This is a genomic window from Flavobacterium sp. DSR3-2, assembly GCF_049896525.1.
Lineage (GTDB): Bacteria > Bacteroidota > Bacteroidia > Flavobacteriales > Flavobacteriaceae > Flavobacterium.
In genome coordinates this window covers 1-115343 of sequence record NZ_JAFCUM010000008.1, presented here as the reverse complement: position 1 = coordinate 115343, position 115343 = coordinate 1, and the positions used below count along the sequence as shown (strand labels likewise).

The following is a 115343-nucleotide window of genomic DNA, read 5'->3' as shown; positions in this document are numbered from 1 at the left end:
CCTCCTGAAGAAAACTAGTTACAATACTTATTGTAATTTAGTCTCTATAATTTTATTTACCTGAAGGCTTTTAGAAAAACGTTTATTTAGAAAAAAGCTTTGGAATAAATTTTATTCCAAAGCTTTTTTTATTATGTTGTTTCCTTTTGTTCCTTACCTGATTTAGTATCTAGAAATAATACAGTGAATGCACTTTTTTAACAATTAAAAAACAACCAAATTGTTAATTGTTAAATAAAAGTTGCTTATTTTTTAATTTTGTTAAATAAAACTCAATTTATTTTTGTTTTCCAAAAACTTATCAACGAAAACGTTTGAATTCATATAGTTATACTAATTTATTAAAAACACAGTCTTGAAAGTGGTTAATGTTTGCTAATTTTACACTTTAATACTTAAATAATGCCAAAAACAATAAAAAAAGTTGGTGTTCTGACTTCGGGAGGAGACTCACCGGGAATGAACGCAGCAATTCGATCAGTTGTTCGTACTTGTGCTTATCATAACATAGAATGTATAGGAATTTACAGAGGGTATCAAGGAATGATTGAAGGTGACTTTAAAGAAATGGGACCTCGAAGTGTAAACAACATTGTAAATAAGGGAGGGACGATTTTAAAATCGGCTCGATCTTTAGAGTTTAAAACTCCAGAAGGAAGAAAAAAAGCATACGAGAACCTTACTAAAGCAGGAATTGATGCTCTAGTGGTAATAGGAGGCGACGGAACTTTTACAGGTGGTTTGTTATTCAATACTGAATTTAATTTTCCAGTAATGGGAATCCCGGGAACCATAGACAATGATATTTTTGGAACAAGTCATACTTTAGGGTATGATACCGCATTAAACACTGTAGTGGATGTAATTGATAAAATACGAGATACTGCCAGTTCGCACAACCGATTGTTCTTTGTAGAGGTGATGGGTAGAGATGCCGGTCATATTGCATTGAATGCAGGCATTGGAGCAGGAGCAGAGGAAATCCTAATTCCCGAAGAAAATTTAGGTTTAGACCGATTATTAGAATCTTTACAAAAAAGTAAGGCTTCTGGGAAATCATCCAGCATAGTAGTCATAGCGGAAGGCGATAAAATAGGTAAAAATGTATTCGAATTAAAAGATTATGTAGAAGCCAATTTGCCTGAATATGACGTGCGAGTTTCGGTTTTAGGGCATATGCAACGTGGCGGTTCACCTTCGTGTTTTGATCGAGTTTTAGCCAGTAGATTAGGTGTGAAAGCCGTTGAGTCGTTGATAGAAGGAAAATCAAATTATATGGTTGGATTGCAAAATGATAAAGTAGCGTTAACGCCTTTGGAACAAGCAATCAAAGGAAAAACGGAAATTGACAGAGAATTATTAAGAGTTTCAGACATTATGTCTACATAAATGGTTAAAGTTTATTGTGAGGAAATTAGACTTTATATTGAGTTAATATAAAATAAACAAAAAAATTAAAGTAAAATGTCAAAAGTAAAATTAGGAATAAACGGATTTGGTAGAATTGGAAGAATTGTTTTCAGAGAATCTATCAACAGAGATAACGTAGAAGTAGTAGCGATCAATGATTTATTAGATGTAGATCACTTGGCATACTTATTAAAATATGATTCAGTTCACGGACGTTTCAACGGAACCGTAGAAGTAAAAGAAGGACAACTTTTTGTAAACGGAAGAAATATCCGTATTACAGCTGAAAGAAATCCAGCAGATTTAAAATGGAATGAAGTTGATGTTGATGTAGTCGCAGAATGTACTGGTTTCTTTACAACAATCGAAACTGCAAATGAACACATTAAAGGTGGTGCTAAAAAAGTAATTATTTCTGCTCCTTCTGCTGATGCGCCAATGTTTGTAATGGGAGTAAACCATGAAACAGCAAAAGCATCGGATATTGTAGTCTCTAATGCTTCTTGTACAACAAACTGTTTAGCTCCTTTGGCAAAAGTTATTCACGATAATTTTGAAATTGTTGAAGCTTTAATGACTACGGTTCACGCAACAACTTCAACGCAAATGACTACTGATGGTCCTTCTAAAAAAGACTGGAGAGGTGGACGTGCAGCAAACTTAAATATTATTCCATCATCAACTGGTGCCGCAAAAGCAGTAGGAAAAGTGATACCGTCATTGAACGGAAAATTAACGGGTATGTCAATGCGTGTTCCTACAGCTGACGTTTCTGTAGTCGATTTAACTGTAAAAGTAGCAAAAGAAACTTCTTACGAAGAAATCATGGCAGTTTTGAAAAATGCTTCTGAAACTACAATGAAAGGAATTTTAGGATATACTGAAGATTTAGTTGTATCTCAAGACTTTATTTCTGATTCAAGAACTTCTATTGTTGATGTTCATGCCGGAATTGGTTTGAATTCTACTTTTTTTAAAATCATCTCTTGGTATGATAATGAATATGGTTATTCTAGCAAATTGATTGATTTATCTGTACACATTGCAGGTTTAAAATAATTCTATATATTTACAAATCCCGTTATCTTTGTTTTAACGGGATTTTATTTTTTGTTACTTTTTTCAAATAGATGTTTTCTGTTAAACTCCATTTAAATTTAGTTAACTCCAAAACCAAAAAACCAAAAGAAAATGAGATTAATAGTTGATAGTGGTTCTACAAAAGCTGATTGGATATCAATAGATGACAATGGCAAAGTATTATTCACGACGCAAACTTTAGGGTTAAATCCCGAAGTGCTTGAAGCAGATGAAATTATTGAACGTCTAAATGATCGTTTTGATATTTTACAAAATAAAAAAAATGCAACCCATTTGTTCTTTTATGGTGCCGGTTGTGGTACTGATAAAATGAAAATTACACTTTCACAAGTTTTTCAAACGTATTTTCCTAACGCTATTATTGACGTGAAAGAAGATACGTATGCAGCAGTTTATGCAACAACTCCAAAAGGGGAGAAAGCAATCGTATCTATTTTAGGAACAGGATCAAACTGTAGCTATTTTGATGGTAAAGAGTTGCACCAAAAAGTACAATCTTTAGGTTATATTGCCATGGATGATTGCAGTGGGAATGTTTTTGGAAAAGAATTAATCAGAAAGTATTATTTTAATAAAATGCCAAAAGAACTGGCAGTTCAATTTGAAAAACAATACGATTTAGATCCGGATGCTATTAAAAGTAAATTGTATAAAGAACCAAATCCAAATGCTTATTTGGCAACTTTTGCCAAGTTTTTGATTCAACATAAAGAAACAGAGTTTTGCAGAAAAATTATTTTTAAAGGAATGAAATCTTTTGTAAAAAATTATATCAAACAATACGATAATTGTAAAGAAGTTCCTGTACATTTTGTAGGTTCCATTGCTTTTTATCTAAAAGAAGAACTACAAGAAACATTTGATAAATACGAATTACAATTAGGGAATGTTTTAAGAAGACCTATTGACGGTTTGATTGCTTATCATATTGCCAATAAATAGTTTTTTAAAGTTACTTTAAATTAAAAATCACTACCAGTTTACTTTGAGCAAGTAATTAGTAGTGATTTTTTTTATGAAAAAAAGTAGCTTACACTTTTAAATTGTAGTGACGAATATTGTTTGCTAAAGAATTGCAATCATAGAAATTTCGACATTTACGTTTTTTGGCAAGCAAGCCACTTGAACAGTTTCTCGCGCTGGAGCAATTGTTTCATTAAAATAAGAACCGTAAACAGTGTTTATTTTGGCAAAATCATTCATGTCCATTATAAAGATTGTTGTTTTTACCACATTATCAAATGTCATTTCAGCTGCTTCAAGTACCGCTTTCATGTTTTGCATCACTTGTTCTGTTTCGGTTTCAATGGTAGCTGTAACTAATTCTCCCGTTGCTGGATTAATAGCAATCTGTCCCGAAGTATAAAGCGTATTTCCACAAAGAACCGCTTGATTGTATGGTCCTATTGGTGCCGGAGCATTTTCTGTAAAAATTATTTTTTTCATAAATGGAGTTTTTTTTCGAACTAAAAAGGTAGTAAATTATTATTTAATAGTGGAATTAGAATTATCGGTTAATGGTGCTTCTTTTGTCCCATTTGATGTCGCTCAGTACACCAGATTTTATTCCAATGAAGAAACCCCAGTTGGCATTGGTACCAAAAGGAGACCAGTTAAAATCCATTCTCCAGCTTAACAAATCTCTTTCAAAACGAAGCTGTGTGAAAGTTACACCTTTTTGAACAAAATCGTAACCGGTAGAAACTCCTGCTTTCCATTTTGGAGTTATGTCTGCATTAGCTGATATCATAATGGAATTGCCTATTATTTTATTTTCTCTATTGTTGTTCCCATATGTTAATGAATAGGCAAAAGTCATGTCCCACGGTAATTTTGAGTTGAAAAACTCGGAAATTTTATCTTCGCCTTCAGTCTCTTCTTCATCTTCAAACTGGCTTCTTCTGCTGTCGCCTAAGTCAGTATTTGTTCCAAATAAATCATCTTCACGACCACCATTTCGTTGACTTTGAACATTTTTATCTTTTTTATTGTCGTCTTTTCCTTGGCTTGAAATAGAATAATTTAACGTCATATTAGAACTGGTCATTCTAAAAAGACTTCCGCCATTATTAATATTAAAAACATTAATTCGGTTTCCGGAATTGTCAATCGCGTACGGATCTAAGGTAGCTCCAAAATTGACATTCATTTTATTATCCAATAATGTTGTCCCACCGCTAAGTCTGATAGGAGAAAACCCAAGAGTAGTGATACCGTCCGCATCCAGATTATAGGAAGTGGAAAGGTTTAAATTATTAAGCAACATGATTTTTTTAGGCTCTACTTTAGTACTGTCCTTATCGGTTACTTTGGCTTCAAAAGTATTACTCAAATCAAAGCCTAACGTATTGGAATTATTTAAACCCGGAGCACCAAAAATTCCATTTTCAAATCGGGAATATTGTTTAATCATCGATCCGCTGGCATCAGCTGAGTACGTATCATAATATTTCTCGAAACTAGGCGTATATCCATAGGATACAGAAGGCCTCATGACGTGTCTTATTGATTTTATTTTTTTATCATCACCAAAATTAAAAGTTCCATAAATCGTTGTTCCTACGCTAGAGGAAAAGGAATAGGTTCTGAAAGCGTCAAATCCGTTAACGGTTTTATCAACTACTTTGCTTTGGTCAACATCATAACTTCTTTCGATTGTTTTCGTATACCAAATTTCCTCATAATTCATAGATGATGACGCACTGAAATATTTAAATATTTTAAAATTGGTACTTAATGGAATGCTATGTTGGAAACCAACTTTTGCATCTCTAAACATTTGCGGTTTGAAAAATAAAGAATCAGAGGTAACAATGCTGTTTCTTCCGTTTAAATTATATTGTAAGTTGATGTTCTTGAAAAATCCTTTTTTAACCCCGTCTTTCCCAACAAATGGGTAAATCCGGTCAACGCTCAATTGTAAAGTTGGCAAAGTCATGTTGATTTCCTCAGTTTGTGTATTTTGTGAGTGAGTTGCCGTCAGCGACATTCTTACTTGCGGCACGGATGTGAATGTTTTAGAATACGAAACCGATGAGCTTAATGTATTATTAAGATTTGAACCAATATTCACCTGATTGATGGATTGCCGGAAATATTTACTGCTTCCAAGGTTGACAGATGCAGAAAAACTGGAATTTGGATTTGATTTAGAGTCTTTGGAATGAGACCATTGGATGTTATAAATATTTTGTTTTAAATAATCCGGATAACCTCTTTCGCTGGTTATTAAATTTTCAAATCGAACGTTTAGGTTTCCTCTGTACGAATATCGTTTGGCATAACTGGATTCAAAACGCAATCCATAACTTCCATTGGTGTAATAATCGCCCAAAACTGTTAAATCATAATTATCGCTCAGCGCAAAATAGTAACCTAAATTTTGAAGTGAAAATCCTCTGTTGTTGGAATCGTTATAGCTGGGTAATATCAAACCGGAGATGCTAGTTTCTTTACTCATTGGAAAAAAAGCAAACGGTAAAGCTATCGGCGTTGGCACGTTAGCGATAACCATATTAGTTAATCCGGTCACTACTTTTTTACCAGGAATAAATTTTACTTTGTTAGTCTGAAAATAATATTCAGGATTATCTACGTCTTTTGAAGTAGTAAAACGAGCTCCTTTTAAGAAATAAACGGAATCATTTTCTTTTTTGGTGATAGCCGCTTTAATTTTAAATTCTCCTTGATCGGATCTTGAATTCCAAATCAAAGCCTTTTTCGTTTTAAAATTAAAACGAATAGAGTCAGGTTCAATTACATTTGCGCCTTGCTTGAAATTTGGATATTGAGTATATGTGCCTGATGAATCCTTGATGCGTCCGGCATAGACTTCATTTTTTTCATAATCCATGACAATTATCCCAGCCTTGAGTTCAACGTCCTGATAGTATAATTCCGCTTGATCGTAAAGAGTAATAATTTTTTTATTCTGGTCAATTTTAGCATAATCATCTGCTTTGTATCTTACTTTCCCGTCCAAAAATGCTTTTTTAGGTTTAATACTGTCCATTTTTATGGTATCAGTTTCTTTTTCAACCGTTAAAACGGGAGTTTTGACTCTGTTTAAGTTTGGTTTAGCGCTATCTGTTTGACTCTTAGCGGATACAGTAGCCTTTTTTTTTATTATATCTTGAGAATATAATTTACCAGAACCCAGAGAAAGGAAAATTGATAATAAAACGATATTAAATAAGTTTGTATGCAAAGGTTTAAATGCTATTTTTGTAAAATTATGGCCTGTTTTTTGACATGTCAAACTTACATATTATTATTTGTCAAAAATAGTCAAATAAATAATTTTATAGCGGTAGTCTTTTAATTAAATTAACTTATAGCTTTATGCGTAGTACAAGTAAAATTAAAATAATTGTAACTTTTATTTTGATACTCATTTCATTGGCTGGATACAGTCAGTCTAACAACTTTAAGGTAACTTTAGATGCGGGCCACGGCGCACATGATTATGGTGCTGTTTATGAAGGTCGTATAGAAAAGAATATTGCTTTAGCTGTAGTTTTGAAAGTTGGAAAAATACTTGCGGCAACACCACAAATGGAAGTCAATTACACTCGAAAAACAGATGTATTTATAGACTTAATTGAAAGAGCAAATATCGCCAACAGATTTAACGCAAATATTTTTGTTTCTATTCATTGTAATGCCAACAGAAACACTGCTGCAGATGGAACCGAAACCTATGTTATGGGTTTGAGCAAAGTGGCTTCAAACTTAGAAGCTGCCAAAAAAGAGAATTCCGTAATTACCTTAGAGAAAGATTACAAACAAAAATATGAAGGATTTGATCCTAACTCTCCTGAAACGATGATTGGAATGACGCTGATGCAGGAAGAATATCTGGATAACAGTATTTCGCTGGCCAGTAAAGTAGAAGATGCTTTTGAAGACTTAGGTAAAAAAATAAGAGGTGGCGGAGTGAAACAAGCGCCATTTATGGTACTTCACAAAGCATACATGCCTAGAGTGCTGATAGAGATGGGTTTTATATCTAATACATTAGAAGGGAATAAATTAAATACAGAAGAAGGCCAAGACGAAATTGCCAAAGCGATTGCCGATGCTGTTATTAGTTATAAAAAAGAATATTATGGCAGTGGCGAAGTGGAGATTTTTGAGGAAAGACCTTCCCAAAAAATTAATGAAAAACCATTACGAGATACTGTTATTCCTGCGAAACCAAAAATGAGTTCTCAATCAGCAGAATCAGCTCAGACAAAAAAAATGGCTGAGAATTCTAAACCTGTTTTCAAAGTGCAACTTTCAGCCAGTAGTAAAAGATTAGAATTACTTCCTAAAAATTTTAATGGACTTAAAAATATCTCTGTAGCTTATGAAAATAGAGTTTACAAATACATGTATGGAGAAACCGCTGATTATGATGAAGCAAAAAACCAATTAAAAGAGGCAAAAGAAAAAGGATATAATTCTGCATTTTTGATCGCATTTAAAAATGGGTCGAAAGTCAATATTCAAGACGTTATTAAATAATAGTAGGACATCCATCGGATATAAAATTAAAAAAACTAATAATTTAAATACTTCTGTAGAATTTAAAACCCAAATTATAACTGCATTTCTACTGTTCTGCTGTAGTACTTTATCTATATCTAATTAAAAATTTACGGTTATTTTTAGATGCAGGTCATAGGGGTAAAGAGCCCAGTAAGTCATGTCATTGTTTTTTCAAAAAAGAAATTACATTAAAAACCACATTGAAATTAGAAAAATATCGCATTAAAGAGAATGATATTAAAGTGGTTTGCACCATAAAAGCACGGGTTGTTACAGAATTAAAAGACAGACCAAAAAAGCAAATTTTATCGAAGCTAATTTATTTGTTTCTGTGCATTGTAATTCGGTAAAAATTGAGTTCCCTGCGACACAGAAACTTTTGTAATGGGTTTGGCAAAAAGTAACGGAAACGTAGAAATTGCTAATCAAGAAAATTCAGTATTATTACTCTAAATAGATTACCAGCAAACCTTTAAAAGATTTGACCCAAAAAAACCCTGAAACTTTGAGAGGTTTAAAAGTATTATAGGAAGATTATTTGGATATAAGTTTAATTTGGTCTCAAAAATTGAAAATAATTGCAGAAATAAATTACATCGAAAATTAAGGAGTATCAAGAAGACTACTATGGGTTTTAGATGCTGATTGTTTGCGCAGTGTCTTGATTAAATGTGTTTTTTATCTAATAACGAAGAAGGACTTTATCTAAATTGAAAAGAGGGACAAAATATTATGCTAGCAGCTATTTCATCAGCTATTATTATTATTATTATTATTATTATTATTTACAAAAAGGAATATTTTAGAAAGCAATCCAATAGAAATTCTGATGAGCTTCCATCCATAAAAATAATTCAAAATGGATTATTAGATTCGTCACAGAATTCTTAATTTAAATATATTGTTAAAAAAACGTCGTAAAAGGCGAGTTGAGAAGACAAAGTCCTGACGTGGTTTTCAAAACTGAATTTGCAGTCGTGAATAAACGCAATATTTTAAATCCATCTAATTTTAAAGGATTAAATAATGTTGCTCTCGGAATAAATAATGGTTCTTTTTACAAATAATTACATGGCTCAACATTAGCTTATAATAGTGCAAAAGAAGATTTGAATGAGATTAAATCCAAAGGACATTTTTTCACGTACATAATTAAATTTAGAGACGGAAAAAACATTAGTGTTAAAGAAGCGGTGAAATAATTATAACAAGTCAAATATTTTATATTAAATTTGTACAAAATACATATATTGTGAAAATAACACGAGAAATTAAAACTGCCATTTTAGTAATTGCATCTATTTTATTATTTATTTGGGGCTACAGTTTTTTAAAAGGAAGAGATCTTTTTACCAATTACAAAACCTTTTTTGTAGAGTATAAAAGTGTTGAAGGTTTAGCAACGTCAGCGCCAGTGACTCTTAACGGTTTAGTTATAGGTAAGGTGAGTAGTATCACCATAAATCAGAATACGGGCGTACTGTTAGTTGAACTACAATTAAAAACGGATTTTCCAATTTCTAAATCCAGTATTGCTTCTATTTATGAGCCAGGATTTATTGGAGGAAAACAAATTGCGATTATCCCTAATTTCAATGATAAAACCTTAGCTGTTGACGGTGAGAAATTGCAAGGTGGTATAAAAATGGGTCTAACAGATAAAGTAGGAGACCAATTGGCACCTCTTCAAGAGAAATTGGAAAAATTATTGGGAAGTACTGAAAAATTAATTTCAGGATTAAACAATGTTTTAGATCAAAAGGGGCAACAAGATTTAAAACTCACATTGTCTGAATTAAGTAGCACTGTTGAGCAATTCCATAAAGTTTCCATGAGCGTTAACGATTTATTGAGTACAAATAAAAGTCAAATAAACGGAGTGGTTACTAATTTTAATAAAATATCAGGAAGTTTTTCTAAAATTTCAGATTCGTTAGATAAAGCTGATTTAGGCAAAACAGCCAGAAATTTGAATGCAACTTTAGCCAGAGTCGATGGTATTGTGAGCGGTTTAGAATCTGGTAAAGGTTCTATGGGCAAATTGTTAAACGATGAAGCTTTTTACCAAAATATTAGAAGTTCTACAAAAGAATTAGAATTATTATTGCAGGATATTAGACTTTATCCAACTAGATATGTTAACATTTCTGTGTTTGGAAAGAAAAATAAACCGTACATGGGTCCTGTAAAAGATTCTGTATCTAATGAAATAAAATAGCAAATATGAGCTACTTAGACAATATTTTATTTGCCATTCTATTGGTAATTGGTTTTGGATATTTTTTTACCAGTGTTAAAAAAATCATGCGAAACATCAATCTTGGAACTAATGTAAACCGTTCCGACAATCCAAAAGCCCGCTGGAGTAATATGGGCATGATTGCTGTTGGTCAATCAAAAATGGTAAAACGTCCTGTTACTGGAATACTCCATATTATTGTTTATGTTGGTTTTGTAATTATAAACATTGAATTATTAGAAATTATAATCGACGGACTTTTTGGTACGCATCGTGTGTTTGCTTTTTTAGGAACTACGTATGATGTGCTGATTGCTTCTTTCGAAATTTTAGCATTTTTAGTTTTAATTGCTGTTATCGCTTTTTGGAGTCGAAGAAATGCAATCAAATTAAAAAGATTTGTCAGCACTGACTTAAAAGGTTGGCCAAAAAGTGATGCAAATTATATCTTATATTTTGAGGTAGTTTTGATGACTTTATTTTTATTGATGAACGCATCTGATTTGCATTTGCAAAATGTACCGGGAGGTTTTTCTCATTTTATAAAAGCAGGTTTTTTTCCAGTAAGTCAATTTATTGAACCCATTTTCAATGGAATGTCAAATGAATTGTTAATGTTGCTTTCAGAGATCTTTTGGTGGTTGCACATTGTGGGGATTTTGATTTTTATGAATTACCTTTATTTTTCAAAACACCTGCACATACTATTAGCTTTTCCAAATACCTATTTTGCAAATCTGAATCCTCAAGGTCAATTTGATAATTTGGAGTCAGTCACCAAAGAAGTGAAGTTAATGATGGATCCTAATGCTGATCCTTTCGCCGCAGCACCAGTGGATGAAAATGCGGTTCCAAGCAAGTTTGGCGCCAGTGATATTCAAGATTTAAACTGGGTACAATTATTGAATGCCTACACTTGTACAGAATGTGGTCGTTGTACTTCATCTTGTCCGGCGAATATTACAGGTAAGAAGTTGTCTCCACGTAAAATCATGATGGACACCAGAGACAGGATGGAAGAGGTGGGTAGAAATATAGATGCCAACAAAGGTATTTTTATTCCGGACAACAAAACATTATTAAACGATTATATTACACCAGAAGAACTTTGGGCTTGTACCTCCTGTAATGCTTGTGTAGAGGAATGTCCTGTAAACATTAGCCCGCTTTCTATCATTATGGATATGCGTCGCTATTTAGTTATGGAAAAAAGTGCGGCTCCAATGCCTCTGAATGCCATGATGACCAATATAGAAAATAATGGAGCACCTTGGCAATACAATCAGCAAGATCGATTGAATTGGAAAAATGAATAATTGTTTATTTGTTTAAATTTCATCTAATAAAGTGAAATATTAATTTTCCGTTTGCTCGAATAATCAAATCAACGAATAACCGAATCACAAATAGTATGTCAGAGAATTTAATAGTGCCAACAATGGCCGAAATGTTAGCTCAAGGGAAACAGCCAGAAGTTTTATTTTGGGTAGGTTGTGCAGGAAGTTTTGACGACAGGGCAAAGAAAATAACAAAGGCATTTGTTCGTATTTTGAATCGTGCCAACGTTTCTTTTGCCGTTTTAGGGACTGAAGAAAGTTGTACCGGTGATCCTGCAAAAAGAGCTGGAAATGAGTTTTTATTCCAAATGCAGGCTATGATGAATATTGAGGTTTTGAATGCATACGAGGCAAAAAAAATTGTTACAGCTTGTCCGCATTGTTTCAATACTTTAAAAAATGAATATCCGGAATTAGGCGGGAAATATGAAGTAGTTCACCATACGGAATTTCTAAAATCATTGTTAGATGATGGAAGATTGACCATTGAAGGAGGACAATTTAAAGGAAAGCGAATTACTTTTCACGATCCTTGCTATTTAGGCAGAGCCAATAATGTCTATGAAGCACCTAGAGATTTAATTCTAAAGTTGGATGCTGAATTAGTTGAAATGAAACGTTCCAAAGCAAACGGTTTATGCTGTGGTGCCGGTGGAGCGCAAATGTTTAAAGATGCTGAGCCCGGGAACAAGGAAGTCAACGTTGAAAGAACCGAAGACGCATTAGAAACTAAACCAGAAATAATTGCCGCGGGTTGTCCTTTTTGTAACACGATGATGACTGACGGTATTAAAAATAAAGAAAAGGAAGGTGAAGTCAAAGTCATGGATATTGCGGAATTGATCGCTAATGCTCAAGATTTATAATAAATTAAAAATTACGAATATTGATTTTTTAAATCAAAATTCATAACTCATAACACAATTAAGATGTACGTTCCTTTTGAAAATTTACCTGAAGAATCTAAAATCTGGATTTATCAATCGAACAGAAAGTTTTCGGATGCGGAATTTTCTGAAATAGAAACTGCTTTACAAACCTTTCTGGAAAGTTGGGCTGCGCATGGTACCAGTTTAGAATCATCGTATCAATTAAAATACAACCGATTTATAATTATTGCCGTTAATCAAGATGTTCAAGCTGCAACAGGTTGCTCGATTGATTCCTCAGTAGAATTTATTCAAAATCTGGAACAAAAATACACCGTTGATTTATTGGATAAAATGAATGTCACTTTCAAACTTGGGGAGCATATTGCACACAAGCCATTGATTGATTTCAAAAAAATGGTAAAAGATAAAGCTGTTACTGAAAATACTATAGTTTTCAATAATTTAGTAAACAATATAGAAGAATATAATGAATCGTGGGAAGTTCCGGCTATTGATAGCTGGCATAGCCGATTTTTTTAAACAAACTAGGTGAATGAAAAAAATAAGAATTAAAATTGTTTTTTTTTATGTCTTATTTATTTTTGTTGCTGCGGGTTGTGTTGGTACAAAAGTGAACAAGAAAAAAACAATTGTAACCAATATTCCGCCCAAAATAGAGAATTTCGACAGTATAAATTCTACTAATACTCCGCATCTTTTTGAATTATCTCCGCAAGGCAATAAATGGGTGGATAGTGTTTATAATGCAATGACTTTAGAGGAAAAATTAGGGCAATTATTTATGGTTGCTGCTTATTCCAATAAAGATTCAGCGCATATTAAAGCTATTGATAAACTTATTTTAGATCATAAAATTGGCGGATTAATTTTCTTTCAAGGCGGTCCGCAACGCCAGGCTAAGTTGACCAATCGTTATCAATCCAAATCAAAAATTCCATTATTTATTGGTAATGATGCCGAATGGGGCTTGGGTATGCGACTGGATTCTACTTACAGTTATCCTTGGAATATGACACTTGGAGCCATCCAAAATATGGAACTTTTGGAGAAAGTAGGTGTTCAAATGGGACAACAAAGCAAACGAATGGGATCGCAATTTAACTTTGCCCCAGTGTTGGATATCAATTCAAATCCCAATAATCCAATTATAGGTTTTCGTTCTTTTGGCGAAGATAAATTTAACGTTACCGAGCGCGCCATTGCCATAATGAAAGGCGTTCAGAGCCAAGGTGTGTTTTCTACCGGTAAACATTTTCCGGGTCATGGAGATACGGAAACGGATTCTCATAAAAGTTTACCAACGATAAATTCCTCAATAGAAAAATTATCGGACGTAGAGTTTTATCCCTATAAAAAAATGTTTCATGAAGGACTTTCGTCCGTTATGGTGGCGCATCTAAACGTTCCCAGTTTAGAATCAAGACCTAATTTTCCTTCTTCGATTTCTTATAATGTAGTTACTGATATTCTCCAAAAAAAATTGGGTTTTAAAGGACTTATTATTACAGATGCCCTGAATATGAAAAGTGTTTCTGATTTTAAATTACCAAGCGAAATCAACTTTGAAGCTTTTATGGCCGGAAATGACGTGCTGTTGTTTCCTGAAAATGTTCCAGCTGCGATTGATAAATTTAAACTCGCTTATTCTCTAAATTTATTTACTGATGAACGATTGGCTTTTTCCATAAAGAAAATTTTAAAGTTCAAGTACAAAGCCGGTTTAAACAATTACAAACCAATTGTGACTGAAAATTTATACAAAGATTTAAATTCAGTTGATAATGATGCTTTACAGTATGAATTGTATGAAAATGCGATTACTGTGCTAAAAAATACGGGAACTGTTTTACCAATTAAAAATTTGGACAAACAAAAAATCGCTTATGTCAAAATAGGAGACGACAATAATGATGCATTTGTTTCGACTTTGAAAAAATATGCTGAAGTTACGGTGATTTCAGATCCGAATCTAGACAGTCTTCAAGTGAAATTGCAAGCTTTTACAACAGTGATTATTGGCTATCACAAATCAGATGTGGCTTTCAAAAACGACGATTTAAAATCGGATGAAATATTTAAAATCAATTTTTTAGCTAAAAATAATACTGTAATTCTAGATATTTTTGCAAAACCATACGCTTTATTACCTTTTATAAATTTTGATGGTATCGAAGGATTGGTCGTTTCTTATCAAAATAGTACCATTGGTCAAGTCGTTTCTGCGGAACTAATTTTTGGTTCGATTGCAGCTAAAGGAAAATTGCCGGTTTCTATTAACAATAGCTTTAAGGTAAATGACGGTTTGTCTACGGAAAAACTGAATCGTTTAGGATTCACGACTCCGGAGAATGTTGGTATGAATTCAGCTATTTTATCAAAGATTGATGCTATTGCCAATAAAGCTATCAGCGCCAAAATGACACCGGGAATTCAGGTTCTTGTAGCCCGAAAAGGGAAAGTCATTTATCAAAAATCATTTGGACATCATACCTATGATGAATCGATTAAAGTTCAAGATTCAGATATATATGACGTAGCTTCTTTAACAAAAATTTTAGCAACATTGCCCAATATTATGTTGCAGTACGATCAGCAAAAAATAAATTTGGAAACAACATTAGGAACAATGTCTCCAATTTTTAAAGATTCGAATAAAGCAAATATTAATTTCAAGGATTTATTGTCTCATTATGCGGGACTTGCTGCCGGGATTCCATTTTACAAAGCAGCAATGGATAAAGGCAAATTACCTTCGGATGTTTATTTTAGAAAAGTAGCTGAACAGGAGTTTTCAAAAAAACTGGGCGACAGTCTTTTTATCAGAAATAATTTTAGTGATACGATCATGAAAATGATTGTTAAAAGTAAAATTGCAACAAAAAAAGAATACAAATACAGTGATCTTACATTTATGATCTTGAAGGATTATTTGGAAAAAACTACGGGTAAAACATTAGATGTTTTAATTCAAGAAAATTTTTATCGTTCACTTGGTATGAATAATTCCAGTTTTAATCCTTTGACCAAATTTGATAAAAACAGAATTCCTCCAACAGAAACGGATACTTATTTCCGTCGTCAACTTCTACAAGGTTATGTCAATGATTTGTCAGCTGCTTTAGAAGGTGGAGTTTCGGGTCATGCAGGTGTTTTTTCAAATGCAATGGATGTGGCTAAAATAATGGAACTTTATTTACAAAAAGGTAATTATGGCAATCAGCAGTATTTTTCTGAAAAGACATTTGAAGATTTCAATACGTGTTATTTTTGTGCGGTCGGAAACAGGAGAGGTGTTGGCTTTGATAAACCCCAATTGGGTTCCGAAGGTCCAACGTGCGGTTGTGCTTCCATGACCAGTTTTGGACATACCGGCTACACAGGAACGATGGCTTGGGCCGATCCTGAAACACAAATTGTTTATGTATTTTTATCCAATAGAACTTTTCCGGTTGCGGTTGAAAATAGATTATCCAAAGGAAACATTCGCGAAGACATCCAGAAGATAATTTACGAAGCGATTACTAATTAAAAGATACATTAGTGTAGTATCAGTCAGGTTAAGAAACAGTTGAACTTCCCCCTTTCTGGAAGTAAATTTTGTACTTTTAGAACTCTTAATCTATTCTAATCATGGCACACAAACATAACAATAGCACTAATCATCAAACTGCCTGTTGCTCATTAGAAGAAAACAAGCAGGAATCAGATAAAGATCAAAAGGGATGTTGTACCGCAGATAATGATGGTGAAAATCATGACGGACACGATCATAATGATAGAAACGGAAGCGAAAGTGAATTCAGATTATTTTTGCCGTCTATCATCAGCTTCGTATTATTAATTATTGCGTTGTTATTTGATAATTATTTTCCCCAATCATGGTTCAATGGCTGGGTTCGAATTGCATGGTATGTTGTAGCCTATCTTCCCGTAGGTTTTCCAGTTCTGAAAGATGCTTTTCAAAGTATTATAAAAGGAGCTTTTTTTTCCGAATTTTTTTTAATGAGTGTTGCGACAATCGGTGCTTTTGGAATTGGTCAATACGCGGAGGGCGTTACTGTAATGCTTTTTTATGCAATTGGAGAACTGTTTCAAATGATGGCTGTACAAAAAGCCAAATCAAATATCAAATCATTATTAGAACAAAGACCTGATACAGCAAATGTATTATACGGCGCGAATGTTGTTTCCAAAAAAGCTTCGCAAGTCACTATTGGGGAAATAATAGAATTAAAACCAGGAGAAAAGTTAGCATTAGATGGAAAATTACTTTCGGATCATGCGACTTTCAATACTGCCGCGTTAACCGGAGAGAGTAAACCAGATTCTAAATCAAAAGGGGATATTATTCTTGCTGGAATGATTAATCTAAATTCTATTGCGCAAATAGAAGTAACTACCGCATTTACCGACAGTAAATTATCTAAAATTTTTGAAATGGTGCAAGAAGCTACCGCCAAGAAAGCACCAACCGAGTTGTTTATCAGAAAGTTTGCTAAAATTTACACGCCAATAGTTGTTTATTTGGCTATCGGAATTTGTTTGATTCCACTGTTATTTGTCGATAATTATGTTTTTAAAGAGTGGCTGTACCGTGCTCTGATATTTTTGGTAATTTCATGTCCATGTGCTTTAGTTATTTCTATACCGTTGGGTTATTTTGGCGGAATTGGGGCAGCTAGTAAAAACGGAATCTTATTTAAAGGATCTACATTTCTAGATACTATGGCAGCTATTCAAGTTGTAGTGTTGGACAAAACAGGAACGCTGACCAAAGGAGTTTTTAGAGTTCAAAAAGTAGTTGCGATAGGGATTTCAGAGACCGATTTAGTTGATTATACCGCAGCGATTGAAGCTAAATCTACACATCCTGTAGGTTCAGCAATAATTACATTCGCTAATATTGCTAAAAACGAAACTGTTGTTACCGAAGTTACCGAAATCGCTGGTTACGGAATAAAAGGTTTTGTTGATGGAAACGAAATCTTGGTGGGAAGCCCTAAATTGATGAAAAAATTTAATATTGATTATGACACGAAACTTGACACGATTCCGTACACTATTATTTTCGTTGCCATCAATCAAAAATATGCAGGTTATTTTCTGATATCCGACGAAATAAAAGAAGATGCAAAATCGGCCATTGAAAGTTTACATAAAATAAATATTAAAACAATATTGCTCTCCGGAGATAATGAAGCTGTAGTTATGGCTGTAGCCAAAGAATTAAATATTGATGAAGCATTTGGGAATTTATTGCCGGAAAATAAAGTCGAAAAAGTAGAAACGCTATTGCGACAAAATTTAAAAGTTGCATTTGTTGGAGACGGCGTCAATGATGCCCCGGTAATTGCTTTGGCGGATGTCGGAATTGCAATGGGTGGCTTAGGAAGCGATGCTACTATTGAAACCGCTGATGTTGTAATTCAAAATGACCAACCCACTAAAATTTTCACCGCTGTCACCATCGGGAGAAAAACAAAACAAATCGTTTGGCAAAATATCGGATTGGCTTTTTCAGTAAAACTAATAGTGCTGATTCTGGGAGCTGGCGGACTGGCCTCGATGTGGGAGGCTGTTTTTGCAGATGTGGGCGTTGCCCTGTTAGCAATATTGAATGCGGTGCGAATTCAGCGGATGAAATTTTAAAATTCGATGGTATTTAACTTAAAATTCCATAAAACCCATTCCTATTTTTCTTAATTTCGTTTTATTAAATTACATACATGAAAATTGCAATAGTTTGTTATCCTACCTTTGGAGGTAGTGGTGTTGTCGCTACAGAACTGGGACTGGAATTGGCTCGCAGAGGTCATGAAATACATTTTATAACCTACAGTCAGCCAGTGCGTTTGGCGCTTTTGAACCCCAATGTGCATTACCATGAAGTGAATGTTCCAGAATATCCATTGTTTCATTATCAACCGTATGAATTGGCTTTATCGAGCAAATTGGTCGATATGGTAAAATTATATAAAATAGAATTGCTTCACGTTCATTATGCGATTCCACATGCGTATGCGGGATATATGGCAAAACAAATGTTGAAAGATGAAGGAATTAATATACCAATGGTCACGACGCTGCATGGAACTGATATTACATTGGTGGGAAATCACCCTTTTTATAAACCAGCGGTAACTTTCAGTATCAACAAATCAGATTTTGTTACTTCGGTGTCCCAAAGTTTGAAAGACGATACCTTAAAATTATTTAATATAAAAAATGAAATTGAGGTGATTCCAAATTTTATCGAATTGAATAAAAATATGAACGACCCGAGTATTCCTTGTCAACGTTCGGTTATGGCGAAGGAAAATGAGCGAATCATAACGCACATTAGTAATTTTAGAAAAGTAAAACGAATTCCGGATGTCATTAAAATTTTCTATAACATTCAGAAGGAGATTCCAGCGAAATTGATGATGGTTGGAGATGGTCCTGAAAAAGAAAAAGCGGAATATTTATGTCAGGAATTAGGAATTTTAGACAAGGTGATTTTCTTTGGTAACAGTAACGAAATTGATAAAATACTGTGCTTGACAGATTTATTTTTGCTTCCTTCAGAAACAGAAAGTTTTGGACTTGCGGCATTGGAAGCTATGGCTTGTAAAGTTCCAGTTATTTCCAGTAATTCCGGAGGTTTGCCAGAGGTAAATTATGATGGTATTTCCGGTTACTTAAGTGATGTTGGAAACATAGAAGAAATGGCTCAAAATGGCCTGAAAATTCTAAAGGATGACGTGGTTCTTAAACAATTTAAAGAAAACGCTTTGACAGTTGCAAAACAATTTGATATTAAAAACATTTTGCCACTTTACGAAGAGTTGTATAAAAAAGCCCTTAATAAATTTTTATAAATTTTAGAATTTGTAAATTGAAATGAGAATGAGTTTCAGAAATTATCCCATTTAATTAAAAAATATAAAGAATGAAAAAAGTAATTTTATCAATACTTGCTACATCTCTGGCTTCATGCGGTGCTACTTCTTCAAAAAGTTCAGATACAAATAAATTGTATGAAGTTTTGACACAACAGACGACTGGCGGCGCTAATATTCGCTTTTTTGAGATTCTTTCGGAACCAAACGAAATTAAAATGCTGCAGAATGATGAAAATTTAAAAAATAAAATTAGTGCTAATGATGTTCATAAATCTAATTTTATTGTTTTGAATATGGGAGAGAAAACCACTGGTGGTTATAATATAGGGATTGACACTGTAGTTGAAACCGATAAAAATATAATCATAACTGTGAAGGAAACAAATCCTGAACCGGGAAGTATGGTTACACAAGCGTTTACTACTCCCTTTTGCGTAGTAAAAATAAATTCTAAAAAAGAAATTATTATTAAATAATAAGAAGATTAATTAAACAAAAAAAAGCCACTATTTCTAGTGGCTTTTTTAATGTATTATATGGTAATACTAGAATTGATATCTTAGAGCTAAAGCTACATCAGAACCATAGTTATTTTTGTAGTATCCGCTTCCACCAAATTCAGGTCTGAAATCTAAAGACACTAACAAAGGAAAATCAAAGTTGTATTCAATACCGATATCTCCAGCAGCAAATGCAAAAGTATCATTGTATGAAGTATTGTTGTTATCATAGCTGTAGTTACCTACACCACCACCAATACCTGCGTACCAGTTGAAACCACCATCAATGTTCCATACCCATTGGTATAAACCTGTAAGTTTGATAGCACTGTCATCGTAGTTATTGTCGTTGAAGTTAGTTCTGTTTCTCCAACCTAAATCAAGTTCAAGTCTATTGTTGCTTCCTAATGCTCTTTGGTAAGAAAGTTCAGCACCAAAACCACCGCTATCTCCAAAACGAAGACCTAATGCGTTTTTTGAAATATCCTGAGCTTGTGCGGTAAATGCTAATCCAATTAACATGATTGCCGATAAAATAATTTTTTTCATAAGTAAGTTTTTTATTGCTACAAATGTATAATTTAGTTGGACATGATCTTTATAAAATTTCAATGAAAAGTTACATAATTTACTTATTTCGGAATTGCAAGGCTTAAAATAGAGAATTACATCAAAATGTTTTGTTTCGAAAATAGTACTGAAGCTACGATTTGATTGCTCAAAATATCTTCCATTTCAAATAAATTGTCCTCTTCTTCGTAATTCATTTCGGAATAGTGAAATAGTTTCCAACGTTTTTTATTGTATTCCAATGCTGTTAGATTTTCTACCCAATCTCCAGAATTCAAATACAATGTGCTGCCATTTTTTGTTTCTTTTTGAATCATTTTAGGTTCGTGAATATGACCACAAATAACGTAATCATATTTGTTTTCGATAGCTAATTCAGTGGCTGTTTTTTCAAAATCAGAAATGTGTTTTACGGCTTTTTTGACGCTAGCCTTTATTCTTTTGGAAAAAGAGTAGGGTTCCTTTCCTATTTTTAACAAACACCAATTTACTAATCGGTTTAAAAGAATCAGATAATCATAACCTAAACCACCCATTTTCGCAATCCATTTGGAATGTTGTACGGAAGCATCAAAAACATCGCCGTGAAAAATCCATGCTTTTTTATCATCTAATTGCAACACTAATTTATCCACCAATTCAAAATTACCCATGCGCATGTCGCTAAATTTTCGGAGCATTTCATCGTGATTTCCAGTTATATAATACACTTTTGTTCCCTTTGAAGCAAAACTGATGATTTTTTGGATGACTTTTAAATGCGTTTTTGGAAAATAGGATTTTCTAAATTGCCAGACATCAATAATATCCCCATTTAAAACTAAAATCTTGGGTTTTATGGCTGATAAATAATTGTAAAGTTCTTTGGCATGGCTGCCAAAAGTTCCAAGGTGCACATCTGAAATTACCACTAACTCGACTTTTCTTTTTTTCAAGGTGTTTAAATTTGAAGTTTACCAAAATAATCGAAATATTATTAAAGAAAATCGAATAGAAGGTTAAGAATTGTAACACAAGATTAATTTAATAACAATAAATGTGGAATGTTGGTTAAAACTTTAAAGGCTAAAATTTTGAACTTTAAACTAAAATGGTACTTTTGTTCAAAACTAATTATAATGGCAGGAAATAGCTACGGAACACTATTTAGGATAACAACTTTTGGAGAATCTCACGGAGACGCTTTAGGTGGAATAATAGACGGTTGTACTCCTGGAATCACAATAGATTTCGACGCAATTCAATTCGAAATGTCACGCAGAAAGCCAGGTCAATCAGCCATAGTAACCCAACGTAAAGAACCGGACGCTGTTCAATTCCTTTCCGGGATTTTTGAAGGTAAAACCACCGGAACACCCATCGGTTTTATTATTCCCAACACGAATCAAAAATCTGACGATTACTCCCATATAAAAGATAATTACAGACCTAGTCATGCAGATTATGTGTATGAAAAAAAATATGGCGTTCGTGATTATCGCGGAGGCGGGCGCAGTTCAGCTCGTGAAACGGCCAGCAGAGTAGTGGCGGGAGCTGTTGCAAAGCAAATGTTGCCAGAAATAAAAATTAATGCTTACGTTTCTTCAGTTGGGCCAATTTTTTTAGAAAAACCATACCAAGATTTGGATTTTTCGAAAACAGAAAATAATCCGGTTCGGTGTCCTGATGAGGAATCAGCGGTAATCATGGAAGAATATATACGAAATATTCGCAAGCAAGGCGACACCGTAGGTGGAACAGTGACCTGCGTGATTCAAAATGTGCCTATAGGTTTAGGAGAACCCGTTTTTGATAAACTTCATGCTGAACTTGGAAAAGCAATGCTTTCGATAAACGCTGTAAAAGGTTTTGAATATGGGAGTGGTTTTTGTGGGGCAAAAATGAAAGGCAGCGAGCACAATGATTTATACAATCCTGATGGAACAACGAAAACCAATCTTTCAGGTGGAATACAAGGTGGCATCAGTAACGGAATGGACATTTATTTTCGCGTCGCTTTTAAACCGGTGGCAACCATTATGCAAAAACATGAATCATTAGACAATGAAGGTAATATTACGGAAATGACCGGAAAGGGACGTCATGATCCTTGCGTTGTGCCGCGTGCTGTGCCTATCGTTGAAGCAATGGCTGCCATTGTTTTAGCTGATTTTTATTTAATAAACAAAATATATTAATACTAATTTGGCACTTTTCGTTTTTTTTAACAAATGATTTTTACTTGGTTGCTATCAAATCAAATATGTTGTTTTAATCTACGCGGGTACTAAACCTAATAACGATTTTTAATGAATACCAATACAACTAAAAAACCATCTTTCTTTTCAGGATTAACAGGACAAATATTAATAGCTATGGTTTTAGGTGCCGCTTTGGGCATCATCATACATAACTCAATTAGTCCGGAAGCGGCCCAAAATTTTAGTAATAAAATTAAAATTCTCGCGACAATTTTCATTCGACTGGTTCAAATGATTATTTCGCCATTAGTTTTTACAACATTAGTTGTTGGAATAGCAAAACTTGGAGATATCAAGGCTGTAGGACGAATAGGCGGGAAGGCGATGGGGTGGTTTTTTACGGCTTCATTTATCTCATTATTATTAGGAATGTTTTTTGTAAACATATTGGAACCTGGAGTTGGTCTTAATTTATCAAATGTTGATATGGGTTCAGTTTCGGAAGTTACTGCAAAAACACAAAACATATCATTTGAAAACTTTATCGAACATATTGTGCCGAAAAGTATTTTTGAGGCTATGGCAACCAATGAAATTTTACAAATTGTAATTTTTTCTATTTTCTTTGGATTGGCTGCTGCCGCTTTGGGAGATTATGTAAAGCCAGTTATAAATGCTTTAGATAAAACTTCTCACATTGTTCTTAAAATGGTAAACTATGTAATGAAGTTTGCACCAATAGGAGTTTTTGGGGCTATAGCGGGAGTATTTGCTGTTAGAGACTTTCAGGAATTAGCCATTACGTATTTTAAGTTTTTTGGTTCTTTCTTAATCGGAATTTCGTCACTTTGGGTGGTACTGATTGTTGTAGGGTATATTTTTCTAAAAAGTAGAATGACAGTTTTGCTTAAAAGAATTGTCAGTCCATTAATCATTGCTTTTGGAACAACCAGTAGTGAAGCTGTTTTTCCAAAATTAACAGAAGAATTAGAACGTTTTGGTGTAAAGGACAGAATTGTTTCTTTTATGTTACCGCTGGGGTATTCTTTCAATTTGGATGGAAGTATGATGTATATGACTTTTGCCAGTATTTTTATTGCACAAGCTTACGGTATTAATTTAGATTTAGGAACTCAAATGACCATGCTTTTGGTTTTAATGCTTACCAGTAAAGGTATAGCGGGTGTTCCCAGAGCGAGTTTAGTGGTTGTTGCTGCTACTTGTGGTATGTTTGATATTCCAATTGAAGGAATAGCATTAATATTACCTATTGATCATTTTTGTGATATGTTTCGTAGTGCAACAAATGTTTTAGGAAATGCTTTAGCTACTTCAGTAGTGGGACAATGGGAAGGTGAGGAAGAAACAGAAAATGTTGATATCGAATAATAAATGACTATTTGTTTTTAACATAAATAAGGAGCCGTTTCAAAACAGAACTTGAGACGGCTTTTTTATGTAAATTATATGAAGTTTTTTCTGTTTTTAATTATTCTATATTTTATCCTATTTTAATACAAAAATCGCTCTTTTTGTCATTTTTTTATTAATAAAATGTATATTTGATAAACTATAATTGATTATGTATCAGATACGTGTAATTTTTTGGTTATTGCTGACGTTAAATTCGTTTAATGATTTATTTGCGCAGACAAAGATTTACACAAAAAAAGAACTCACCAAACTAACCGACCAGGCTTCTCAATATTTGAATGATGCCAATTTTGAAAAATCACTTAAAATTTCAAAAGCAGCTTTGCACAAAGCAATTGTAGCTAATGACAGTTCTTCAACAACAATTTCCTACATTACCATTGCTGCAAATTACGCGGAACTAGCTGAATTTGACAAAGCTATTTTTTTCTATAACAGAGGATTGCTCTACGCTAAAAAAACGCACAACGATACATTAAAGAATAGGATTTTTAACAATTTAGGAAATATTTATTGTTTTGAAAAAAAGCAATATATAAAAGGGATAAACTTTTATGAAAACGCTCTTAAATATAGTAGCAAAATTGCGGATACCAGTCAGATTTATATGACCAAACTGAATATCGCCTGGGCGTATTTTGATGTTGGTCATTTTGAAAAAGGATATCCAAATCTGGAATTCATAAACAAAAATAATCTTAAGTATGGCGATAAATCAACTGCGGGTGCTGTTAACATGTTAAATGGAATGTATTATGCACACCTTGGTAATGATAAAAAAGCTACTGCTTATTTTTTAAATTCAATTAAGTCCGTAAATAAAATTAATGAAAAATCAGATTTATCATTTGCTCATTTGGAATATTCCAAATATTTAATGAGCAAAGGGGATTATAAAAAGGCGTATGAAAATCTTTCCAAATACAATGAAATTACAGAAGTGCTTTATAATAAGGACAAACTTAAAAAAGCAAATGTTGTTGGGATCAATGTAGAATTAGATGAGTACAAAAGGGAAATTGATAAATTTGAAAGCGAAAAAGATGCGCAGTTTCAAATAGTTCAGAAATCTAAAACGATTGTGTTTTTGTTTATGATAATATCGTTGGTAATGTTGCTTTTGCTATACACTTTATTCAAAAATAATAATTTTAGGAAAAAATTAAATGCAGAACTTTCCAAAACTAATAGACAGTTAACACTTGCAAAAGAAAAAGCTGAGGAAGCATCAATATTAAAATCTCAATTTGTCTCTACCATCAGCCATGAATTGCGAACTCCTTTATATGGTGTAGTAGGAATTACAAATATGTTGCTAGACGAGCATAAAGAATTAGCTAACAGTCCATATTTGAGTTCACTTAAATTCTCAGCCAGGTATTTACTGTCGCTCGTAAATGATATTCTCCAAATCAACAAGATTGAAGATAATAGAATGATATTAGAGAATCTGACTTTTAATATTTCAGATGAAATTTACATGGTTAAAAATTCGCTGTCATTTTTGGCAAAAAATAATAATAATTTTATTGTTGTCAAAATTGACCCAAATATTCCAGAATATTTAATTGGTGACAAGTTAAGGCTTTCTCAAATCATTATGAATTTAGTAAGTAACGCATTGAAATTTACCACGAATGGAAAAGTAACAATAAGTTTACATTTAGAAAAAACAGTCGATAAGTCTTATTTTATAGAGTTTAAAATTCAAGATAACGGAATTGGAATAGCGTTGGACGATCAGGAAAAGATTTTCGATAAATTTGTGCAAATTGGCAGAAAAGAAACTGATTATCAGGGAACAGGTCTTGGACTTTGCATCGTGAAACAATTGTTGAAGTTATTTAACAGTAGTATTTTAATTCAAAGCGCGATTGGTGAAGGAACGACACTCAAATTTGTAATTGCATTCGAATATAATCCGAAGAAAACGATTGAAATCATTAATAATATTCAAGTCGATATTTCTTCGACTCAAACCATAAATGTTTTGGTAGTCGAGGACAATCATATTAATCAATTGGTTACTAAAAAAATAATAGAAAAAAACAACTACAAGTGCAGTGTAGTTGATAACGGATATGCAGCGCTGGAAATACTTGAAAAAGAATATTTTGATATCATACTAATGGATATTAATATGCCTTTGATAAATGGTTTTGAAACCACTAGAAAGATACGGTTAATGGGAATCAAAACGCCAATTGTCGCACTCACGGCGTTTGATAAAGCTGAAATTACTGAAGAGGCGCTCTCAGCCGGAATTAATGACATCATTATAAAACCTTTTGACTCGGTTAAATTGTTTAGTATCATTACAATTTTGATTTCTAAAAACTAAATTTCATTACAATTTCAGTATGGTAATTATGTTAAAACCTTATACTCTTTAGCCTCTAGCAAGCTTCAATTATATTACAATTTTAAGTATTAATTAGACACTTCAATAAGATTTTTTTAATTTAATGGCAATTGATTTAAGTGCTTTTTTCTTGCCATTTTCTTTTTTAGCGATCACTACATGCAGAATTCCATCTTTATAACTAACTTCAACTTTGCTTTCATCTACATATTCGGGCAAATAGAAAGATCTGTAGAAAGATTGATAACGAAACTCTTTTCGAACGTAATTGTCTTTTTTTCTTGTTTTTCAGAAGAAATCATGATCATGTTGTTGTCAATTTCAACTTTAAAATCTTCTTTTTTCATACCAGTTGCAGCCAATTCGACTTCTAGCTTATTTTCGGTCTCTTTTAAGTTCACCGAAGGTAAATTAGTTTCAATGCCAGAAAAATTTTCATCATTCCAATCTAACGAATCTTTTGTAAAAAAATCATCAAAAACAGTATTTAATGATGGGAAAAAGCCGCTTTTTTAACAAAGGCTTTCATGATTTTTTGTTTAAAGCTGTTTATGATATCTTAAGTCAAATTTAATGATTTAATTATTTTATAAAACAGCTTTTAAAATTTAAAACGTTGAAAAACAATTTATTATCGCTTAATCACCTATTTTTTTTAAAAAAAAAGACAATTCTTACAGCTGATAGTTCACGTTAAAACAATTAGTACCACCGTTTTTTATTTAGTTTTGATGCTTCTGATTTTCTTGATTTATGAGCACCACCACTTCTGTTTGAATTCTTTTGAGCTGCGGATGCTGGAGCCGATTCCGGACTGCCCGAGTGCCAATGGTAGGGATGATCATTTACTGTTTTAACGTCAACTTTTATCAATTTTTGTATGTCTTTCCAATATGTATGTTCGTCTTTACTGCAAAAAGAAATGGCAATTCCACCGTTTCCGGCACGACCTGTTCTGCCAATTCTGTGTACGTAAGTTTCAGGTATATTGGGTAAATCAAAATTAATTACAAACGGTAATTGATCAATATCAATTCCTCTGGCTGCTATGTCAGTCGCAACTAAAATGCCGATTTCTTTGTTTTTGAAAGCATCCAAAACACGTTGTCTTGCATTTTGTGATTTGTCACCGTGAATGGCTTCCGCGGCGATATTATTTTTTCGTAATGCCTTAACGACGTTGTCGGCACCGTGCTTTGTTCTGGAAAAAACCAATACATCAGTTAAATTTTCATTTTTAATCAAATGGTATAATAAGTTTCTTTTTTCGCCTTTTTCAACGAAATAAACGCGTTGTTCTACGTTTTCAGCAGTTGAAGAGACAGGCGAAACGGTCACTGTTGCAGGATCTGTCAGAAAAATTTCGGCTAATTCTCTGATCGCGATCGGCATTGTTGCAGAGAAAAATAATGTTTGTCGGTTTTTTGGCGTAAGCTTTACAATTTTTTTAACATCATTTACAAATCCCATGTCCAGCATTTGATCTGCTTCGTCAAGGACTAATGTATGCAGATGATCTAGATCGATAAAACCTTGTTTGTGTAAATCAAGAAGTCTTCCGGGAGTTGCGATCAATATATCGATACCATTTTTTAACGTATCAACTTGTGGATTTTGTGAAACTCCACCAAAAATTGTAAGCTGTGTCAGGTTAGTGTATTTTGCGTATGTGTCAAAACTTTGGCCAATTTGAACGGCTAATTCTCGGGTTGGAGTCACGATTAGTGATCGAATTACTTTGGCTTTTTTGGATGAACCCACAATTCGGTGTAACTGATGTATAATTGGTATTGCAAATGCGCCTGTTTTTCCTGTCCCGGTTTGCGCACAACCTATTAGATCTCGTCCCGCTAGTACTAGTGGTATAGATTGTTCTTGAATAGGAGTTGGGTTAAGGTAGCCTTGTTCAAATACGGCTTTTTGTATACTTTTTGAAAGTGATAAATCTTCGAATAACATATTTTGGATATTAAATATCTTGTATTAAGTACAGAGATAGCATCCAAAGATAGTATTTATATTTTTGATGGTTCTTTTTATGTTATTTGGGAGCTGAATTTAGAAAGTTTTAAGAGAGGGAATTATAGTTTGAACGGGCTGAGTAATGTTGGATTTAATAAAATCAGTTACCAGATAACCTATAAGTTTACCTATTAGATGATTGTTTTTTTCTTCTCCTAAATCCGGTGCGCCTTCACAAATATGTAAATAGGAAGCATTTTTATTTTTTCCAAAAAACGAAATAAACTGACGGAGTTGTTCAACGGAGAAACCACTCATTGTCATCGCACTGGAGGCAATGTTTGGAATGGCATCTAAATCGATTTCAATTCCAAAGGAGTCATCATTTACAAATTCTAATGCTTGTGACATTTCCTTCTCAAAATCCTTTTCTCTGCGGATACTGATACTATCATAAGTGTTGTAACGGACTCGGTCTTCTATTTTTTTGATAATATCTAAAACACTTTTGGAAGTGTAATTTTCATGCAAGCCAAAAATGAAATATTTTTTCAAAAAACCTTCTTCGAAAGCATAGGAAAAACCATTTCCGCTGTGACGTCCTTCCAAAATTCTAAAATCAGAATGGGCATCAAAATTAATTGCATTTATAGGTTTGCCTTTTGCAAGAGCGGTTCCTTTTATGTTGCCGTAGGAGTTATTGTGTCCGCCACCAACAACAATTGGAATTTTGCCTAATTTTACGATGTTAAAAATAATATGGGAAACATCCTTGTCAATTTTATCAACGAGCTGACTCAATTTTGAACGATCGTCAATGTCATTAAAGTCTAAAAGTTCTACATTTTTCATATGTTCAGTTACATCCAGTTGACCTAAAACAACAAGCTGAGTGCCTTTACAAAAACGATTGTGTTGAATATTTGCAATACTTTTTATTGCACTATCCCAAGCTGATGCAGTTCCCGGTCTCCCGTAGTTGGCTCTTACGCCAATATCTTCCGGAATCCCAAACAATACATATTTAGCATCGCAGGTTTTTAAAAATTCAATAGAATCAGCATCTTTTGGAACAGTTATCATTTTTTCTCCAAATTTTATTTCGCCATTTCTGTGGTTGGTTATCTTTGAGAGATCTTTTATTGTGAACGGGATAATCTTTTCCATTAAAAAAATATTTTTTTCAAAAATAATATAATTGTATCAACTTACGTTAATAGATGGTTATATATTGTTAAATTTGTAAACAAATAAAAATTAAAACTAGATGGAAAATCAAAAAAGCAGTTCGAGTCTTAAAGCGGTAATAGCTGTATTGGCTATTTTATTAGTAGGTAGTTTGATATACATTTTTAAAATGACCTCCGATGCTGAAGTAGTAAAAACCGAATTAAAAAGTACTCTTACGGAGAAAGAATCGGTGATGAAAGATTTACAAGAATTAAAATCGACTTATGATGCTGCCATCGCAGAGAATACTTCCATGTCCGATGAGTTAATTCTGGAAAGAGACAAAGTAGTTAATTTAATGTCTGATTTAAGTAAATCCAAAGGAGATGTTAATTCTTTATCAAAATACAGAACGCAATTCAACGCTTTACAGGGCAATATGAAAGTATTAATGGCTGAAAATGATGGGTTAAGAAAGCAAAATACAACCTTAACTACGCAGCGTGACAGTACGGTGGTGGTATTAGGAGAGACTAAAAAGAATGTCGAAGCATTGACAGGTCAAAATGAAGAATTAACAAAAGCAGTCGAAATTGGTTCGAAATTAACTGTTTTAAATACAAGAGGATCGGCTTTCAGATTAAGAAGTTCAGGGAAACAAATTGAAACAGATAAAGCAAGCAGAGCGGATGTACTTAGAGTAAACTTTACAATTGCTGAGAATGCTATTGCTAAATCAGGTGATAAAACATATTACGTGCAAGTAATTGACAGTAAAAATAATGTTTTAGGAGATAAGAAATCAGAAAATTTTGGAGAAAATACGTTGACATATAGTTTTTTAACTAATGTAAAATATGAAAATAAAACAATCCAAGTATCTGAAGATTTAAGAGGAAAAGACTTTGCCAAAGGAACTTATTATATCAATATTTTTGATAGAGATATATTGGTTTCTAAAACAAGTTTTGTACTGAGATAAGACTTAGTATTATATGAAAAAGAGAAGCATTTGTTTACCATCTGCGAACAAATATTTTAATTATAGTTGAGAAAAAGTATAGCTAAGATATTTAGAAGATTAAATAACAAGCGATTGTTGAATAGATGTAATTCTATTTAACAATCGCTTGTTTGCTTTTAGTATTTATTATTAGGAAAGTTATAAGAGAATGAATCAAAACAAAAGCAACTTATCTCCTGTTTAACAAGTTTGCTATTCAATAAGATATATTATGAAATATGGCTCGTACTGAAGTAATATTATTGCATTTTTTCACGACTAAACAAATTATTTTGATTTAATAAGAATCGCTCATTTTCTTTTTTATGGCATCCAAACAAAGATTATTAATGCTTCCTTCGTGCGTATGTTTGGTTTCTTTTGGAGATTGAAATGTACCATTTTCCAGTTGCTCGGCAACGGCTTTATACGCATCTCTAAACGGTATTCCGGCAACCACCATTTCGTTTAAGGAATCAACCGTAAATAAATAATCGTATTTTTTATCGTCTAAAATGTGTTCTTTTACTGCAATGTCTTTGATAGCAAAAATAGCAATATCCAAACAGGCTTTCAGGTTTTGAATCGCTGGAAACAATCCTTCTTTCAACAATTGCACATCCCTATGATAACCACTAGGAAGGTTGTTGGTAATTAAAGTAATTTCATATGGAAGCGCTTGAATCTTGTTGCATTTTCCACGGATCAACTCAAAAACATCGGGGTTTTTCTTGTGGGGCATAATGCTCGAACCTGTTGTAAGATGCGAGGGCAAAGTGATGAAATCGAAATTCTGACTCATGTACAAACAAACATCCATCGAAAATTTTGATAGGGTTGCAGCCACGCTACTCATTGCGAAAGCCACTGTTTTTTCTGATTTTCCACGACTCATCTGTGCGGCAACCGAATTGAATTTTAAGGTTTCAAAACCTAATTCTTGTGTTGTGAATGTTCTGTCGATAGGAAATGAACTTCCGTAACCTGCAGCCGAACCTAATGGATTTTGGTCTACAATTTTTAATGCGGCATTTAGCATTGTTATATCATCAATCAAAGTTTCGGCGTAAGCGGAAAACCACATTCCAAAAGAAGACGGCATCGCAATTTGAAGGTGAGTATATCCGGGCAATAAAACATTTTGATGTTTTTCAGCCAATTCCATTAGCAAATCAAAAAGACTTTTTACTTGTTCCTTTAGTTCTTTAACCACGTCTTTTAGATACAAATTAACATCTACTAAAACTTGGTCGTTACGAGAACGGGCCGTGTGAATTTTTTTTCCGGCGTCTCCCAATTTTACTGTCAGTAAATATTCGATTTTGGAATGTACGTCTTCAAAGCTGTCTTCGATTTCGAATTTTCCGTTTTCAACGGCTGCAATTATTTCTTCCAAAGCCAAAACCAAAGCAACGGTTTCGGAATCTGTTAAAAGTCCTATTTGTCCCAGCATTTTTGCATGTGCTATAGAGCCTAAAGCATCGTATTTGGCAAGAACTAAATCCAGTTCTCTGTCGTTACCAACGGTGAAATGTTCGATTTGTTTATCTGTTGGTATTCCTTTTTCCCAAAGTTTCATATATGGATAATTAGATTTTTAGACTGTTAGATTTTAGCCCGGATAGTAGTGGAAATCCTTTTATTTTTTTTCTTTAAAAAAATAAAAGATTGCAACGAATAGCGGGATTAGCTCCTGAAAATAATCAGGATAAATCCAAATTATTTTATTGTTTGAAAAAATCAGTTAGTATTTTGATATACAATTGAATTCCTTCTTCTATTTCGTATATAAATATAAATTCGTCCGCCGAATGTGACCGTAAGGTTTCGCCAGGTCCTAATTTTAAGGATTGGCAGCTCAAAACCGATTGATCCGAAAGGGTAGGCGAGCCATACGTGGTTCTTCCCAGTGCGATTCCGGCTTGTACTAATTCGTGTGTAACAGGAATTGATGACGCATTCAAATGCATCGAACGCGGATTGACTTCGGCAGTCTGATGCTCTCTTACGGTATCTAAAATTTCGTGATTGTTGTAGCAATCATTCACTCGGATATCGACAACCAAATGACATTCTGCGGGAACTACATTGTGCTGTTTTCCAGCAGATACTTGTGTTACGGTCATTTTTACAGGACCTAAAACCTCCGATATTTTTTCGAATTGATAACTGTTAAACCATTCAATAACGGGTATCGCATTGTAAATAGGATTGTCAGGATTGTTGTGGGCGGCATGACTAGCGGTGCCTTTTACGATAACATCTAATACTAATAACCCTTTTTCAGCTACGGCCAATTGCATCAAAGTAGGTTCTCCAACAATGGCACATTCCAATTCCGGTAAATGTTTCAATACGCTGTTTAATCCATTTTTTCCGCTGCTTTCTTCTTCGGCTGAAGCGACCATCACAATATTGTAAGGCAGATTTTCATTCGAATAAAAATATACAAAAGTGGCTAAAAGCGAGACCAAACAACCTCCTGCATCATTGCTACCTAATCCAAATAATTTTCCATCTTTTACGATGGCTTCAAATGGATTGTTTGTGTAACCTTGGTTTGGTTTTACGGTATCGTGGTGTGAATTTAGTAATAGGGTTGGTTTATTCTTGTCAAAATGTTTATTGAAAGCCCAAATATTATTATTCTCTCTTTCGAAAGGGATATTATTTTGTGTAAACCAATTTTCTATTAAAAGTGCTGTTTGATCTTCTTCACTTGAAAAGGAAGGCGTTTCAATCAGTGCTTTTAATAACGCAATGGCTTCTTGTGTAAGGGTTTCTATACTCTTCATAATTTATTTTTTTTACCACGATGGCACTATTTTTTTTGCCACAAAGGCGCAAAGTCACGAAGTTTGTTATCTACTTTTTTGTCAAAAAGCCATAAATTAATAAAGTTTTAAGTGTACTTTAAATTATTTCTTTGCGCCTTCGTGCCTTTGTGGCAAATTAACTATAGTTCTATACTAGTGCAAATAACCTTCAAGTCTTGCAAAATCCTGTGATGACCAATTTTTATTTTTTGAACTCCTTTGGATAAACTATTGAAACAGTTGTCTAATTTAGGAATCATGCCGGAATGTATCGCTTTCTCTGCTTTTAATTTGGAATATAATTCTTGATTTATGTTTTCGATTACGGAAGAATCGTCTTCGGCATCATATAAAACACCCGGTTTTTCAAAGCAATAATTCAAAGTGACATCAAAAACTTCTGATAAAGCAATCGCTAATTCGCTCGCAATAGTATCCGCATTCGTGTTTAATAATTGTCCTTTTCCATTGTGTGTTATCGCGCAAAATACAGGAACTATTCCAGTAGATAGCAATGTTTCCAACAATTCCGTATTCACTTTTTTTACATCGCCCACAAAACCATAATTGATTGTTGGATGGTTTCTTTTATCTGACTGAATTAAATTCCCATCAGCACCAGAAAACCCCATCGCATTGGTGGAATTAGCTTGTAATTGAGCAACGATATTTTTGTTGATTTGACCTGCATAAATCATCACAACTACATCAAGCATAGCGGCATCGGTAATGCGTCTTCCGTCAATCATTTGAGGAACTAAACCAATACTTTCCGCCATTTTGGTAGCTGATTTTCCACCGCCATGAACGAGTACTTTATAGCCTTCAATTTTAGAAAAATCAGATAAAAATTGTTTTAATTCCGTTGGGTTGTCAATAATGTTTCCTCCAATTTTTATTAGGGTTACGGGTTTTTTATTTTCCATTTTCCAATATTTTTTGCAACACTAATTGTGCGGCATAGGTTCTATTGTTGGCTTGTTCGATAACAATTGAATTTTCACTGTCAATTACTTCATCCGTTACAATTACGTTACGTCTTATTGGCAAACAGTGCATGAATTTAGCATTATTAGTCAGTTTCATTTTGTCGGCAGTTACAGTCCAATTTGGATCAGAATTTGTTATCCGACCATACTCGTTATAATTGCTCCAGTTTTTGGCATAAATAAAATCGGCGTTTTCGAAAGCTTTGTCTTGGTCGTATTCAATCTTAGAATCTTTCGTGATTTCAGGATTTAATTCGTAGCCTTTCGGATGCGTAATGACAAAGTCTGCATCTTGTAACTGCATCATTTGCACAAAGGAATTGGGTACCGCTTGAGGTAAAGCTTTAGGATGTGGAGCCCAAGTCAAAACTACTTTTGGACGGTGTTTCGTTTTGTGTTCGGCCATCGTTATCGCATCGGCTAGCGATTGTAATGGATGTCCTGTCGCACTTTCCATATTAACAATTGGAACAGTTGCGTGTTTCAAGAAACCCATGAGAACGGTTTCGGCATTATCTTTTTCTTTGTCTACCAATCCGGCAAAGGCCCTGATGGCAATAATATCGCAATATTGAGAAACAACTGCTGCCGCTTCTTTAATATGTTCCGAAGCACCGGAGTTCATGATGGCTCCATCTTCAAATTCCAATGTCCAACCTTCACTGGTAAAATTCATTACCATTACGTTCATACCCAAATTCAAAGCTGCTTTTTGGGTACTCAAACGCGTTCTCAAACTGGAATTAAAAAACAACATTCCTAAGGTTTTGTTCTTACCCAGTTTTTTGTTTTTAAGGGGTTTTTTCTTGATTTTCAAGGCTTGTTTCACCCATTTGTCGAGTGAATCTATGTTTTGTATAGAAATATAGTTCATTGTTTTGTGTTTTAAGTTTTTGGACGCGGATTAAACGGATTCGCTATCGCGAAGACACGGATTAAAACGGATTTTTTTCTTTATTTTCTGTTATTTTCAAAAATTTTCCTTCTAAATTCAGGTTTTTTTCCAAAGTTTAAAAGTAAACCTACTTCACAATCAGTGCTTCTTAAATAATTTAAAATTTGGTTTTCAAAATCTTTCACTACATAATCAACTGCTTTTAGTTCCAATATTATTAGATTTTCTACTATTAAATCTGCATAATATTCGCCAACTTCAGTTCCTTTATAGTAAACTTTAATTTTATTCTGAGCCTCAACTTGGTATCCTTTATTTTTCAATTCTATATACATTGAATTTTGATATACTTTTTCTAAAAAGCCATAACCCAATTCATTATACACTTCGTAAAAAGTTTTTAAAATTCCATCCGTTAATTCTTTATGTTTTAAATCCATTTTAAAAATCTGTTTTTATCAGCGTCTTCGCAACGCGAATCCGTTTTGTCTGTGTCCCTTCTTTATAGAATTTTAGTGAAAGGTATTTCGTTTTTTAAAGCTTTTAAAATAAAATTATCGTCCAAACCATTAACAATCCAGGTTTCTATATTGGCGGCTTTGGCAATTGCCGATGCTTCTATTTTAGATTGCATTCCACCGGTTCCGTGCGAAGATTTAGAATCGCCAATCTCTTTTTCCAATACTTTTAAATCGGTTACCAAAGAAATAGTTTCAGGAACGGCATCATGGATGGATGCTTTGGTGTAAATCCCGTTCGTATTGGTAGCGATAATCAGAATGTCAACATTTAATAAAACAGCTGTTAAAGCGGCTAATTTATCATTATCACCAAACTTGATCTCATCCGTTGCCACGGTATCATTTTCATTGATAATTGGAATGTAATTATTTTTGACCAACACATTGATTGTGTTTACAATATTTACTTTGGCTTGTTCTTTTTCGAAATCCGAATAGGAAAGTAAACATTGCGAAATTAATAATCCTAAATCGCTGAAGTTCTCATGATAAATCCGCATCAAATGGGGCTGACCAATAGACGCCAACGCTTGTTTTACAAAAACATCTTTGTCTTGATTTTCCAGTTTTACAAATTGTTTGGCTGCGGCAATTGCACCGGAACTCACAATGATAAACTCGTACTCGTCTTGTAAAGCGGCTATTTGCATTCCAATATCTTCAATCTTTCCTCTCGAAATGTGATTGGTTTCTTTAGTTAGCGTATTGCTTCCTAACTTTAATAAAATTCTTTTTTTTGCCATTTTTGACCCGCAAAGTGCGTAAAGTTAATTTTCAAAAATAACGTTGTCAACCGTTAAGTTCGCAAAGTGTTGTGTTAATATTTTAAATCCTTCTTTTTTTAAATCTTTCGACTTTTTGACTTTCAACTTTACGACTATTATCTCGTTTGTCCATTTCCGTAAATATACCATTTATTAGTAACTAGATGTTGCAAGCCGATTGGCCCACGTTGGTGTAATTTGTCCGTGCTTATCGCCAATTCTCCTCCTAAACCAAATTGTCCGCCATCCGTGAATCGGGTAGAGGCGTTTTGATATACGGCTGCCGTATCTACATTTTCCATGAATTCCTGAGCAATTGCATCATTTTTTGTAATTATCGATGCAGAATGTCCACCACAATATTTATTTATTTTGTCAATCGCTTCTTGATCCGAATTGGTTGTTCCAATAACAATTTTGTAATCCAAAAACTCTTCGTACCAAATTAAATCCGATTCGATCTGAGTAACATTTGTTGCGTTTGAAATACTTTCATCTCCCAAAATAGTAACGTTTCTTTGTTGTAATTTTTCAACTATTTTGATAACAAAACCTTCCCAATTTTCAAGATTAGTATCAATTAAAACTTTATCTAAAGCATTGCAAACTGATATATTTGAGGTCTTTCCATTAATAATAATGTCAAGTGCTTTTTTTAAATCGGCTTCCTTATTTACATACACAAAATTATTTCCTCGACCACTTATTATTACTGGGCAGGTGGCGTGTTTTTTTACAAAAGCGATTAATTTCTCCCCACCACGAGGAACGATTAAGTCCACTTTTTGTGTTGGGTTCTCCAAAAATGCCTGTGTTTCTTCCCGATTGTAATTCACGTATTCCACCCATTCTCTAGCCACATTGTTTGCTGTTAAAGCTTGATGCCACAATTCCACAATTTTCAAGTTGGATAATAAGGATTCTTTTCCGCCTTTTAGTAGAATTTTATTTCCGGATTTAAAAGCGATTCCACCAGCTTCAACAGTAACATCAGGTCTAGATTCATAAATAATCATTATGGTTCCAAAAGCCGCTGTTTTATTGATGATTTTCATTCCGTTATCATGGTCAAAATTAAAACGCTCCACACCAATAGGATCTTCTTGACTCGCTAATTGCTCCAGAGATAGAATCATACCGTCAATTTTGGCATCATCAACCAGTAAACGTTTTTCCATCGCTAAATCATCCCCCGAATAATTGCTTAAATCCTGTTGATTTATAGTCTTAAGATTGGCTCTTTCTTGTTCAAGAAGTTCGGCCATACTACTTAAAACTGCATTTCGTTTTTCTATTGGTAGTACGTGGTTCATTAGTTTTTGGTTTTGCTATTTTAGAAAAAAATCTTAGCATATAAGTCACATAAGTTTAAGAGCTTAGATGACTTATATGTTTAAAAAATCATTTCAATTCTGCCAATGTTTCTTTTAAAGATATAATAAAGGTATCGATAGCTGCTATATTGATTGTCAATGGAGGAAGAATTCTTAATAAGTTTTTATTGTTCGCGTTTCCTGTAAAAATATGTTTGTCGATAATCATTTTTTTACGAAGATCACTTACGTCAAAATCAAATTCTACTCCTAACATTAATCCTCTTCCTTTTACTTTAATTACTTCAGGAACTTGTTTGATTGCTTCTAAGAAATAGGCGTAAACATCATTTACGTTATCCATTAATTTTTGGCTTTTAATCACATCTAAAACTGCTATTCCAGCGGCACAAGCCAAATGGTTTCCACCGAAAGTAGTTCCTAATAATCCATAACTCGCTGTAAATTTTGGAGAAATCAAAATTCCGCCTATAGGAAATCCGTTGCCCATTCCTTTCGCCAGACAAATAATATCTGCTTTGATGTAATGATGTTGGTGTGCAAAAAACTTTCCGCTTCTTCCGTATCCTGATTGCACTTCGTCCAAAATCAGAACGACATCGTAAGTTTCGCACATTTTTTCTAATGCCTGAAAAAATTCAGTTGTCCCTTGGTCTAAACCACCAACTCCTTGAATACCTTCAATGATAACAGAAGAGACGTCGCCTTTTTTTAGTTCGTTTTCTACCAACTCGATATTGTTCAATGGCAAGAAAGTAACAATTTGTTGCGCATTTATTGGCGCAACAATTTTTTTGTTATCTGTAACCGCAACTGCCGCCGAAGTTCTTCCATGAAAGGAATTATCAAAAGCAATTACACGAGATTTATTGTTGTGAAAAGAGGCCAGTTTCAAGGCGTTTTCATTGGCTTCAGCTCCAGAACTGCACAAGAATAAAGTGTAGTCTTCCAATCCGGAGAGTTTCCCTAATTTCTCTGCTAATTCTACTTGCAATGGATTCTGAATCGCATTGGAATAAAAACCAATATTATCCAATTGATTTTTTAATTTGGCAACATAATCCGGTTGTGTGTGTCCAATGGAAATTACTCCATGACCACCATATAAATCTAAATATTCCACTCCTTTTTCATCTGTAATAGTGCAATCGAGGGCTTTTACAGGAGTGATGTTGTATAATGGGTAAACGTCAAATAAGTTCATAATAAATATTTTTCCCCACCCCAACCCTCCCCGAAGGGGAGGGTGACGAGATAGAATTTGATTATTTTATTTTTTTTGCATATTGGCTCCCTCCCCTTCGGGGAGGGTTGGGGAGGGGATTAAAATCCGCTTGGTTTCAAATGCAATCCGGTGGTTTCATCCAATCCAAATAGTAGATTCATATTTTGAATGGCTTGTCCTGATGCCCCTTTTGTTAAATTATCAATTACGGAAGTAATCAATAACCGGTTTCCTTTTTTCATTAAACTAATAATGCATTTATTCGTTTGAACCACTTGTTTCATGTTAATTTCAGTGGTGGTAATAGTTACGAAAGGTTGATCTTTATAAAAAGCCTCATATTTTGCCACTACATCTTCCAAATTTTCTTCGATTGTTGTGTATAGTGTTGCAAAAATCCCTCTGGCAAAATCCCCTCTGTTGGGTACAAAAATCAATTCGTTTGTATAATCCGCTTGCAATTGGTTAACACTTTGGTTTATTTCGCCCAAATGTTGGTGTTCAAAAGCTTTATAATGTGACATATTGTTCGATCTCCAACTAAAATGCGTCGTTTCCGAAGGTGAAACTCCAGCTCCTGTACTTCCGGTTGTGGCATTGATATGAACATCAGTCGTAAGCATTTCGTTTTTAGCCAAAGGCAATAATGCCAGTTGTATTGCTGTCGCAAAACAACCTGGATTAGCGATAAATTGGGCATTTTTTATATTCGCTTTGTTTAATTCTGGCAAACCGTAAACGAAAGATTTACTTTTGAAATCTTTGTCTTTTGTCAATCTGAAATCATTTCCTAAATCGATGATTTTGGTATGACTCGCAAATTGGTTTTGCTCTAGAAACGATTTTGATTTACCGTGTCCTAAGCACAAAAAAACTACATTCACATTTGGATTTACAGTATCGGTAAAATTCATTTCGATATCGCCCATCAAATCATGATGCGCGACATGAAGTGGTTTTCCGGCGTTTGTCGTACTGTACACAAAATCAAGTGTTGCATTGGGATGAAACATCAATATTCTGATAAGTTCGCCCGCAGTGTAACCTGAACCGCCAATTATTCCAATATTAATCATAATCTTATTTTTTAAACATATTAGAATTAATCCTTGTTGGAGTAATTCGATTTGTATTATTTTTTAACCACATAGATACATAGATTTTATTAATTTTATAAAGCGTTTCACTTATTGGAGTAAAATATAGCTTTGTGTAACCAAAAATTGGTCTATATAAGTTCTTTTTTCTATGTTTCTATGTGGTTAAATTTTATATTTATTGATTAATTCAGAATTTCAATTAATCGTGTGTCAGTTTATTTACTGATGAAAATATATTTTGGGCATTCCCCAGAATTTTGATAAATCCTTTGGCGTCGTCAGAGGTCCATGCGTTGTTCATTTCTCCGTATTGACCAAACGTGGTATTCATTAAATCATTTTCAGATTCAATTCCGTCCAATGTAAAGTGATATGGTTTTAGAGAAACGATAACGGTACCGTTGACTGTGGTTTGGGAATCTTCCAGAAAAGCCTCGATGTTTCTCATTACAGGATCTAGAAATTGTCCTTCATGAAACAACATTCCGTACCAGTTTCCCAGTTGTTCTTTCCAGTATTGTTGCCATTTGCCCAGCGTATGTTTTTCTAATAAATGGTGTGCTTTAATGATGATTAAAGGCGCAGCGGCTTCAAAACCAACTCTTCCTTTTATTCCGATTATCGTATCACCAACATGAATATCTCTACCAATTGCATATGCGCTGGCTAATTTTTCTAATGCAACGATATTTTTTGTTGGGGTATCCAAGTTCCCGTTGATACCTACTAGTTGTCCTTTTTCAAATTGTAAGGTAACTTTCTCTTCACCCGTTTTTTGCAATTGCGAAGGATACGCTTCACTTGGTAAAGTTTGATTTGACGTCAATGTTTCTTTACCGCCTACGCTTGTTCCCCACAATCCTTTATTGATGGAATATTGTGCTTTTTCCCAAGAATAATGAACTCCATTTTTAGATAAATAATCCACTTCTTCCTGTCTTGATAATTTTAAATCACGAATAGGAGTGATGATTTCAATTTCGGGAGCAATGGTTTGGAAAATTAAATCAAAACGAATTTGGTCATTTCCTGCGCCAGTGCTTCCGTGTGCAATTGCTTCGGCACCAACTGATTTTGCATATTTAATCGCTTCGATAGCTTGAAAAACACGTTCGGCACTTACTGATAATGGATAGGTATTATTTTTTAATACATTTCCATAAATTAAATATTTTATGGCTTTGTCATAATATTTATCGACGATGGTAAGATTTGTATGTTGAGCACTTCCTAATTCGTAAGCTCTTGTTTCAATATCGGCTAACTCCGTTTCATCAAATCCGCCAGTATTTATAAGAACGGTATGAACTTCATATCCTTTTTCGTTTTTTAAATATTTTAGGCAATAGGAGGTGTCTAATCCTCCGCTGTAAGCTAGTATTACTTTTTTCATGATATTATTTTTTTTCCTCGCCCCATCCCCAGTCGAAGGAAGGGGAGCCGAAACCGGTAAAGGGGAATTTTTATTTAAGTGTTTTTTTTTGGCTCCTTGGCTCCCTCCGCTTCGGGGAGGGCTGGGGAGGGGATTTATTTTTTTAAGAACAAGGCTTCTTTAATTGATTTTAATCTGTTTAATACTCTAACGTTAAATGGATGTTCAGGCGGATCTTTAGGTTTTTCTTTTGGATCGTAAAGCATTCCAGTACACAAACACATTTTGTTGTCTTTACTTTTTAGGATTTCAAAATTAGTGCAGGTTTTACAACCGGCCCAAAAAGTTGGATCTGTCGTCAATTCTGAAAACGGAACCGGTTTATATCCCAAATCAGAATTGATTTTCATTACTGCTAATCCAGTTGTAATTCCGAATATTTTAGCATCTGGGTATTTCTCCAAAGAATAGTCAAATACTTTCGATTTGATTTGTTTTGCCAATCCTAAATTTCTGTAATCAGGGTGAACTATCAATCCTGAATGTGCAACATATTTACCGTGCTGCCAACTTTCGATATAACAAAAACCAGCAAATTTCCCGTTGTCTAATGCAATTATGGCATCCTTACTTTCCATTTTTTTCTGGATGTATTCAGGAGTTCTCTTAGCAATTCCCGTACCTCTTAATAGTGCGGATAATTCTATGGTATCGCATATTTCATGCGAATATTTATAGTGTTCTTCCTGAGTTATAATGATAGAAATATTCATTTCAAAAGCTGAATTTTGAGTTAAAAAATGATTTTAATATTTGTTTTTGAAATGCATTTTTACCAAATTCAAATACAACAATAAAACTGTTGATTGTTGTGCAATAAATTGAACTACAATGCAATAGAATTAAACAAGTATTAGTTTTTGGATAAATTATTCCAATGGAAAATAGCGGTGATTTCAAAATGAAAAGAATGAAAAATGAATAAAAATACAAAACAGCTTTTGGGTACTATAATTATAGCATCCGTACTTCGGGAGAAGTTGTAAGTCTGTTTGTCCGTGACAAAGAAGTTATATGTAAACTTGATTTATTCATTGGTTCAAAAGTACACATATTTTTATAACGCAACACTACTTTTCTGTTTTCTAACAAAATTTTAATGTATTGTTGATTTATTTAAATTAAAAAAACTCCTTATTAAAATTGATTATCAAGAAGTTTTATAAAGTTGTAAAGTCTTAAAAATATTAGTTTCTTAGGCTGTTTCGAGTGATAATATCTTTAATTTTAGCTTTTAAGTCAATTCCAGTGTCATAAACCATTTGTTCACTGCTAGGGAAAGGAATTGGATTTCTATCAAAATAAGAATAATAATTATCTTCAGCAGCGAGTCGATCTCCTTTGAAAGTGGCATAAATATTTTCGAAAATAAATTCACTGGTTAAAGGAAAAGATTGTAAAAGTTGATTGTTTCTGAAATTTATATAATCCACTTTAGCCGTAATTTGGCAGGATTTAAATTGTCGGAATTCATAAATTCGTGCTGTTACAGTTTTGAGATTATCTACCATAACTACTTTACCTTTTTCGTCCAGCACTTCTTTTCCGTTGGCATCAATCAGTTTTTTGAAACCGTCTTTGATAATTCGTTCTTTTACAAATTCTCTTTCTTTAATTTGCTCTGGCGAAATGTAAATTTCTCTAAAATTTATCATCAGTCCGTAATCATAATTGAATCCTTTTTGTTTGTTACTGTGGTAAACAGTCCATTTATCGTTTAATCCTAATGTACTGAAATCCAATAAATCATTTTGAAGATGGACCGGAATGATCATGTTGGTTTCGTTTTTGGTGTAAACTGAAACGTAATCAGAACCTTTGTATTTTGCATCGTCCATCAATCGCAAAACATCTTTGTAATTTGGATTTATTTGATTTAAATAATCCACGTCATCATACGCTTTTCGATAATTCATCTTGTCTGATGTTGCCATTAATTTTTTGGCATTAGCATACAAATAAGTGGACAAAGCATTTTTGCTGTCAATGATTTGATCGTTATAATTATCAAGTGGGAAAATGGCATTTCGTCCTTCTTTGATTAACCTTAAAGGAAGTAAAGGTTTGATTTTTTCCTGACGCGAATTCAATTGTAAATACGTATTATATAATTTTTCCAATTGAGCCGGATTAGCATCTTTAGCCATTAAATTAATGGCATTCAAATCCCGATCTTTTGCTTTGGCGAAAGCCTCCTCGAGTAAGTAAATATAGTCTTGTTTGCCTTTTTTATCTTTATTTGTTCGCAGATTGGATGCGGCGTTATCAATTGCCTGATCGTAATTTCCGGAGCCTACTAAATTTTGGGTTTGCTTTACGCCGCAGGAGGAAATAATGAGAAACAGGAATAATGAAAGAGTAATTTTTTTCATAAGCGATAGGATTAATGAAGTCATTTTTGATGGAAATGCTACTTTTTTTAAACAGAGTAAGTATTCTAATTTCCAAAATTCAAAAATAATGCCATAAAAAAACCCAACAAAAGTAGTATAGTTGTTAGGTTTTTAGATTCTATGTTTATTCCTTTTATTTTCTAACGAAAGGTGGCAATAGCTTACTGGAAACTTCACCGAAACCAATGCGAACATGTCCGTTCTGGCAGTGTCCTTTCATGATCACAGTGTCATTATCATTGATAAATTTACGTTCAGTTCCATCTTTCAATTGTATTGGGTTTTTTCCGCCCCAAGTTAGTTCTAACATCGAACCAAAACTGTCAGGAGTAGGCCCGGAAATAGTACCAGATCCCATCATATCGCCTGAATTTACACGACAACCATTAGAAGTATGGTGTGTTAATTGCTGGCTCATTGTCCAGTACATGTATTTGAAATTAGAATGAGAAATAACTGTTGCTTCCGCATTTTCAGGCTGAATGGCCACTTCTAAATTAATGTCAAAAGAATGTTTTCCTTTTTGTTGTAAATAGGGAAGAGGCGTTGGTTCTTGTTTTGGACCTTTGGTTCTAAAAGGTTCTAAAGCATCCATAGTCACGATCCAAGGCGAAATTGAAGAGGCGAAATTCTTTGCCAAGAACGGTCCCAGCGGAACATATTCCCATTTTTGAATATCTCGGGCACTCCAGTCATTTAATAAAACCATTCCGAAAATATATTCTTCAGCTTCAGTAACCGAGATATTTTCGCCCATTATATTTACATCTGTAGTAATAAAAGCTGTTTCAAGTTCAAAATCGACAGAACGGGAAGGGCCAAAAACTGGTGTGGTTTCTCCGTTTGGCAACGTTTGTCCCATCGGTCTGTGAACTGGAATTCCAGAAGGAACAATCGTGGAACTTCTTCCGTGATAGCCCACAGGAATGTGTAACCAGTTTGGTAGCAATGCATTTTCAGGGTCACGGAACATTTTCCCTACATTTGTTGCATGCTCTTTGCTGGAGTAGAAGTCTGTGTAATCCCCAATAAGCACCGGTAATTGCATTTCTACATCTTCCATCCTGAAAATTATGATGTCTCTATCTTTGGCATTATCCTGTAATTTTGAATTTGTCACATCAAAAAGTTCTGCAATTCGGTTTCGAACCAAACGCCATGTTTTTTGACCATCGGAAATAAAATCATTCAAAGTGTCCTGCATGAACATATCATCCGTCAGCTCAATGCCTTCAAAATAATTTAATTGTTGTAAAGCTCCCAAATCAATGGCGAAATCCCCGATTCTGGTTCCTACGGTTACTATATTTTCTTTGGTAAGAAAAACTCCAAAAGGAATATTTTGAATAGGAAAATCACTATTGACAAGTACTTCTAGCCATGATTTTCTGTTGGTATCGTTAGCTGTTATTGGCATATTTTGTTAATTATTTTGTTAAAAAATTACTCATCAAATATATTATAATCTAACTATTAACCAAACGTTTTTTTGTATTTTTGCATCAAATTAACGAAAATCAAAAAAATGCAACGCGACGAACAAATTTTTGACCTTATTCTAGAAGAACAAGAAAGACAAATTCACGGATTAGAACTTATTGCATCGGAAAACTTCGTAAGCGACGAAGTAATGGAAGCAGCTGGTTCTGTTTTAACTAACAAATATGCTGAAGGATATCCTGGCAAAAGATACTACGGCGGTTGCGAAGTAGTTGATGTTGTGGAGCAAATTGCTATTGACAGAGCCAAAGAATTATTTGGTGCGGCTTACGCAAATGTGCAGCCACACTCCGGTTCACAAGCAAATACAGCGGTTTACCACGCTTGTATTAAGCCTGGAGATAAAATTTTAGGTTTTGATTTATCTCATGGCGGTCACCTAACGCATGGTTCGCCAGTTAATTTTTCAGGACGTTTGTATACTCCTTCTTTTTATGGTGTAGACAAAGAAACAGGACGATTGAACTATGATAAAATTCAAGAAATAGCGACGAGAGAACAACCAAAATTAATTATTGCAGGAGCTTCGGCGTATTCCCGTGATATGGATTTTGAACGTTTCAGAGTAATTGCTGACAGTGTTGGCGCTATTTTATTGGCTGATATTTCTCATCCTGCAGGTCTTATCGCTAAAGGATTAATGAATGATCCATTACCTCATTGCCATATTGTAACAACTACAACTCACAAAACATTACGTGGTCCTCGTGGAGGTTTAATCTTGATGGGTAAAGATTTCGAAAATCCATTTGGTTTAACCACGCCAAAAGGAGAAATCAGAATGATGTCATCTCTATTGGATTTAGCTGTTTTCCCAGGAAATCAAGGTGGTCCCTTAATGCACATTATAGCTGCAAAAGCAGTTGCTTTTGGTGAAGCGTTGAAAGATGAATTTTTTACGTATGCTTTGCAATTACAAAAAAATGCGAATGCTATGGCGGATGCTTTTGTAAAAAGAGGCTATGAAATCATCTCTGGCGGAACGGACAATCACATGATGTTGATTGATTTAAGAAACAAAAACATTTCTGGGAAAGATGCTGAAAACGCGTTAGTAAAAGCAGAAATTACAGTAAATAAAAACATGGTTCCATTTGATGATAAATCACCATTTGTAACTTCAGGAATTCGTGTAGGAACTCCTGCAATTACCACTCGTGGTCTTGTGGAGGAAGATATGGAAACCATAGTTGCTTTAATAGACAGAGTTTTGATGGATCATACCAACGAAGATGTAATCGAGGCTGTAGCAAATGAAGTAAACGAAATGATGAGCGAAAGAGCTATTTTCGTATACTAATAAATCGTTTTAAAATTTTTAAAGTCGAAAGTCGAAAGTCTTTGAATAGAATTTAATATTCTATCTTAGTTTTGGCTTTCGACTTTCGACTTTATGACTTTCTAACTTTAAGATTTAAATTATGTCTGTATTAAGATTAAAATTACCAACTGATCCAAGATGGGTCAATATTGTAGAAAAGAATATTGAGGAAATCTTGACGGATCATGCTTGGTGCGAACAAAAAGCAGCTACAAACGCAATTACGATTATCACTAATAACTCAGAACATCAGGATTTAGTGAAGGATTTATTGGCTTTAGCCAAGGAAGAAATCGATCATTTTGAGCAAGTTCACAATATTATTATCAAACGTGGACTCAAATTGGGTCGCGAGCGCAAAGACGATTATGTAAATGAATTGTATTTATACATGAAAAAAAGCAGCGACGGAAGCAGAATTTCCAGCTTAGTGGAACGGTTATTGTTTTCGGCAATGATAGAAGCCAGAAGTTGTGAACGTTTCAAAGTACTTTCAGAAAATATCAACGATGAAGAACTGTCCGTGTTCTATAGAGATTTGATGGAAAGCGAAGCAGGACATTATACCACTTTCATTACATACGCTAGAAAATATGGTGTGGGAATTGATGTAGAAAAACGTTGGCGAGAGTGGCTGGAATTTGAAGAGTGCATTATTGCTAATTATGGTAAAAACGAAACGATTCACGGGTAGGTATTTCGATATTTTTAAATTTTAATTGCGTTAGGTAATTGTTTTTGAGGTAGTTGATTGTATTTTTATTCCTTACGATTTTGCCATTTGGGACAAAAATTAAGTAGTAATAATCGATTCGCAATATTTAATATCTTTTTTAGAAATAAATCAATTATTAACAATACATTCACAGGATGAAGCTTAATTACAATTACGATGGAAATATTGCTTGTCGCAGAATACTAGAAGACCATTTAGATAAATTAAATATTGAATACCAAGTTTTAAGTTTAGGTCAAATTGAAATTAATGATGATGTTTCAATTGAGATTTTTGAACAGCTTCAAACGGCATTAGATTGCTATTCAATCCACATTATAAATAATCCCAAAGGGCAACTGATTCAGCAGATAAAGGATGCCATTGTTGAAATTATTTATGAAAAAGATAAATTTCCAAGTACAACAATTTCGCAATATTTATCTGAAAAGCTGAATTCTAGATATGGTTATATTACCAATATTTTTTCGGAGTACACACATACTTCAATAGAGAATTTTATTATTATTCAAAAAATTGAAAGAGCCAAAAAATTAATATTAGATGGAGAATTTAGTTTAACGGAGATCTCTTATGAATTAAATTACAGTAGTGTTGCATATTTATCGACACAATTCAAAAAAGTTACCGGATTGACGCCATCCATGTTTAAAAGAATAGTTGAAAAAAGAAGAAAATTATCAAACGATATTAAATAAAACTACCTACACCTGAATATTTCATGATTAATAATATAAATAGAATACATATTTTGATTGCTGACGATGATGACGATGATATTCAACTTTTTAATGAAGCGTTGGCTGAGCTAAAAATGGATAATAAGCTGACTTCCTGTAAAGATGGAAAAGATTTGATGGACTATCTTCACAATCCTGAAAATAAGCTGCCACATGTTTTATTTCTAGATTTAAATATGCCTTGCAAAACGGGTAATGAATGTCTCCGCGAAATAAGAGCAAATGCTCGTTTCAATGATGTTTCTATAGCAATATATTCTACATCTTCGTCAGAAAAAGATATCGAAGATACTTTAGTGGAAGGGGCCAATATTTATATAAAAAAGCCAAACGATTTTTCGAAATTAAAAAAGGTAATTAAAGATGTGGTAAATATGAACTGGCAATACCAATCTTTAGGCTTAAATAAGGAAACCTTTTTCCATAGTTTATAAATCTTAAGAAATGAAAATTTTAAGATTACTGAAAAATGCTCAAGTATTCAAAATCGCTTTGGCTCTAGCCATTGTAGTCGTGCTGTACATTGCTTCTCAATTTTATTATCAAATGCAAAAGCTCAACGCAACCGTTGAACTGATTGCAAATTCCAATGAATCCCAAGATGAATTAGAAAACCTGTTATCCGTAATCAGTAATTACGAAACAAGTTTACGCAGTTTCATCATTACAAAAGACGAGAGTTATATTGAAAATCGATTTTTAAGTCGTGGTAAAATTGAACGAAGTATTGAAAAATTAAAAGAGTTATCGGTCAATGATTCATCCAGAAATCAAGATATTGATAGCCTCAAAAAAATTATAGACCAAAGATTTAAGCTATTTCGCGAGACATTGATTGTTGCAAAAAGTAAAAATGACAATCGATTGGCATTGAATGCAAAAATGGTTGAAAGCAGCGAAGTTACTGAAATGATGAGAAGCTTTGTTAGCAAAATATTATTTTCGGAAAATATAAAAACAAAGCTGCAAAACGACAGTCATCAGTTTGAATTGAATGACTTGATTATCACAGCTTTTTTATTGGTGATTGTAACGCTTTTGGTCTTATTTCTGTCTTTTAATAAAATGAATGTGGATATTGCGGAACTGCAGAAAGCAAATGATAAATTAAAATTGCTTAATAAGTCCTATAACACTGCAGAAATGACAGCAGGATTTGGACATTGGATGTTAAACATAGAAGCGAACACCTACACTTTTTCAGATAATTTATACCGTTTAATGGGAGTTGAACCTAATGCTTTCGAACCTAATATTGAAAATACAAAAGCCTTTATTTATCCTGAGGATTTAGAATATGTAACTAAAATACACGACGATTCTTTGATAAATAATGAATCTACTGCAATGAATTTTCGATTTTTAACTGCTGACGGTGAAGTAAAACATATTAGGGCTGTTGGAAGTTTTACTACAGATGGAAATGGAGATTCATTCAAAATAGGCGTTATTTATGACATTACAAGTCAACACCACAAGACGCTTGAATTAGAAAATAATAACAAAGAACTGGAATATATAAATGCAGAACTGGAATCATTTAATAATATTGTGAGCCACGATTTACAAGAACCATTGCGTAAAATTCAAATATTTATTTCCAGATTAGAAGAAAAAGAATTGCATTTGCTGACACAACAAGGAAAAGATTATTTTTCTAAAATACGAACTGCGGCAAATAGAATGCAGACATTGTTAATTGATTTGGTAAATTATTCCCGAACAATAAAAGGCGACAAGGTTTTTGCAGCAACGGATTTAAATTTAGTTTTAGACGAAGTTCTCCTTGATTTATCGTGCAGTATTGAAGAGAAAAAGGCAGAAATTTTAATTGGTAAGTTACCAACACTTATCGCCATACCTTTCCAGATTAAACAACTTTTTATTAATTTAATTTCCAATGCGCTTAATTACAGCAGGGAGGAAGTAAATCCTCAAATCAGCATAGTTTCTAAAAAGGTTACAAAAAGAGACTTACGAAATTATGATATAGATAATAAGAAGGAGTATTATAAGATTGTAATTTCGGATAATGGAATTGGTTTTAAACAGGAATATGCCGAGAAAATATTTCTTTTATTCCAACGATTGGAAACCGATTCTAAATACGCAGGAACTGGGCTTGGACTGGCTATTTGCAGCAGAATTGTGGAAAATCATCAAGGCTTTATCAAAGTGAAAAGCACGCCTAATCTCGGATCTAAATTCTACATATTTTTTCCAAGAAGAGATTCGCTTTAATAAAAGTTTTCAAAATTATTCAAGAAATAGTATTATGCTTTCATGCGTTAAAAAGCTTCAGTTTACCTCATATTTTAGCGTATTAAATTTTTTCTCACTTCTAATTTGAACTAATGAATGTAGCTTCAAAATGGATATTGTTGTACATTTATAGAAAGAATTCACAACAATTCAAAAAATTAAATAAGAAGCGAAATGAGTTTACAATTACGATTATTATTTTATTTGCTACTCCTCAGTTTGCTTTCTTGTTCCAAAAATAAAGCAGAAGAAATTAAACCAACAATAGGTGAAGTTACGGAAAGTGTTTATGCCTCTGGAGTTATCAAAGCAGAAGGACAATATACGGTCTACGCTACTGTAAACGGCACGTTACAAAAAGTAAATGTTACCGCTGGTCAATACATTACTAAAGGACAGTCTTTATTTGAATTGGAAAGTGATAAAGCGGAATTGAATACGGAAAACGCTCTTTTAGCGTATCAATTAAGTCTGGAAAGCAGTCGGTATATCCAAGATAAAATTGCCGAAATGCAAATGAAAGTCCAATCAAGCAGAGATAAATTAACGTTGGACGAATCCATTTACAACCGAAATAAAAACATCAAAAATCAGGGAGGCATTTCGGAAGTTGATTTTGAAAGAGTAGAATTAGCATTCAAAAGTTCCAAAATTAATCATGAATCGGCTAGAAAACAATTGGAACAACTCAAAGCCCAATTGGAGAATGATCAAAGCAGAAATGCTGTCAATCTACGAATAAACCAGAAATCCCAAAGTGATTTTATCGTCAAAAGTGCCTTTTCCGGACAATTGTTTGATGTATTGGTGAAAGAAGGAACATTAGTTACGCCGCAAACTCCTTTGGCGATAATTGGTCAATCCGATTCCTTTTTATTGGAATTAGAAGTGGACGAAAATGATATGGTTCGCGTGAGCACGGGACAAAAAGTATTGGTGACAATGGATAGTTATAGAGGACAGGTTTTTGAGGCCGTTATTGATAAAATTTACCCGATAATGAACGAGCGATCCCGTACTTTTAAAATCGAAGCATCTTTTATGAAACCACCTTTAAAACTGTATCCAAATCTTACTGCTGAAGCCAATATTATCATTCAGATAAAGCAGAATACCATCACGATTCCAAAATCGTATTTGATAGAAGGCAAATATGTTTTAATAAACAAAGAAGAAAAAAGGGAAGTGAAAACCGGTTTGAGCGATTATCAAAAAGTGGAAATAATATCAGGATTAACCGCTGAAGAAACGATCTATAAACCCAAATAATGAACTTTAAACTGATTTTAAATATTGCTATGCATTTGCTTCGTGCAAGATTGAAGCAAACGATTGTTGCTGCTATTGGCGTAACGTTCAGTATTGCTATGTTTATTGCTTTGGTTAGTTTTATGAATGGTTTAAATGATTTATTAGATGGCTTAATGCTCAATAGAACGCCCCATATACTGCTATATAATGAAATAAAGCCTTCGGAAAATCAACCCATACTTTCATCCGAAGCGTTCAAGAAAAAAACCAATTTTGTTCGTTCGATTAAGCCCAAAGACCGTGGAAAATCCATTTATAACAGCAAAACAATTTTGGCTGTTTTAAAACAAGATTCTCGCGTGATTGATGTTGCTCCAAAGGTGACTTCACCCGTTTTCTTTAATTCGGGGACGATCGAAATTTCAGGGATAATAAATGGAATTGATGTTTTATCTGAAGATAAATTATTTAAAATCAGTGATTACATCATAGAGGGAAAAGTAGCTGATTTGCTTCAAAATAATAGCATTATTATTGGAAAAGGTTTATCGGATAAAATGCTTCTTACCAAAGGTGACATTATCAAGATTACCACTTCTAAAGGAAATTTAGCTTCGCTTAAAATTGTGGGTATTTCTGAAATTGGGATTGCTGAAATCGACAATGTGACGAGTTTTACCTCTTTGGCGACAGCCCAAAAAATATTGGGAGAACCTACAAACTACATCACCGATATTCAGCTAAATTTATATAATATGGCTACTGCACCTGCTGTTGCGAAAGAGTTTCGGGATAACTTTAATCTGGATGCGATTGATTATCAAACTGCAAATTCTCAGTTTGAAACCGGAAGTACGGTGCGAAGTATCATTTCCTATTCCGTTGGCGCGGTGTTGCTAATTGTCGCCGGTTTTGGAATTTATAATATTCTGAATATGATGATTTATGAAAAAATGGACAGTATTGCGATTTTGAAAGCCACTGGATTTTCCGGTAATGATGTGAAATGGATTTTTGTTTCGCTTTCTATCATTATTGGACTTGCTGGAGGTTTGTTTGGTTTGCTGTTTGGCTATATTTTCTCCTCAATTATTGATGTTATTCCGTTTGAAACGGCTTCGTTACCCACGGTAAAAACTTATCCTGTTAATTACAATCCGCTATTTTATGGTATCGGGATTACTTTTGCATTATTTACAACAACCATTGCCGGACTTTTTCCTGCTTTAAAAGCTAGTAAAGTAGATCCAGTAGAAATTATCAGAGGGAAATAAAGATGGAAAATAATACTGTTTTAGAGACGATCGGTCTTAATAAATATTTTTACAACCCGGTAAAATTTCAAGTGTTGAAAGAAATAACTATGCGAGTAAATCATGGCGAATTTGTTTCCATTGTAGGAAAATCTGGCTGTGGAAAATCAACTTTGTTGTATTTACTTTCTACAATGGACACGGAATATGAAGGTCAGATATTAATTCATAACGAACTTGTTACCGGAAAAACCGACAGAGAATTAGCATTAATCAGAAATGAAAAAATAGGCTTTGTATTTCAGTTTCATTACTTACTGGCAGAATATAATGTGTTGAAAAATGTAATGCTTCCGGGGATGAAATTAGCTAAATATTCAAATAAAGAATTAGAGAATCGCGCTATGGAGCATTTAAAAACACTCGACATGGAAGATCAGGCGCTGAAAATGCCAAATCAATTGAGCGGCGGACAAAAACAGCGGGTAGCTATTGCACGTGCTTTAATAAACGATCCGTGGATTATAATGGGCGATGAACCGACAGGGAATTTAGACAAGAAAAATAGTGACTTGGTTTTTGATATTTTTAATAAATTAACTCAAGAGAAAAATCAGACTTTACTAGTTGTTACTCATGATACTGATTTTGCCGAAAAAACGAACAGAATTATTGTTATGGAAGACGGAAAAATAATTTCTTAAAGCACTATTGAACTATAATTTCATGTTTATAAAGTAGTCCTTTTATTCCTTCTAAAGCAAAAATGGCTTTCTTTAATTTTGTTGTTTTGGGATCAATCGTATAATTATAACTGGTTTTAAAATTAGCTTTGTTGGCAATTGCTTTTGCAAATTCAGAACGGTATAAATCACAGTTGTCAAAAACGACTTCAGTCAAATCAGTACTCATGAAATCGACTGCAATAATACTGCAATTGGTGAATGATGTTCCTTTGATTTTTAAGGTATAAAATTTGGAGAAATCCAAAATACAATCAGTAAAAGCAATTTCGAAAATCAATTTATCGCACATGGCAAAATTGACGTCTTTAATATCACACCGATTAAAGGTCACGGTTCTAAAAGCGACATAATTAATTTTGGCATTGCTAAAAGTGCAATCATTAAAAGTACAGTCTATGAAAGTAACCGCCACAAAAGCACATTGGGAGAAATTACAGTTGGTAAAAGTACAGCATTCAAATTCCTTAAAATTGACTTCTTCCTCGCTATAAATGATATTATTATATTCAATATCTAGAAAATATTCTGGCATTTATAAGTTTTAAATTCAAGTTTTAAGTACTTATTTTTCGCAACAAAGAAACAAAATTACAGAGCTATAAAATTAGAATTTTAGATAATTATTTTAAAATTTTAAACTCGATCGTAATCTCCTTTCCAATTCACAATGGCTTTTTTAATGGCTTTTCCCGAAAGATTTTCCTTTAGCGCTCTTTGCGTAAGTTCAGGAAGTTCATTGTCTGGGGCAAAACGCAACGCAAATAACTGGTCGTCATTTAATTGGTGTTCAAAATCTTCTAATCTTTTTCCGGTAATAAAAAAATAGCGATAGCGCAGTTCTGAACGTACAATGCGATTTTGTAAAGTCAACGCATAATGCTGACGCAACATAAAGGCAAGGCACAAAAGCACCACAAAAACAACACTGATAAATCCCCAAATCAATGAATCTTCATTAGTGAAACTGAAATAAATGCTGAAAGCTAAAAACGCCATTATGACGGGATAATATACAAAATGATGAGGCGGATAATACCGAATGTAATTTTTATAAGATTGTGTTCCCATGATTTTTTTTAATTTTTTTTAAAGATAGTTAAAACAGTTTATTTTAAAGTCAGTATGATTTTTTAATTATCAGAAAGTCAAAACAATATAATTTTGTGCGCTGATTTTAAAAATTTTAATGGCTATTTTTTATTTATAGTATTAAGCCAAAAGTCAAATTTTGGGAAAACCTTCGGAATTCTTATGACTTCCTACTGGAATTAATTCCATAATTTTATAAAAAATTAAAAATATGATACCTACAAAAGGATACGCAGTACAGGATTCAAAAACAGATTTAGCCCCTTGGAATTTTGATAGACGAGAAGTTGGGCCACATGACGTACAATTCGACATTCAATTTTGTGGCGTTTGTCATAGTGATCTTCACCAAATAAAAGATGATTGGGGTGGAGCAATATTTCCAATGGTTCCGGGACATGAAATTGTAGGGAAAGTGATAAAAATAGGAAGTCATGTCAAAAAGTTTAAGGTAGGAGATTTAGCAGGGACAGGATGTCTGGTAGATTCTTGTAGAACCTGTGAGAACTGTAAGGAAGGTTTAGAGCAATTTTGTCTAAACGGAAGTACTGAAACATATAATGCTTTAGGACAGGATGGAAAAACGCCTACTTATGGTGGATATTCCAATACTATAGTCGTTCATGAAGATTTTGTTTTGCATGTTTCAGATAAATTAGATTTAGCTGCGGTTGCTCCATTGCTTTGTGCTGGAATTACTACTTATTCTCCATTAAAGCATTGGAAAGTAGGGAAAGGACACAAGTTAGCTGTTTTAGGTTTAGGAGGTTTGGGGCATATGGCTGTTAAATTTGGTGTTGCTTTTGGTGCAGAGGTTACTGTATTAAGTACATCTCCAGCGAAAGAAGCCGATGCTAAAAAATTAGGTGCTCACAAATTTATTGTTACTAAAGATGCAGACCAACTAAAAAGTGTAACTGGGTATTTCGATTTTATTCTTGATACTGTTTCTGCTCCACATGATTTGAATCTGTATATGTCGCTGTTAAGAGTAAACGGAGTGCATATTTGTGTGGGAGTACCACCAACACCATATGAAGTTCGTGCGTTTAGCTTAATAGGTGGAAGAAAAAGCTTAGCGGGTTCTTTGATAGGTGGATTGCCAGAAACTCAGGAAATGCTTGATTACTGTGCGGAACACGGTATTGTTTCTGAAATCGAAATGATTGATATCAAAAACATAAATGATGCTTACGATCGAATGACAAAAGGCGATGTGCGTTACCGTTTTGTAATTGATATGGCAACATTATAGCCAACAGTTTAAAAAAAAAGCCCTGTACGTTTTATAATGTACAGGGCTTTTATGTTTTTCTAGAATTTGAATTCCAATTTATGAGTGTATAAATTTTAGTTCATTTTACTTTTTTCAATGGATCTTTCAAAAAATTCATAAGTTCGTAGCATTTGATCCATTCGTTGGCGATTGTCACCATTTCGAGTTATTTCATGAGTTGCTCCCGGGTGTACGACAAACTCGACTGGTCGATTTAATACTTTTAAACTACGAAACATCATTTCTGCCTGAATAAAACCGGTACGACGATCGTTGCCACCATGAAAAATAATGAAAGGTGTTGTAATATTTTGGACATAGCTTATTGGTGATTCACGAGTTAGAATTTCCTTTATCTTTGTTTCCCACGGATACCCTCCAAAATAATTTGGAACTAATCTCCATGCGTTTCCTTCTCCAAAAAATGTATTAAGATCATATACACCACGTTGCGCGCAAGCCGCTTTGAAACGATTATCATGACTTATGATCCAAGCTGTTAGGTAACCTGCATAAGAACCTCCCGAAATAAGTAACTTGGAGTTGTCAGCCCAACCTTCTTCAATAGTTTTGTCTAATGCTGTTAACACATCACTTGCGGGACCTTTGCCCCAATCATTAATATTACCTCTTAAAAAATCCAAACCATATCCGCCGGAACCTCGTGGATTACCATAAACGATGCCGTATCCTTTACTACAAAAATATTGGTATTCGTGCCACATACTTTCTTCACCTGGACCCCACATTGCTGATGGGCCACCATGAATTTCTAACAATAACGGATATTTTTCTCCTTGTTTGTAGTTGGATGGTTTCATAATCCAATATTCTACAGTCATCCCTAAATCGTTAATAAATGTTTTCTTTTCAGGAAAAGATAATTTTTTATTTGTAACCCAATCATTAAAATCACTTACTTTTTTTTCATTTTTAAAATTGGCATCAGCAAAATATAATTCAGAAGGATTTGATACCTGAGTTTTAGAAAATACAATCGTATTATTTGCTATGTCAAAACTTGAAATACCAGCATCAACATTGGATAAAACATCTATTTTTTTTGTTAATCGGTTAATTCTGTGCAATACATTACCACCGTTCATTTGAGCGGTAAAGTACAGATATTTGTCATCTTTACTCCAGGTAAGATTCGATTTATTTCGATCAAAAGGGATTGTTACAATATCTTTTTCGGTGCCATTAATAGGCATTATCGATAATGAAGGAACGGTTATAAAAGAAGTATTACTGGACAAGAACGCTAACCATTTTCCTGATGGAGATAAAGTGGCACTATTGTATCTTTTCCCGCTTTCGCCAAGTATCATTTTAAAATTCTCGCCATTTGTGTCAACTGTGAAAACCTCACTTTCTAATGAACGATCTGCATTTTCTATTGTGTCAACATCTCCTGATAACATTATTTGTTTCCCGTTTGGGGTGTAGTCAGCAGTACTAAAACTATAAAATCCTTTTGTAAGTAAACGAGGTTCAGCATCTTTGGAGACATTTATTTCAAAGAAGTGATTGAAATTTATTTCTGAAGAAACATTTGACTCACTTTGAAAGTTCAATTTATTCAATACAATTGCTTTTTTATCTATTGCATTGTTATCTAAATAGGCTCTTATTTCTGATAAATTTCCGTCTGGATTTGCTTTATCACTATTAGTCAACAAATGTTCATTTTTGTCAAAACCGGGTTTCTCCATTTTCCATGTAGGAATTGTTTTTGATTTATTTAAAATAGAGTCTTGAAGTAAATCTCTTAACGGGATGCTTGCAGAAAAAAGTATTTTTTTGCCATCTGGCGACCACTTCGGATTGGTTGCACCGTATTTATGTTTTGTCAATTGAATAGGTTCTCCACCTTCCATTAATAATATAAAAATTTGCATTTTGTCTTCTACTGAACGGACAAAAGCAATTTTTTTGCCGTCCGGACTCCATGCCGGTCTTGTTGCTCCATCTTTATTTGTAGTAAGTTGTGTGGGTAAGGAATTTTTTAAAGTAGCGGTAGTAAAAATTTGTGTGAGATATTTGTAGTCTAATTTATTATTTTCATCGGCTTCAATAGAAGTCACAGTAAAAGCAGCTCGTTTGCCATCTTGAGTCAGCGTTACATTACTAACAGTTTTAATTTTTAACATATCTGTAATATTAACAGCTTCATTTCCATTTTGAGCGATTGCGGATTGTAATTGTATTAAAAACAATAGTAGGATCGAAAATTTTCTTATCATGTTGATTTTGTTAGGGGTGGTTGTTTGTTTTTACGTTAGTCTTTTTACAACTGATATAAACCTAATTTATTTGCTTAGGGCTATGCTTTTATTTAGTAAATATATAAAATAAAAGCCTGTTGTAAGTAATTTGATAATTTGTCACGCAACAGTACAAATTAGGATTGATACATCAAAAATCTATTTTTTTTAATTTACCAATTTTATAAAAATATTGGTATAAAAAAACTCCTCAATTGCTTGAAGAGTTCTAGTGGGGAGAGCAGGATTCGAACCTGCGAAGTTTGCACAGCAGATTTACAGTCTGCCCTCGTTGGCCGCTTGAGTATCTCCCCAAGACTCAACAAGCATTGCTTGTTGTGCTAACTGGGTGCAAATATAAAAACTGTTTCGATGTTTCCAAACTAAATTTGCACTTAATTTCAGTATTATTTTTAATACATTGGTATTGAATAAAATAAAAAAATCTCCACTGGGGAGATTTTTTTATTTTGTATCAAAGAAGCTGTTTATTTAGCTAAAAGTTCTAAAATTTTAGCTCTAAGTGCATCTCCTCGTAAATCTTTTGCGACTATATTTCCAGATGCATCAAGAATAAAAGTTGCTGGAATAGACTCCACTTTATATTGCGCTGCGATAGGCTCATCCCAAAATTTTAAATTGGAAACCTGATTCCAAGTTAATTTATCTTTTGCTATAGCGTCTTTCCAAGCTTTGGCATCTTTATCTAACGATACACCAATAATGTTAAGACCTTTACGGTGTAATTCTTTGTAAAGAGCAACAACATTTGGATTTTCTTGACGACATGGTCCACACCAAGATGCCCAAAAATCTACTATTGTTACTTTTCCTAAACTTTCTTTTAGAGAAATAATTTTTCCCTGAGGATTAGAACCAGAAAAATCTGCTCTTCATTTAGCTTCTCCAGCAGGAGCAGCAGGAGCAGCTCCTACAGCAGCTGGCGCTTTCATTTCAGCTAATTTAGTTTTGATGGCAATACCTGGTTTTGTTTTTTTCAATGATTCTTCTAAATTATTATATAACTTTTCAGATTTTGCTACATCAGCTGTTGGATCGTTCAACATACCTTGGATAATCAAAGCAGTAATAAATGATTTAGGATGTGTTTCAGCATAAGCAACATATTTTGCTTTCGAAGCTACACCAACTTCTTCTTGAATTTTAGAAAATTCTTTCATCAATCCATTGATTACAACAGTATCTTTGGCTTGTTGTGCGGCATTCATTGCCTGCATGTTTTTACTTTGGAAATCCATAAGTTTCTTTTGAACTTGAGTGATTTCTTTATTGAAAGTTACATACTCGTCATTATTATAAGTACCTGAAACTTTAGATTTTTGAATGCTGTCTTTATCAATGGCAATAGTTACTTCTCCATTTTCTAATATTAAAGGTATTTTAGCTTGTGCTCCTTCTAATTGAATGGTGTAAAAAGCAGGCTCTGTAATAGATCCTTTCATTTCAAATTTACCGTTTTGAACTTTTACAGTGTCTTTTGGTAACATCATTCCGGTTGCATCTTGTGTTTCCAAGATAATAGTTTTACCATTATCAATTCCTGTTGCAGTTCCTGTAATGAGGTATTCGTCTTTGCCAACTTTGCTACAGGAAATTAAAACTACAGCCGCTGAAAGTAATAAAATTATTTTTTTCATTATTAATTAGTTAATTGAGTTAAGTCTGCAAAAGTATTTAAAAAATATAAAATACAAATAATTTTTGAACCTAAATTTTTGTTATAATTTGGTATTTATTTTGTATTATTTTAATAATGGAGTGATGCTAATTCCGTTCATAATTTATGGCTACAGTTTGCATTGATAATTCATTCATTTTAAAGTAGTTAAGATACTTTTTCTTAGGACAAAGAAAAAAACTTTAAAAACAGACTTTGAATTAATTAGGATAAAATGCATTTAAAATTTTGAGCAATATTAAATCAGAATATCATTATTGCGCTTCAGCCGAGTAGTGTAGATAATAAATTAGTGTAGTTGCCGATGTTTAAATTGAAAATTAACTAACGTATTACAACGTTAGTTCTGTTTCATCAACATTTTCTGAGCCGTATTTAATAATTTCGGATTCAGCGTGTTCCATTTCATTTTTTGTAATCTTAATATTTAAGTTTACAATTCACAATTCTTTATGAAGAATAAAACAAGATGGATTTGAATGCAATTTAAGATCAATTTGGTCTCTTTGTTTTTCAAGAATATCAAGTGTTTCTTTCGCTTTTTTATATTGTGATTGGTAAAGCTTGCAAAAATCTTTCATGGTAAATAAAGTAATTTGGTATAATTTAATTACTAAATTACTAAAAACAAGTTTATTGCACAACATGGTTTGTCAAATTAACTGATTCAATCTATTTTAAAAATAGATTGGCATACCCACTTAAACAAAAAAAGCATCCTTTAGTAGGATGCTTGTATCTTTTTTACTTAAAAATATTTAATCTTGATTGATTGTTTTTCTCCAAGTAAATGAATTCAAAATGTGTCTTTTTGCAAATCTTCCAGGAGAATCTGCGTTTACCATTTTGACGTAAGTTGCTTTAGGAACACTGATGTATTCATAAACACTACCATTTGAAAAATTGATAATTAATCTTCCTTCAACAAATTTATAATCTGTGATTGTTGATGTAGAAATGGTTTCAGTATATTCTGGCAAGTTTGCTTTTGTAGTCTCAGGATTGATACTAACCAAAAAGTGGTATGCTTCAATAATTTTTTTACTATTTTCTTCTGCAGCTTTCAATCCAGCTTCGTCACCTGAAAATTTATCAGGATGTGATTCTTTCATCGCATTACGATAAATCGTTTTCAAATCTTTCAGCTCTGCAGTTTTATCTACATTTAGCAGTTTGCGGTATTCAACTATTTTTTTCATAAATAAGGTAACTACTTGCCTTTTATTATAAAATCAATATAATTTGATTTCAAAATCGACAAATTTTTTGCAAAGGTACACTTTTTTTTATTTTTTCGGATTCACAGTAGTAAATTTTCAAAAAAAGTACCTTTTAGTGCTCCTATCTAAAGAATTTTAGAGCTGAAAATTAACTATTGTTGCGGCTTATTATTTGCTTTATCAAAATTTTTCGATTTTTTTTGATATTTGTTGTAACTAATATCACTGGGATTTTCAATAATTGATTTTATAGTAATGTAATCTCCAACGGCATGTTTTTGTGCCATTTTATAATCTAAAAGATATTCTCCACAAAAAAAGTTGTTATTTTCATCTTTTTCCATAATTCCTGTGTAAACACCTTTTTGTAACATTCTTTCTTCAGAAGCTTTTGTCATAATCCGTTTATTTTAATAAAACTAGTGGGCAAAGTTAATCAAATATAGTTTGTCTTGCTACGATTTGGGCTTTCTGATTATCTTTGCCTCATGGAAAAAATTTTTCGGCCAAACCTTAATTCCTTTAAAAATACTTTCTGTGCATTTGATGAAGTATCCATGGATGCTGTGAATGGATTAAAAATTCAGTACGCCAGCAAATCAGGGAGCAAGTATTATTACACTAAAACAGGAATGTATCGCTTGTCAAATCATTGGGGTCGATTGGCTAATAGCAAATGGCGTCTGAAGCCTTTAGAACCTGAAACCATTTCCAAAATTAAATTGGGCTATGCGTCGTGGGAAAATTTTTATCCGGATAATACTGTTGAAGAGCTCTATTATTTAGAAGCAAATTACCAAGAGAAAAAGGCCAATTATCAACATAAGAATAATCCAACCTACGATAAAAAAGCAGTATTGCGAACCAGCTTTGAAACGACTAAACGCATCAAGCAGATTCGGAATTTGTTTAATCTTACTTCCTGGGCCAAGTATTTTGAGTATGATGATATTAATCTTTTGAGAAAAAAAATTATCGATGAACTAATCTTTACCAATAGAGGTCTGGAAGAAATAAAAAAAGAATTCATGTAAAACCATTTTGAGAATCATTTTTTTTTACCTTAAAATTTCCTTTATGGGTCGATTTTTCAGCATTTCATCGTTCGATGCAATTAATAACAAATCATTTACTGTAACCGGTTTAGATAAATAACCTAGAATGTTTTCATAAGACTTTGATTTGGTTTTGTCTTCAAAAGCAATAGATGAGCTTACGATGTAAACAACAATTTCTTTAGGAAATTTAGGTTTTATTATTCCCATTTCGTCCATGAATTCCCAGCCATCCATTATTGGCATATTGATATCAAGTAAAATTATATCCGGAAGATTGGCATTAATTTCTAAAGCATTATACAAATCATCAATAGCTTCTTTTCCATTTTTGAAAGAGAAAATCGCAGAAAACATTTCAGATCGTTGAATTATTTTATTTACGATTATTTGGTAAATTGCATCATCGTCCACTATCCAGATTGCTTTTTTTATCATTGAATGTAGATTTTAAATGTAGTTCCAACATTAGGTTCACTTTCTACAGTAATTGTTCCTCCCATAGCATCAACTTGATTTTTTGTAATGAACAATCCTATTCCTTTTGAATCAGAATTGTTAGAGAAAGTTTTATACATGCCGAAAATTTTGTTGGCATTTCTGACGAGATCAATTCCTATTCCATTATCTGAAATTTGAAGGACATTTACATCATTTTCTTTTACAAAATTAATTTTTATGATTGGTTTTCTACTGTTATGTCGATATCGTATAGAATTTGAAATAATATTATAAAGGATGCTTTCTAGATAGGCCGGATTATAATTTATCATTGTGTCCGTTGGAATATCTGTTAAAATAGTGACATCATTTGACGAAATTTGTTTTGAAAGTACATTTTTTACTGTGTTAATATATTGGTCTAAATATAAAGGTTCCGATACTAAACTAATATTTGTTCTAATGTTAATTACTTCGTTCAGGTGAAGCATAGTTTCGTTAAGCGAATTAGATACTGTTTTTAAAAGTTCCATCATTTGTTCCCTTTCTTCTTCAGATTCTGAGGTTTCAATTAAATCAACTATTGAAGCAATATTGCTCGTATGCGATCTTAAGTTGTGAGAAACGATATAAGAAAAATTCAACAATCTTTTATTTTGTTCTGTAACAAGATTAAAGGATGTATTTAAATCTTTTTCAGCTTCTTTTGTTTTGGTAATATCAATCATAATGCCACGTAATCTCTCTGCTTTACCATTTTTAATGACAACATTTACGATGTCACGCAGCCAAACTAAATCTCCATTTTTGGCTACCATTCTATACTCAAAATCATGGTCGGCATTGTCATTTGTTTGTTTCATACAATAATTCTGAACCCATTCACTATCTTCTGCATAGATATGGTCGCGCCAAAAAGTAGGACTTTTAAGCCATTCCTCAGGGGTATAACCTAGTATGTTTTCAACTTTCTGACTAATAAAATTAAAAGAAAAATCAGTAGCATCGCACTCCCAAACAATTCCGTCAATGGTATTGATCAGCGATTTAATTCTTTGTTGGGAATCTAGAATTATTTTTTCAGAGTATTTACGATCAGTAATGTCTTCTGTGGAAACAATGATTCGTTCTAATGTCTTTTCGTAACCACGAATTACATTCCACCTTAAGTTAATGTCTCGTAATTTGCCCTCAGCATCTTTTATTACGGTGTCAATAATAAATTGTTTTTTATCTTGAGTAATTGAGATCAAATTTTTTATGAAATCTTCTTTGGACTTCACATTAAACAATTCTTTTTTGATACTAATTAATTCCTTTAATGTGGAAACTTTATAAAGCGACAAGTTAGCTCTGTTAGCACTGATAATTTTAATTAAGGAATGACATTTATCGACAACTGCCGGATTACTGTTGAAATATTCTGTTACTTTTTCTTTGGTTTTTCCCATCAAATTTAATTCCTCCAGATATCTTTTAACATCTAAAAAATCCTCTTCTCTGAGAGGCAATGGCGAGTCTTCGAATAGGCTTTTGAATCGAATTTCACTTTTTTTGATCAATTCTTCAGCTTCCTTTTTTAAGGTAATATCTTCAATAATTGAAATTGCGCTTATTTGCTTTTTGTTTTTATCTATTATTGGCTTAACATTTAAATTTACCCAAATAATTTTTCCTTGGTTTGTATAATATCTTTTTTCCATGGAATATTCATTGATTATTCCTTTTTCCAGATTATATACATTTGTTAAATCTTTTTTAAGATCATCAGGATGCGTTAAAGATTGAAAATTCTTTTGTTTCATTTCATTCTGAGTGTAGCCTAAAAGTTCACAAAATTTATTGTTTACTTCCAAAAAATTCCCTGTTGCAATGTTGATATTAGCAATGCCAACCGCTGCTTGATCAAAAATAATTTTAAATTTTATTTCAGAATTCAATAATTTGGTGGCTTGTGTAGTTACTAAAGATTGTAATTCCTCTGGAATTTTTAAAAGTGTATAAATTAAAACACCAAAAAGTGCCGCAAGAATAATTCCAATAATTCCAGGAATTAAAATCTGTGAATACAGATAATTTTTGTTTTTTGATATTAAATATAATTTCCAGTCGCCATCCGGTATGTCTGTACATATATTATAATTTTCTGAGAAATCAGTTTTGTTGGGCAAATAGAAAATCTCCTTTTTTTTCTCCGCATTGTATTTTGAAAACTGAAAAAAATATTTTGAATCATCCACGTTTTTAATTCCAGAAGCTTTTAAAAAAGTTTCTAATTTAATTACAACTGCGGAGAATCCCCAAAACTTATTATTTTGAAAAACGGGAAACCGACCTACAATTCCCACTCCGCCTTGTTTCAATTCAAAAGGACCAGCAAAATACATCTTTTTTTTAATGATTGATTTTAAGGCTTCTTTTTTAAGACTTGGGTTAGTTAAAATATTTAAATTCAAAGCCGCTTCATTTCCTTTTTGCGGATATATATATTTTATTATTCCATCAGGGACTAATTGAACAGCATTAATATTGGCATTTGATTCCATTAATTTTTCACTCACGTAATCAAAATTTTCAGGAATGCCTTTATCGTTAATGGTTAGTGCCAATGTTAAAGTAGTCGTGTAACAGTTTTTAAGGGCTTGTTCGATATTTTGATGAACAACAAGTAATATGTTATTCATCTCGCGTTCCTGATCTTCTTTTATCAGTTTATATTGTTGTGAGACGATAAATGCCGCTACATAACTTAAGAATAAAAATGTTATGAAGCCTGTTGTTTTTGGTCTTTCTAAGAACCATCTGATGAATTTTGGGTATTTTTTTTCAGACTTCATGTATTGTATTGGTAGGGTTTAGGTACAATCTAGTTTTGAAATAAAGATATGAAAAAAAATGTACGAGCACACTAATTTATTAATTATCGTCATATTCTTCGTTGTTTGCTTTCAAAATGCTTTTTTGTAAATCAGTAAACAGGATGAATGGTTATAAATCAGACAATTTTAATAGTAACGTTTTGAGTATAAATAAATTTTATTTTCAATAATAAAAGCGAACTTTGCAATAGTTTTTGAGTCAAATACTTGATTTGATTATTTAAAAGTATAGATATGAGCAGAAATAACGAAAGAAATATTAAAAAACATAACGATAAATTGCATAAAGCGCAAGATAAAGCAAAACAAACCGTATTGTTGCGCAAGGAAAAATTAAAACAAATTACAAAAAAGTTCAATGAAGATAAGGCTTCAGAAGAATAAAGTAAAACTCGTATGATGGAAAAAAATAAATTTGATCAAGTGAAAAATGGAGTTCAGCAAATAATTGATTTTGTTGCCGAAAAAAACGCCAAAGAAGCCAACAATAAATTAGTGGAAGTTAGCGAGGAATTAGATGAACTTTTAGATTTTGCTGACGAAGATGAAGATTTAATCGAAATAAGCCGCTTTCAGGTATTGTTAAATCAGTTGCATCAAAAAATAGTTGGGCTCAATGGACAGGCAACGGGCTCAATTTAAAATTTTTAATATTTAACATGATTGAAAACAAATGTCATTGCGGTTCCGATAAAGATTTCGAGAATTGTTGTGAAGTAGTAATAAAAGGCATTCAAAAAGCGCCTACAGCTGAATCTTTGATGCGTTCAAGATATTCCGCTTATGTGACGCATCAAGCCGATTATTTGTTGGCAACAACCCATATTTTGGAAAGAAGTCAGTATTCGAAATCTGAAATTTTACATTGGGCAACTAGCAACAAATGGCTTCAATTGGCGATTATAAAGTCCACTGAAAATAACGTGGAATTCAAAGCCTATTTCTTGGACAGCAAACTTCAAAAACAGATTCATCACGAACTTTCTACTTTCAAATTCGAAAATGGAAGTTGGTTTTATGTGGATGGTCAATTTTTTAATTAGCTTATCTTCCCAATAAAATCCAACTTCATAGTGTCTGAATGTTTTTAACTAAAAATTAATAAACGTTTGTATTCAGTATATTTTTATTGATGTAATTTTATTGTCTATGAAAAATGAATATAAAAAAGGATTTTATTTCAAGCAATACGAAGCACCTTTTCAATCTCCGTTTGATAAACTCTTTGGTATTTTCAAAGAATTAATTACACATACCTCGGGAGATTTTGATGAAGCAATCGACTGGTTGCGGGAATTAGACAAAGAATATAAACTCACAGATGAACATTACACCATCGATGATTTTATTGAAGATTTAAAGAAAAAAGGGTATATCCGTGATGAACTAAAAGAAGATGGAACTTCGGGAATCGGTATTACCGCAAAAACGGAACGCGCCATCCGGCAGCAAGCTTTAGACAACATTTTTGGTAATTTAAAACGCTCCGGAAGCGGGAATCATAAAACGAAACATTCCGGAAACGGGGATGAACACACTGGAGAATTTCGGGAGTTTCATTTTGGTGACGGACTCGAACGAATCTCTTTAACTGAAAGCTTACGTAACGCTCAAATCAATAATGGAGTAGCTGATTTTATGTTAACCGAAAATGATTTGGTTGTCGAAGAAACGCAATATAAGTCGCAGATGAGTACCGTTTTGATGATTGACATTAGCCACAGTATGATATTGTATGGAGAAGACCGAATTACTCCAGCCAAGAAAGTGGCGATGGCTCTTGCTGAATTGATTACGACACGTTATCCAAAAGACACTTTAGATATTTTAGTTTTTGGAAATGATGCCTGGACCATTGCAATTCGGGATTTACCGTATTTAAAGGTTGGACCTTATCACACGAATACAGTCGCCGGTTTACAACTAGCCATGGATATTTTGCGTCGAAAACGAAACACCAACAAGCAAATTTTCATGATTACCGATGGAAAACCAAGTTGTGTCCGCGAAAAAGACGGTTCCTATTATATGAACAGTAACGGGCTCGACGAATACATTGTGGATAAATGCTACAATCAGGCGCAGCAGGCCCGAAAATTACACATTCCAATTACCACTTTTATGATTGCCAATGATCCATATTTGCAAAAATTTGTAAATAAATTTACAGAATCAAATCAAGGAAAAGCCTTTTACACCGGATTGCAAGGTTTGGGGGAAATGATTTTTGAAGATTATGAAACAAATCGAAAGAAGAGAATAAAATAGTAGTCGGTTTAGATTTCCATTCGTCAGTTCGAGCGCAGTCGAGAACAACAGAAATAGCAATTTTAATAACAATTAAGGTCAACTGCAATATCAATATCAATAAAAAATAATAAATGAATACTATAAAAACACTCGGAGAATTAAAAAAATCAGGTTACGAAAGTAAAAGCATTAAAGATGAATTGCGATCCAACTTAAGAGAAAAAATAAAATCTGGAAAACCAACATTTGAAGGCGTTCACGGTTTTGAAAATACCGTAATTCCAGAACTAGAACGCGCTATTTTATCGCGTCATAACATCAATTTATTAGGTCTTCGTGGTCAAGCCAAAACCAGATTAGCACGTAAAATGATAGAGTTGTTGGATGAATACATTCCGTTTGTATCGGGTTCCGAAATTAATGATGATCCTTTACAACCAATTTCGCGTTTTGCCAAAGACATCATTGAACTCAAAGGCGATGAAACTCCAATTTCTTGGCTGCATAGAAGTGACCGTTTTTTCGAAAAATTAGCAACACCTGATGTGACAGTTGCAGATTTGATTGGAGATGTCGATCCAATAAAAGCGGCAAATTTAAAATTGTCTTATGCGGATGATCGTGTGATACATTTTGGGATGATTCCAAGAGCAAATCGTTGTATTTTTGTTATCAACGAATTACCTGATTTACAGGCGAGAATCCAAGTAGCGCTATTTAATATTTTACAGGAAGGAGATATTCAAATTCGTGGTTTCAAGTTGCGAATGCCACTCGATATGCAATTTGTATTTACGGCAAATCCGGAAGATTACACGAATCGTGGAAGTATTGTAACACCATTAAAAGATAGAATTGGTTCCCAAATATTGACGCATTATCCGGAAACTATTAAAATTGCCAGAACCATTACAGAGCAGGAAGCGAAACTTGATGTAACGCAAAATGATATGGTTTACGTGCCTTCATTGGCAAGGGATTTATTGGAACAAATCAGTTTTGAAGCAAGAGAAAGCGAATATATTGATAACAAAAGTGGCGTGAGTGCCAGATTAAGTATTACTGCTTTCGAAAACTTATTAAGTACAGCAGAAAGAAGAGCACTGAAATCCGGTGCTGATAAAACAACGTTGCGTTTGTCTGACTTTATGGGAATTATTCCTGCCATTACTGGAAAAGTGGAATTGGTTTACGAAGGTGAGCAGGAGGGAGCTGCCGCTGTAGCGCAACATTTATTGGGCGATGCGATTCATACTTTTTTCCCTGCATATTTTCCAAAAATTGAAAAACTTGAAAAAGAAGGCGTCAAAAATGCCTACACGGATATCATTGAATGGTTTTTTGCCGAAAGCGGTTTTGAATTATTAGACGATGCTTCCGATGAAGAATACGAAAGGATTTTGGGAAGTATTGTCCCGCTTGAAATTTTAATTAAGAAATATCAACCGCAACTAGAAAAAGAAGATAAATTTTTTATGAAGGAATTTATCCTTTGGGGATTGGTAGAATACAAGAAACTGAGTAAAGACCGCTTCTCCGAAGGCTATCAGTTCAAGGATATTTACGGTAGTTTTATCAGTAAATTATAAAGAACGTACTTTTTTTTCACTGTACGAGTCATTTAAGGAACCAACATTTTGTAATTTTTTAAATGACTTTTATGTTTTTTTTGCGACTGGTATTCATTGATTTAAGATTGATTTGCAATACCTAAAAAGTCTAAAAACTTCACGCAGAAAAATTATTTAATGTACATTGATGGTTTGATTTGCATACCAAGATGTAAGCATGTAAGTCATCTAAGCAATTTACTAATTTGTAGTTTCTTAAATGACTTATATTTTTAAAAATGAAATTGTAATTTTATTTTTTTCTTGCAAAAGTTATCAGTTTACCATTTAATTTTTTATTTATTTCAGAATCAGTCTTTGACGAGTTTTATTAGTCTACCTTGCCCCGTTGGCGGTATTTTCAGTCAATGCGAAAGTCATGGAAAATAACTTTGAGGATTTAATTGCCTCCTACATTGAAAATAAAGTTGGAATATCTGAACATTTTTTGAGTACTGATTTGGCCCATAATCTCAGACAAAATTTGATTGTTTTGAAGCAAAAAAGCTTGTTGATGCAAGCTGGAATTGGTAATTCTGAGAAAGTTTCTTATGATGGTGCGATACGAAGCGATTCTATTTATTGGTTGGATAAAAAACACAACAATGCATTCGAAAATGAATTCCTGGCCCAAATAGAAGCTTTTATTGTTTATTTAAATCAAAGTTGTTATGCCGGAATTACGGGATATGAATTTCACTATTCGTTGTATGAACCGGGTGACTTTTATTTAAAGCATTTGGATCAATTCAAAAATAATCCCAGCCGAAAATATTCTATGATTAGTTATTTGAATAGCAATTGGAAAGAAAGTGATGGTGGCGAATTACTGATTCATCAATTGGATAACAATCAAAAAATTGCTCCTACCCAAGGTAAAACTGTTTTCTTTAAAAGTGACGAATTAGTGCATGAAGTTTTGGTTACCCAAAATACCAGGATGAGCATTACGGGTTGGTTGAAGAGTGAATGATATTTATAAAAAAAAAACACTCAGTTTCCCTTCATCCGTGTAACTATTTTTTGAAGTAATCGCTTTCCGTCTCTTTTACTTTTTGGCACTTCTACTGCTTTCATTTCAACATTGCCTGCAATAAATTGATAGCTGAAAGCAAATTGAGGGTTTTTTGGGTTGTCATCTAAAAGTCCAAAGCGTAAATCATTAAAGTATAAAGATCCTTTTTTTTGAGAAATGATATACCAGCCTTCACTGGCTTTCTTCAGTTTTTCAAAGTCCGAATTTCCTTTTAATTGCGATTCTAAAATTTTGTTTTTGCTGTAAGCAGTAAACGAAATGGGTTGCGAATCAAAAAGAGAGTAGTCGCCTAATACGTAATTATCCGCAGTTGCTACATTAGCATTCCATAAAATGAGGTTGAAAGCGGTAGGTTTTACAATAATTTCAGAATAGTGGATTCCTTGTTTTGTCAATGCTTTTTCAAATTGGTTCAAAGCATGTACTTTTATAAAACAAGACAAAAGGAGATAAGCACTACTGATAAATAATCCTAAGACTATGTATTTTTCACGAAGTATGGTGTCTTTTGTTTTCCAAACCATAATCAATGCAATAACAAGTGGAATGGTGTACAGCGGATCAATTACAAAAATGGTTTTTAGCGCAAACCGTTCGTCTAAAGGCCATAAAATTTGCGTGCCCCAAGAAGTAAACACATCCAATAGCACATGGGTAAACAAACACCAAAAAGCCATAACAGTTGCCTGAACAAAATTGATTTTATCTCTTTCTGTTTTTGAAATAATCCAACCCAAAACAGGGGATAAAAACAAAAAAAGAAAAAGAGAATGACTGATGCCACGATGAATCAGGACGGCATCGACAGGATTTAAAAAAAGTCCCACTACAACATCTAAATCGGGAATTGTGCCTAAAATCGCACCGTATAAAACCGTTTTGTTTTTGAGTTTTTTGCCCGCACATACTTCAGCTATGGCAATTCCTAAAGCGATTTGAGTAAAAGAATCCATCCTGCAAAAGTAACTGAAATCAGGAAATATCTTGATAGCCCTGTAGTAATTGATTGCTAAGAATCGCATTTTTTATAATGTAATTGAAAAAGAGTAATCCGAAAACAAATAGATTTGTGAAGGTGAAAATTTTTGGATAATTCTTAACATCTTAGAATTTAAAAGTAGTTTATCTATCCATTAAAACAGAATAATCGGATGGTTTTAAAACGCGTGCTTTTTTTGTACAGAAAAAACAGGAGTATTTTAAATGTTTTTTTTTAAAACCATACCGATCAAAAGAAATTTTAAAATAAATATGCACTATCTTGTCCAATCAAAAATAAACAGCGCTATGTATAAAATTCATACTATTGATCTACACTTTCAATCCGAAAAACATTCTATTGGTGCTTTTTTAATTGAAACGGAAAAAGGTCCGATACTTATAGAAACTGGACCGGAATCAACTTGGGAGTTTCTTGTTAAAGGAATAAAAAAGATTGGGTATGAAATCAAAGATATTCAGCATGTATTCTTAACGCATATTCATTTTGATCATGCCGGAGCAGCTTGGAAATTAGCACAAAATGGAGCTAAAATATACGTACACCCTATTGGACTTCCACATTTAGCTAATCCAGAGAAATTATGGAATTCAGCCAAAATGATTTACACAGACAAGATGGAGCTTCTTTGGGGAAAAATGGACTCAATACCAGAGCAACAATTGATTGGGGTAACGGACGGTGATGTTGTAGACCTGGGAGATGTTCAAATAAAAGTATGGTATACGCCGGGTCATGCTGTGCATCATAATGCATATCAAATTGATGATGTGATATTTACAGGGGATGTGGCTGGAGTAAAAATAGGAGATGGTCCTGTTGTGCCTCCCTGTCCTCCGCCAGATATTAATATTGAATTATGGAAACAATCCCTCAAAAAATTAAAAGATTTAAAGCCCAGAGCCTTGTATCTAACACATTTTGATTTGCAAAAAAATCCGGATGAATTATTATCGGGCTTAGAAATAGTTCTAGATGATTGGGCTAGTTTTATCAAACCTTTTTATGACAATCAAACTCCGCCAGAAAGTATAGTTCCCCAATTTATGGAATACACAAGAAAGCAGTTTTTGGATAAAGGACTGAATACGGAAGAAATTCAAACTTATGAGTTTGCTAATCCAAGCTGGATGTCTGTAAATGGTTTATTAAGGTATTGGAAACTTAAAGAACAGCGAAGGATTTAAGATTGCTACAATTTTTATATCTTTTATTTTCCTTCATATTACTAAAACCGTATTAATCCTATTTTTTTATTGAAGTATCGCTTTCGATACTTTTATAAAAGAGCAATAGGAAAGACAATAAATGGTAATTTAGCCATCTAAAAATTCGCTATGCTATTTTTGATTTTAAGTATTATTTGCAGTGTAACCGTGGGAGTATTATTTAAATTTGCGCGCAGGTACTCCGTAAGTCCTATTCAAATTGTCGCCTGGAATTACGTATTTGCGCTTGTTCTTTGTTATTTTTTCTTCAGTCCCGATTTAACTAATTTAGGAACTTCGGCACCTTGGGCAATCTATATTCCTATTGGAATTTTGCTGCCTTCTATTTTTCTTTTCTTGGCAGCTTCAATAAAACAGGTAGGAATTGTAAAAACCGATGCAGCTCAAAGACTTTCGCTGTTTATACCTATTTTGGCTGCATGGTTTCTCTTCAACGAAGATTTCAATATTTTAAAAATCACGGCACTTTTGATAGGTTTTCCTGCTTTGCTGCTTATTCTCGCGAAACCTTCCAAAAAAACAGAAAATAAATGGATTTATTCTGCGGTTGTTTTACTCGGCTTTGGAATTATTGACATCCTTTTCAAGCAAATCGCTCTGTATACAAGTCTGCCTTATACTACATCATTATTTGTGGTATTTGGAATTGCGTTATCAATCATGATTGGAACGGTGCTGTATCATGTGATTGTAACTAAAACACCACTGCAGTTAAAAAATATTATTTTTGGTGGTTTAGTAGGTGTTTTCAATGTTGGAAACATACTTTTTTATCTAAAAGCGCATAAAGCTTTCGCTAAAAATCCATCTACAGTTTTTGCAGGTATGAACATGGGCGTGATTGTAATAGGAAGCCTTGTAGGGATTTTTGTTTTTAAAGAAAAACTAACAAAAATGAATTATGCAGGTTTGTTTCTGGCTTTGATTGCGATTGTTTTAATCGTGTTATCACAGACAGTTAAATTACAGTAATCTACTGATTGTAATTCAAGTTTTTTTTTAACGCATTGAAACAAAGTTTTTATGTGTTGCTATTGATGCATTTCACTTTATTACAGAAAACTATAGATATGTTGTTCCAGGTATTTGGTTTTTTATTTATTTAATACTTTACCGTAAACGGGCACCACGTAATTCCCATTTAAAAACGGAATTGGATCAATTTGACTTTGAAGTATAACTCCGCTTAATGACGATTCAAGTAAAAGTTGCGCTGCCTGAACTAAAGGTGCTGCTGTGGTTATTTGTATCGCTCGTAACTGATGTTTCCCTACTGTTCGCGGAAGAATGCGCTTGGCAATTTCTCGTCTGCGTAACACTCCCGTAGCATCTTTGCCTTCCACTGCTGCATATAAAATGATTTGGTCGTCTTCAACATGTGGAATTACGGCTTCCATTTTTTCTTGTAAATTTTTGATAGCATCTGACGTATTTTCAAGATTGTCCAATTGTTCTTGTAGCCAGGCATAATGTCCAGGATGTCGTAAGGTTTTGTAGTCAAGTGAACGTACCTTTCCCGACAAGGCATCCGGCAAATCAGCAGCACCACCCGAAGTTAGGTTCTCTTCATACGTGATGCCATCAATAATGATTGTGGCTCTTTCGGATAATGGTGACAGATTCGTTTTTTTATAATCCCGAAGCACGATCGTATCTTTTATATATTCAGTAGCCACTCCAACAGGGCTCCAAGTAAAACCATAATAATGTGGAGCAACGGCATGATTGGTCAGCGCTCCAACTTTAAATTCCAGTTTGTCTACTTTATCAACCTCAAAGTCTGAACAAAACTGTTGAAATAGTCCATTGGCGAGTAAATCAACATATCCGGGAGCTAAACCAGTTTGAAGTATAAAACCAGTTTTGGCGTCTTTTGCTAAAGCTATTATTTCTTCGGTTTCTGCAACGTATTCTGTAAGGTTTGCATAATGTAGATTGTAATCTTTGGCAAATTGTGCTATTCTGGGTGCTTGACTACCCGGTAAACAGTCGAGAATGATGTCTCCTTGACTTAATATTGTCTTCATTTCGTCCGTTAGGCCTTTTTCAGCAAGATGAAAATCGTGGACAGATCCTGATTTCGTTGTTCCTTCTTGAATCCAACGTGCTACTTTTTTTGCTTTTAAATGCATTCTGTCACCTATAAAGAGAGTAGGAGCAACTTCGCCCCATTCCATCAGTAAGAGACCAACAGCTTCTGCGATTCCGCCGGCTCCTGCAATAATAATAGTATAATGCTTTTTCATATTTTAAAGATACCCTTTTTTATTGGTAAAGCATTTGAGTTGTATGGTAAATTGGTTGTGATCAAATGTAGATTCTCTGTCAAGGATAGTAGCGGAAAGCCCGCAAAGGAGGAGGTCCTTTTATTAAACAAACCCTAAAACAGCGACTACAAGAAGCTCGTTTTAGGGTTTGTTTTATGGACTAATTCCTGCGGACTTACAGTGGATAGCCTGCCCGGACAGCATATATGTAGTGTAAATAAAGTATTTCGATTATGTATTTCAATTAATTGATAATCAGTTGAAAAAAAATAAATTTAAATGTCTTCATAAACTGCTATTTTTGAAAAACTTTAAAAAATACAATATTTGATTAATATCAATAACAGCAGGAGTGGATTCTAAAGGTTTATTTTTCAGCCACACATTCAACAGCAGTGAACTTAAATTTTACATTTTCAAAGTCTATCGGTGAGTCTTTAACAAAATAAGTGGCTCCCATAGTAGTTTGCATTTTTCCATTTCCTAAAATAAGTTGTTCCCCTCTCTTTAAAAATGCCATCGGATTTTTAAATGTTACTTTTTTGTTATCGCCCTCAATAAAGGTGTAGCTGACAAATAATGTATCCCCACTGAATTCTCCTGCAATTTTTCCAACCTTTTGGGGTGTGTTAAAAAATTTCATCATCATATCGCCGGTTATCTTTCCGTTTTTTAAAGTGTTCATTTTTAAATCTATAATATCTTTTTCATACAAAGCTTTATAGCATTGGACGCTTATTGGTCTTTCAACCGGGATTTGTTTAGAATTAACGAGTTTTTCGTTTTCATTTTTTTTACAACTTTGAAATCCTATACTGGCAAACAGTAAACAAAAAAGAAGAGGAGTTTTCATGATACTAAATATTTAATTATTAACTATTGCTAATTTAGTCAAAAAAATCCTTCTTTAGTTAAAATATTATAAAATATTGATTTTCAGTATTGTAGATATTTTTTTATAATTTTATTTTCCGATGCAGAATGTGACATCTCTTGTTTTATAGTAGTTTAGGTGTGATGAGGTACAGTTTGGGTACAGAGTATTTAGAAAACTACAATTTTTGTAGATATATCAACATCGTTCTTTTGCTTTCCCTTAGCTATGCTAAGTTTTTAGATGAGTAAAGGATATAGTTAATAGCCAAAATAGAATTCCCCGCATCCTTTAATTCACGAATCAGAGCTTAAACCGACAGTAAAGATATAAAAGTAAAAAGTAAAAACGGTGTGTGCGTACTTCCTGAATATTTTTTAAAATTATTACGATAAATACATAATAGAACTGGATTTATAGTGGATTTCGTTAAATAGGGATAATAATAGCCAAAAGAGGATATTGCAGATCCTTAAAAACCTCTATTATTTACACTACATATACAAAACGAATTGAATTCAAAAGATATTACTTAATTTTATCTCATAAGATATTTCTAAAAAACAAATTGCAATAACTATGTGTTTTTATACTCAGCAAAATGCTTCTATCAAAGAGGTTACAAAACGTTTCAAGGCTACTATAGATGATCCGGATAGTTTTTTGGTATCTGAAATGATCAACGGATTTACTCACTTAAAAACACCCATTATACTAGACGAAACCCCTGAGGTTATATCTACAAATTTCAGTTGGGGACTAATTCCATCGTGGGCTAAGGATAAGGATTTTAGAAAAAACACTCTTAATGCAAGAATCGAAACAGTTGACGAAAAACCCGCGTTTAAAAATATTACTAATAACCGATGCTTAATTATTGCAACTGCTTATTACGAGTGGCACTGGAACGACGCAAAAGGAAAAGAAAAAGTAAAATATCAAATTAATTCACAAGAGGATGAAATTTTTACGTTTGCAGGTCTACACAGCTCATGGAAGGACATTCAAACGGGAGAGCTTTTAAATACCTATACGATGTTGACCACGGAGGCTAATGAAACGATGAAATTTGTTCATAATATCAAACAAAGGATGCCGGTAATGCTAAAAAAAACGGATGAAAAGGCGTGGCTAGATCATTCTAATTTAATTAAAGACTTTGCTTATCCTTATCAGGCGAATTTGATTGCTTTACCCACTATTTAAGTTGAATATAGTGTCAAATACTTCCTTATCTTAGACTTTGATGTGACTAAATATCACTAAAAGTAATAATTGCCATTTCTTAAAAAATCATGTTAATTTATACTATTTGTCAATTACTTCAAAATTCTGCTTTGGCTTAAAATCTCCACCAACACTAACCGATGGAAACGCTTTTGTTTTCAATAATTAAAAGGTATTAGTACATAAATTAACCCGTTTACGGAAACCCGTAAAGAAATTGATGATTAAAAATTTACATTTGAAAAATATCAATCTTTATCGTACAAATAATTGAATTTTGCCTGTTTTAAACTCAATTTTTGCTTGATTTAAAAAACTAAAATTTATGAAAAAAATCCTATTAGGACTCTTATTATGTTTTTTTATTAGTGCACATTCTCAAACCATTTCCAAGCAAGTTATTGGAACAGCAGGAAAGACACAAACAAATTCAAACCTTAAGGTTTCTTGGACAACTGGTGAATCTGTAGTGGGTTTAATGACCGCTGGCGGCAATCAATTGGGAAATGGATACTATCCCGCTATGAATATTAGTGCTTTGAAAATTGAAGACAATGCTTTGGACTTACAAATAAAGATCTATCCCAACCCAACTTCGCAATTACTTTATGTTTCTCATCTTGATTTAAATTCCTTTTCAATAAACATTACGGATTTAAGTGGCAAACAAATTTATTCAGACACTATTAACAAAGACCAACCTTTGGATATTTCCAGCTATACACAAGGGATGTATTTGATAACAATTGAAAACAAAGAAGCGAACAAAAAAAACACCTATAAAATAATCAAGAAATAAAAAAATGAAAAAACTCTACACTTATTTAGCATTTATCGCGGCAATAGCAACATTTGCACAAGCTCCACAAGGTTTCAATTATCAAGCAACTGTACGTAACAGCTCTGGTGCATTAATTGTAAACCAAAACGTGAACTTCAAGTTTAATATTATGCAAAATTCCCCAACAGCTGTTCCTGTTTACTCTGAGACCCATTATGTTCCAACCGATGATTTGGGTGCTGTCAATTTAGTAATAGGACAAGGAACTCCCGCAACGGGAACTTTTGCTGGTGTTAATTGGGGTATTGGCAACTATTATATGGGTATTGAACTCAATATAGGCAGCGGCTTTGTAGCAATGGGAACTACCCAATTATTAAGTGTGCCGTATGCTTTGTATGCAAATAGTGCTGGAAACAATATAAAAAAGGGGAAAACTTCAATACTGCTTACGGGAAATATTACTAATGCTCAAGCGGCTGCGCAAATTGCAGTGGAAGCAGGGACTGATACGGAGAATATATATATATTAAGAACTACTGGAATGACAACATTGGATTTAAGTGCTATTACAAGTTTAATAAATTTGGTCATCACTGACAATATTAGTTTGTCAACAATAAATTTAAATAATCTTGAATATACGTACAATGATTTTGAAATTTATAGTAATAAAAACTTAAGCACTCTCTCTTTTCCTAAATTAATTGGAATTTATGGCTATGATATGGGAATTAGAAATAACAACGCATTAACATCTGTTTCACTCCCATCACTGTCGTATTCGCCAGACATTTACATCAGCACTAATCCTATGCTATCTTCTGTTAATTTTCAGTCATTTAGTGGTATTGAAAATAATTTTAGTCGTTTACAACTTGACCGTAATGCCTTACCTACCTCACAAATAAATACACTTTTAAATATATTTTTAAAAACTCTTCCAGCATCAGGAAAACAAATAAATTTAAGCGGTCAAACTCCTCCAGCTCCGCCTACAGGTCAAGGAATTATCGACAAAACAACGTTAGAGAATACTGGAAATTCTGTTTCTACAGATTAAATTAGACTTACAAAAAAATTCAAAATTTATAAACTTAGGAGAATAACTAACAACCCTTTCACGAATCTAAGGTCTGAAAGGGTTTTATATTTTAAAGTTCATATTTCCCTATCATCACAATTAATATCATTCCTAAACTTATTATCAAAAGGAGACCTTTGCTAAAAAGATAATTCCTACTTTTAAACCTTCAAAACACAATACAATTTTAAAACCCTAATGGCAGCAGAACAAAAACAAAAATTAGAACAACAACTTTGGAACATCGCAAATACCCTACGTGGGAAAATGGATGCTGATGATTTCAGGGATTATATATTAGGTTTTATTTTCTACAAGTACCTGAGTACTAAAATGGATTTGTATGCCAACACCATACTAAAACCAGACGGTTTAACTTTTCAACAAATAGAAGGACATCCTGACAAAGCACTATTGATGCAGGAAATAAAACAACTCGCCATTGATAAATTGGGATTTTTCTTGGAACCTTGTGATTTGTTTTCGGAATTAGCACGAAGAGGAAACGCAGGCGGAAAAAATAATTTCATTCTTGGGGATTTAGCCAAAGTATTGACGCACATTGAGCAAAGCACAATGGGTTCTGAAAGCGAAGAAGATTTTGGTAATCTGTTTTCCGACCTTGATTTAACTTCTCATAAACTAGGGAAATCCGAAGCCGACAAAAACGAACTCATCGTAAAAGTCTTGGTGCATTTAGATGAAATTGATTTTGATTTAGAAAATACCGATAGTGACGTTTTGGGTGATGCCTATGAATATTTAATAGGACAGTTTGCCAGTGGAGCAGGCAAAAAAGCGGGAGAATTTTACACCCCACAACAAGTAAGTAGCATTTTGGCACAACTGGTAACGGTGGGCAAAGACAAACTCAAGAGCGTTTATGACCCAACATGTGGTTCTGGTTCGTTATTGTTGCGTGTAGCCAAAGAAGTAAAAGACGTGAGTGCTTTTTACGGGCAGGAGATGAACCCTACGACTTACAACTTATGCCGCATGAACATGATTATGCACGATGTGCATTACAAGCGATTTGATATAAAAAACGAAGATACTCTGGAACGCCCACAGCATTTTGATATGCGTTTTGAAGCCATTGTTGCTAACCCTCCTTTTTCTGCAAATTGGAGTGCCAGTCCCTTGTTTATGAGCGATGACCGTTTCTCGGCTTATGGGAGACTCGCACCAAGTAGCAAAGCCGATTTTGCCTTTGTGCAACACATGGTACACCAGCTTGCCGATAACGGAACTATGGCAATCGTTCTCCCTCATGGCGTTTTGTTTCGTGGCGGTGCAGAAGGACACATACGGGAATATTTGATAATGGAAAAGAATTACTTGGATGCCGTAATCGGTTTGCCAGCCAATATTTTTTACGGAACGAGTATCCCGACATGTATTTTGGTACTGAAGAAAAAACGAACTAATACACAAAATATTTTGTTTATAGATGCCAGCCAGCACTACGAAAAGGTGAAAACCCAAAACGTGTTGCGTACCGAGGATATTGATAAAATTATAAGCACCTACGAAAACAGAACCGAAGAAGAAAAATACAGCCACCTTGCTCCTTTGAGCGAAGTTGTTACCAATGATTACAACCTAAACATTCCCCGTTATGTAGATACGTTTGAAGAAGAAGACGCGGTAGATTTAATTGCTATAACTACCCAATTAAGAGTTTTGGCCACTCAAGGCGAAAATACCGATGCTACCATTGCTGAGTTTTGTATGGAATTAGGAATTGAAACCCCATTTTAATGAGTACAGCAACTTTACAAATTGAAAAGAAAAAAACGTTGGTGCCACAATTGAGGTTTCAGGAGTTTGAGGGGGAGTGGAAAAATAAGTCAATGAGAGATTTTACTAAAATAAATCAAGGACTCCAAATTCCAATTTCAGAAAGATTCTATGAAAAATCGGCTGATAATTATTTTTATATTACCAATGAATTTTTAAGAAAAGATTCGGCAAAAAGTTTTTTCATTAAAAACCCATCTGCTTCTGTGATTTGTTATGAAGATGACATATTAATGACTCGAACAGGTAATACTGGTCAAGTTGTAACTGGCGTTCATGGGGCCTTTCACAATAATTTTTTTAAGATTAAATATGATGAAACTTGTGATAAATGGTTTTTATATTTTTTCTTAACTTCTCATAAAACTCAACATACTATTCTAAAATTAGCTGGAGCATCAACAATTCCAGATTTAAATCATGGTGATTTTTATAAAATAACGCTAAACATCCCAACCTTACCCGAGCAACAAAAAATAGCTTCTTTTTTAAGTGCGGTTGATGAAAAAATACATCAACTTTTCCGTAAAAAGGAATTGTTAGAACAATACAAAAAAGGCGTAATGCAAAAATTGTTCTCAGGTAAATTGAGGTTTAAAGATGAGAATGGAGATGATTATGCGGATTGGGAAGAGAAGAGAATTAGTGATTATTTTCAAATCAAAGCGGGCGGGGATGTAAATTTAGAAAATTCAAGCAAAATAAAAACCGAAAAATTTAAATATCCTATATACGCAAATTCTGAAAAAGCAAAAGGATTATATGGTTATTCTGATTTGTATAAAATTGATTATAATTGTATAACAGTTACTGGGAGAGGAGCATTAGGTATAGCAAATGCTAGATTTGAAAAATTTTATCCAATTGTTCGTTTATTAATTTTGAAGCCTAAAAAAAACATAGATGTTTTGTTTTCACAATATGCTTTAAATCTTATTAATATATATCCCGAAAGTACTGGAGTGCCTCAATTAACAGCACCACAATACTCATCATATTTAATTTCATTTCCTTGCCTTGAAGAACAACAAAAAATCGCCAACTTTTTATCAAGTATTGATGCTAAAATAGAAAGTACCAGCCAACAACTCAATCAAACGCAAAGCTTTAAAAAAGGTTTATTGCAGCAACTATTTGTATAAAAACCTCTAACTATGGAATTATTAAAAGAATCACAGCACAGTTTTATTCAAAATGAGATTTGGATGCTAACTTTTGGAGCTGCTTTCCAAAGGGCAAACATTTACAATAAAACAGCTTCTGAAGAGCAAAGAGGTTATTTTAAAACCATGACTAGAGGGTTTATTGAGAATGTCGTTATAGACAGCTACAAAACTGGAAAGGTAAGCGATGAGCAGCACGTTGAAAACATAAAAGGTATCAGTGAGTACAGTTCTAATTTTTCAGAAATCTTTCAAGAAGGGAAAATCAACTTTGGCATCGCTCAAAAAATATTAAATCTATACCTAAAGTACATGTGGTCGCTAGGGCATATTCAGGAACCGCCTCATTTTCCAATAGATAGAATTATTCAAAGCAAATTAATAGGGCATACAAGACAATTAGGAATCAAACCAATTGCACTAAAGCCGTGGACACAATTTAATGATGAAAAGCATTATTTAGAAGTGATTAACAGTGCCAGAGATTTAATACTGAATAATGTATCTTTTGCCAAACACAGCTTAGCAGAGTTGGAATTATTATTATTTGATAGAAGATAAAAATGGGGCATCAATCTGAAGCGATATTAGAAAAGAACTTAATCAGGCAATTGCGTGGTTTAGATTATGGGTCTGTACTAATTCAGGATGGTACTGCTTTGGTTTGCAACTTAAAAAGCCAATTAGAAGTTTTTAACGAAAGCACTTTTACTGCCAAAGAGTTTGATGCTATTATCAATCATTTAGCCAAAGGCAATGTTTTTGAAAAAGCCAAAACGCTACGTGACCGCTTTCAATTAACCAAGGAAGATGGCACTTCATTTTATGTTCGTTTTTTTAATGCGGAAGATAATAGCAAAAATCTGTTTCAAGTTACCAATCAAATTAGTCTGGAAGGAAGCTACAAGAACCGTTTTGATGTCACGCTTTTGGTCAATGGTTTGCCATTGGTGCAAATAGAATTGAAACGTTCGGGTATCGAAATAAAAGAAGCTTTCAATCAAATCAATCGCTACCAAATGCATTCGTTTTGGAGCAATCATGGTTTGTTTCACTACGTGCAATTGTTTGTGATAAGTAATGGAGTCAATACCAAATATTTGGCAAATAACAAATTGCAATCGGTCAAGCAAACCTTCTTTTGGGCAGATGATAAAAATAAAAACATCACCGAGTTAACCGAGTTTGCAGCAGCTTTCCTAAACCCCAATCATTTAGGCAAAATGGTGGCGCATTATATCGTGATTAACGAAACCCATAAAGTGATGATGGTGTTGCGTCCGTATCAATATTTCGCTACAGAAGCGATTATTCATCAAGTTAAAAATGCTAGCGACAACGCCTATATTTGGCACACGACAGGTTCGGGTAAAACCCTAACTTCTTTCAAGGCAAGCCAAATCGTGATGGAATTGCCAGAGGTGTACAAAGTAGTTTTTGTAGTCGACAGAAAAGATTTGGATTACCAAACGATGACCGAGTTCAATGCTTTCAAAAAAGACAGTGTCGATGTCACGGATAATACCCAATCGTTGGTACGACAATTAACGGATAACACGAAGTTGGTTTTAACGACTATTCAAAAATTAAACAATGCCGTTTCCGAACGTTTTGCAGGTAAAATTGAAGCGTTACGACACAAGAAAATCGTATTTATATTTGATGAATGCCACCGTTCCCAGTTTGGCGAAACGCACGACAGGATTACCAAATTTTTTGATAAAAGCCAGTTAATCGGTTTCACGGGAACACCCATCTTTGCAGACAACGCTTCCAAGAATGATTTAGGGAAACGCACTACCAAAGATTTATTTGGCAACTGCCTGCATAAATACGTGATTACAGATGCCATTCGGGATGAAAACGTATTGCGTTTTGGGATCGAATATGTGGGGAAATACAAAAACAAGAGCAAAGCTTTTATCGACATCGAAGTAGAAGACATTGACAAGCAAGAAGTGTTGAACTCGGAAAAGAGAATTAACAAAATTGTCGATTACATTATTGCTTATCACAATCAAAAAACGTTTAGCAGGGATTACTCCGCGCTGCTGGCGGTAAGCAGTATCGATAATGTGATTCAATATTACGACCTTTTTCAGCAAAAGAAAGCAGCAGGAGAACACGATTTGCGTATTGCCACTATTTTTACTTACGGCACAAACGAAGATTCAGACGAAGCACGGGATTTTCTTCCTGAAGATTATGATGAATTTGATTTCGCTGCCGAACCACAAACAATCTATAAATCTAAACATACCCGAGACAAACTTGAAGGCTATATGGCCGATTACAATACGATGTATGGCTCTAGCTATTCGACCAAGGACAGCGAATCTTTTCAAAAATATGCCCAGAACATAAGCAAGCGATTGAAAGACCGTGAAAAGGAAAACTTCAACGATGAGAAAGACCGTTTAGACATTGTTATCGTTGTAAATATGATGCTTACGGGCTTTGATGCCAAAAAAGTAAATACGCTTTATGTGGATAAGAATTTGAAGCAACACGGCTTGATTCAAGCTTTTTCGAGAACCAATCGGATATTGGGAGAACAGAAGTCGCAAGGGAACATATTGTCCTTTAGAAACCTCAAAAAAGCCACCGATGAGGCCATTACTTTGTTTTCGAATAAAGAAGCCATTGAAGTTGTTACTATGCCCGATTACGAAGCCATTGCGGAGAAGTTTGACGAAGCATTGAAACTCTTGCGGGAAATAACACCCACCTATCAAAGCGTCAATGATTTGGAAAGCGAGGAGGATGAAGCGCAGTTTGTACAGGCGTTCCGAAAGTTAATGCGGGCGATGAACGTATTGCAATCCTACACCGATTTTGATTGGGAGGACTTAACAATTGCAGAGCAGGAATTCGAAGACTACAAAAGCAAGTACTTAGACTTGTACGAAAAGGTCAAACGAGATACCGAAAAACAAAAAACTTCGATTCTCGATGACATTGATTTTGAACTGGAGTTAATCCACAGAGACCAAATTAACGTGGCATATATCCTGAAATTGTTAGCCCAATTGAAAGGAACAAAAACTCAATCGGCGGCAGTTGTACAAAGAAAAGCCATTATTGATTTATTGGGAGGTGATATTCAGTTAAGAAGCAAACGGGAACTGATTCAGAAATTCATTGATGAGAATATGCCACGCATCAAAGACGGCGACAACATTGAAGACGAATTTGAAAAATTCTGGCAAGACCAAAAAGTACTCGCATTGGGCAAACTGTGCGAAGACGAGCATCTCGACAAAGCGCAATTCAAATCTTTAATCGATGCCTACATCTACAGTGGTCGTGAACCCATAAAAGATGAGGTTTTTCAGTGTTTAGATAATAGACCTAGCATCTTACAGGCCAGAGTAATTGGTGATAGGATTATTACAAAAATGAAGGAGTTTGTGGAGGTTTTTGTGAAGGGGATAGTGGCTTAGGGAAGTAAATTTATGAAAGAAAAACAAGCATTTTTTGCAGCAGGTTTTAATAGAAACGTCTTAAATATAAAATAAAAAAATGAGTACAAAACTTGATCAATTATATTCGTTAAGAAAAAATTTTACTATTATAGGATTAACCGGTAGGACAGGAAGCGGTTGTTCTGATTTAGCAAACCTTTTATCAAAACCTTTTAATGAAAATAAATTAATTAGGAATCCAATTAGTTTAGGAACTACAATTTTTCAAAGAAAATATCAGATTGTATATAATTATACTGAGCAAAACTGGAAGCAATATAATGTAATTGAGTATAAAAAAGTTTTATTTTTGCTTTTACTACCTAAATTATATAGAACTCCAAAAAACACGCTTTTATTCGATTACTACAGATACAAACTAGCTACTGAAACTTCTGATGAAAAAATAAATGCTGTCAAATTAAAAATCAAAAGTCTAGTTTTGGCAAATAAAACATTAATTGAAAAAATAATTGAAATTGGAGATTTGACAAAAGTTAGAACCAAAAAGAAGTTAAATTTATTGAATGAGGTTTTCTGGGGAAGTGAATTTAATAAACTAGCAGACGATGTTAATGAATATCTAAAAAAAGAAGGTGAAATTGAGCGTATAATGTTGCTTCACCACACTGCAAATAATTTTAGAAAATCTGGCGGACCATTTAGTACAAAAAATTCTGATCCCCAACACATTTATACTATTGCTAATGTTATAAATAGAATAATTAAAGCTACAAAACAAGAAGTTAAAAATGAACAATGTCAAATTGTAATTGATTCATTAAGAAATTCATTAGAAATTAATTTTTTTAAAGAAAGATTTTCCGCCTTTTACCTAATTGCTGTTAAAAATGATGCACGAAAAAACAGATTAATTGAGCTACATCAAAAAAGTGAAATACAAATTGTTGACCGATTATTAGAGATTGATGAGGATGAATACAAATCTACCGATTATCAAAGGGGAATATTTTATACACCCGATGTTCAAAATTGTATACAAATTTCTGATTATCATGTAAATAATAATATATTCCAGTCTGTTTTAAGTTCGAAAGAGGACAGTCAATTATATAATTCTTGTTTCTTTTCAAAAGATGAGCAACTAATGAAGTTACAAGCGTTAATTCAGCAACCTGGCATTATTACGCCTGACCCTACTGAGCGAGTTATGCAAATAGCTTATACCGCTAAATTAAATTCAGGTTGTATTTCAAGACAAGTTGGTGCTGTTGTAACTGACAATGAATATTCAACTAAAGCCATAGGATGGAATGACGTACCGAAAGGAGCAATTCCTTGTTCGGTTAGAAACGTTAAGGATATTTCCTCCGATAAAAGTTTTGGTTTTACAAAGTTTGAATTAGGAGAAGGGCTTAAGGAGACAGAACAAATTAATACAGATCAAGCAGACAATTTACTGGATAATGAATCCAAAAAATTTAATCAGTTTGTTAAGGCGAATTTTAACGAAACAACTTTACCTGAATCAGAATTAGGTGGTAGAAATTGTCCTTATTGCTTTAAAACAGCCTATAATGCATTCTCAGGAGAAAAAAATCAGGTTCATACTCGATCGCTACATGCAGAAGAAAATGCTATGATGCAAATATCAAAAAGTGGTGGGCAAGGCTTAAGAGATGGATTCCTTTTTACTACTGCTAGCCCTTGTGAATTATGTGCAAAAAAAGCCTATCAATTAGGGGTACGTACAATATATTACATTGATCCTTATCCAGGTATTTCAAGGAATCATATCCTTAAAAGTAACGAGAAGACTGATCCGAAAATGGTCCTGTTCTCAGGAGCAGTTGGAAAAGCGTATCACAAGCTATATGAGCCTTTTCTTTCTCAAAAGGATGAATTAGCTTTACTAACTAATTTTAAATTAGAATCACCTAAGGATGTAAAAGCTAAATCACTAAAAGAAATTTTAAAAAAGGAGTTTAGTAATAATAAAGGTTTATTAGAAAAAATCGAAAAAAAATTTAGTGATAATGGAGATGGCTTTGATGAATTTATTCAATTTGTTGAAAACGGGCTAAATCAATAATACATATCGTAAAAATCGTGAAGTAAAAAAAGAATTATTTTAATTTCTCCTTATTTACAAATACCCCGATGGCGCGGATATGTCCCACAACGGTTAACGCGGATGTAAAATCCGTGCCCACAAACAAAATAAAATGATTAAATAAATTAAACTATTAATTCCTAAAAACGATCCTATGAAATTTATATATAGAATACCATCCATCGCCAAAAGAATTGCGGCAGGAACTTCGGAAAAAAGAATCGTGAAAAATGAATTAGGGTTAAAAGCACCTCGAGGATATGGATGGTTAACCAATCTGAACAAATTTTTATACAACAAGGGCTTAAAAAACAAAGTCAATTTAAGTAAAGGCCTTAAAAATATCCTCTAAATCATTATTATAGAGACCCTCTGTTTTTAGTTCTTCATCTGTTTTACCTTCGGTCATATCCCATACCCTTGCATTAATGCCCATTGCAATTAATGATGGTATTTTACCGTAAATAATATTCACTGCATTTTCGCTCATATCCGGAATAATAAGGACAGTGTGACCAATTAGTGGGAGAAGTTTGTTTTTAGTAAGTCCATTGATTCCACCGTAGGAAATCCAAATATATTCAGGAAGATTTATATACCCAACAATGGCAGTTTTCTGGCTCTCGACAAGAATAACTGTCTTTTTTCCTTTTAGATTGTCATACAAGAGGTGCTCACCAAAAAGGCAAGAGTAATAGCCTTCTTCATTTTTATAGGGTACTTTAAATTGATTGTTCCTTTTTCCGTTTTCATTGTAATAGGATATTTTTGCTTTTTGCACTTGTAAGTCCGTATTGATCTCCCAGAAAATAGTTCCCCCATCTTTACTTGTGCCTAAAGCGTAAATTTCCTTGGCATCATTCACTTTTTCATTGCAATATTTTTTGCGGAGATATTGTAATAGGTTGTTTTCAGGAATAATGTGGAAGCACTCCCAAATAGTACTTTCTGGAATGTACTTTATGTCCTTTGCAATGTCTTTTTGTTGTTGTACAACGGAATGGGAATAGCTTTGTAAAATACTTGTAATGGGCTCATATTTACTTTGAACGTCATTCCAAATAAATTCATTTCCGTTTTCATCCTTATAAAGAGTAGGAGGCAAGCTCGTTTTGCCACAAGAGTGACAATAGCCATATATTTCTGGTAGGTCAATAAAAGTGCTGAATTTACCATCTTTGTTGCTTTTACTGCAACAAGGAGTAGTTAGATTTAGGTCTCTTTTTTTATTGTACTGATATTCTATAATTACTTTATGTAAGGCCATTTATTTTAATTTATTGACGCAACTTGCAACTTTATATTTTGATTTAATCTAGTGTAAAACAATGTAAATGTGTTGTTTATAGCTATTTTTACAGTATTGTTAAGTTGCAGGTTGCATTGCGTTAATTACTTTATTCCAGTGTCTTGAGATGGTTGCCTTGTCTTTTCCTGTAATTGCAACAACATCTTTTTGTGTAGCATTATTTTTTATAGCAACTTTGATAATTTCATCAATAGTAACTTCTGTCTCAGTTTTAGAAATATTTTCTTCAAGTATGATTTTAAAATTAGTGAAGTAAAACTCATTGACGAGTATTGCAGTTTCTAATGTTTCGACTGTAATTGGCTTTCTAAAATCATCGGTGTCGGCATTTTCTATTAAATGAACAAGAAGGACCAGCTTATGAATATTGATGAGCATTTTAGCCATGTATTCACGACTGTAATCCATTAGCTTGCTTTGCTTGTTTATTAAATCTTGTGAGTAGTCAAACATTCTATTTTGCGCGTCGCTATCGAGGCTTAATGTTAAGCAATCCATTTCATAAGCGGTTTCAATATCAATACGATAGTTTAACAATTTGAGAAGGGAAGAAGAGTATCTCTTTAGTGTTGCGTCAGCTATCTTAATAGTCGACAGCTTGTCATTACTAGTCAATTTATAGGTAAATAGAAAACGATCTATCAAACCACTTTCCAGATTACCATCAGCAAATAATTTAGGAATAAACTGGGTTTGAATTGATCCCATTAAGGTTGGATAGGACTTATCTATTCTATAGCTATCAGTTGTCTTCCTAGAAATGTCAATATGTTTATTTGTGTTTCCCTGTAAAAAAAAGGTGCGCCAAGCTGACCCCTCATTACTATTTTTGTTGGCCATTTTTTGTACCAAATTATAGAGCTCATCTATGAAAATCCCAATAGAGTATTGATTTTTATAATGAACATACTGAGCTGACTCTATAGTAGCATCTTGTAAAAACAATTGTTTTCTTATTGTTTCATAACTGGGGTCGTCAATTTTGTTATTTTTATATTCATTGTAATTGGTGTTGTCGTAGTCGTGTAAAGGCTGGGTGGCTAAATCCATGGCAGGAGACTTAATGTCACCTCGACTGCCTACAATTGCAAAATACAAGTTTGAATAATTGCTGTAGCCCATCGCATCAATCGAAAAAGCTAAACCAGCTGCATTGCTGTAGGCAAATAATATGGAACTAAACAAGTACTCCTTTGGAATTCGTTTGTGCTTAAACGCATCATTAATAATGTTTTTAATGGGGGAGGGCATCGATGCAATTATTTGCTCTAACTGATTTTTAGCAATTTCTTTGTTTGTAAGAACAGTATTATCAATACTGTTTTTGATATCGTTAATATTTTTTAGCTCCATGACTTATTGGTTTAATTAGATAAACAAGACTTTTCGTTTGCAGATCGTAAAAAGGCCTAGCGCCATCAAATCTATCCGGCAAATTTTTTATGGGATGATGCTGAGTCATTAAAAGCTGCTTAACTTCTTTAATATCCTTTTTAGTTGCGGGCTTATTTTCTTCTTTTGTAAAAATGTTTGTTAAAGCATTTACCGCGAGAGTCCCAGCAGCAGCATTTCCAACTCCTGCCCAACTCATCGTTTCAGATTTTTTTTCTTCTGTATTTTTACTTTCTGTAGAGGGTACGTTTAATCCTGTAATCTTTCTAATTACAAAAGCTCTAGTCCTACAACTGTTGCTACAATATTTTTGTTTTAGTCGTCTACTAGGCTTGTAATCTTTGCTACAGTACTGACATACATATAAATAATTTTCCATTGTTCGTTATTATTACGTTAGATTGACGATTAAAGCAGTCGGTTTTTAGATAAATACTCGTTGGCTTTGATTTCAATTTCAGATTTTGAGTTTTGTTTGCCGCTTATAACCCAATCTAATACTTCAGATTTTAGGAAATAAAGTCGTTTTGCTTTCTTGTGATATGGAATTTTGTTGTGATGTACGAGGCCATAAACAGTTGCTTTAGCCAAGTTGATGAGTTTTGCAGTTTCATCTATGTTTAAGAAAATAATATCCTCCTGTGGGGTTGGAGTATTTATATTCTTGATAATGTTTTCAGAAACTCTTTCTGAGATTACTTTAATTAGTTCTTCAAATAGAACGTTGAAATTTTTCATAATTTTTACAGTTTTTTTATTATGACCCAAATTTATTGGTGTAACTATGAAAATAGTATGCTCTATAGTATTGATATAGTATTGATATAGTATTGATATAGTATTGATATAGTATTTTTATATATCTGTAATACTGCGTTTTATGTTTTTTATTTTTATTTAAAGCTAAAAAAAAACAGCTATTTATATTTAGCTGTTATTTGTTTTACTGCGATTTATTTCGTTTTTCAGTTGATTTTACTTTTTATTAAGTTTATAATTTTATTGATATTACTTAATCCGAAAGGTTCAAGTTTTATTATTATTGCATTAATAAAAACTCTTTTTTCTGAAACACCATAGTAGTCAACCCCTTTATATATTTTATCATAAAATCTGTTGTTATTCGATCCTAGTGTAAAAATGGATAAGTCGGTTATATTGTTTGTAATTAACATTAGTTTTGAGTATTCAGGTAAAGAGATTTTTATTGGTGAATTGTAATATGCATGTAAAAGAAATATTTTTTCATCTTCTGAAAACTTACTAATATTAAATAGTAGTATTTCTTTGGCTTTATCCATTTTATTTTTGGTTTCAATTTTACTTTCGTTATTTAAATTGAAAAGAATAGTTTCCGCAGATTGAATTTGATTTTCCTGTGGATACAATTTTTTGAATGTCGGAGTATCTTCTAAAGCTAGATTTCCATAAGTTGTAATTACAAAATCAGTAAAATCATTCAGTTCAAACATCTTCTCAAATAATTTAGAGTGATAATTAAACAATCGACTTATTTCTTTTAATGCATGTAAAGACGCTAAATCAAACACAAAGCTTTGAAATGAATAATTTGGTGGTAATTCATCTTCATTTAACTTTAAATACTCGGGAAAAACATCGTTTTTTAGAGTTAGTTCAATAGCATTTTCGCTGTAACAACTTAGTGATTTTTTATATGTTACCTCTAAAAGTGACAAACTTTTATTGGATGTAATATCACTTATATTAATAAGTTCTTGATTATTTTTGATTATTGCATTTAAAGCAAAATTGAATGTCCTAGTTTCAGTTTTGAATCTAATTAAAGTTTCTTCAACGTTATTTTGAACTTCATTATACGTTTTGTGATAGGAATTGTCATAGGTACTTTTATAGTCCATCGAGTTTCAAGTTTATTCGGTTAGCGGCAATTATTTTATTTTTGTCCATTACTTTAGTGTAAATCTGTGTGGTTGAAACGTTTTTATGGCCTAGAAGCTTTGAAACAGTATAGATGTCTGTTCCATTCGCTAATTGCAAGGTGGCGTAGGTGTGTCTAAAGTTATGAAATGAAATTTTCTTTGTTATGCCAGAATCACTAAGCCATTTTTTTAGTGGTCGTGTAATTTCGGAGTACTTGAGCTCTCCAAAAACAAGTTCACTCTCTTTTGCCTGTAAGTTTATAATACTTAGAACACTTTCTGAGACTGGATGATTATACAAGTTTCCCGTTTTTTTTTCTCGTACTTTTATATACCCCCTTTGATGGATATCAGAATAAATATTACAAAAGGGGAGGGTTTGTATGTCAACGAACCGTAAACCTGTTAAGGCTGAAACAAAAGCCATATGTTTTAGTCTTGGAAAACTGCAGTTAGTATTCCATAAAAGCTCCAACTCTTTTTCTGATAAGTATTCTCGATACGTTTCTTCTTCCTTTATAAATTCAGCACCATCGGCAAGATTATGTTCAATAATTTTACTCTTATGAGCCTTTTTAAGCACTAATATGAAGTTTTTGTAATAGGAAGAAGCAGTGTTGACTGATAATTTTTTAGCGTTGGTACGTAAATTTTGTGTTTCAAGTAAAAAAGTCCGGTACCTCGTAACGTGCTTTTCATTTAAAAAGTGAGACTGTAATGTCTCGCCTGTAAAAGCTTTAAAGTAGTTCAAGGAAGCATTCCAAACAGAGTGATTTGATTTTGCTCCTTTCTCACTGTATTCATCGACCACAGAGGCGTAAAACTGGATAAAATCGACATTGTAAGTAATGTTTTCTTTAAAGCCATATTCTTTATCTCTAACTTGTGTGAGTCTTTTGGCCCGTATCAGGTCTGCAAAAGCCAATGTAGATTTGTTGTGTGCCTTTTCAGTTTCGTCTTTAGGCTTGTCAAAAACTTTAAGACCTAAAAACTCTCTCCTGGATTCTTTTCCAGTTTTTGGATTAATGATAGCAGGGAAGTAGTCCAAGAACAAACTTGACTTGTTGTTTGCTAATACTTTTTTTCGTAAAGTAACATTTGCCATATTCTTTGTTATTTAATTAAAAATGGAATCAATATCTTCTTTTCTTACAAGGGTGTATTTACCCTGTTTTTTTTTAGGTATTTTGAACCTAATAATAAGGTTATATAAGGCTGCGCTAGATATATTAAATTTTTTCTGTGCTTCTTGAATAGTATAGGAGTTATCAAGGTTTATTTCAATCTCGGTGCTTTCTTTACTTCTTTTAATCTGTTTCAAATTATTGTCAAAATAAGCATCGATATCTTTTCTTCTGATGAGTGTTTTTCGGTCTGAAAAGCTAAAAGAGTTGATTTCCTTTCTTTCTATTAAGCGATAGATTGTTTTGGTCGACATGTTTAATAGTTGTGACGCATCTCTCACGGTCAAAAAATCTTTGTTCTTTACTTCTTCAATTTTGACAAGAGACTTTTCGTTAACCTTGGATAAAGTTTCCAAATTACTATCCTTAATTTTTAAGTTTCGGACGAGCATTTTGTTGTTCCTGCCATTGCATATAGTTGAGCAAAATCGGGTACGAGTTGTCTTGGCAATAAATGAATTATTGCAATATTCACAGACACGATTTACGCTTAAATTGGAGCTCATTAGTTAGTATAATAAAGAGTGATTATATGAATTAAATAGAATTAAGGGTAAATAAGGGACATAATCTGTCTACTTTCATTCAAAGATAATAAATAACTTTAATGAGGTACAATATCGGTACAAAAAAAGCAAAAATAAGCAAAACCAAATCAAAATAAAAAAATATAAAAAAATAAAAAACCCTTGATTTACAAGGGCTTTAGTGTGTATTGTTTTTGGATGTTTTGTTAAAAATCGCCTATTTATTTTCCGATGCAGAAATTAGCAAAAATATTACCTAACAACTCATCATTAGTAACCTGTCCGGTAATCATTCCAAATTGATATAGTGCTTCTTTAATATCAAGAGCCATCAAATCGCTGGATAAGTTAGTTTCAAGTCCAAATTTTACTTTTTTGATTTCTTCTAAAGCTTTTATTAGCGAATCGTAATGCCTAGTATTAGTTACGATTGTTTCATTATTGCGCAAAGCACCCGTGTTAACAAACGCAAGTAATCGATTTTTTAAATCCTCAACTCCCAGTTTTTCTTTTGCGGAAATTAGCAAGATTTCTGGAATTTCCGATTTCAAATTTTCAATTTCGATTTCTTTTAATTTGTCGGCTTTGTTACCAATGATTACAAGAGGTTTTAACGGAAACTGATGTTTAATTTTTTCCAGTTCCACTTTTAACTTTAGACCTGAAACTTTAAACTCCGAACTGTCAAAAAGAAAAACGACAACTTGCGCTTGTTCAATTTTTTCGAATGTTTTTCGAATCCCGATGCTTTCCACTACATCTTCCGTTTCCCGAATTCCAGCGGTGTCTATGAATCTAAAACCGATTCCACCAATCACTAATTCATCCTCAATTGTATCACGCGTTGTTCCCGCAATTTCTGAAACAATGGCGCGTTCTTCATTCAATAAGGCATTCAAAAGAGTCGATTTCCCTACATTGGGTTCACCCACAATAGCCACAGGAATTCCGTTTTTGATAACATTTCCCACAGCAAAAGAATCAATCAGACGTTTCAGTACAAACTCAATTCTATTCAGTAATTCATGAAATTGTGTTCTATCGGCAAATTCAACATCTTCTTCAGCAAAGTCGAGCTCAAGTTCAATTAGGGAAGCAAAATTCAAGAGTTCTTCCCGCAGTTTAGCTATTTCATTAGAGAAACCACCACGCATTTGTTGCATCGCAATCTGGTGTGAAGCTTCATTATCGGAAGAAATTAAATCGGCAACGGCTTCTGCCTGAGATAAATCCAATTTTCCATTTAAGAAAGCTCGGAGTGTAAATTCACCTGGATCAGCCATTCGGCAACCTTTGCGAAGCAATAATTGAATGATTTGCTGTTGAATGTAAGTTGAACCGTGGCATGAAATTTCAATCGTATTTTCACCAGTATAGGAGTTTGGTCCCTTGAAGATGGACACTAGAACTTCATCCAAAGTTTTGAAATCATCCATAATATGTCCTAGATGTAATGTATGCGTTTTTTGTGTCGTTAATTCTTTATTCTTTATCGATTTAAAAACAGAATTTCCAATAGTAATGGCGTCTTGGCCGGAAATCCGAATAACGGCTATAGCTCCCGCTCCCGAAGGAGTGGCCAATGCCACTATGGAATCGTGAGGTATCATAATTTATGTAATTTTATGCAAAAGTAAGTAAAATTGAGTACGCATCAATAAGTACGAGGCAAACCATTAACTTTTTTTTTTGTTAAAAATTTGCCAAAGTGATAATTATCATATTCTCTTACGTTTCTGTTTTGTAATTTTATATAACATTGATTTATAGTTAATTGCCTTCTCATGAAAAAAATTTTATTCCCAACCGATTTTTCCCATGTCTCTAACAATGCATTCATTTATGCGTTAAAATTGGCTGATTCTATTAATGCTGAAATCATAACAATGCATGTTTATCATTTGCCACAAGCAAATTATATTAATGTTTCGGAGTATTTACATGAAATTTATGATGTTACGGAGTTAAGTAATTTTGAAAACTATAAAGATGAAGTTCCCGTTCTAAGAAGAATTGCTGAAGAAAATAATTTGGATCATGTAAAAATCAGCCATGTTTTGATTTTAGGAAATTTAATTGAAGAAATACAAAAAATCACTAAGCACGAGTTTATTGATTTTATTGTGATGGGAACTAAAGGAGCAACTGGACTTAAAGAAACATTTTTAGGAACAGTAGCTACAAAAATAATGAACAATGTCAAAGCAGTTGTTTTGGCTATTCCAGAACGTTGTAAATACGAACCGGTAAAAAATTTGCTTTTTATCACTGAATACCAAGCGGATGACACGCAATCTTTTCTAAAAGTTAAGGCTTTGGCCAAGGTATTTCAAACTCATATTGACTGTCTTCGAGTAAAACCCCAAAACCGTGAAGATGACAATAATAACATGAGGAATTGGGAAGAATTAATTGATAATCAAAATATTAAGTTGCACTCTGTTACAGGAAATGATGTGGAAGGGATTATTTTAAACTTTATTGATTCACATAAAATCAATATGATTGCGATGCATGTACATCATAAAAATTTCTTTGAAAAACTATTTGAAATCAGCCTCTCAAAAAAATTGGCGTTTCATATTAATATTCCTATTTTGGCTATTCATGAATGAAAGTATTCTACTCTGAATACGCTGAAAAATAAAGTTTAATAATTTATTTTGGTAAACAAATTATTTTAATACGTAAAAAAAATGAAAAAAATTTTATTTCCGACCGATTTTTCTACAGTGGCCACAAATGCCTTTGTTCATGCATTAGAATTTGCAAATATTGTCCAAGGCGAACTCATTTTGTTGCATACATTTCAATTGCCAGTATATGACAATCAGTTTTTCCCGGAAAACTACGCCGTCATTTATAATTCATTAGAGTTAGCTCAATTTGATATGTTTAAGGACGAACTCCCAAAATTGCGAGCCATAGCTCAAGAGCGACATCTTGACAAAATAAAGATGTCTCATAGATTAATGGATGGAGATTTACTTCATAATATTAAAAAATCTATAAAAGAAGATAAAATTGATTTTGTAATCATGGGTACTTCCGGAGCGACAGCTTGGGATGCTTTTTTTGTGGGTACCAATACCGGCTCTGTAATTTCTGGAATTGACGTTCCGATGTTGTGCGTGCCCGCGGAAGCAAAATTTAAGAAAATTGAAATTATAGGATTCACGACCCGTTTTAGAATGAAAGACAAAAAAGCTTTAAAAATGGTGTTGGATATTGCAAAAAAAACAAAAGCGAAAGTCAAATGTTTGTATGTAAAAACCAGTGATTCGGATGTTCCAAAAGAGACAGTTGCTGCATGGGAAGATGAATTTATTAATGAACCCGTTGAGTTTTTTGTAATTAATAGTGATGAAGTCAAAGAGACGATTTTAGATTTTATCATGTACAAAGAAATAGATTTTTTGACAATGCTCACTTATAAAAGAGGGTTTTTTGAGGGCATTTTCAAACCTAGTTTAACCAAAAAAATTGTCACTAATTTTGAAATTCCAATTTTAGCGATTCATATTGATTGATACAGTTTAAATTCAATTGAAATCTTGAATTCTATTTAGTATAGCATCGCCATTGCCTTTTAATTTAGACTTCAAAGTAATCTATTTCGTTATATTTGCAATTCATTAATTGAATTATGGAAATATACAAAACAAAAAAGATACGCTTTTCAACAGCATTGACTGCAATCAATAAAAAGTACAATAGTATAAGTATTTTAAGACTTCTTTCTATTGTACTTTTTTTGGTTTCTATTTATTTCTACATCAAAAACAGTGAAATTATTTTCATAATTGCCGCCATTTTTCTTTTTGGACTATTCGTTGTATTGATGCGCATTCATTCTAAATTAGTTTTCGAAAAACATGTCAGTCAAGCCTTACTTGATATAAATGAAAATGAAATTTCTTATTTGGAAAGAAATAAAATCCCTTTCGAAAACGGACAGGAATTCAATGATTTTCACCATCCGTATGCCTATGATTTAGATATTTTTGGCGAGCATTCTTTGTTCCAAAACTTAAATAGGACCGCTACATTTATTGGAAAAAAAACATTCGCAAACCAGCTTTTATCAATTTTGCCAAATGATGAGATTATCAGAAATCATAAAGCTGTTAAAGAATTATCCGAAAAATTAGATTGGCGTCAGGAATTTTTGGCTTTCGCCAAAATAAGCAATGACAGTCAATCGAATTATGAGACTTTGCTAAAGTGGAGTACATTCAATAGTGCGCCTTTAACTAAACTGAGTGTTTTTATTTCTTATTTTACGCCGGTTCTTTTTCTTGGAGTTTTGATTGCTTATTTAGTGACTTCCAATATCACTTTCGCTTCTATATTGTCGTATTTATTTGTTATTAATTTAATTATTTTAGGACGGTTTATGAAGCGTATCCAAGCTGAAATCGCCAATTCCGCAAACATTGACAAAACCATACATCAATATAGTTTGTTGCTGCAAAAAATTGAAAATGAATCTTTTAAATCGGAAAAATTAATCGATTTGCAACAAAAACTGACATTCAAAAAAGAAAATGCCAGCGTTCATTTTAAACAGTTAGCGGGTTTGTTTTCTAATATGGACAGTATTGGTAATTTTGTAACCGCTATTGTTTTTAATGGAACATTTCTGTTTAATGTACATGTTTTAAAATCATTAATTCAATGGAAAAACGATCATGCGGATGCCTTAGAAGATTGGATGAAAGTTGTTGGTGAATTCGAAATGTTGAATAGCTTGGCTAATTTATCGTATAATAATCCGGAGTTTGTTTATCCAACATTAAACACCAATTTCGAAATTGATTTTAAGGATTTAGGTCATCCTTTATTGAATAAAAAAACCAGAATAGGAAATGATGTGCGTTTTCATCCCCAGTCGTTTATGATTTTAACGGGTTCTAATATGTCCGGAAAAAGTACGTTTCTAAGAAGTTTGGGAATCAATATGGTATTATCAGGAATGGGTTCGCCGATTTGTGCCAGCCAAGCTAATGTACATCCGTTGCCCGTTTTAGTTTCCATGCGATTGTCTGATTCGTTGTCTGATAGCGAATCGTATTTCTTTGCGGAGATTAAACGTTTAAAGCAAATTATGGACGAACTCGAAAACAGACCCGCATTTGTATTATTAGACGAAATACTACGCGGAACCAATTCAGATGATAAACGCAATGGAACAATTGAAGTGGTGAAAAAAGTTATTGGTAAGCGAGCAGTAGGAGCAATTGCTACACATGATATTGAAGTTTGTTTGACTACTGATGATTATCCAAATATATTAACCAACAAATGTTTTGAAGTGGAGATTATTAATGATGAACTCCATTTTGATTATAAACTTCGGGACGGAATTTGTAAAAATAGAAGCGCTACATTTCTGATGAAAAAAATGGGCGTGATTTAAAGTAATAATTAGTTCAGTTTTCAATTTGTCTTTATTAGGAACGAAGCAAACCCACTAACATGAGAAATCATAGTTAATCATTGAGTTGGGGAAAACAATATGAGATTTCTCCTCCTTCGGAATGACACAAAGAGAAATGAATAAAAGCAAAAAACCGTCCCGATTTATCGAGACGGTTTTTTAAATATAAAAATGGTTTGGTTAATAGCGTATTTTTAAATTGAATTAACTGTTCAACATTACTGGCATTACAAGCATCGTTACCGTTTCACCTTCTTCTAATCCGTCTACAGGAGTTAGAATTCCAGCTCTGTTTGGCAATGACATTTCAAGCATAATCATATCCGATTGCAAGTTAGTCAACATTTCAGTTAAGAAACGAGAATTATACCCTATTTGCATATCATCACCTTGATAATCACAAGTCAATCTTTCCTCAGCTTTATTGGAGTAATCAATATCTTCAGCAGAAACATTCAATTCAGCACCAGCGATTTTCAAACGAATCTGGTGTGTAGTTTTGTTCGAAAAGATGGCAACACGGCGTACAGAACTCAAAAATTGAGAACGGTCAATCATTAATTTATTTGGATTTTCTTTTGGAATTACTGCTTCGTAATTTGGATATTTTCCATCAATTAAACGACACATTAAAACATAATTGTCAAAAGAAAAAGTAGCATTCGAATCGTTGTATTCAATTTTTACTTCAGCATCTGAAGTGCCAAGAATATTTTTTAAGATGTTTAAAGGTTTTTTTGGCATAATGAAATCAGCCACTTGAGAAGCCGTTACATCTGTACGCGCATATTTTACTAATTTGTGCGCATCAGTGGCAACAAAAGTCAATCCTTGTGGCGAAAACTGGAAGAATACACCTGACATTACAGGACGCAAATCATCGTTTCCTGCTGCAAAAATAGTTTTGCTAATGGCTGTTGCCAAAACATCAGAAGGAACAAGCGTTACAGATGGATCGTCTAAATTTACTGATTTTGGAAATTCGTCTCCAGGAGCATAAGCCAAAGCATATTTTCCAGAATTAGAACTGATTTCTATCGTACTGTTTTCTTCAACTGTAAAAGTTAGCGGTTGTTCAGGGAACGTTTTAAGGATTTCCAAAAGTAATTTCGCAGGAACAGCAACGCTTCCTTTACTTTCTGAATCAATTCCTAAAGTAGCAGACATTGTTGTCTCTAAATCAGAAGCAGAAACCGTCAGCACATTATGGTCTAAATCAAATAAAAAGTTATCTAAAATAGGCAAAGTATTATTACTGTTGATTACATTACCTAAAACTTGTAATTGCTTCAATAAGTACGAACTTGATACTATAAATTTCATCTGTTTTTTTTTATTTTTTAAGGTATTTCTTTAAATTCGAAATACGATACTTTTTACAAATATATCGTAAACAATTTTAGTTTCGAAACTTTTTTATTAACATCTATTTGCTGTATTTTCTTTTTCTAAGGAAAGTAAATACGACACCAAAAAGCACTAAAATAAGAATTGGAAGCCCGATAGTTAGGATTTGTGTTCGGGTGTAATTTTCATAAACTTTTTCTTTATCCAATAAAGGTAAATCAAGATCTTTACTTCGAATGTTAATAAGTCCGGTATCATCCAATAGGTAATTGACACAGTTTATTAGGAAATCTTTATTATCGTATAAATTTCCAGACCTTTGATCGTAACCCAATTCTACCGGTTGAAAGTTTTTATCCAATTGATTTTTTATCAAATCCCCATCTGATATCACAATCATCTTGTTCTTTTGTCCTGTAGCTTGAAATGTTTTTTGTTCAAATGGCAACACTCGATTCTCAAACATCGAGCGAAACGAACCTTCCAATAAAACCGAAAGTGGAATTTTTCCTTTGTTCAGGTAATCGTTTGGTGCCGTTTCTTCGGCAACGATGTTAAGATTAATCTCTGATGGTGTTCCTATTTTTTTCGAATATTGTGACGATTCCAACAGAATAGTTTTCTTTATTCCGTTTTTTAAAGTATCGATAGGATTGGCAAAATCAAATTTGATTCCGCCTAAATTTTTCACAATTGGATGCAAACTGTTTGGATACACTTGTGGCGCAAACTTCCAGTTGAATTCCTGAAATTGAGTGGCACTTCCTTGTTCTCCGGTGGCCAGTTTTATGGGACTTCCTTGTTCGTCTTTTACTAAATCAGGATTAATTCGGATTCCGTATTTAAAGAACATATCATTCAAATTCAAATCTTTTGGATAGGCCAAAGTTGCTCCGGATGAATCGTATAAACTGTCCATTTCTGCGGAAACTTGGTCAATCAACCATAATGTTTTTCCGCCATTGATGATAAATTGATCTAAAACTTGTTTCTCCGCATCTGTAAAATTTTCAGTGGGTTTTGCAATAATAGCCAAGTCATATTTTTCTAAAGCTTCTAAACTTCCAACAGGATTTTTGGCAACCGAATCTAAAGTAAAAGGGCCGATATGGTAGCTTTCGCGTACTTGTAACAGAAATTTAGCCATCAAGATATCTTGCAATTCACCATTTCCTTTGATGACTGCAATTTTCTTCTGTTTGGCTTTCGTAATCTTATTCAAGCCTTCGGCGATTGAGTATTCAAGGTGCTGAACAGATCCAATAACTTTCTGGGTTGTTGTCGCGCCCATAATGTTTTTCAACAATGGAATGTTAACTTCCTTATTGTTATAAACGGCAATTGCCCAAGGAAAAACCATCGCTTGGGACTGCTTCCCTTTATCGTCAACGGTTATGTTTATTGGCGTAAGCCCTTTTCGATACAACTCTTTAATATTGTCCATGCTGGTGTCTTTGTTCTCCAATGGATCTACAAATTCAAAAATAATATTGCTATTATACGCTTGAAATTCTTCCAGCATTTGTTTCGTTTCTTGCTGTAACCGCATAAATTCAGCCGGTAAATCACCTTGTAGATATACTTTAATAGACAACGGATTTTGGACTTGCTTTATGATATTCAAAGAAGCAGAGGAAAGAGTGTATCTATTGTCTTTTGTTAAATCAAAACGATGAAAAAAGAAACGTCCTATTACATTCGCAATTAATATAATTGAAAGGATAAGCAATACTGATTTAAGGTTATTTTTCTTTATAGCTGTCATTACAATTTGAAAGATTTTAGATTAAAAACGGTAAAGGAAAGAAAGACAACCGTAATGCTTGTAAAATAAAGAATATCTCTGGTATCTAATACGCCTCGACTCATGCTTTTAAAATGATCTTGCATTCCTAATGAAGCAATTATGGAAGACCAATTTGGAACAACAGAAGCTAAACCATCAAATCCAAAATAGAAAAAGAAGCATAAAAATACTGCGATAATAAAAGCCACAATTTGATTATCAGATAATGTTGATGTGAATATTCCAATGGCTGAATAAGCGGCAATCAGAAATAATAATCCAAAATAAGAACCAATCGTACTTCCCATATCGATATTGCCTTCCGGCATTCCTAAATTAGAAATAACGGCTACATAAATAAATGTTGGGATAATTGCCATTACAATTAAAAGCAAAGCACCAAGAAATTTTCCATTAACAATTTGCCAAAGACTCAATGGTTTGGTCAGCAATAATTCTAACGTTCCTTGTTTTTTTTCATCCGAAAAACTGCGCATCGTCACCGCGGGAATCAGGAATATTAATATCCATGGTGCCAAGGTAAAAAACGGAGTCAAATCAGCAAAACCGGTATTCAGAATGTTATAATCTCCTTCGAAAACCCAAAGAAACAATCCATTAATAATTAGAAAAATGGCAATAACTAAGTAGCCGATTGGCGAACCGAAAAAGGATTTTATCTCTCGTAATACTATTGATTTCATTTATGTTAATTCGTTGATTTGTTAATTCGTTGATTTGAAACTGAATACTGATTATTCTAAACTTACTAATTTATCTACGCTCCAAGCTTCCGGTTTATCGTTGAATAATTTCTTGGTGAATGTCCAAACATCGTAAAAAAGTTCGGAATTCCTGTAATTTTCTAAATCAGCTTCGGTTTTCCAGTAGCTGTAGGTAAAGAAAATGCTTTTGTTGTTTTTATCCTGATACAATTCTAAGAAACGATTTCCGGGTGCATTTCGTATTTTATCTTTCATTAACTCAAAGTTTTCTAAAAATGCAGGAATATGTTCCTCGTGAAAACTCAATTTTACTATTCGTACAAACATTTAGATTTATGATTTTAGATTAAAGATTTTAGATTTTTAAACTCATTACTGAACAATGCTATCTGAATACTATATTTATTATATCTCTATAATTCAATCCCAGCAAGCTATTAGCAGAACCAACTTTAGAAGGATTGCTCCTAAAAATAGCAATTTCAAGAAAACCAGCTTCATTGAAAATGGCTAATTTTTCTCCTTCATATGATTTGATCGGATATTTTTCAGAACTTGCAATCGCTGAATAGTTAGGCAAAATTGTTTTAATATTTTTAGTTTTCAAAACAATTTCATACGGCCTTCCTTTGGCAACTGCAATAAAATATTTTTTAGAGATATTGGTAATTACATTCCCAAAATGATCTATGTAAATTACATTTCCTTTCAGTGAATTCCCATCTTCTGAAATTGTGGCTTGCAGATTTGTAACGTGCTTAATCGTATTGATTTCTTTACCAATGACATTCATCAATCCCCCTTTGGCTAAATGACAGGCTACTTTTACAAAAACATCCAGATCCGTTGCTTTACTCGGTAAACGATCGTGTATATTGATAACCACCATTTTTTGCGGAACAATTTTTTGCGACAGCATGCTTAAAATCCCATTATCGGCGGCAATAAAATAATGATCGTTCCATTGCATCACAATATGCTGATTCTCTTTATTGGATTCCATATCTACTCCTATAAGATGAACCGTTCCTTTTGGAAAGCTCGCATACGATGCTCCAATAATGTAACTGGCTTCTAACGTGTTGAATGGATCTATTTCGTGTGAGATATCAATAATTTTTGCTTCGAAATACTCAGACAAAATTTTCCCTTTCAGAGCACCTACAAAGTGGTCTTTCAAGCCATAATCGGAAGTGAGGGTAATTATTGACATAAATTTGTTTAAACTATTGATGTTATGTAAACCTAATTTTCATTAAATTTGAGAAACGCAAAGCTAAAGTATTTTAAGCTTTATTTAAATAGAATTTTTTAATTTGAATTTAAACAGGAAATATGATCAAACCTCTATTTTTTCTTCTTCTTTTCTTTTGTAGCTTACAATCGTATTCACAAAAACTAGTTTACAAGTCCAACGGCACTACTTTAAATTCCGAAAACCAAAAAATTTCCCCCAATCAAGTCCGGGAATTACTGGCAAACAACGAAAAATTATTGACAGATTATAATGCCGGAAGAACAAAGAAAACAGTTGGAAATATATTATTAATTGGTGGTTTGGGATTTTTGACTGCTGATTTAATTTATGGAGTTACTGCATCTGGAATGACCGCAGTTCCTGTTGGCGGTGGGTATTATGATCTGCAAACGGAGAAAACCTATCCAAATGTATTGACTTATTTAGGTGTTGCAGCAGTCATAATAGCCATTCCTGTCAAGATTGGTTTTTCGAAAAAGATTAAAAATGTGGTTACTGAATATAACAATCAAAACACCAATGCATACAACCAATTCGATAATCAAAAACTGGATTTAATTACCAATTCAAACGGAATTGGATTGCGATTGACTTTAAATTAAAATAATCTAAAAACAACTTCATTTGAACGAAAGAATAATCGAGCTCATAGACATCGCTCCAAAAGACTTTTGGGGCGCTCAAGACACTCATCTTGAAACAATTAAAAAATACTACCCAAAATTAAAGATTGTCGCTCGGGGAACAACTTTAAAAGCTTTTGGAGAAAAAGAAGTTTTAGACGAGTTCGAAAAACGTTTTCAACGATTAATGGTGCACTTTTCAAGATACAATAACATTGATAATAATGTAATTGAACGCGTCATTCTTGGTGATGTTCAGGAAGACAGAAAATTTCAAGGACAGGATAAAATTTTAGTACACGGCGTTGGAGGGAAAATTATTAAACCAATGACTCCCAATCAACAATTGCTGGTGGATACCATGGAAAAAAATGATATGGTCTTTGCCGTTGGACCTGCCGGAACCGGAAAAACGTATACCGGAGTTGCCATGGCCGTTAAAGCGCTGAAAGAAAAGCAAGTCAAACGTATTATACTCACACGTCCAGCGGTAGAAGCAGGGGAGAACCTTGGTTTTCTTCCAGGGGACATGAAGGAAAAACTGGATCCATATATGCAACCTCTTTATGATGCTTTGCGCGATATGTTGCCTAATGAAAAACTGGAAGATTATATTTTAAAGGGAATTATTCAAATAGCACCACTGGCATTCATGCGCGGAAGAACACTTGATCATGCTTTTGTAATTTTGGACGAAGCCCAAAATACTACACATTCCCAAATGAAAATGTTTCTTACCCGTATGGGAAAAAGTGCTAAATTCATGATTACTGGTGACCCAGGCCAAGTCGATTTACCACGAAGAACCATTTCCGGACTCAAAGAAGCCTTATTGGTTTTGAAAGACGTTGAGGGAATTGGAATTATATATCTGGATGATAAAGATATAGTACGACACCGATTAGTTAAAAAAGTAATTGACGCCTATAAAATGATTGAGAATAATGATTAAAACAAAAAGAGGCTTTTTCACAAAGCCTCCTTTTGTAATTTTTTTATTAATCTTGAAATATAGTGCTCCAAGTTTTGAATTCTATATCAGAAAGTGTGTACTGATTTAAACTTTCAATAAAAGCGTGATAAGCGGAATTGAACAACGATTTTAGTTTGCAATTGTGTGATTGAAAAATACAAGGTTTCGAATCACAATTGACGATTGGTGTATCGTCTTGTTCTAGTAGATGAATCAAATCGCCTAAGCGAATTTCTTTTGCTCTCTCCGAAATCATTATTCCGCCATTCTTTCCTCTTTTGGTTAGAATTAATTGGTTTGCCGATAAGAATTGAACCACTTTAATAAGATGATTACGCGAAATTTTAAAAGTATTTGCTAAATCATTTAAAGAACTTTGGGGAGTATCATTTTTTTGATTTAAATACATCAAAACGCGCATACTAAAATCGGTAAAGTGATTCAATTTCATATTAAAATTTACTAATTAAGACTTAATAATTGGGGACCAAATTCTTCGTAAAGTATATTTTCTCTATTTACACCAAGTGCGACCAAAGATTGATATTGAACTTTTATAAAAATAGCCGGTCCACAAATATAATATTTTGCATCTTCAATAAGGATTTCTTCTTTAATTTGATGCAAATCGATTCTTCCTTCGATAGCATTTGTTTCTGATTCGGGTAAAGTTTCATAAAAAACGAAAGAAGTTAACCACTCATTTTCGTTGTTTAATTCTTCGATAGTATCTTTAAAAGCATGAACATTTTCATTGCGACAACTGTGAATCCAAACTGTTCGATTTTTTTGAAGTGAATTTTTATTGGTTTCTACCATACTCATCATAGGAGTAAGTCCAACACCGCCACTAACCAATACCAAAGGATTTTTTGCCTCTGGATCTGCAAAAAACACCCCCGCTGGTGCGCTAACTTCAATCATATCACCTTCCTTTTTGTTATGTAGTGCATTGGAAACAATTCCATCAGGAGTTGTGTTTTGACTGATTTCTTTTTTTACCGAAATTCTATAATATTCACTATTGGAAGAAGATGACAGGCTATATTGTCTAGGTTGTTTATAACCTAATTCAGGAATAAAAGCACTCACAGATATATATTGACCCGGATAGAAATCAGCAATTTCTTTGTTGTCTTCCGGCCTAAGGTAAAATGAATTAATTTCGTCGCTTTCTTTTACAATTTTGGAGATTATGAAGGTTCTCCAGCCTTTCCAGCCTCCTTTTTTATTAATTGTTTTTTGATACATTTCAGCTTCGATACTAATCATTATTTGAGCCAATTCATTGTAAGCACAAGTCCAGGCTGCAAGCAATTCTACTGTTGCGAGATCACCTAATACTTCTTTTATAGATCCAATTAAATGGTTTCCAACAATATCATATTGCTCTGGTTGAATATTTAAACTTACATGTTTATTTCCAATTGATTTTAATGTATTGATCAAAACCGTAGGATCTTCTATGTTTTCAGCATAAGCAAGAACAGCTCCACTCAAAGCATTTTGTTGTTTACCACTAGCTTGATTTGCCATGTTAAAAATGTTTTTCAGCTCTGGATTGTTGGATAGCATTCTTTGATAAAAATAGGTTATCAAATCATTTCCATTTGTTCTTAAAATTGGCACAGTTGCTTTTATTAATTCTTTTTGACTTGCATTCATGACTTTATTTTACTTTAATTTTTACAAAGATAGCAATCATTTTCACATTGTTGTATTTCAAATGCAACAATATGTTTTAAATGTATTTTTTAAAATATCGTCATGAAAGGTTAACCTAAACTTTTTATAAATTTTTGCGTTTCTCTCTAAAATTGAATAAATTTGGAAATATTAAAAATGACAGTGAAAAACGAAAGATGCTACAAGAAAAAATAAAAGTCGTAATAAGCGATTTAGACGGAACTTTACTTAATTCAGATCACAAAATATCCCAATACACCAAAACCGTATTTCAAGAACTCCACAATCAAAATTACCTAATAATAATTGCAACTGGTCGTCATCACTTAGATGCAATGCCGATTGTAGCAGGATTGAATGTGCCTCTTTATCTGGTTACCTCAAATGGAGCTCGGATACATTCCCCTGAGAAAGAACTGCTTTTCTCTTTTAATATGGAAAGTGAGGCTGTTAAATCCGTCTTGTCTTTAGATATTGATCCTGAAATTACAACTGTATTATTCAGAGAAAATGTGTGGCAAACGAACAAGCACAATGAAAAATTAAATGAGTTTCAACCAGAAGTAAATTATCATCCAGAACTCGTCGATTTTGAAAACGTAGAAGATTTGAGTGCTATAAAAGTATTTTTCACGCACGAAAGACATTCGAAATTAATCGAGTTAAGAGATCAAATTTTAGAAAATCATACTGGAGTTTTTAGCCATGCTTTTAGTCTTCCGCTTTGTTTGGAATTTATGGACAAATCCGTAGATAAAAGTGTTGCGATTGCCAAAATTTTGGAACTAGAAAATTTTGTTTTTCGGCAAGCACTATCTTTTGGTGACGGTTACAATGATGAAAACATGCTTAATTCTTCCGGTAAAGGCTTAGTAATGGGTAATGCACCTGATAGTTTAAAAGATAAACTTTCTCATTTAGATGTAATTTTGACCAATGATAATGAAGGAGTCGCTAAATATATAGCGCAGGAATTACTGAATAATTAATCTTTTTTTAACTAACCATAAATTCCAATTTACCAATAAAACTAAAACCAAAATGAATAAAAAAATAATCTTCTTTATCTGTATTTTGTTTTCCATTACAATTCAAAGTCAAACGCTAAAACTGGAAGAAATCATGAAAGGCAACGCTTTCATAGGTGCGCAACCAGAAAATGAAAGATGGTCTTTAGATGGACAGCAAGTTTATTTTGATTGGAATCCAAACAATGAATTGGGCACAAGTACTTATTTTTGGAAAAATGGGTTATTAAAACCAGAATTAGCTTCTCCAAATGAAGCTGCTTTTTCAAAATTAGATTTTAAAAAAACAACTAATCCAGATTTATATTATTACATCGATAAAGGAAGATTATTTTCTTATTCCTTAAAAAATAAAAGATCGAAAAAATTATACCAACAAAGCAGTCCGATTGCTAATTTGCAAATGGGTTCTTTGCCAGGAGTGCTTTATTTCAGACAAAATGAAAACCTTTTTCAGTTCAATACCAATGAAAGTTCCATTATTCAAATCACGAACTTTCGTAAAGGAAAATCGGATGAGAAAGCTACGGAAAAAGAGTCTTTTTTGAAAAGCCAACAAGAGGAATTATTCCAATTTATTAAAGATCAGGAAGCACTGAAAAAATGGAATTTGGCGAAAGCAAAAACCACAAAATCTGATTTTCCAAAGCCTTATTATTATGGAAAAAATACCGTTGGAAGCTTAAAAGTGGATCCAAAAGGAAACTTCGCCACCTTCAGATTAATAGAAGATTTAGAACGTAAAAGTGAGAAAATGGAACTTTTCATAACTGCTGATGGCTACAATCAAATTGAAGATACTAAGGAGAAAGTTTCTGTAGATAATTTGTTGGCAACCAAATTCGGAGTGTATAACGTCGCCAAAGATTCTACTTATTTCGTAAATTTTTCAACATTAAGCCACATTCAGGATGTTCCTAAATATTTTGAGTTGTATGAAAAATCAAAAACGACAGAAAAAAAGAATAAACTAATTGTAGTTCAGGAACCTATTTACAATGAAAATGGCTCTTACGCTATTTCCGAAATAAGAAGTCAGGACAACAAAGACCGATGGATTATAAGTTTGAATTTAGAGCAAGGAACTTTTCAGGAATTAGACCATCAACATGATGAAGCTTGGATTGGCGGACCCGGAATTCCGTCTAATTCATATGGAAGGGGAACACTGGGGTTTTTGGGAGACAATGAAACCATTTATTTTCAATCGGAAGAAACCGGTTATTCTCATTTATATTCCTATAACCTGAAGTCAAAAAAGAAAACACAGTTAACCAAAGGAAATTGGGAAGTGCGCAACGTGATTATGGCAAAAGATAAAAACTCTTTTTATTTGACCACTACGACTACGCATCCAGGAAACAGAAATTTCTATAAATTAGAAGTTAGAAATCCGGTTTTACAACCAATTTTAACCAAAAATGGTGCTCATGAAGTAAGTTTGTCTCCAGACGAAAAAACTTTATTGGTTCGTTATTCGTATAAAAATAAACCTTGGGAATTGTATATAGCGCCAAATAAAAAGAATACCAACTTAAATCAGATAACGTCTTCCACATCGGAAAATTTCAAAGGATATTCTTGGCGTGAACCGGAAGTAATTACTTTCAAAGCGCAGGATGGAACTCCCGTAAATGCCAGATTGTATAAGCCGCAAACTGCCAATGCGAATAAAGCCGCTGTCTTGTTTGTTCATGGTGCCGGTTATTTGCAAAACGCGCATAACTATTGGAGTACCTACCATAGAGAATACATGTTTCATAATTTATTGGTTGATTTAGGCTATACTGTTTTAGATATTGATTATCGAGGCAGCGATGGATATGGGCGTGATTTTAGAACAGGAATTTATCGTTTTATGGGTGGAAAAGATTTAACAGATCAAATAGACGGAAAGAAATATTTAGTAGATAATTACGGAGTCGACCCATCAAGAGTTGGTATTTATGGCGGTTCTTACGGCGGTTTCATCACGTTGATGGGAATGTTAACTACTCCAAAAGAGTTTGCTTCGGGTGCTGCATTGCGTTCCGTAACTGATTGGGCGCATTACAATCATGGCTACACCGGAAACATTCTTAATTTCCCAGAAACGGATCCAGATGCTTACAAGAAAAGTTCACCAATCTATTTCGCTAATAATTTAGAAGGAGATTTATTGATGCTTCACGGAATGGTAGATGACAATGTTGAATATAAAGATATTGTTCGGTTGTCTCAGCGTTTTATAGAATTAGGGAAGAAAAAATGGAGCTTATCTAGTTTTCCCGTTGAAGCTCATGGTTTTAAAGAAACCTATTCCTGGGTTGATGAATACAGCCGAATCTTAAATTTATTCAACAATACATTGCTTAAAAAATAGTTTTAGACATAAAAATAAATGAAAGAGTTCCGTTCTTTTCTTTGCGTAACTCTGTGAAATAGTTATAAATTTGCAAGAACAAAAATAAACACATACACACAACTAGTATAATGAGCAACACCATCACAACTACTGATTTTAATTTTCCAAACCAAAAATCTGTTTACCGCGGTAAAGTAAGAGAAGTGTATAATATCAATGATGAACTTTTGGTTATGGTAGCAACGGACAGGCTTTCAGCTTTTGATGTCGTTTTGCCAAAAGGAATTCCATATAAAGGTCAAATCCTAAACCAAATTGCTACTAAATTCATGGAATTGACGGAGGATATTGTTCCAAACTGGTTAATTGCAACTCCTGATGCTAATGTTGCTGTGGGCCATTTATGTGTGCCTTTCAAAGTGGAAATGGTAATCCGCGGCTATCTTTCGGGTCATGCTGCGAGAGAATATGCTACTGGTGAAAGAGAAATTTGTGGCATAACAATGCCCGATTACTTGAAAGAAAATGATAAATTCCCAGAACCTATCATTACGCCGACTACCAAAGCGGATAACGGAGAACATGATGCGGATATTTCTCGTGAGGATATTTTATCAAGAGGAATTGTTTCTGAAGCAGACTATGTGGTTTTAGAAAAATTTACAAGAGATTTATTCGAAAGAGGAACTGAAATTGCAGCCAGTCGTGGTTTGATTTTAGTGGACACAAAATATGAATTTGGTAAAACTAAAGAAGGAGTAATTGTCTTGATTGACGAAATTCACACGCCTGATTCTTCTCGTTATTTTTACGCCGAAGGATATCAGGAACGTCAAAACAAAGGTGAGGAGCAAAAACAATTATCAAAAGAGTTTGTTCGTCGTTGGTTAATCGAAAACGGTTTTCAAGGATTAGAAGGACAACAAATTCCTGATATGACTGACGAATACATTGAAACTGTTTCTGAAAGATACATCGAATTATTTGAAAATATATTAGGGGAGAAATTTGTAAAAGCTGACATCAGTAACATAGATGAAAGAATCGAGAAAAATGTTTTAGAATATCTAGCCAATAGATAATTAATTTACAAAAGGTAGAATACAAAACCGCAATTTTGAATTGCGGTTTTTTTATTTTTTTACTACTGATTCATAACAAGTAATCCATTCTTGAACCGACATTTTTTGGACGAGTTCTGCAATTAATTCAAACGGAATTTGGTCCATCTTCTTAAATCGGATGCAACTTTTTCCCATGTCTAATTTTTGGGCGCTATGTTTTGGGTATTCCTTTATTAACCACTTCAGTAATTCCGGATTGGCATAAATCCCCATGTGATAAATCGCGATGAAATTTTTCTGTGATGCAATATTAATAAAAGGTAACGGTAGTTTTGGGTCACAATGATAGCCACTAGGATAAATAGAATGTGGCACTACATAACCAATCATGCCGTATGACATTTGTTCAACAAAACCGTTTGGAATATTTTCTAAAATATTTTCTCGAAGTTTAGCAAAAGAATCCTTTTTCTCTGCGGAGATTTCTTCTAAATAGACGTCGATTGATGTGGAGGTTGATTGCATTTTTAATACATTGTATGAGTAAAGTTAACAAAAAAACCGCAATTCATAATTTGAATTGCGGTTTTTAGCCCCGATAAAAGTGGAAATCCTTTCTAGTCCTGAACTTGTTTCAGGATCCTGAAACAAGGTCAGGACTAGAAAGATTAAAACGGATAGCGGGATTAGCTCCTAAAACTATTTAAAATAAGAGAATGTTTCTTCGTTTTCCAACTTCAATAAGGTTTCATAAATTAATTTAATCACATTTTCAACATCGTCACGATGCACCATTTCAACCGTGGTATGCATGTAACGTAACGGCAACGATATCAAAGCCGAGGCAACGCCACCATTACTGTATGCAAAAGCATCGGTATCGGTACCGGTAACGCGTGAAGAAGCCAATCGCTGGAATGGAATTTCTTTAGCCATAGCAGTTTCTAAAATTAATTCTCTCAAATTATTTTGAACCGCGGGCGCATACGTAACCACTGGGCCTTTACCAATTTTGGTTTCCCCTTCAATTTTCTTGTCGATCATTGGAGTAGTGGAGTCATGGCATACATCAGTGACAATTGCTACATTGGGTTTGATGGTTTTAGTAATCATTTCAGCACCACGAAGTCCCACTTCCTCCTGCACCGAATTGGTAATATACAATCCAAAAGGAAGTTTTATTTTGTTTTCGTGCAACAAACGAGCTACTTCAGCAATCATAAATCCACCCATACGATTATCAATCGCGCGGCAAACAAATTTATTTTCGTTCAAAATCATGAATTCATCAGGATATGTAATTACACAACCAACATGAACACCCATTTTATCAACCTGTTCTTTGGTTTCACAACCAATATCAATGAATAGATTGTCAACTTTTGCTACTTCTTCTTTGTCTCTCATTCGTGTATGAATGGCGGGCCACCCAAAAACACCTTTTACAATTCCTGCTTTAGTATGAATATTGACACGTTTTGAAGGGGCAATTTGATGATCTGAACCACCATTTCTAATCACATAGATCAATCCGTCATCCGTAATGTAATTTACGTACCATGAAATTTCGTCAGCATGACCTTCAATTACAACCTTATAAGGTGCATCTGGATTTATAATCCCTACCGCTGTACCGTAAGTATCCGTTATAAAAGTATCAACATAAGGTTTCAAATAATCCATCCATAATTTCTGTCCACCACTTTCATATCCTGTAGGCGAGGCATTATTAAGATAATTTTCTAAAAACTCAAGTGATGACTTGTTTAATATTGATTTTGTGCTCATAAAATTATTTTTTTGCTAAATTATAAATTTGGCATTACAGTTGTGTATATAATGTATAATTTTGGCAATTAAATTTTCCTACATGAAGCTAATTAAATTTCTGTTATTTCTTTTATTTACCACGATGTCTGTTAACGCACAGGTAATCCCTCAAGATACTATAAAAATGGGGTATGAGTTAGAAGATGACGAATCGATTCTTAATGACACCATTCAATTACCAGAAATATTAATATACAAGGGAAAAACGGATCCCGAAGCAAGAAAGCAATTTTTATTACTTCAAAGTCGGGTATATAAAACTTATCCTTATGCAAAACTAGCTTCGGAGCGATTGACCATTCTTAATAAAGGAATGGCAAATCTCAAAACAAATAAGGAGAAAAAAAGATACTTTAAAATAGTAGAAAGTTATTTGAGTGATGAGTTCGAAGCCAAGCTCAAAAAGCTTTCCCGCAAACAAGGTCAAATATTAGTTAAATTGATTCATCGTCAAACTGGCACCACAACTTATGAGTTGGTTAAAAACCTCAAAAGTGGCTGGAAAGCATTTTGGTCGAATACGGCTGCAAGTATGTTTGACATAAATTTAAAAACAAAGTACGCGCCTTTCGATGTTAACGAAGACTATCTGATAGAAACTATATTAGCTCGAGCATTTGATTCTGGAAGATTGCAAAATCAAAATCCGGCAAAACCAGTTGATTATGACAATCTTAATGATGCTTGGGAGTCTAAAGCTGAAAATCTTAAAAAGTAATATTCATTTGTGCGTTCCACCTTATATAAAGAGAGGCAATTATCTTACCGGGTAATTGCCTCTTTTTATATAAACGGTCGGGCTATTCGCTTCAAGTCCTCGTCCCGCTAAAAAAAGGCGGGACTGTGGGCTTTCCGCTGTTATCCCTAACGCGAACCTGGGTTATCTATAGCTTTTTGTTGTTTTTACGATATATTGTGTTACCTTATATATAGGACTAAAAAAGTAATAGTACAATATAATGTATGGGACAAAACCCTTTGTTAGTTTAATTTTGTGCTTGAATAATAGCACTGAAGTAACATCTGATGAAGCAAAGGGTACTGATGAGCTACAAATAATTCAATACAGTTTGAATTCATCAAGATTTGCTGAACCAAGAAATGCTAATGAAGGTAATCTTTCATTAGTGGAATAGGGGATTTTGACAAGAAAACGAGTTTAAGGTGTATTTGATTGTAGATTTGTTTAAAAAACTTGTTCTTTCAAAAAACATGATATCAGTTAGTTAAAGATAAAGTTAAGAAAAGGTCAAAAAAAAGTGTTTAAAAAGCTTGAATAACCCAAT

The 115343-nt window shown here is 33.4% G+C and carries 102 protein-coding genes, 1 tRNA gene and 2 pseudogenes (1 of these 105 running past the window's edge); 55 read left to right on the top strand and 50 right to left on the bottom strand.

The annotated features are described in order from the left end of the window. The 4 genes from ACP7AV_RS11140 to ACP7AV_RS11125 all read left to right on the top strand — a co-directional run. Positions 1-18, top strand: the 3' end of a protein-coding gene (locus ACP7AV_RS11140) for a translocation/assembly module TamB domain-containing protein (protein WP_426092031.1). 4389 nt of this gene lie to the left of the window's left edge; 18 of the gene's 4407 nt are visible here — the last part of the coding sequence; its start codon lies off the left edge, out of view; it ends in the stop codon at positions 16-18. A gap of 384 nt (positions 19-402) precedes the next feature. After that, positions 403-1389: a 6-phosphofructokinase gene (gene pfkA / locus ACP7AV_RS11135; RefSeq protein ID WP_426092004.1), complete on the top strand. Its 987-nt coding sequence runs from the start codon at positions 403-405 to the stop codon at positions 1387-1389. Between the two features lie 75 nt (positions 1390-1464). After that, positions 1465-2469 (top strand): type I glyceraldehyde-3-phosphate dehydrogenase, encoded by a 1005-nt coding sequence (gap, locus tag ACP7AV_RS11130; RefSeq protein ID WP_426065102.1) that lies wholly within the window; start codon positions 1465-1467, stop codon positions 2467-2469. 132 nt (positions 2470-2601) lie between these two features. Next, positions 2602-3453: an N-acetylglucosamine kinase gene (locus tag ACP7AV_RS11125; protein WP_426092003.1), complete on the top strand. Its 852-nt coding sequence runs from the start codon at positions 2602-2604 to the stop codon at positions 3451-3453. A gap of 123 nt (positions 3454-3576) precedes the next feature. Here the strand turns inward: ACP7AV_RS11125 and ACP7AV_RS11120 are convergent, their stop codons facing one another. Both ACP7AV_RS11120 and ACP7AV_RS11115 read right to left on the bottom strand, forming a co-directional pair. Beyond that, positions 3577-3957 carry a RidA family protein gene (locus tag ACP7AV_RS11120; protein WP_426092002.1) on the bottom strand — a complete coding sequence of 127 codons (381 nt, stop codon included), beginning with the start codon at positions 3955-3957 and terminating at the stop codon, positions 3577-3579. Between the two features lie 61 nt (positions 3958-4018). After that, complete coding sequence (locus ACP7AV_RS11115) at positions 4019-6769, bottom strand: putative LPS assembly protein LptD (RefSeq protein ID WP_426092001.1); 2751 nt, start codon at positions 6767-6769, stop codon at positions 4019-4021. An 83-nt stretch (positions 6770-6852) separates the two neighbouring features. On the opposite strand from ACP7AV_RS11115, the gene ACP7AV_RS11110 reads away from it, so the two are divergent. The 10 genes from ACP7AV_RS11110 to ACP7AV_RS11065 all read left to right on the top strand — a co-directional run bounded on the left by ACP7AV_RS11110 (position 6853) and on the right by ACP7AV_RS11065 (position 19872). Beyond that, the gene (locus ACP7AV_RS11110) at positions 6853-8019 is read left to right on the top strand and encodes an N-acetylmuramoyl-L-alanine amidase family protein (protein WP_426092000.1); all 1167 of its coding nucleotides are present in this window, start codon (positions 6853-6855) and stop codon (positions 8017-8019) included. Between the two features lie 756 nt (positions 8020-8775). Beyond that, positions 8776-8934, top strand: a complete 159-nt coding sequence (locus ACP7AV_RS11105) for a hypothetical protein (RefSeq protein WP_426091999.1) — start codon at positions 8776-8778, stop codon at positions 8932-8934. Positions 8935-9295: 361 nt separating this feature from the next. Further along, on the top strand, positions 9296-10261 hold the full coding sequence (locus tag ACP7AV_RS11100; RefSeq protein ID WP_426091998.1) for an MlaD family protein: 966 nt from the start codon (positions 9296-9298) through the stop codon (positions 10259-10261). Positions 10262-10266: 5 nt separating this feature from the next. Further along, positions 10267-11598: a 4Fe-4S dicluster domain-containing protein gene (locus ACP7AV_RS11095; protein ID WP_426091997.1), complete on the top strand. Its 1332-nt coding sequence runs from the start codon at positions 10267-10269 to the stop codon at positions 11596-11598. Positions 11599-11693: 95 nt separating this feature from the next. Next, positions 11694-12485 (top strand): (Fe-S)-binding protein, encoded by a 792-nt coding sequence (locus tag ACP7AV_RS11090; RefSeq protein ID WP_114755209.1) that lies wholly within the window; start codon positions 11694-11696, stop codon positions 12483-12485. A 63-nt stretch (positions 12486-12548) separates the two neighbouring features. After that, on the top strand, positions 12549-13031 hold the full coding sequence (locus tag ACP7AV_RS11085; protein WP_426091996.1) for an ABC transporter ATPase: 483 nt from the start codon (positions 12549-12551) through the stop codon (positions 13029-13031). A 13-nt stretch (positions 13032-13044) separates the two neighbouring features. Beyond that, positions 13045-16041: a glycoside hydrolase family 3 N-terminal domain-containing protein gene (locus ACP7AV_RS11080; RefSeq protein ID WP_426091995.1), complete on the top strand. Its 2997-nt coding sequence runs from the start codon at positions 13045-13047 to the stop codon at positions 16039-16041. A 101-nt stretch (positions 16042-16142) separates the two neighbouring features. Next, on the top strand, positions 16143-18161 hold the full coding sequence (locus ACP7AV_RS11075) for a heavy metal translocating P-type ATPase (protein ID WP_426091994.1): 2019 nt from the start codon (positions 16143-16145) through the stop codon (positions 18159-18161). Between the two features lie 77 nt (positions 18162-18238). Continuing rightward, positions 18239-19372: an N-acetyl-alpha-D-glucosaminyl L-malate synthase BshA gene (gene bshA / locus ACP7AV_RS11070; protein ID WP_426091993.1), complete on the top strand. Its 1134-nt coding sequence runs from the start codon at positions 18239-18241 to the stop codon at positions 19370-19372. Positions 19373-19443: 71 nt separating this feature from the next. After that, on the top strand, positions 19444-19872 hold the full coding sequence (locus ACP7AV_RS11065; protein ID WP_426091992.1) for a protease complex subunit PrcB family protein: 429 nt from the start codon (positions 19444-19446) through the stop codon (positions 19870-19872). Positions 19873-19941: 69 nt separating this feature from the next. On the opposite strand, the gene ACP7AV_RS11060 is transcribed toward ACP7AV_RS11065, so the two are convergent. Then, positions 19942-20445, bottom strand: coding sequence for a hypothetical protein (locus ACP7AV_RS11060; protein WP_091206105.1), 504 nt, complete (start codon positions 20443-20445; stop codon positions 19942-19944). A 116-nt stretch (positions 20446-20561) separates the two neighbouring features. Further along, positions 20562-21401: a UDP-2,3-diacylglucosamine diphosphatase gene (locus ACP7AV_RS11055; RefSeq protein WP_426091991.1), complete on the bottom strand. Its 840-nt coding sequence runs from the start codon at positions 21399-21401 to the stop codon at positions 20562-20564. Between the two features lie 183 nt (positions 21402-21584). Between ACP7AV_RS11055 and aroC the strand changes: the two genes are divergently transcribed. From aroC to ACP7AV_RS11040, 3 genes are all read left to right on the top strand, one after another. Then, positions 21585-22643, top strand: a complete 1059-nt coding sequence (aroC, locus tag ACP7AV_RS11050) for a chorismate synthase (protein WP_426091990.1) — start codon at positions 21585-21587, stop codon at positions 22641-22643. Between the two features lie 111 nt (positions 22644-22754). Beyond that, positions 22755-24035 carry a dicarboxylate/amino acid:cation symporter gene (locus tag ACP7AV_RS11045; protein ID WP_426065130.1) on the top strand — a complete coding sequence of 427 codons (1281 nt, stop codon included), beginning with the start codon at positions 22755-22757 and terminating at the stop codon, positions 24033-24035. Between the two features lie 193 nt (positions 24036-24228). Then, positions 24229-26421, top strand: coding sequence for a response regulator (locus ACP7AV_RS11040; RefSeq protein ID WP_426091989.1), 2193 nt, complete (start codon positions 24229-24231; stop codon positions 26419-26421). A gap of 102 nt (positions 26422-26523) precedes the next feature. Here ACP7AV_RS11040 and ACP7AV_RS11035 read toward each other — a convergent pair. From ACP7AV_RS11035 to ACP7AV_RS11025, 3 genes and pseudogenes are all read right to left on the bottom strand, one after another. Next, a pseudogene (locus tag ACP7AV_RS11035) lies at positions 26524-26789 on the bottom strand (Hsp20/alpha crystallin family protein). Positions 26790-27144: 355 nt separating this feature from the next. Continuing rightward, positions 27145-28401 (bottom strand): DEAD/DEAH box helicase, encoded by a 1257-nt coding sequence (locus tag ACP7AV_RS11030; RefSeq protein ID WP_426091988.1) that lies wholly within the window; start codon positions 28399-28401, stop codon positions 27145-27147. A gap of 99 nt (positions 28402-28500) precedes the next feature. Further along, on the bottom strand, positions 28501-29571 hold the full coding sequence (locus ACP7AV_RS11025; RefSeq protein WP_426091987.1) for a formimidoylglutamase: 1071 nt from the start codon (positions 29569-29571) through the stop codon (positions 28501-28503). A 100-nt stretch (positions 29572-29671) separates the two neighbouring features. Here ACP7AV_RS11025 and ACP7AV_RS11020 point away from each other — a divergent pair, with 100 nt between their 5' ends. Further along, on the top strand, positions 29672-30556 hold the full coding sequence (locus ACP7AV_RS11020; protein ID WP_426065135.1) for a hypothetical protein: 885 nt from the start codon (positions 29672-29674) through the stop codon (positions 30554-30556). 319 nt (positions 30557-30875) lie between these two features. Here ACP7AV_RS11020 and argH read toward each other — a convergent pair whose 3' ends face one another. The 13 genes from argH to fahA form a co-directional block, all read right to left on the bottom strand. Beyond that, positions 30876-32156 (bottom strand): argininosuccinate lyase, encoded by a 1281-nt coding sequence (argH, locus tag ACP7AV_RS11015; protein ID WP_426091986.1) that lies wholly within the window; start codon positions 32154-32156, stop codon positions 30876-30878. Between the two features lie 145 nt (positions 32157-32301). Then, positions 32302-33372, bottom strand: coding sequence for a M20 family metallo-hydrolase (locus tag ACP7AV_RS11010; RefSeq protein ID WP_426091985.1), 1071 nt, complete (start codon positions 33370-33372; stop codon positions 32302-32304). Positions 33373-33533: 161 nt separating this feature from the next. After that, positions 33534-34319 (bottom strand): acetylglutamate kinase, encoded by a 786-nt coding sequence (gene argB / locus ACP7AV_RS11005; RefSeq protein ID WP_426091984.1) that lies wholly within the window; start codon positions 34317-34319, stop codon positions 33534-33536. Then, positions 34309-35256: an N-acetylornithine carbamoyltransferase gene (locus ACP7AV_RS11000; protein WP_426091983.1), complete on the bottom strand. Its 948-nt coding sequence runs from the start codon at positions 35254-35256 to the stop codon at positions 34309-34311. Before ACP7AV_RS11000 ends, argB begins: the two co-directional genes overlap by 11 nt. An 80-nt stretch (positions 35257-35336) precedes the next feature. After that, positions 35337-35717: a GxxExxY protein gene (locus ACP7AV_RS10995; protein WP_426091982.1), complete on the bottom strand. Its 381-nt coding sequence runs from the start codon at positions 35715-35717 to the stop codon at positions 35337-35339. 62 nt (positions 35718-35779) lie between these two features. After that, positions 35780-36541, bottom strand: a complete 762-nt coding sequence (gene proB, locus ACP7AV_RS10990; protein ID WP_426091981.1) for a glutamate 5-kinase — start codon at positions 36539-36541, stop codon at positions 35780-35782. 137 nt (positions 36542-36678) lie between these two features. Then, complete coding sequence (locus tag ACP7AV_RS10985) at positions 36679-37875, bottom strand: glutamate-5-semialdehyde dehydrogenase (RefSeq protein ID WP_426091980.1); 1197 nt, start codon at positions 37873-37875, stop codon at positions 36679-36681. A gap of 88 nt (positions 37876-37963) precedes the next feature. Beyond that, positions 37964-39100, bottom strand: coding sequence for an aspartate aminotransferase family protein (locus ACP7AV_RS10980; protein WP_426091979.1), 1137 nt, complete (start codon positions 39098-39100; stop codon positions 37964-37966). Between the two features lie 119 nt (positions 39101-39219). After that, a complete protein-coding gene (gene argC, locus ACP7AV_RS10975; protein ID WP_426091978.1) occupies positions 39220-40197 on the bottom strand; it encodes an N-acetyl-gamma-glutamyl-phosphate reductase in 978 nt (325 codons plus the stop codon). A 223-nt stretch (positions 40198-40420) separates the two neighbouring features. Further along, positions 40421-41614, bottom strand: a complete 1194-nt coding sequence (locus tag ACP7AV_RS10970) for an argininosuccinate synthase (protein ID WP_426091977.1) — start codon at positions 41612-41614, stop codon at positions 40421-40423. A 134-nt stretch (positions 41615-41748) separates the two neighbouring features. Then, on the bottom strand, positions 41749-42366 hold the full coding sequence (locus tag ACP7AV_RS10965; RefSeq protein ID WP_426091976.1) for a GNAT family N-acetyltransferase: 618 nt from the start codon (positions 42364-42366) through the stop codon (positions 41749-41751). Between the two features lie 474 nt (positions 42367-42840). Then, the gene (locus ACP7AV_RS10960; protein ID WP_426091975.1) at positions 42841-44025 is read right to left on the bottom strand and encodes a hypothetical protein; all 1185 of its coding nucleotides are present in this window, start codon (positions 44023-44025) and stop codon (positions 42841-42843) included. 154 nt (positions 44026-44179) lie between these two features. After that, on the bottom strand, positions 44180-45463 hold the full coding sequence (gene fahA / locus ACP7AV_RS10955) for a fumarylacetoacetase (protein WP_426065153.1): 1284 nt from the start codon (positions 45461-45463) through the stop codon (positions 44180-44182). A 108-nt stretch (positions 45464-45571) separates the two neighbouring features. Here fahA and glyA point away from each other — a divergent pair, with 108 nt between their 5' ends. The 8 genes from glyA to ACP7AV_RS10915 all read left to right on the top strand — a co-directional run bounded on the left by glyA (position 45572) and on the right by ACP7AV_RS10915 (position 53813). Then, complete coding sequence (glyA, locus tag ACP7AV_RS10950; protein WP_426065154.1) at positions 45572-46846, top strand: serine hydroxymethyltransferase; 1275 nt, start codon at positions 45572-45574, stop codon at positions 46844-46846. A gap of 121 nt (positions 46847-46967) precedes the next feature. After that, complete coding sequence (locus ACP7AV_RS10945; protein WP_426091974.1) at positions 46968-47561, top strand: tRNA-(ms[2]io[6]A)-hydroxylase; 594 nt, start codon at positions 46968-46970, stop codon at positions 47559-47561. A 176-nt stretch (positions 47562-47737) separates the two neighbouring features. Then, positions 47738-48301: a helix-turn-helix domain-containing protein gene (locus ACP7AV_RS10940; RefSeq protein ID WP_426065156.1), complete on the top strand. Its 564-nt coding sequence runs from the start codon at positions 47738-47740 to the stop codon at positions 48299-48301. Between the two features lie 23 nt (positions 48302-48324). Continuing rightward, positions 48325-48777: a response regulator gene (locus ACP7AV_RS10935; RefSeq protein ID WP_426065157.1), complete on the top strand. Its 453-nt coding sequence runs from the start codon at positions 48325-48327 to the stop codon at positions 48775-48777. Between the two features lie 10 nt (positions 48778-48787). Further along, positions 48788-50584 carry an ATP-binding protein gene (locus tag ACP7AV_RS10930; protein ID WP_426091973.1) on the top strand — a complete coding sequence of 599 codons (1797 nt, stop codon included), beginning with the start codon at positions 48788-48790 and terminating at the stop codon, positions 50582-50584. A gap of 195 nt (positions 50585-50779) precedes the next feature. Then, positions 50780-51874, top strand: coding sequence for an efflux RND transporter periplasmic adaptor subunit (locus ACP7AV_RS10925; RefSeq protein WP_426091972.1), 1095 nt, complete (start codon positions 50780-50782; stop codon positions 51872-51874). Beyond that, positions 51874-53130, top strand: a complete 1257-nt coding sequence (locus ACP7AV_RS10920; RefSeq protein WP_426091971.1) for an ABC transporter permease — start codon at positions 51874-51876, stop codon at positions 53128-53130. The genes ACP7AV_RS10925 and ACP7AV_RS10920 overlap by 1 nt, the downstream gene beginning before the upstream one ends. 2 nt (positions 53131-53132) lie before the next feature. After that, complete coding sequence (locus ACP7AV_RS10915; RefSeq protein WP_426091970.1) at positions 53133-53813, top strand: ABC transporter ATP-binding protein; 681 nt, start codon at positions 53133-53135, stop codon at positions 53811-53813. A gap of 4 nt (positions 53814-53817) precedes the next feature. On the opposite strand, the gene ACP7AV_RS10910 is transcribed toward ACP7AV_RS10915, so the two are convergent. Continuing rightward, positions 53818-54387, bottom strand: a complete 570-nt coding sequence (locus ACP7AV_RS10910; RefSeq protein WP_426065162.1) for a pentapeptide repeat-containing protein — start codon at positions 54385-54387, stop codon at positions 53818-53820. 101 nt (positions 54388-54488) lie between these two features. After that, the gene (locus ACP7AV_RS10905) at positions 54489-54923 is read right to left on the bottom strand and encodes a DUF6526 family protein (protein WP_426091969.1); all 435 of its coding nucleotides are present in this window, start codon (positions 54921-54923) and stop codon (positions 54489-54491) included. A gap of 232 nt (positions 54924-55155) precedes the next feature. Between ACP7AV_RS10905 and ACP7AV_RS10900 the strand changes: the two genes are divergently transcribed. Beyond that, the gene (locus ACP7AV_RS10900) at positions 55156-56199 is read left to right on the top strand and encodes an NAD(P)-dependent alcohol dehydrogenase (protein ID WP_426091968.1); all 1044 of its coding nucleotides are present in this window, start codon (positions 55156-55158) and stop codon (positions 56197-56199) included. Positions 56200-56294: 95 nt separating this feature from the next. On the opposite strand, the gene ACP7AV_RS10895 is transcribed toward ACP7AV_RS10900, so the two are convergent. From ACP7AV_RS10895 to ACP7AV_RS10870, 6 genes and pseudogenes are all read right to left on the bottom strand, one after another. Continuing rightward, a complete protein-coding gene (locus tag ACP7AV_RS10895) occupies positions 56295-58466 on the bottom strand; it encodes a S9 family peptidase (RefSeq protein WP_426091967.1) in 2172 nt (723 codons plus the stop codon). A gap of 254 nt (positions 58467-58720) precedes the next feature. Beyond that, positions 58721-58801: transfer RNA gene (locus ACP7AV_RS10890), tRNA-Tyr, on the bottom strand. Between the two features lie 174 nt (positions 58802-58975). Beyond that, positions 58976-59362 (bottom strand): annotated as a pseudogene (locus tag ACP7AV_RS10885) (TlpA family protein disulfide reductase); the annotation flags it as partial. Between the two features lie 18 nt (positions 59363-59380). Further along, positions 59381-60145, bottom strand: a complete 765-nt coding sequence (locus ACP7AV_RS10880) for a DUF4369 domain-containing protein (RefSeq protein WP_426065167.1) — start codon at positions 60143-60145, stop codon at positions 59381-59383. Positions 60146-60944: 799 nt separating this feature from the next. After that, complete coding sequence (locus ACP7AV_RS10875) at positions 60945-61385, bottom strand: KTSC domain-containing protein (protein ID WP_091204674.1); 441 nt, start codon at positions 61383-61385, stop codon at positions 60945-60947. A gap of 173 nt (positions 61386-61558) precedes the next feature. Then, positions 61559-61804, bottom strand: a complete 246-nt coding sequence (locus ACP7AV_RS10870) for a hypothetical protein (RefSeq protein WP_091204675.1) — start codon at positions 61802-61804, stop codon at positions 61559-61561. Positions 61805-61894: 90 nt separating this feature from the next. Between ACP7AV_RS10870 and ACP7AV_RS10865 the strand changes: the two genes are divergently transcribed. Next, complete coding sequence (locus tag ACP7AV_RS10865) at positions 61895-62440, top strand: hypothetical protein (protein ID WP_426065168.1); 546 nt, start codon at positions 61895-61897, stop codon at positions 62438-62440. Between the two features lie 24 nt (positions 62441-62464). Here the strand turns inward: ACP7AV_RS10865 and ACP7AV_RS10860 are convergent, their stop codons facing one another. Further along, entirely contained in the window at positions 62465-62899 is a 435-nt protein-coding gene (locus ACP7AV_RS10860) for a response regulator (RefSeq protein ID WP_426091966.1), read from the bottom strand. Then, complete coding sequence (locus tag ACP7AV_RS10855; RefSeq protein ID WP_426091965.1) at positions 62896-65739, bottom strand: PAS domain S-box protein; 2844 nt, start codon at positions 65737-65739, stop codon at positions 62896-62898. Before ACP7AV_RS10855 ends, ACP7AV_RS10860 begins: the two co-directional genes overlap by 4 nt. Positions 65740-66015: 276 nt before the next feature. Between ACP7AV_RS10855 and ACP7AV_RS10850 the strand changes: the two genes are divergently transcribed. From ACP7AV_RS10850 to ACP7AV_RS10825, 6 genes are all read left to right on the top strand, one after another. Next, the gene (locus ACP7AV_RS10850) at positions 66016-66165 is read left to right on the top strand and encodes a hypothetical protein (RefSeq protein ID WP_426065173.1); all 150 of its coding nucleotides are present in this window, start codon (positions 66016-66018) and stop codon (positions 66163-66165) included. Positions 66166-66180: 15 nt separating this feature from the next. Beyond that, complete coding sequence (locus ACP7AV_RS10845) at positions 66181-66423, top strand: hypothetical protein (RefSeq protein WP_426065175.1); 243 nt, start codon at positions 66181-66183, stop codon at positions 66421-66423. A 17-nt stretch (positions 66424-66440) separates the two neighbouring features. Then, entirely contained in the window at positions 66441-66824 is a 384-nt protein-coding gene (locus ACP7AV_RS10840; protein ID WP_426065177.1) for a YchJ family protein, read from the top strand. A gap of 106 nt (positions 66825-66930) precedes the next feature. After that, positions 66931-68049 (top strand): vWA domain-containing protein, encoded by a 1119-nt coding sequence (locus ACP7AV_RS10835; protein WP_426065178.1) that lies wholly within the window; start codon positions 66931-66933, stop codon positions 68047-68049. A gap of 113 nt (positions 68050-68162) precedes the next feature. Then, positions 68163-69620 (top strand): AAA family ATPase, encoded by a 1458-nt coding sequence (locus ACP7AV_RS10830; RefSeq protein ID WP_091204683.1) that lies wholly within the window; start codon positions 68163-68165, stop codon positions 69618-69620. Positions 69621-70020: 400 nt separating this feature from the next. After that, positions 70021-70614, top strand: a complete 594-nt coding sequence (locus ACP7AV_RS10825) for a 2OG-Fe(II) oxygenase (RefSeq protein WP_426091964.1) — start codon at positions 70021-70023, stop codon at positions 70612-70614. 20 nt (positions 70615-70634) lie between these two features. Here ACP7AV_RS10825 and ACP7AV_RS10820 read toward each other — a convergent pair whose 3' ends face one another. Continuing rightward, positions 70635-71699, bottom strand: a complete 1065-nt coding sequence (locus tag ACP7AV_RS10820; protein ID WP_426091963.1) for a metal-dependent hydrolase — start codon at positions 71697-71699, stop codon at positions 70635-70637. A gap of 265 nt (positions 71700-71964) precedes the next feature. On the opposite strand from ACP7AV_RS10820, the gene ACP7AV_RS10815 reads away from it, so the two are divergent. Both ACP7AV_RS10815 and ACP7AV_RS10810 read left to right on the top strand, forming a co-directional pair. Beyond that, a complete protein-coding gene (locus ACP7AV_RS10815) occupies positions 71965-72864 on the top strand; it encodes an MBL fold metallo-hydrolase (RefSeq protein ID WP_426091962.1) in 900 nt (299 codons plus the stop codon). 150 nt (positions 72865-73014) lie between these two features. Further along, a complete protein-coding gene (locus ACP7AV_RS10810) occupies positions 73015-73878 on the top strand; it encodes an EamA family transporter (protein ID WP_426091961.1) in 864 nt (287 codons plus the stop codon). A gap of 122 nt (positions 73879-74000) precedes the next feature. On the opposite strand, the gene ACP7AV_RS10805 is transcribed toward ACP7AV_RS10810, so the two are convergent. Together ACP7AV_RS10805 and ACP7AV_RS10800 are read right to left on the bottom strand one after the other, a co-directional pair. Next, complete coding sequence (locus ACP7AV_RS10805; RefSeq protein WP_426091960.1) at positions 74001-75152, bottom strand: saccharopine dehydrogenase family protein; 1152 nt, start codon at positions 75150-75152, stop codon at positions 74001-74003. A gap of 388 nt (positions 75153-75540) precedes the next feature. After that, a complete protein-coding gene (locus tag ACP7AV_RS10800) occupies positions 75541-75858 on the bottom strand; it encodes a hypothetical protein (protein WP_426091959.1) in 318 nt (105 codons plus the stop codon). 768 nt (positions 75859-76626) lie between these two features. On the opposite strand from ACP7AV_RS10800, the gene ACP7AV_RS10795 reads away from it, so the two are divergent. The 9 genes from ACP7AV_RS10795 to ACP7AV_RS10755 all read left to right on the top strand — a co-directional run bounded on the left by ACP7AV_RS10795 (position 76627) and on the right by ACP7AV_RS10755 (position 87992). Beyond that, complete coding sequence (locus ACP7AV_RS10795; RefSeq protein ID WP_426091958.1) at positions 76627-77253, top strand: SOS response-associated peptidase; 627 nt, start codon at positions 76627-76629, stop codon at positions 77251-77253. 346 nt (positions 77254-77599) lie between these two features. Further along, positions 77600-78073, top strand: coding sequence for a T9SS type A sorting domain-containing protein (locus ACP7AV_RS10790; protein ID WP_426091957.1), 474 nt, complete (start codon positions 77600-77602; stop codon positions 78071-78073). 4 nt (positions 78074-78077) lie between these two features. Further along, complete coding sequence (locus ACP7AV_RS10785) at positions 78078-79118, top strand: hypothetical protein (RefSeq protein WP_426091956.1); 1041 nt, start codon at positions 78078-78080, stop codon at positions 79116-79118. Positions 79119-79337: 219 nt separating this feature from the next. After that, positions 79338-80900 carry a type I restriction-modification system subunit M gene (locus ACP7AV_RS10780; RefSeq protein ID WP_426091955.1) on the top strand — a complete coding sequence of 521 codons (1563 nt, stop codon included), beginning with the start codon at positions 79338-79340 and terminating at the stop codon, positions 80898-80900. Continuing rightward, positions 80900-82081 carry a restriction endonuclease subunit S gene (locus ACP7AV_RS10775; protein ID WP_426091954.1) on the top strand — a complete coding sequence of 394 codons (1182 nt, stop codon included), beginning with the start codon at positions 80900-80902 and terminating at the stop codon, positions 82079-82081. Before ACP7AV_RS10780 ends, ACP7AV_RS10775 begins: the two co-directional genes overlap by 1 nt. A 12-nt stretch (positions 82082-82093) precedes the next feature. Next, positions 82094-82663, top strand: a complete 570-nt coding sequence (locus ACP7AV_RS10770) for a hypothetical protein (RefSeq protein WP_426091953.1) — start codon at positions 82094-82096, stop codon at positions 82661-82663. A 2-nt stretch (positions 82664-82665) separates the two neighbouring features. Beyond that, on the top strand, positions 82666-85545 hold the full coding sequence (locus ACP7AV_RS10765; RefSeq protein ID WP_426091952.1) for a type I restriction endonuclease subunit R: 2880 nt from the start codon (positions 82666-82668) through the stop codon (positions 85543-85545). Positions 85546-85624: 79 nt separating this feature from the next. Continuing rightward, positions 85625-87619: a hypothetical protein gene (locus tag ACP7AV_RS10760; protein WP_426091951.1), complete on the top strand. Its 1995-nt coding sequence runs from the start codon at positions 85625-85627 to the stop codon at positions 87617-87619. A gap of 175 nt (positions 87620-87794) precedes the next feature. Further along, the gene (locus tag ACP7AV_RS10755) at positions 87795-87992 is read left to right on the top strand and encodes a hypothetical protein (RefSeq protein WP_426091950.1); all 198 of its coding nucleotides are present in this window, start codon (positions 87795-87797) and stop codon (positions 87990-87992) included. Here the strand turns inward: ACP7AV_RS10755 and ACP7AV_RS10750 are convergent. The 8 genes from ACP7AV_RS10750 to mnmE form a co-directional block, all read right to left on the bottom strand. Then, positions 87963-88907, bottom strand: coding sequence for a DUF6371 domain-containing protein (locus ACP7AV_RS10750; protein ID WP_426091949.1), 945 nt, complete (start codon positions 88905-88907; stop codon positions 87963-87965). The genes ACP7AV_RS10755 and ACP7AV_RS10750 overlap by 30 nt on opposite strands. 99 nt (positions 88908-89006) lie before the next feature. Next, the gene (locus ACP7AV_RS10745) at positions 89007-90302 is read right to left on the bottom strand and encodes a DUF3987 domain-containing protein (RefSeq protein WP_426091948.1); all 1296 of its coding nucleotides are present in this window, start codon (positions 90300-90302) and stop codon (positions 89007-89009) included. Further along, positions 90283-90720, bottom strand: coding sequence for a hypothetical protein (locus tag ACP7AV_RS10740; protein WP_426091947.1), 438 nt, complete (start codon positions 90718-90720; stop codon positions 90283-90285). The genes ACP7AV_RS10745 and ACP7AV_RS10740 overlap by 20 nt, the downstream gene beginning before the upstream one ends. Before the next feature lie 29 nt (positions 90721-90749). Then, positions 90750-91079: a helix-turn-helix domain-containing protein gene (locus tag ACP7AV_RS10735; RefSeq protein WP_426091946.1), complete on the bottom strand. Its 330-nt coding sequence runs from the start codon at positions 91077-91079 to the stop codon at positions 90750-90752. 227 nt (positions 91080-91306) lie between these two features. After that, the gene (locus tag ACP7AV_RS10730; protein WP_426091945.1) at positions 91307-92221 is read right to left on the bottom strand and encodes a hypothetical protein; all 915 of its coding nucleotides are present in this window, start codon (positions 92219-92221) and stop codon (positions 91307-91309) included. Then, entirely contained in the window at positions 92211-93347 is a 1137-nt protein-coding gene (locus ACP7AV_RS10725; RefSeq protein WP_426091944.1) for a tyrosine-type recombinase/integrase, read from the bottom strand. The genes ACP7AV_RS10730 and ACP7AV_RS10725 overlap by 11 nt, the downstream gene beginning before the upstream one ends. A gap of 12 nt (positions 93348-93359) precedes the next feature. Continuing rightward, positions 93360-93782 (bottom strand): helix-turn-helix domain-containing protein, encoded by a 423-nt coding sequence (locus tag ACP7AV_RS10720; RefSeq protein ID WP_426091943.1) that lies wholly within the window; start codon positions 93780-93782, stop codon positions 93360-93362. A 392-nt stretch (positions 93783-94174) separates the two neighbouring features. Next, positions 94175-95563 (bottom strand): tRNA uridine-5-carboxymethylaminomethyl(34) synthesis GTPase MnmE, encoded by a 1389-nt coding sequence (gene mnmE / locus ACP7AV_RS10715; protein ID WP_426091942.1) that lies wholly within the window; start codon positions 95561-95563, stop codon positions 94175-94177. A gap of 174 nt (positions 95564-95737) precedes the next feature. On the opposite strand from mnmE, the gene ACP7AV_RS10710 reads away from it, so the two are divergent. From ACP7AV_RS10710 to ACP7AV_RS10700, 3 genes are all read left to right on the top strand, one after another. Then, positions 95738-96568, top strand: a complete 831-nt coding sequence (locus ACP7AV_RS10710) for a universal stress protein (RefSeq protein ID WP_426091941.1) — start codon at positions 95738-95740, stop codon at positions 96566-96568. Between the two features lie 81 nt (positions 96569-96649). Then, on the top strand, positions 96650-97483 hold the full coding sequence (locus ACP7AV_RS10705) for a universal stress protein (protein WP_426091940.1): 834 nt from the start codon (positions 96650-96652) through the stop codon (positions 97481-97483). Between the two features lie 116 nt (positions 97484-97599). Then, the gene (locus tag ACP7AV_RS10700) at positions 97600-99372 is read left to right on the top strand and encodes a MutS-related protein (protein WP_426091939.1); all 1773 of its coding nucleotides are present in this window, start codon (positions 97600-97602) and stop codon (positions 99370-99372) included. A gap of 225 nt (positions 99373-99597) precedes the next feature. Here ACP7AV_RS10700 and dnaN read toward each other — a convergent pair whose 3' ends face one another. From dnaN to ACP7AV_RS10675, 5 genes are all read right to left on the bottom strand, one after another. Continuing rightward, positions 99598-100716: a DNA polymerase III subunit beta gene (gene dnaN / locus ACP7AV_RS10695; protein ID WP_426091938.1), complete on the bottom strand. Its 1119-nt coding sequence runs from the start codon at positions 100714-100716 to the stop codon at positions 99598-99600. 103 nt (positions 100717-100819) lie between these two features. Next, positions 100820-102505: a gliding motility-associated ABC transporter substrate-binding protein GldG gene (gldG, locus tag ACP7AV_RS10690; protein WP_426091937.1), complete on the bottom strand. Its 1686-nt coding sequence runs from the start codon at positions 102503-102505 to the stop codon at positions 100820-100822. Further along, positions 102505-103230 carry a gliding motility-associated ABC transporter permease subunit GldF gene (gene gldF / locus ACP7AV_RS10685; RefSeq protein ID WP_426091936.1) on the bottom strand — a complete coding sequence of 242 codons (726 nt, stop codon included), beginning with the start codon at positions 103228-103230 and terminating at the stop codon, positions 102505-102507. Before gldF ends, gldG begins: the two co-directional genes overlap by 1 nt. 51 nt (positions 103231-103281) lie before the next feature. Beyond that, the gene (locus tag ACP7AV_RS10680; protein WP_426091935.1) at positions 103282-103578 is read right to left on the bottom strand and encodes a putative quinol monooxygenase; all 297 of its coding nucleotides are present in this window, start codon (positions 103576-103578) and stop codon (positions 103282-103284) included. Between the two features lie 58 nt (positions 103579-103636). Beyond that, positions 103637-104464: an SAM hydrolase/SAM-dependent halogenase family protein gene (locus tag ACP7AV_RS10675; RefSeq protein WP_426091934.1), complete on the bottom strand. Its 828-nt coding sequence runs from the start codon at positions 104462-104464 to the stop codon at positions 103637-103639. 122 nt (positions 104465-104586) lie between these two features. Here ACP7AV_RS10675 and ACP7AV_RS10670 point away from each other — a divergent pair, with 122 nt between their 5' ends. Next, the gene (locus ACP7AV_RS10670; protein ID WP_426065196.1) at positions 104587-105111 is read left to right on the top strand and encodes a hypothetical protein; all 525 of its coding nucleotides are present in this window, start codon (positions 104587-104589) and stop codon (positions 105109-105111) included. Positions 105112-105133: 22 nt separating this feature from the next. Next, positions 105134-106084 (top strand): PhoH family protein, encoded by a 951-nt coding sequence (locus ACP7AV_RS10665; protein ID WP_426065197.1) that lies wholly within the window; start codon positions 105134-105136, stop codon positions 106082-106084. Positions 106085-106130: 46 nt separating this feature from the next. On the opposite strand, the gene ACP7AV_RS10660 is transcribed toward ACP7AV_RS10665, so the two are convergent. Both ACP7AV_RS10660 and hmpA read right to left on the bottom strand, forming a co-directional pair. Further along, complete coding sequence (locus ACP7AV_RS10660; RefSeq protein ID WP_426091933.1) at positions 106131-106556, bottom strand: RrF2 family transcriptional regulator; 426 nt, start codon at positions 106554-106556, stop codon at positions 106131-106133. 11 nt (positions 106557-106567) lie between these two features. Continuing rightward, on the bottom strand, positions 106568-107770 hold the full coding sequence (gene hmpA / locus ACP7AV_RS10655) for an NO-inducible flavohemoprotein (protein WP_426091932.1): 1203 nt from the start codon (positions 107768-107770) through the stop codon (positions 106568-106570). A gap of 197 nt (positions 107771-107967) precedes the next feature. On the opposite strand from hmpA, the gene ACP7AV_RS10650 reads away from it, so the two are divergent. The 3 genes from ACP7AV_RS10650 (at position 107968) to ACP7AV_RS10640 (ending at position 112245) form a co-directional block, all read left to right on the top strand. Continuing rightward, positions 107968-108780, top strand: coding sequence for a Cof-type HAD-IIB family hydrolase (locus tag ACP7AV_RS10650; protein WP_426091931.1), 813 nt, complete (start codon positions 107968-107970; stop codon positions 108778-108780). 52 nt (positions 108781-108832) lie between these two features. Next, positions 108833-111181 carry a prolyl oligopeptidase family serine peptidase gene (locus tag ACP7AV_RS10645; protein ID WP_426091930.1) on the top strand — a complete coding sequence of 783 codons (2349 nt, stop codon included), beginning with the start codon at positions 108833-108835 and terminating at the stop codon, positions 111179-111181. Positions 111182-111291: 110 nt separating this feature from the next. Continuing rightward, on the top strand, positions 111292-112245 hold the full coding sequence (locus ACP7AV_RS10640; RefSeq protein ID WP_426091929.1) for a phosphoribosylaminoimidazolesuccinocarboxamide synthase: 954 nt from the start codon (positions 111292-111294) through the stop codon (positions 112243-112245). A gap of 51 nt (positions 112246-112296) precedes the next feature. Here the strand turns inward: ACP7AV_RS10640 and ACP7AV_RS10635 are convergent, their stop codons facing one another. Next, positions 112297-112752 carry a DUF1801 domain-containing protein gene (locus ACP7AV_RS10635; RefSeq protein ID WP_426065205.1) on the bottom strand — a complete coding sequence of 152 codons (456 nt, stop codon included), beginning with the start codon at positions 112750-112752 and terminating at the stop codon, positions 112297-112299. A gap of 174 nt (positions 112753-112926) precedes the next feature. Next, positions 112927-114015: a M42 family metallopeptidase gene (locus ACP7AV_RS10630; RefSeq protein ID WP_426065206.1), complete on the bottom strand. Its 1089-nt coding sequence runs from the start codon at positions 114013-114015 to the stop codon at positions 112927-112929. An 82-nt stretch (positions 114016-114097) separates the two neighbouring features. Here ACP7AV_RS10630 and ACP7AV_RS10625 point away from each other — a divergent pair, with 82 nt between their 5' ends. Together ACP7AV_RS10625 and ACP7AV_RS10620 are read left to right on the top strand one after the other, a co-directional pair. Continuing rightward, positions 114098-114775, top strand: a complete 678-nt coding sequence (locus tag ACP7AV_RS10625; protein ID WP_426091928.1) for a DUF4294 domain-containing protein — start codon at positions 114098-114100, stop codon at positions 114773-114775. Positions 114776-115055: 280 nt separating this feature from the next. Continuing rightward, positions 115056-115193 (top strand): hypothetical protein, encoded by a 138-nt coding sequence (locus ACP7AV_RS10620; protein WP_426091927.1) that lies wholly within the window; start codon positions 115056-115058, stop codon positions 115191-115193. The last annotated feature ends 150 nt before the right edge of the window (positions 115194-115343 follow it).

Bases quoted from the DNA above. Each gene is read 5' to 3' on its own strand.
- ACP7AV_RS10935 (WP_426065157.1), top strand. From the start codon at position 48,325: ATGATTAATAATATAAATAGAATACATATTTTGATTGCTGACGATGAT.
- ACP7AV_RS10790 (WP_426091957.1), top strand. From the start codon at position 77,600: ATGAAAAAAATCCTATTAGGACTCTTATTATGTTTTTTTATTAGTGCA.
- ACP7AV_RS11125 (WP_426092003.1), top strand. From the start codon at position 2,602: ATGAGATTAATAGTTGATAGTGGTTCTACAAAAGCTGATTGGATATCA.
- ACP7AV_RS10770 (WP_426091953.1), top strand. From the start codon at position 82,094: ATGGAATTATTAAAAGAATCACAGCACAGTTTTATTCAAAATGAGATT.
- ACP7AV_RS10785 (WP_426091956.1), top strand. From the start codon at position 78,078: ATGAAAAAACTCTACACTTATTTAGCATTTATCGCGGCAATAGCAACA.
- ACP7AV_RS10750 (WP_426091949.1), bottom strand. From the start codon at position 88,907: ATGGCCTTACATAAAGTAATTATAGAATATCAGTACAATAAAAAAAGA.
- ACP7AV_RS10905 (WP_426091969.1), bottom strand. From the start codon at position 54,923: ATGGGAACACAATCTTATAAAAATTACATTCGGTATTATCCGCCTCAT.
- ACP7AV_RS10735 (WP_426091946.1), bottom strand. From the start codon at position 91,079: ATGAAAAATTTCAACGTTCTATTTGAAGAACTAATTAAAGTAATCTCA.
- ACP7AV_RS10730 (WP_426091945.1), bottom strand. From the start codon at position 92,221: ATGGACTATAAAAGTACCTATGACAATTCCTATCACAAAACGTATAAT.
- ACP7AV_RS10740 (WP_426091947.1), bottom strand. From the start codon at position 90,720: ATGGAAAATTATTTATATGTATGTCAGTACTGTAGCAAAGATTACAAG.
- ACP7AV_RS10815 (WP_426091962.1), top strand. From the start codon at position 71,965: ATGTATAAAATTCATACTATTGATCTACACTTTCAATCCGAAAAACAT.
- argH (WP_426091986.1), bottom strand. From the start codon at position 32,156: ATGAAACTTTGGGAAAAAGGAATACCAACAGATAAACAAATCGAACAT.
- ACP7AV_RS10915 (WP_426091970.1), top strand. From the start codon at position 53,133: ATGGAAAATAATACTGTTTTAGAGACGATCGGTCTTAATAAATATTTT.
- ACP7AV_RS10845 (WP_426065175.1), top strand. From the start codon at position 66,181: ATGGAAAAAAATAAATTTGATCAAGTGAAAAATGGAGTTCAGCAAATA.
- gldG (WP_426091937.1), bottom strand. From the start codon at position 102,505: ATGACAGCTATAAAGAAAAATAACCTTAAATCAGTATTGCTTATCCTT.
- fahA (WP_426065153.1), bottom strand. From the start codon at position 45,463: ATGCCAATAACAGCTAACGATACCAACAGAAAATCATGGCTAGAAGTA.
- ACP7AV_RS10865 (WP_426065168.1), top strand. From the start codon at position 61,895: ATGGAAAAAATTTTTCGGCCAAACCTTAATTCCTTTAAAAATACTTTC.
- ACP7AV_RS10635 (WP_426065205.1), bottom strand. From the start codon at position 112,752: ATGCAATCAACCTCCACATCAATCGACGTCTATTTAGAAGAAATCTCC.
- ACP7AV_RS10760 (WP_426091951.1), top strand. From the start codon at position 85,625: ATGAGTACAAAACTTGATCAATTATATTCGTTAAGAAAAAATTTTACT.
- ACP7AV_RS10745 (WP_426091948.1), bottom strand. From the start codon at position 90,302: ATGGAGCTAAAAAATATTAACGATATCAAAAACAGTATTGATAATACT.
- dnaN (WP_426091938.1), bottom strand. From the start codon at position 100,716: ATGAAATTTATAGTATCAAGTTCGTACTTATTGAAGCAATTACAAGTT.
- proB (WP_426091981.1), bottom strand. From the start codon at position 36,541: ATGGCAAAAAAAAGAATTTTATTAAAGTTAGGAAGCAATACGCTAACT.
- ACP7AV_RS10995 (WP_426091982.1), bottom strand. From the start codon at position 35,717: ATGGATTTAAAACATAAAGAATTAACGGATGGAATTTTAAAAACTTTT.
- ACP7AV_RS10965 (WP_426091976.1), bottom strand. From the start codon at position 42,366: ATGAATATTTCTATCATTATAACTCAGGAAGAACACTATAAATATTCG.
- ACP7AV_RS10860 (WP_426091966.1), bottom strand. From the start codon at position 62,899: ATGATAAAAAAAGCAATCTGGATAGTGGACGATGATGCAATTTACCAA.
- ACP7AV_RS11095 (WP_426091997.1), top strand. From the start codon at position 10,267: ATGAGCTACTTAGACAATATTTTATTTGCCATTCTATTGGTAATTGGT.
- ACP7AV_RS11020 (WP_426065135.1), top strand. From the start codon at position 29,672: ATGGAAAATCAAAAAAGCAGTTCGAGTCTTAAAGCGGTAATAGCTGTA.
- ACP7AV_RS10875 (WP_091204674.1), bottom strand. From the start codon at position 61,385: ATGAAAAAAATAGTTGAATACCGCAAACTGCTAAATGTAGATAAAACT.
- ACP7AV_RS11040 (WP_426091989.1), top strand. From the start codon at position 24,229: ATGTATCAGATACGTGTAATTTTTTGGTTATTGCTGACGTTAAATTCG.
- ACP7AV_RS10830 (WP_091204683.1), top strand. From the start codon at position 68,163: ATGAATACTATAAAAACACTCGGAGAATTAAAAAAATCAGGTTACGAA.
- ACP7AV_RS10765 (WP_426091952.1), top strand. From the start codon at position 82,666: ATGGGGCATCAATCTGAAGCGATATTAGAAAAGAACTTAATCAGGCAA.
- ACP7AV_RS10930 (WP_426091973.1), top strand. From the start codon at position 48,788: ATGAAAATTTTAAGATTACTGAAAAATGCTCAAGTATTCAAAATCGCT.
- ACP7AV_RS10960 (WP_426091975.1), bottom strand. From the start codon at position 44,025: ATGAAAAAAATTACTCTTTCATTATTCCTGTTTCTCATTATTTCCTCC.
- ACP7AV_RS10725 (WP_426091944.1), bottom strand. From the start codon at position 93,347: ATGGCAAATGTTACTTTACGAAAAAAAGTATTAGCAAACAACAAGTCA.
- aroC (WP_426091990.1), top strand. From the start codon at position 21,585: ATGGCAGGAAATAGCTACGGAACACTATTTAGGATAACAACTTTTGGA.
- ACP7AV_RS11045 (WP_426065130.1), top strand. From the start codon at position 22,755: ATGAATACCAATACAACTAAAAAACCATCTTTCTTTTCAGGATTAACA.
- ACP7AV_RS10660 (WP_426091933.1), bottom strand. From the start codon at position 106,556: ATGAAATTGAATCACTTTACCGATTTTAGTATGCGCGTTTTGATGTAT.
- ACP7AV_RS10820 (WP_426091963.1), bottom strand. From the start codon at position 71,699: ATGCGATTCTTAGCAATCAATTACTACAGGGCTATCAAGATATTTCCT.
- ACP7AV_RS10850 (WP_426065173.1), top strand. From the start codon at position 66,016: ATGAGCAGAAATAACGAAAGAAATATTAAAAAACATAACGATAAATTG.
- argB (WP_426091984.1), bottom strand. From the start codon at position 34,319: ATGGAAAATAAAAAACCCGTAACCCTAATAAAAATTGGAGGAAACATT.
- ACP7AV_RS10945 (WP_426091974.1), top strand. From the start codon at position 46,968: ATGTCTGTATTAAGATTAAAATTACCAACTGATCCAAGATGGGTCAAT.
- ACP7AV_RS10855 (WP_426091965.1), bottom strand. From the start codon at position 65,739: ATGAAGTCTGAAAAAAAATACCCAAAATTCATCAGATGGTTCTTAGAA.
- ACP7AV_RS10805 (WP_426091960.1), bottom strand. From the start codon at position 75,152: ATGAAAAAGCATTATACTATTATTATTGCAGGAGCCGGCGGAATCGCA.
- ACP7AV_RS10680 (WP_426091935.1), bottom strand. From the start codon at position 103,578: ATGTTTGTACGAATAGTAAAATTGAGTTTTCACGAGGAACATATTCCT.
- mnmE (WP_426091942.1), bottom strand. From the start codon at position 95,563: ATGATACCTCACGATTCCATAGTGGCATTGGCCACTCCTTCGGGAGCG.
- ACP7AV_RS10900 (WP_426091968.1), top strand. From the start codon at position 55,156: ATGATACCTACAAAAGGATACGCAGTACAGGATTCAAAAACAGATTTA.
- ACP7AV_RS11060 (WP_091206105.1), bottom strand. From the start codon at position 20,445: ATGAAAAAAATTATTTTATCGGCAATCATGTTAATTGGATTAGCATTT.
- ACP7AV_RS11010 (WP_426091985.1), bottom strand. From the start codon at position 33,372: ATGAAGAGTATAGAAACCCTTACACAAGAAGCCATTGCGTTATTAAAA.
- ACP7AV_RS10825 (WP_426091964.1), top strand. From the start codon at position 70,021: ATGGAAAATAACTTTGAGGATTTAATTGCCTCCTACATTGAAAATAAA.
- ACP7AV_RS10700 (WP_426091939.1), top strand. From the start codon at position 97,600: ATGGAAATATACAAAACAAAAAAGATACGCTTTTCAACAGCATTGACT.
- gldF (WP_426091936.1), bottom strand. From the start codon at position 103,230: ATGAAATCAATAGTATTACGAGAGATAAAATCCTTTTTCGGTTCGCCA.
- ACP7AV_RS10895 (WP_426091967.1), bottom strand. From the start codon at position 58,466: ATGATAAGAAAATTTTCGATCCTACTATTGTTTTTAATACAATTACAA.
- ACP7AV_RS11080 (WP_426091995.1), top strand. From the start codon at position 13,045: ATGAAAAAAATAAGAATTAAAATTGTTTTTTTTTATGTCTTATTTATT.
- ACP7AV_RS10920 (WP_426091971.1), top strand. From the start codon at position 51,874: ATGAACTTTAAACTGATTTTAAATATTGCTATGCATTTGCTTCGTGCA.
- ACP7AV_RS11000 (WP_426091983.1), bottom strand. From the start codon at position 35,256: ATGAACTATATTTCTATACAAAACATAGATTCACTCGACAAATGGGTG.
- ACP7AV_RS10840 (WP_426065177.1), top strand. From the start codon at position 66,441: ATGATTGAAAACAAATGTCATTGCGGTTCCGATAAAGATTTCGAGAAT.
- ACP7AV_RS10800 (WP_426091959.1), bottom strand. From the start codon at position 75,858: ATGAACACTTTAAAAAACGGAAAGATAACCGGCGATATGATGATGAAA.
- bshA (WP_426091993.1), top strand. From the start codon at position 18,239: ATGAAAATTGCAATAGTTTGTTATCCTACCTTTGGAGGTAGTGGTGTT.
- ACP7AV_RS10780 (WP_426091955.1), top strand. From the start codon at position 79,338: ATGGCAGCAGAACAAAAACAAAAATTAGAACAACAACTTTGGAACATC.
- argC (WP_426091978.1), bottom strand. From the start codon at position 40,197: ATGATTAATATTGGAATAATTGGCGGTTCAGGTTACACTGCGGGCGAA.
- ACP7AV_RS10775 (WP_426091954.1), top strand. From the start codon at position 80,900: ATGAGTACAGCAACTTTACAAATTGAAAAGAAAAAAACGTTGGTGCCA.
- ACP7AV_RS10705 (WP_426091940.1), top strand. From the start codon at position 96,650: ATGAAAAAAATTTTATTTCCGACCGATTTTTCTACAGTGGCCACAAAT.
- ACP7AV_RS10810 (WP_426091961.1), top strand. From the start codon at position 73,015: ATGCTATTTTTGATTTTAAGTATTATTTGCAGTGTAACCGTGGGAGTA.
- pfkA (WP_426092004.1), top strand. From the start codon at position 403: ATGCCAAAAACAATAAAAAAAGTTGGTGTTCTGACTTCGGGAGGAGAC.
- ACP7AV_RS10910 (WP_426065162.1), bottom strand. From the start codon at position 54,387: ATGCCAGAATATTTTCTAGATATTGAATATAATAATATCATTTATAGC.
- ACP7AV_RS10795 (WP_426091958.1), top strand. From the start codon at position 76,627: ATGTGTTTTTATACTCAGCAAAATGCTTCTATCAAAGAGGTTACAAAA.
- hmpA (WP_426091932.1), bottom strand. From the start codon at position 107,770: ATGAATGCAAGTCAAAAAGAATTAATAAAAGCAACTGTGCCAATTTTA.
- ACP7AV_RS10980 (WP_426091979.1), bottom strand. From the start codon at position 39,100: ATGAACTTATTTGACGTTTACCCATTATACAACATCACTCCTGTAAAA.
- ACP7AV_RS11085 (WP_426091996.1), top strand. From the start codon at position 12,549: ATGTACGTTCCTTTTGAAAATTTACCTGAAGAATCTAAAATCTGGATT.
- ACP7AV_RS10835 (WP_426065178.1), top strand. From the start codon at position 66,931: ATGAAAAATGAATATAAAAAAGGATTTTATTTCAAGCAATACGAAGCA.
- ACP7AV_RS11030 (WP_426091988.1), bottom strand. From the start codon at position 28,401: ATGTTATTCGAAGATTTATCACTTTCAAAAAGTATACAAAAAGCCGTA.
- gap (WP_426065102.1), top strand. From the start codon at position 1,465: ATGTCAAAAGTAAAATTAGGAATAAACGGATTTGGTAGAATTGGAAGA.
- ACP7AV_RS11110 (WP_426092000.1), top strand. From the start codon at position 6,853: ATGCGTAGTACAAGTAAAATTAAAATAATTGTAACTTTTATTTTGATA.
- ACP7AV_RS11075 (WP_426091994.1), top strand. From the start codon at position 16,143: ATGGCACACAAACATAACAATAGCACTAATCATCAAACTGCCTGTTGC.
- ACP7AV_RS11090 (WP_114755209.1), top strand. From the start codon at position 11,694: ATGTCAGAGAATTTAATAGTGCCAACAATGGCCGAAATGTTAGCTCAA.
- ACP7AV_RS10880 (WP_426065167.1), bottom strand. From the start codon at position 60,145: ATGAAAAAAATAATTTTATTACTTTCAGCGGCTGTAGTTTTAATTTCC.
- ACP7AV_RS10640 (WP_426091929.1), top strand. From the start codon at position 111,292: ATGAGCAACACCATCACAACTACTGATTTTAATTTTCCAAACCAAAAA.
- ACP7AV_RS10650 (WP_426091931.1), top strand. From the start codon at position 107,968: ATGCTACAAGAAAAAATAAAAGTCGTAATAAGCGATTTAGACGGAACT.
- glyA (WP_426065154.1), top strand. From the start codon at position 45,572: ATGCAACGCGACGAACAAATTTTTGACCTTATTCTAGAAGAACAAGAA.
- ACP7AV_RS10925 (WP_426091972.1), top strand. From the start codon at position 50,780: ATGAGTTTACAATTACGATTATTATTTTATTTGCTACTCCTCAGTTTG.
- ACP7AV_RS10985 (WP_426091980.1), bottom strand. From the start codon at position 37,875: ATGAACCACGTACTACCAATAGAAAAACGAAATGCAGTTTTAAGTAGT.
- ACP7AV_RS11065 (WP_426091992.1), top strand. From the start codon at position 19,444: ATGAAAAAAGTAATTTTATCAATACTTGCTACATCTCTGGCTTCATGC.
- ACP7AV_RS11105 (WP_426091999.1), top strand. From the start codon at position 8,776: ATGCTAGCAGCTATTTCATCAGCTATTATTATTATTATTATTATTATT.
- ACP7AV_RS10630 (WP_426065206.1), bottom strand. From the start codon at position 114,015: ATGAGCACAAAATCAATATTAAACAAGTCATCACTTGAGTTTTTAGAA.
- ACP7AV_RS10625 (WP_426091928.1), top strand. From the start codon at position 114,098: ATGAAGCTAATTAAATTTCTGTTATTTCTTTTATTTACCACGATGTCT.
- ACP7AV_RS11120 (WP_426092002.1), bottom strand. From the start codon at position 3,957: ATGAAAAAAATAATTTTTACAGAAAATGCTCCGGCACCAATAGGACCA.
- ACP7AV_RS10670 (WP_426065196.1), top strand. From the start codon at position 104,587: ATGATCAAACCTCTATTTTTTCTTCTTCTTTTCTTTTGTAGCTTACAA.
- ACP7AV_RS11025 (WP_426091987.1), bottom strand. From the start codon at position 29,571: ATGGAAAAGATTATCCCGTTCACAATAAAAGATCTCTCAAAGATAACC.
- ACP7AV_RS10755 (WP_426091950.1), top strand. From the start codon at position 87,795: ATGAAATTTATATATAGAATACCATCCATCGCCAAAAGAATTGCGGCA.
- ACP7AV_RS10710 (WP_426091941.1), top strand. From the start codon at position 95,738: ATGAAAAAAATTTTATTCCCAACCGATTTTTCCCATGTCTCTAACAAT.
- ACP7AV_RS10970 (WP_426091977.1), bottom strand. From the start codon at position 41,614: ATGAAAAAAGTAATACTAGCTTACAGCGGAGGATTAGACACCTCCTAT.
- ACP7AV_RS10675 (WP_426091934.1), bottom strand. From the start codon at position 104,464: ATGTCAATAATTACCCTCACTTCCGATTATGGCTTGAAAGACCACTTT.
- ACP7AV_RS10645 (WP_426091930.1), top strand. From the start codon at position 108,833: ATGAATAAAAAAATAATCTTCTTTATCTGTATTTTGTTTTCCATTACA.
- ACP7AV_RS10870 (WP_091204675.1), bottom strand. From the start codon at position 61,804: ATGACAAAAGCTTCTGAAGAAAGAATGTTACAAAAAGGTGTTTACACA.
- ACP7AV_RS10940 (WP_426065156.1), top strand. From the start codon at position 47,738: ATGAAGCTTAATTACAATTACGATGGAAATATTGCTTGTCGCAGAATA.